Source organism: Vibrio sp. 10N.222.52.B12 (assembly GCF_002875385.1).
In the GTDB taxonomy this organism is placed as follows: domain Bacteria; phylum Pseudomonadota; class Gammaproteobacteria; order Enterobacterales; family Vibrionaceae; genus Vibrio; species Vibrio jasicida.
This window is the reverse complement of the sequence record NZ_MDAW01000121.1, coordinates 1-115343: the sequence shown is the minus strand read 5'-3', so window position 1 is coordinate 115343 and position 115343 is coordinate 1. Positions and strand designations below refer to the sequence as shown.

The window sequence follows — 115343 nt, the reverse complement described above, 5'->3', positions numbered from 1 at the left end:
AAAACTGTTTAACGAACTAGGTCCACGTTTTGCTGCTCGTCAGGGCGGTTACACTCGTATCCTAAAAGCTGGCTTCCGTGCTGGTGATAAAGCTCCAATGGCTTACATTGAGCTTGTAGATCGCCCAGCTGCTGAAGAAGCTGCTGAGTAATCTCAGTTCGTAAGAACAAAAAAAGCCGAGCAATAGCTCGGCTTTTTTGTGTCTGAAATTTGTTTCCTAGAGATAATCGAGTATCGAAATTTTCTCTTTACCTTTAGTGGACTCACTCCCTTATCTCACATTTAAAATCACTACTGCTGGTTTTAAGTTCCTGATTTTACGTTTTTAGCTTTCCGCTCCCCAAAGCCCACTAAGGGAATTTAGCAACCCTTCACTTGCACCTTGGTCGCCTAAGTATCCTAAAATGACTGGAGCAAACTGGCTGATCATCGATGGGTCTAAGCCTAGTTTGTCGAAAGTGCTTTGGACAGCGCCTAAGTTTTCAATGCTCCCAAGTAGACTTTGAGCCCCTTGTAAATTTTCCATTCCCGGAATGAGCGATTGAAGCTCGCTGCTATTCTGATCCGATAATTGGCCTTGCGCTAGAGCTAACAGTGCACCTGTGCCGCCAGCAGCTTGTTCAGTCGAGACGGGAAGTTGGCTCGTCAATAAATCCGTCAGCGGTGAAGATTCCGCACCCATTCCCTCACTGACCATATCCATCAAACCACTTTGGGTATCTTTATCGGTAACGGCATCGAGAAAAGCGTGGGCAGTACCAATGCTCATTGAGAGCAAGGTTAAGGTGAGAAAAGTTTTACGCATAATACCTCCGTGTGGCTTGCGATTATTATTGTTGTTTCTTAGCCCAAGCATTTAGAGGTCACTTGGGAGACTACTCAAGATCGTTGAGCTCAAGTCTGTTTATTCTAGACAAAAAAAGCGGCGCTAGTGAGCGCCGCTTCGAATTTGTTATTGAGAGAGGTCTCAATTATAGGATGTCTAGTAGTTCTACTTCGAATACTAGAGCTGCAAATGGAGGGATTGCAGCACCTGCGCCACGCTCACCATATGCAAGGTCTTGTGGGATGTATAATTTCCACTTAGAACCAACAGGCATTAGTTGAAGTGCTTCAACCCAGCCTTTGATTACGCCAGTTACTGGGAACTCAGCTGGTTGGCCACGAGAAACAGAGCTGTCGAATACAGTACCGTCAGTTAACTCACCGTGGTAGTGAACGCGAACTTGAGCTGCAGCTGTTGGGATTTCACCAGTACCTTCAGTGATGATTTCGTACTGAAGACCTGATTCAAGAACGTTTACTTCCGGACGTAGAGCGTTGTCTTTTAGGAAAGCTTCGCCGTCAGCTGCTGCTGCTTTTGCTGCTTCTTGGCGAACGGCTTCTGCGCGAGTGTGAAGCTCTTGCAGTGCGTTGTTGATTTCGTCAATTTCGATTGATGGCATGTCGCCAGTTAGTGCTGTAGCGATACCTGCTGCGATAGCGTCAACGCTTAGACCTTCTAGACCAGAACCAGCAAGTTGCTGACCCATTTGCAGACCAATACCGTAACTTGCTTTCTGCTCTGCAGTTTCAAATTTAATTTCAGACATGAATGTCGCTCTTATTAGGAGTGATAAAGGTAACAGGATAGCAGTTTCGCGCTTAGGTTTAAATGATTGCGCATCAATGTGTCGATGTGAGGTTTAGGGTGTGACTTATCTCTTACTCCAAGTGAAATTTCTGCTAATTTACGCCAAATTACATTTTACTTTGGCGAAAAACATATACTCTCCGCGCTGGTATTTTTATACTGACACTAGAAGTATTAAGGGACTCATCAGAATGAATCGTCGCAGAAAGAAAAAGCAGCAAGTCGACCAAGTCGAGTTGATGAAGCAGAAATTCGCTGCTATCGACTGGAAGCAGCCTTTCAATAAAGAAAAGTGGCAAGAGCGAATGCAACCTGTCACCGAATTTTGGCATCGTCTTCCAAAGCTACATCAGCGAGCTTTAATGGTATTGGTACCTGTGGTGCTGGTACTTCTGATTATTCCAGTACCTAAAGATACTGAGCAGCTGATCGAGCCCCAAGCTGAGAAAGAGACTCAACGTGTGGCGATTCAACTTAACGCGCAAAGCTTGAGTGAGCAACGCTCTGCACAAAACGCAGAGAAAAAATCGGAACAGTGGAAAGAATATACGGTGAAAAATGGTGATACTCTTGCTCAAGTGTTCCGTAGTAATCAGCTTTCGATGGGCGATTTGAATGCCTTGGTGAAAATTGAAGGCAGCGACAAGCCGCTAAGTCGAATCAAGCAAGGACAATTAGTCCGCTTTAAGCTCGCCGATGATGGTAAGCTAGACATGCTGCAACTAGAAAAAAGTGGTGAGTCGGTGATGTTTTTCCGTTTATCTGATGGCACATTCGGTCGCAATAAGTAACGTTAAAGAAGAACTCCTAGAAGGCGCGATGATTCGCGCCTTTTTTGTTTCTAACTACTCGTTGCTTGTTCTCTGCCATTTACTATCCTTTTGTCTTGTTCCTGTTAAGAGGTTAGTTTCTTTTTCTTATTCCAAGGAAGAAGAGGCAACACGATCATCAAAATTCCCACTGCAGTGAGCCAGTCTGGAATCTCATCAAACCACCATATTCCAAAGAGTGTCACGAATACGAGCCCTGAGTATTCCGCCAAGGCAATCTCTCCGGCGGGGGCTTTTTGATATGCCAATACTGCCAGACCGTTATAGCTCAAAATACAGATCGCACTCGCGATTACCAGCGTTAGTTCCTGCCAAGTCATAGGTTGCCAATAAACCCCAGCTAATAGCGTCGACACAGGCAGGGAGAATAAGGTTGTCCACCAAAGCGTCGTGACGACAGATTGTTCGCTAGGCAGTTTTCTTACCAATATATTGAACATCGCCAGCGTGGTTGCTGTACCGAGTGCAAACAACGCAGCCCAATGGAAGTGATTTGGCCGGAGTACCACTAAGACACCAAAGAAACCAAAACCAGTCAGTAATACTTTTCTTAATGGTGGATGTTCTTTGAGAAACAGTACTGACAGTGGCAACATTAGAATTGGTGCGGCGTAAAAGACGGCGTTGGCGGTTGCGAGTGGTAGGTAAGTGACTGCTACCATCATGCACCCGCTACCAATCAATATTAGGTGCGCTCGCAACAAAGTAATAGGAACTTGCTTGAGGCTGCGTTTACTTGGGTTTTGTTTGAGGTAAAAAGGTAAGAGGATCAACAGTGAAGCCAATTGGCGCACAAACATGTATTGGAAGGGGGAAATTCCGCCTTCGATCAGTTTAACGGCAACATCGGAAAGTGATGCTGCCAAGTTACCGATAACCAGTAAGAATAGCGCCAAATGATGAGGTGACATTTAGTTTACTCGGCGCATATCCACATGAGGGATACCATCCTCAAGGTAGCTTTCAGAAATAACTTCAAAGCCATGAGTCGCATAGAAAGCCACCAGGTGTTCTTGTGCGCCGATATCTATCGTTTGACCTGCCCAAAGCAGTTGGCACCGTTGTAAGGCTTGCTCAAGTAGTTCATGTCCCAGACCTCCGCCTCGTGCATTTTGTTTCGTCACCACACGACCAATACTCACATTGTCGTAAGTGGTGCCTGCAGGTAATAAACGAGCACAAGCGACGAGTTCATCTCCGTTATAACCCAACAAGTGATAGACACCATCAAGCGTATCTTTGCCATCGAGCTCTGGGTAGGGACAAGTTTGTTCTACGACAAAGACATCCACACGCAAACGCAGCATTTCATACAGTTGAGTCGTGGTCAGTTGAGTAAAAGGGAGGGCTGTCCAGTTGATCATTTCCAGTATCCATTAATAAGCGAATGCAGCTGACTTTACGTCGTTTTCTGCTATTACTCATTAACAATGGTTAATTTTAACTGGTCTTCGTGACAAATCTGGCGATAATGTGCCCTCTTTTCCATCCCACCTGAGGATATTTCCCTGTGAGCAAACAAACTTTTGACCAAGTCGGGCTTAATCCAGCGCTACTAGAGACGCTTGAATCATTGAACTACACCCATATGACGCCAATTCAAGCGTTGAGCTTACCTGCGATTTTGAATCAGCGCGATGTGATTGGTCAGGGTAAAACAGGCTCAGGTAAAACAGCGGCATTTGGTCTCGGCGTATTATCAAACCTCAACGTAAAGCGTTTTCGCGTGCAGTCGTTGGTGCTATGCCCAACCCGTGAGTTGGCTGATCAGGTGGCGAAAGAGATCCGTACACTAGGTCGCGGTATTCACAACATTAAAGTTTTGACCTTGTGTGGCGGTATGCCAATGGGGCCTCAAATTGGTTCTCTAGAGCATGGTGCACACATCTTAGTAGGTACACCTGGACGTATCCTTGATCATCTAGATAAAGGCCGCATTAACCTTGAAGAGTTAAATACGCTCGTGTTGGATGAAGCAGATCGCATGCTCGATATGGGGTTCCAAGATGCGTTGGATGCGATCATTGATGCAGCGCCTAAACAGCGCCAAACTTTATTGTTTAGTGCGACATTCCCAGAAAAAATTGAGCAGATTGCTCAACGTATCATGCAATCGCCAGAAATGATTAAAGTGGAAGCGACACACGATACATCAAGTATCGCGCAATACTTTTACAAGGTAGAAGGCTCGGAAGCTCGCGATGAAGCGCTGGCTAACCTGTTACTGACTCACCAACCGGAATCAGCTGTTGTGTTCTGTAACACAAAAAAAGAAGTGCAGAACGTGACCGATGAGTTGCATCATAAAGGGTTCAGTGTAATTGACCTTCATGGTGACCTTGAACAGCGTGAGCGTGACCAAGCATTGGTTCAGTTTGCGAACAAGAGTGTTTCTATCCTGGTCGCAACCGATGTTGCCGCTCGTGGTCTTGATGTAGATAACCTTGATGCGGTATTTAACTTTGAATTGTCTCGTGATCCTGAGGTTCACGTGCACCGCATCGGGCGTACAGGTCGAGCGGGTAGTAAAGGCTTAGCATTTAGCTTCTTTGGTGAGAAAGATGGCTTACGCGTTGCTCGTATCGAAGAATACTTGGATATGGATGTGATGCCAGCGACACTGCCTGCAAAGTCAAACCAGCAACCATATCAGGCGAAAATGGTGACCATTAATATCGATGGTGGTAAGAAACAGAAAGTTCGTGCTGGCGATATTCTCGGTTGCTTAACGGGCCAAGGCGGCATTACTGGTGCGCAAGTAGGTAAAATTCAATTGATGGCGATGCGTTCTTATGTGGCTGTTGAGAAGTCTGCCGCGAAGAAAGCATTGCAAACCATCAGCAACGGCAAGATGAAAGGTCGTCAATTTAGAGCTCGAATTCTGAAGTAGAGCGTTATTTTTAAAATAAAAGCGGCTACTTAGGTAGCCGTTTTTATTCGTTCTTCTTCTATGCTACAGCTTTAATCCTTCCATTACGGCCGTTGGTAGCTGTTGCTTAAAGTCGGCGATGAGTTCGACTTTGTCTTCCGATAATTCAAGTAGTTCACTACGAAGGTGGAACATACAGGTCCCAAATTTCTCATCAAAGTTAGGCACCATAGAGGTTACGCCGGACGATGCGGCCTGTAGAGCAACTAAAGTCGGTTCAATGACGTGGCTTTGATACGTGTCGTCTTCCATAATGATGGTCGGAGAGAACCCTTGAATTTCCTCCATAACGGGTTCTACATGTGCAGTGATCAATGTTGCTGCTTTATTGTTGGCGGCATCACCAGCTGCTGCTTTTAGTTTTCCAAACATAATCCTCTTCCTTTACTCGTATTGGTTCACTCGCGTATAAAATCGGCGAGTGAGGTAAAAATATGGTTAAGGAGGGTGTGGTATATTTGGGTGTATATCTAGGTGGTAAATTTAATTTTTGCTTATACTTCAAAGTAATAGCTTTGCTTAGTAATAAGACTATGACTATTTGTTTCGATTGTTTTCTGTCAATATTATTTTAGTTTTACTTTTCGTGATGTGTTTTTAATCGAGATTTAATACGACTCAAACTGATGGCGGTAATTCCCAAATAAGCCGCGATTTGACTATCAGTAATGCGCTGTTCTAGATCTGGATAGTGCTGACAAAATAATTGGTAGCGCTCTTCTGGAGAGTAGAGCAACATAAAGCGTTCTTTGTTTTCTTTATGCATTAATTGAGCTTCGAGCAGCTTGAGGTAAATAGGGTGCTTCTCTGCTCGCCATTGATGTAGTACCTCTATGGGCAAGCAAAATAAATCACAAGGCGTTAGCGTTTCTAATAAATAAGGGGAAGGCTGGCTCTTAATGAGTCCCTCAAAACCAATCACCCAATCTTTTTCCCAGTAGAACTCTTTACTGAATTCCTTACCTTTGTCGGTCAGGTAACTCGCGTGGCATAACCCCGCTAAAACAAAGTAAATATGAGAGCTGAATTCACCTTGGTGGTTAAGAATATGACGTGTCGGAAGTTCGAGTTGCTGACCGTGTTCAATAAGTTGGTTCGCTTCGCTTTCGAGGAAGCCGTGATTGATTAGGTCAGAAAAAAGGTCGTTGTGCATGTGATGACTCAGAAGCGGTTTTCTATATTCTAGCGGAACAAAAAAGCGGCTCACAAGAGCCGCTTAACATCATTGCCAAATAAGACTTATTTTTGGTTTAAGTCGATTTGGTAAATCGCAAAACCTACCTCGTCAGTTGCTACACGTTTCATCGGGTATTGTCCTTTTTCTTTGATGAATTGCGCGGCTTTGTCACTTGGTGACGTTTCAAAGCGAACATCGAGTTTGTTGTTTGATTTAATTGGCGCGAAAGACCAGTTGTTGTCTGCACTCGGTGTTACTTCCCCTTGCTCTTTACTAATGCGAGAGATGTATGCGGCAACCACAGAACGGTTCTCGTCTGGAGAATCAAATGCGATGAAGTCCAGGCCAGTACCAGGGAAGGTTGCACTGTAAGCGCGGTAGTTGTTGGTTGCGATGATGAAGTCTTGCTTCGGATCAACCGGTTTACCGTTGTAAGCCAGGTTCAAGATACGCTGTGAGTCAGAGTTAATCACTTTACAATCGGCATCGTATTTTGGAGGTTGAGTCACGTCGATCTGGTAACTAACACCATCGATCACGTCGAAGTTATACGTACGGAAACTATCCCAGTTGATCAAAGACTGAGGTTTAGTGCTATTCACATCAATATGGTTGAACTGACCCGCACTACACTCTAGCCACTCGTGTACTTCTTTACCTTTAACCTTCATTGCAACAAGCGTGTTCGGGTACAGATAAAGGTCTGCGGCGTTACGGAAAGTCAGCTGCCCAGACTCTACTTCAGTGAAACCGTTTGGATCGTCTTTGCGTCCACCTACTTTAAATGGTGCCGCTGCACTCAATACCGGAATGTCAGCAAGATCTGGGTCACCTTGGATAAAGCGTTCCACGTAATCTTTCTGCGCTAGGTTGACGATTTGAATCGTTGGGTCGTCTTGCACAAGTGCCAGGAAGCTGTACATCACGTCATTTGCTTTACCAATTGGTTGGTTAACAAACTCGCGCGTGCCTTTGTGGTCCTCTACCAATGCATCCACAATGCCTTTATCCGCTTTAACCAGAGACTTCTTGTTTGCTTTGTCAAAGATAGGACGAGCTTCTGATTGACCCTCTACGACCTGCCACTTGCCGTCTTTCTCTTTCAGCATCAAGTCCATTACACCAACGTGGCTACCCCAGCGACCCGGCATCACAGCCGTTACGCCATTGATAGTACCTTTTGCGTTGTCAACGCCTTGTAGGTTGGCAAAGTCTCTACCCGGGAATACCGCATGAGAGTGACCAAACGCAATGGCATCAATGCCTTCTACTTCCGTTAAGTAGTAGACTGAGTTTTCTGCGCCTAACTTGTATGGGTCAGTGGAAATGCCAGAGTGAGGTATAGCAACAATCACGTCCGCGCCTGCTTTTTTCATCTCAGGGACCAGTTTTTTCGCTGTCTCTGTGATGTCTTTTGCAAAGACTTTGCCTTCTAGGTTGTTTTTGTCCCATACCATGATTTGTGGTGGTACGAAGCCAATGTAACCCACTTTGATTTCATGGCTTTGACCGTCGGTATCTTTGAACGTATGCGTTTTGATTAGATAAGGCTTGAAGTAGTGCTCGCCAGTCTTTTTGTCGAAAACATTCGCACTAATATAAGGGAAGTTCGCACCATCAATTGTTTTCTTCAGGAAGTCGAGACCGTAATTGAATTCATGGTTACCTATATTACCCACATCGTAGTTGAGTTGGTTCATTGCTTTGTAAACAGGGTGAACTTCGCCAGTCTTAATCCCTTTCGCTGCCATGTAATCGCCCATTGGGCTACCTTGAATCAAGTCTCCATTGTCGACTAAAACACTGTTCACTGTTTCTTCACGAGCTTGTTTAACCAGTGTTGCAGCGCGGCTTAAACCAATTTGTTGTGAAGGTTGGTCTTTGTAGTAATCATAATCCATCACATTGGTGTGAATATCGGTGGTTTCGATGATTCGAAGCTTGATGGTATCGGCCATTGCTGGGCCTGCAAGCGTCAACATACCGCTCAAAACTGCGACGGATACGGGATTAACTGCCATTTTCATGAGGTGCTCCAATTAAATGGGATAGAGGGGTCGTACAGCGTAATGTAACAAATATTAGTGCAAGCTCAGGCTAAGATGCAGAAAACTGTGAACATTAGGCAATTAAATGCGGAGGAATGTGTAAAATTGATGCCTTTTTCACCATTTTGAATGAGACCTAACAAAAGCTTCTTAGCAGTTTTTTGAATAAAAAATGAAATTTTAGAATTTCCGGTAATATAAACCCACCGCCATAATGCCTTGCATAACGATATCAATGGATGATGAGCAAGCACATGGCAGTTAAAGATTCAGTAACGACTTTCCCAATCAATAGGCCTCGGCTGGTTTCGGATAACCAAGCTGCCGATCTTCCGCGTTTCAGCAAACAATCTCTTCAATCTGGTGAAGTCGCCCTTGTAGGTGCAGGTCCGGGTGACCCTGAACTATTGACGTTAAAAGCACTTAACTGCCTGCAACAAGCTGAAGTCATACTTTACGATTATCTGGTTTCTGACGAGATCATGGCGCTAATTCCAAGCGAAACCATTTTGGTTTGCGTGGGTAAACGTGCAGGTCATCACAGCGTGCCGCAAGAGAAGACCAATCAACTGTTGGTGGATTTTGCTAAGCAAGGTTACAAAGTGGTGCGCATTAAAGGTGGCGATCCATTTGTGTTCGGGCGTGGTGGCGAAGAGTTAGAAGTCTTGGCTGATGCGGGCGTGCGTTTTCAAGTTGTGCCAGGTATTACAGCTGCTGCGGGTGCGACGGCTTATGCTGGGATTCCATTGACTCATCGTGATTACGCGCAATCGGCCTTATTTGTTACCGGCCATCTCAAAGAAGAAAGTGACGATATGGATTGGTCGACACTTGCACGCGGTAATCAAACTTTAGTGATCTACATGGGTTTGATGAAATCACACTATATTCAGAATCAGCTAATCAAACATGGTAGGGCGGCCTCAACACCTATCGCCATCATTGAACGTGGCACTCAAATTCAACAAAAAGTTTTCTCGGGAGATTTGTCCCAACTATCTGAATTATCTAAAAAAGCTCAGGCTCCTTCTTTGATCGTTGTCGGTGAAGTTGTGCGTCTGTCTCAAAAGTTGGACTGGTTTTTGTCTAGTACTGAAATCAACAAAAGTGCTATTGCCAGATCCATATAATTTCAGACCAAAGATTAGGGACGTAATGAGCCTTCAAGCTTAAAAAGGAAATACTAAACATGGACCAACAACGTTTAACTCACCTTAAACAACTCGAAGCGGAAAGTATTCATATTATCCGTGAAGTTGCTGCTGAGTTTGATAACCCAGTCATGATGTATTCGATTGGTAAAGACTCCTCAGTCATGCTGCATCTTGCACGCAAAGCCTTTTATCCGGGCAAAATTCCATTCCCTTTACTGCACGTAGACACGGATTGGAAGTTCCGCGAGATGATTGAGTTTCGTGATCGTACCGCAGAAAAATATGGCTTCGAGCTTTTGGTTCATAAGAACCCAGAAGGTCTTGCAATGGGGTGTAGCCCTTTTGTACACGGGTCTTCCAAGCATACAGATATCATGAAAACTCAAGGTCTTAAACAAGCTCTGAATAAGTACGGTTTTGATGCGGCATTCGGTGGAGCGCGTCGTGATGAAGAAAAATCTCGTGCTAAAGAGCGTGTTTATTCTTTCCGCGATAAGAACCATACCTGGGATCCTAAAAACCAGCGTCCTGAACTTTGGAAGACATACAACGGTCAGGTGAACAAAGGGGAAAGTATTCGCGTATTCCCGCTTTCAAACTGGACTGAGCTAGATATCTGGCAATACATCTATCTAGAGAACATTGAGATTGTCCCACTTTACCTTGCTGACAAGCGTCCAGTTGTTGAACGTGATGGCATGTTGATCATGGTGGACGATGAACGTATGGAGCTTCAACCTGGTGAAGTGATTGAAGAGAAGAGTGTTCGTTTCCGTACTCTTGGCTGTTACCCACTGACGGGGGCCATTGAATCTGAGGCAAATACGCTGACGGGCATTATTGAAGAGATGTTGGTGGCAACCTCAAGTGAACGTCAAGGGCGAGCGATCGACCACGATCAGTCTGGATCGATGGAGCTTAAGAAACGCCAGGGTTACTTCTAAAGGATCTAAGGAAAGATAATGAACAGTGCAGTTGAAGCTCAATTAGCCGAGCTTGGAATTGAAGGCTATTTAACACAACACCAGTACAAGTCTCTGCTTAGATTCCTGACTTGTGGCTCGGTAGATGATGGCAAAAGTACGTTGATTGGACGTTTGCTCCATGACTCAAAACAAATTTATGAAGATCAATTAGCAGCGGTTCACTCAGACAGCCAACGAGTGGGTACGACAGGTGAGAAGCCTGATTTGGCATTACTAGTTGATGGACTGCAAGCTGAGCGTGAACAAGGCATCACCATTGATGTTGCTTACCGTTACTTCTCGACTCAGAAGCGTAAGTTCATCATTGCAGATACGCCGGGACACGAGCAGTACACGCGTAACATGGCAACTGGTGCGTCGACCTGTGATCTTGCCGTGATCTTGGTTGATGCGCGTAAAGGTGTATTAGATCAGACTCGTCGTCACTCATTCATTTCTAATCTATTGGGTTTGAAGCACTTTATTGTTGCGATCAACAAGATGGATTTGGTGGATTACTCACAAGAACGTTTTGAAGAAATTCGCGACGAGTATTTAGAGTTTTCTGAGAACCTTGAAGGTGAAACGGACATTCAAATCATTCCAATCTCCGCATTGGAAGGCGATAACGTGGTAGACAAGGGTCAGAACCTGAGTTGGTTTGAAGGCCCGTCGCTACTAGAGTTGCTTGAGAATGTGGATGTTGACCAAGAGAAAGGCGCAGGTGATTTCCGTTTTCCTGTCCAGTATGTGAATCGCCCTAATCTCGACTTCCGTGGCTTCGCTGGCACGATTTCATCGGGCTCGGTGAAAGTTGGTGATGCCATTAAAGCATTGCCGTCTGGGAAAACATCGACCGTTGAACGTATTGTGACTTTTGATGGTGACGTACAAGAGGCGCAGGCTGGTTTAGCGGTAACTCTGACGCTCAACGATGAGATTGATATCAGTCGTGGCGATTTGATTGTGCTGGAAAACGCGCAAGTGGAATCGACAAACCACTTACTTGCTGATGTGGTATGGATGACAGAGCAACCTCTGCAACCGGGTCGTGACTATGACATTAAGATTGCCGGTAAGAAGACCGTTGGTCACGTTGAGGCGATTCGCCACCAATACGATATTAACAACCTTTCAACTCATAGCGCACCAGAGTTACCTCTCAATGGTATTGGCTTGTGTGAGTGGTCACTCAACGAATCCGTTGCGATTGATAACTATCAAGAATGTGCTGATACCGGTGGTTTCATCATCATCGACCGTCTGACTAACGTTACCGTTGGTGCTGGTATGGTGAAAGAGAGTCTCGCGGCAGTTGAGCGAGACTTAACCGATGTCTCTGCGTTTGAACTTGAGCTAAATGCACTGGTTCGTAAGCACTTCCCACATTGGGAAGCCAAAGACCTGAGCCAGTTACTGAAGAAGTAATGAGTTCATTGAGCCTGACCGAATTGCGAATGCAGTCAGGCTGATTTTCCCCCGAACCCAGAATGCTAGGAAGCCCAAGAAACCAAGCATTCTGGCGTTCTTTTTCGCTTGCTTTGCTTTTTATCTTGTGACTCATTTGTCACTCTGTGCAGCCAGTATGCACATGTCGTTGTTATGCCCGAATCGGGATTGTTGGTAAGGAAAGGCTATGTGGGAACAAGGATTTGTATTAGCGATATTGCTTGGCATTATCACTTGTTTACTTGTAACCAAACTGAAGCCGAGTTATGTGTTTGCTGGCGCTGCCTTTATTGCGTTTATGGCGGGCATGTTAGAGCTCAATACCATTGCGGCTAACTTTACTAACTCTTCTCTTCTGACGCTGGTCTTGTTGATTCTCGCATCGAGCGCATTAGAAAAAACCTTATTGATCAGTTGGGTAAGTCGCAGTATTTCAGAGGGCAATCTTGGTAGCGTGATTGCCAAGTTAGGCTTTTCTACCGCGTTGCTTTCTTCTTTTACTAATAATACCGCGGTTGTGGTGTCGTTAATTGGTGCGATCAAACGTAATCAGCAGCACGCACCCTCTAAGCTATTGATCCCGCTTTCTTATGCCGCGATTTTTGGTGGCACACTGACACTTATTGGCACCTCTACCAACTTAATAATCAACAGCTTTGTTGAGGATGCGGGCTTACCAAGTCTCAGCTTTTTTACACCGACCATGATTGGTTTAGCCGTGCTGGTTGGGGGCGTGCTTATTTTGATCCCGTTGAGTTATTTGTTGCCTAATTATGATGATCAAAGCCAAGAAGATTTACCTTATTTCTTAGAGTCTCGAGTTGAGCCGGGCTCACCTTTGGTTGGGCGCACTATCACGGAAAATAATTTACGAGCATTAAGAAAGCTGTTCCTTGCCGAAGTCGTTCGTGATGGCGTGACCGTACCGTCAGTTGGGCCTGATTTTGTTCTCAACGCAAAAGACCGATTGTTGTTTTGTGGTGATGTTGAAAGCGTTGCTACGTTGCAAGAGATCCCTGGACTGACGCTCTTTGGTCATCAGCATCTCAATGGCCAAAACTTTATCGAGGTGGTAGTAAGCTCTTCAGCCACGTTCTGTCACAAAACATTGAAAGAGAGTCGATTTCGGGACCGATTCGATGCTGTAGTCGTGGCGATTCGCCGTGGTCATGAACGACTTGAAGGTGGTTTGGGTAACATTACCCTAGCGGCAGGAGATACGCTGGTTTTGGTACCCGGAAAGCGTTTTGAAACTGAACGTCGAGCCCATCGTAAAGAGTTTGTTCTGGTTAACGATTTGGATTCCAGCGCACGTTTGGATGCCAATAAATCGGCATTAGTGCTTATTGGCTTTTCCGCTGTGATTGCCTTTGCTCTATTGGAGTTGGTGCCAATTATTAAAGGTTTGGCGGTTTATCTTATTGCTCTGCTCGCGTTTGGTGTCATTCAGCTTTCTGAGCTGCGTCGTCGTTTCCCAATCGATATTGTGGTGATTGTTGGTTCTGCGTTATCTATCGCTCAACTGATGATTTCCTCTGGACTGTCCGTACGAATGGGCGACATGTTTATTGAAGCGTTCAATGGTTGGGGTGTGTTTGGTGCGCTGGTGGCAACCTACATCATGACCTTGGTATTGACTGAGCTTGTAACGAACAATGCGGCAGCGGCGCTGTCTTTCCCTATTGGCTATAGCATGGCGGTAGGTTATGGCGTTGACCCTATGCCTTTTATCATGGCGGTGTTATTTGGTGCTAGCGCAAGTTTTATTTCTCCTTACGGATACCAAACCAATTTGTTGGTGTACAGCGTAGGGAATTACAAATTGACCGATTATGTGCGAATTGGCGTGCCGATTTCCATCGTGTATTCAGTGTTAGTACTGACGCTGATTCCGGTCTTTTTTCCGTTTTAATCTGTAAATTTACAAGGATACGTTATGACTGCCGAAACTCCGGTAAAAGATGAAAACATCGTTTGGCATCAGCACTCGGTTGATAAACAGTTTCGTGCTGGATTAAAAAAACAGAAGCCAGCGGTACTTTGGTTTACCGGGCTATCTGGTGCGGGTAAATCAACGGTGGCAGGCGCCTTGGAAAATCGCTTAGCTGAACTGGGTTACCACACTTATTTGCTGGATGGCGACAATGTGCGCCACGGTTTATGTAGCGATTTAGGCTTTTCTGAACAAGACCGTAGAGAAAATATTCGTCGCATTGGTGAGCTCGCTAAGCTGATGGCAGACGCAGGGCTAATCGTATTGTCTGCGTTTATTTCTCCTCATCGTGCTGAGCGCCAATTAGTGCGTGATTTAGTTCCTGAGGGCGAGTTTATTGAGGTGTTTGTCAACGCCTCTCTTGATGTGTGTGAAAGTCGCGATCCTAAAGGTTTATACAAAAAAGCGCGTGCAGGTGAAATTCCTAACTTCACGGGAATTGATTCGGAATATCAAGCGCCAGCAAATCCAGAAATTGATTTGCCTGCGGGTGAGAAGAGCGTCGAAGAGCTTGTTGAGTTGTGCTTAATTGACCTCAAACAGCGCGGAGTGATCCGATAAAAAAGCATTTGGATCATCGGTGACCAAAAAGTCATTGTACTGCTCAGGGAGCTTTTGGATCATAGGTGGCCAAAAGCTCTTTTGACATCGTTTAGACGGTGTAATTAACATGACTTTTGGTGTCGCTATGTACACTAAATTTATGATTTAAAAGCGATAACATTTGGTCGTAATATTGATTGTTTGGCTTGTTTCCGAGTAATTTACACAACTCATTGCCCGTCGGTGTAAAACGGTAATACAAAAGTCGTACACCTTTGGTATTCACTTGCAGTGATAAATTCTTGCCTTGATAGTTGAGCATCAATGGTGTCTCAATGCCAATCTCTCCAGACTCTAATTCAGTACTGTGAAGTAAGCCCAATTCAATCAACACTAATAAGCTGGAATAGGGAAGTTGGAAACTCCCCATATTGAGATTGCTGGTGGTGTCACGTTTACCAAAGCTGAACATTCCGCCATGTGCTTTGTAGCCAATCAGTAACTTTCTACTGGTATCTCCACCAAAGCTGCATGCTAACGTCGCGGCTCTTTGTAGGGTTTGGGCTTCCCGTGGTGACATGTCTTTCAGCACTTTTAACGCTTTCATGGAAGTCGAACCAGGGTTGGTAACTTCTCGCTTCATGACTTGCGCCCAAAGTTTTTGCATTGAGCTGTTGTGGATGTCTTGCGCCATATCGAAAAATCGATACAACCAATCTTGATCAGGCTCTCCGGCGGTTTCATCACGGCATGAGCTGTGCGCGAGTTTAAGGATTTGTTCGAGGTTTTTTTGTCTTTGTTCTTGGCGACGTTGTTCACGTAAATGTGCCCGTTCTAATGCAGGTTTTGCTGGAGGTTCGTTTTGCAGCAAAGCATCGAGCCCATAGATCTGAGCAATGCTTTGAACACGGCTTGCGCTGTCTTTGATATAGCCAGACTTTTTCTCGTGATGTGTTTGTTTTTGTGTATTCGATTCGTGTTCGATGACAACGGGTTGCTTTGTCGGTTCTGCCATTTGTTTTCCTGCCAAGAGCTTGCGGTTAACGCTTGCTTAAATTTACACCTTTCTGCTTTTTGCGACTAGAGAGGCACGTCCGGATTTTGACAGAATAAAGGCTATTCAAAATGATAATGAGTTGTTAAAATTGTTATCGTTATTTTGGAGGAGCGATGAAATATTCAGACGCAAGTAAACTGAAAAAGCACCTGTCGATAGCGCTTCTTTTGGTTCTTTATGTTGGTGTATTAGCGTATTTATCTCGCTATATAGTCTAACTGACAGGCATAAAAAAGGCGCCAAATTGACGCCTTGGTGTGAAATCAAAACAAACTACATATCGTCGTAGGCTTCAATACTCGTGCCTTCGATCTCGTATGCGGTTTCTGCGAGCTCGTGGTTGATGGTCTCAGTCTTCAATTTGCCCACCACATAAATCACATCCCACAACTCTTGTACTGGCGCCCCCTTAGGAAACTTCACATAGATGATTTGGTTCGGTGGCGGTGGCGGCACGTGAATACAAGCACCAAAATAAGGCACTAACAAAAACTCCGTGACGGTATTTGCATCGCCTTCTAATGGAATGACAAAACCAGGAATCTTGACTGTGCTTCCGTTCAATTCAGGACGAACGTTACCGACCTTAGATTGCATTGCTGCACCACCGCTGTGGTCTGTGGCTGGCATTCCCATACTATCGAACATCTTGCGTTCGGCTTCTGGGACGAGATCTATCCAATCAAGCTTTAATGGTTCGTCACTGGCCATCACAGGCGCGGTAAACGAAATCATCAGCAAACAGCTAGCGAGTATTTTTTTCCACATTTTTACTAAATCCTTATTGTCATTCCATCACTTAGCGATTGTCGGTAAGCGCGAAATGCCGGGATGAAGCCAATCACAATGCCTGCACATTGTACAAAGCCAAGCAACATCCATTCATACGGCGACAGTGCCGTTAGTGTTAGGTGTATACCATAACTTTGTTGGATTATTGGTTGCAAGAGGGCAAGCATGGCATAAAGACCCACTAATCCCGTCACAATACCTGCGAAGGTCAATAAGCTGGCTTCACTTATCAGTAAGGAAAAGACGTGTTTTGGTCTTGCCCCCATGGCTCGCAGGATCGCCATTTCACGACGACGCTCTTGCAGACTGGTCAATAGGCTGCTTAGCATGCCTAATAACCCTGCCACAACCACAAAGCCTGATACAGCCATGAGTGCTTGCTCGGCAACGGACATCATGTCCCATAATTCATGCAAAGCGACGCCTGGCATGATGGCACTGAGAGGTTCTTTCGGATAGGTGTTGATCTGCCTCTGTAGGGCAAAGGTTTGAATTCGTGATTTTAACCCAACCAACATGGCAGTGATTTGTTTAGGTTGGAAGTCGCGTGATTTTAGCTCATTAGCACTTGGGGTCGGACCTAAACGGGCACCGCTTTCCCAACCTACGTGAATCGCTTCGATCGCCTCTAAAGAAACGTGTACGGTTTTATCGACAGGAGTGCCAGTAGGAGCAAGAATGCCAACCACCTTAAATGGTAAGTTGTCATGCCGGCTAAAACCAACGTCACTGATGCCGTGTGCAATGATGATTTCGCTACCGATTTTATATCCAAGCTGTTTTGCGACATCAGAGCCGAGCACAGTTTCAAACAGGCCATTGAACTCCCTGCCTTCGGACAATTTTAAAGGCTGTTTATTTCCGTATTTATAGTGTTCGAAATAGCTCTGGTTGGTGCCCATTACGCGGAACCCTTTGTGGGAATCTCCGAGTGAGATTGGAATTGCCCAATCGACGGCACTGTGGTTAGCAAACTCTTCGTAGCTTTTCCAATCTATGTTGTTGGTGGCATTGCCGATTCTGAATACTGAGTACAGCAGCAAGTTGACTTGTCCAGAACGGCCACCGACGATTAAATCGGTACCAGAAATGGTGTTAGCGAAGCTGTCCTTAGCTTGGGTACGAATGCGTTCAACACCCAATAAAAGGACAACTGAAATCGCGACTGTCATGATGGTGAGAATAGCCGTCGCTTTGCGGTTCATCAGGCTTTTCCAAGCGAGCTTTACTACGGCACTCATGATGCGGCTCCTAGGGTTTGCGCTTGATTGATTTCAGGCAAGTTTAGTGTTCTGTGGAAGAGAGATTCCAGAGTTGGATCATGGCTAACAAAAACCAATGTAGCGCTGGCAAGATTGGCTTGTTCCATCAATAACTCAATAAACGCTTTGCGGTTGTCATGGTCCAATGCTGAAGTTGGCTCGTCAGCAATCACCAGTTCAGGTTGGCCGATCAGTGCACGGGCGGCTGCAACGCGCTGTTGCTGGCCAATACTCAGCTCAGAGACAGGCTTATTGTGCAGTGCTTTCGGAAGATGCAAACGTTCTAGCAGTGATGTTGCTTGCTCTTCAAGCGTTGCATTCGAGGCGTTTGGTGCAACGCGATCTCGGCGAATTTTGCTGAATTGGCATGGAATTAGGACGTTTTCGATCACATTCAAGTAAGGCAACAAATTGAATTGTTGGAAGATATAGCCAATGTGATCGGCACGAAATTTGTCTCTTTGGCTTGCTCTTAAGCTTGCAAGATCGGTATCAAGTACAGACAGAGAACCCGATGTAAGAGTATTGATTCCAGTTAGTAGGGCAAGCAGAGTCGATTTACCACAGCCGCTAGGGCCTTTGATAAAGACATGCTCACCTTGAGCGATGTGTAAGTGTGGGATATTAATGGTCGCGCTTTCTGAGCCGGGCCAGACAAACTGGGCATTATTCAGCTCAACAACGTTTGACGTGGTTTCAGTCATAATAAATTACCAAGGCAATAGCGTGTGAGCACTCACTCACACGCTATGTGATTTATTTAATTGCGATCTTAGTGTTGTTTTTGCTTAGGCTTGTCGCAGACTGAGTTGTGTCAGTAAATAAGTTGACGCTGATGGATTCTGTTGCTGGGAATTGCTTGAACCAAGTCGTATCAATGCTATTTAGATCGGCGACTGAATCACAGTGGAAACGGTACTCAACGGTGAACTCACCGTGACCGCCGTGCTCGTGATCGTGTCCTTCGTGGTCATGACCTTCGTGATCGTGGTGGTCATCATGAGCATGTTCGTCATGGTCGTGACCTTCATGGCCATCATGATCGTGTTTATCGTGGTCGTGACCCTCGTGGTCGCCATGCTCATGTTTGTCATGGTCGTGACCCTCATGGCTATCGTGGTCGTGCTTATCATGATCATGTCCTTCGTGGTTACCATGATCGTGGCCTTCATGAGAATCTTGGCCAAGCGTATGCGCGACTTGAACTTCTTCAATCACACACTTCGCCTGCTGGTTAATTGCAAACAGTTTGTTTGTGTCTTTTAGTGCGGCAACCGCTCGTTTTAAGGCTTGCTCTTGCTCTGCATTTTCAGGTGCGTGCTCAAAACCAACCACGTCAGCACCTGGAGAAGTGATTTCAATTAGTAAGTCTTTTCCGTCTTGAGCAATGTTGAATTCGACATGACCATGAACGTGCGCTTCATGTTGACGATATTCTTCTGCGTTAGCAGTAGCTGATAGAGAAAGTCCGATAACAAGAGCTAAAGCGTGTTTAGATGGCATTTTCTTATTCCTAATTTTGTTTAATTTTTTATGTGTTACTTGCTCAAATAGCAAAGTGAATAACAAGGTTTGTTCTTAGTATGGGTAGTGGTTTTTAGAACGCAAAATTAGGTGGTGCACGCGCGGTATACGTGACGTCCTCTAAATGAGAGGTGATTTCGGCTACATCTACGTGAGCGAGTCTAGAGAAGGTGGGCGCACTGAGTTCTGGCTGAGCCTTCGCAAGCCCTTGATGCGCTCCGGCAAACATTTGGCAATGATGTTCACTGTGGTGTTCGGGAATGAGGTCGAGTTGATGAGCAATAGTGGCAAAGTTCCAAGCGATCAACAACGCAACACTGAACAATACAACAGTGCGATGCCAATGATGTGTAATTGCTTGCCAACGACAGTGCATCTTAAAGCCCGAAACGATACCTAGTGTTATAATATAACACCCATTTTTATGAAAAGTTCACTCTTTTGTTCGTATAGAGCAAATTATCTATGCAGGAATAAGAACTTACGCAGAAAGAAAGGAATGACGCTCCTCGCTTGAGAGTAACAAGGAGCGAGTGAGTATTAGATGCTTTGTTTAATAAGGCCAAGTACTTGGTTGATTTCATCTGCTGTCAATGCGCCTTCTTTGATAAACAGGATCTTACCTTGCTTATCTTGCACTACGATTGCCGAGCTTTCTTCTTGTAGTGCCCAAGTGCTAGCCACAACACCGTTCTCATCTAAAACCATTGATGACCATGGGAATTCTTTTTTACTGTCTTGTGCTGATGATTTCACAAAAGAGCCAGTTCCCCAGATTGAGTCGTCTTGGTTGATGATGGTTGTAGTTTGGTAGGCATCTTCCGGGAACTTAGCGTCAGTTAGCGCTGTCATCAACGGCGCGTTCATTTCTTTCGAGCTGCTGCGTCCTGCAATGGCATGAATCACTCGTACTTTTCCTAGCATTTGTTGTGTCGCCCAAGGCTGGTACGCCACACCTTCACCTTGCAGTACGATTTCGCCGTACGCGTCTACTTTTGCTGCTGGAACTGCTTCACCCATTAAAAGGTTGTGAGCAAGCGCAAGACCAGGTGCAAGAGCGAAGAAAATAGGAAGGAGAGTCTTAGTTTTCATATTGTTATGTTCCGTATGGGTTGTGAGACTTACCAAGTATATACTTACGATGCATAAAAATGTAGAACTGGTTATAACAATTATTTAACGTACAGAGTTAAGTAATGTTGCGTTTAGGTTGGAATTTGGTACAATGAACCTCGTCGCAAATAGCGCATAAAGATTGCCAAGGAAAGAGCAATCATGTTTTTCTCAAAAGGATATTGAGGTGGTTATGCTTCGTGAGTTTGCTGTTTACCGTCCACGTCAGGTGGCGCGTTTCGTTAAGACTTTATTCAAAGGTCAGTTCTCAATTGCTGGAGTTGGTCAGTTCCGTTTTGATAACGGTAAAGTGCTACTACCAGACATCAAAAACCCCCAACAATTGTCGGTATTCAAAGAAGTTAACAGGGCCATTTTATCTCTACCTGTTTAATTGTCAGAATTGTAAAAGAGCGACTTTCGTCGCTCTTTTTAGTTTGGGACTAACCTTGAAGGCTTGGTGGGAAGCAAACCCCCGTGCCGCCTAAACCACAGTAACCGTTTGGATTCTTTGCTAGGTATTGCTGGTGGTACGTTTCAGCGAAGTAATAAGGCCCAGCGGCTTGAATTTCTGTGGTGATGGCTGCGCGTTGATCTTCTTGTAATGCTTGTTGGTATTGTGTTTTCGATTTTTCTGCCACTTCTAACTGTTCTTGTGAGTAGGTATAAATCGCGGAACGGTATTGAGTGCCGAGATCATTACCTTGGCGCATGCCTTGAGTTGGATCGTGTTTCTCCCAAAATGCGGCAAGCAGTTGCTCTAGAGAAATTACTCGTTCATCGAAGATGACTCTTACGACTTCTGTATGTCCTGTTTTTCCGCTACACACTTCATCGTATGTTGGATTCTGCGTATAGCCTCCGGCGTAGCCTACAGACGTCGACATCACACCTTCAAGTTGCCAGAAAAAACGTTCTGCTCCCCAAAAACATCCCATACCGAATAATATTTGTTGTTGGTGAGCTTGCGGTGATGCCGTTAAGCTTGATTGATTAACAAAATGGGTGTCATCAATCTGCATTGATGCCTCTCTACCTGGCAGTGCATCTTCTATACTGATCATTGTCTGTTTGTTGAGCATAGTATTCGTCCTTCAATACGTGTCTTAATTTTGCGAACTTTAATATTCAGTCTGAATCTGATGGTGTAATGACATAGACCGCGGTAAACCTATTAATATTACAGACTTAGCCTTTATTTGGCGTTATTATTGTTTACGTTTATTTAACCTCATCCAGCTAAAAAGCATGATAAAAAAAGCTATCCCAATTATTGCTAGCCTACTTGTTTTTTCTCATAGCGCTTATGCCGATGTATCCCTGACTGTAAAAGGGATCGATGGTGCGCTAGAAGACAATGTGAACGCTTACCTATCATCGATACCAGAAGATGATTATTCGACGTCTTTACGCTTTCAGGCGCGATTAAGTCAAAGTATCACCGAAGCGATGAATGCGCTTGGCTATTATCATGCGAAAATTTCATACTCTATTACGAAAGATAATGATGAATTGATCGTCAACGTTACACCGGGCGAGCCTGTAAGGGTAAAGGTCATGGATGTGGTGATCTCCGGTGAAGCAGAAAAAGATGAAGAGTTTACTAACCTCATCAACAAATCACGATTGAAAGAGGGCCGTATCCTCAATCAAGGGGAATACGATAGCCTCAAATCCAGCATTCGTAACTTAGCTTTGCAGCGTGGCTACTTTAATGGTGATTTTACGCTGAGTAAGTTGGAAGTGGTTCCAGAGTTGAATGAAGCCAATGTTCGCCTGCACTATGACAGTGGTATTCGCTATCACTTTGGTACAGTGGAAATCTTGGGGAGTCAGATCTGGGAAGACCGCGTGGACTCTTTGCGCCCATTTAAAACCGGTGAACCCTACTTAGTGTCTGAAGTGGGTGAGTACAACCAAAACCTGTCGAATACCGATTGGTTCTCCTCCGTGTTTGTTGAACCAGACCTCAGTAAACTCGATGATGGTCGAGATCTACCGATTAAAGTCTCGTTAGCTCCCGCAGCAAAAAACCAACTCGAAACTGGTATTGGTTACTCTACCGATACCGGTGTGCGTGGTACGTTAAAGTGGAAAAAACCATGGGTAAGTGCGCGTGGTCACAGCTTTGATACGGCGCTATCTCTTTCTAAGCCTGAGCAGACGATTACCGCAGGCTACAAAATCCCTCTCGATGATGTACTGCATGAGTATTACCAATTGCAGTTTGGTTTGAAGCACCTCGATAACCGCGATACAGAGAGTTTGGAATCGAATCTTGCGGTAGAACGCCACTGGATCACCGATGGTGGTTGGCATAAGACGTTATACGTTCGTCACTTATACGAAAACTTTTCACAAGGTTTGCAAGAAGACGGAGTGCAATTCGTTCTGCCTGGTGCATCTTTCTCACGGACTCGAACTCGCGGTGGCAACATGCCAATGTGGGGAGACAAACAAAGTGTCACCGTTGAATACGGCGATCCAGCCTTGTTATCTGAAACTCGCGTTCTTCGTTTGTTAGGTCGGACGTCGTGGATTCGTGGCATTGGTCAGAATCATCGTGGTTTATTCCGCTTAGAAGGTGGTGCCAACATCACCGAAGAATTTGAAAAACTATCACCATCGCTGCGTTTCTTTGCTGGTGGTGACAACAACATTCGTGGTTATGGTTACGAATCTATCTCGCCTACAGATGCCAGTGGAGCATTGACTGGTGCGAAATACATGGTGACCAGTACCCTAGAGTATCAGTATCGCGTTTATGGCAACTGGTGGGGTGCAGCCTTTTATGACATCGGTGATGCGTTCAATGAAACTCCAGTGTGGAAATCGGGTGCAGGTGTTGGCATTCGCTGGGCATCCCCTGTTGGACCCGTGAGTTTTGACTTTGCTTGGGGCTTAGACGCTGAGCCTAAACCAGAATTTCGTATCCACTTCTCATTGGGGCCTGAACTATGATGAAAACAACGCTTAAGTGGACGAAGTGGTTCTCGATCAGTCTGCTGAGTTTGGTGCTCTTGCTGGTGATTTTCATCGGTACAGTCTTGTTCACCCATCCCGGTTTAAAGCTGGCTTTGTGGGGAGCAGAAAAGGCACTACCACAACTGAAGGTCGAAGAGATCAAAGGATCTTTGTTCCCTCGCTTTGCTTTGCACAACGTCAGCTTTGTCGATGAATCGTTGAATGTCGACGCAAAGGTTGAAAGCCTTACCCTGGCGATAAATTTCCGTTGTTTCTTCGATCCAAAAGTGTGCGTGGATGAACTTGCACTCCAAGGTGTGAACTTCCAAATGCCGGAGTTGCCGCCGAGTGAGGAACCAGTAGAAGAAACGCCGCCACTGCGTTCAATTAGCACACCAGTACCTATTTTCGTAAATAAAGTTAGCCTGAATAACATCAACTTGAATATTTTGGGTAACAAGATTGATTGGCAAGATTTTTCTACAGCGCTGTCGATGCAAGGCGACCGTTTGGTAATTGCTCCCACGGCATTGAAGGTGATCAATGTGGCATTGGCGTCAACAGACGAAACGCCAAAAGAAGATCAATCATCGACAACGGCACAAGCGACAGCTGTTGATGAATCGGGCAGCGCTGCGAGTAATCAGGACGATGCTGCGAAGACATCAAAGCAGGCTGTGAAACAAAAAGAAAAACTAAAAACTCAAGATCTTGCGGTAAAAAAAGAAGCGGAAAACAAAGCGGCGAAAGCTGAGTCTGAACCCAAGGGCATTGTTCTGCCTGAAGTGTGGATCCCCCTAACGATAGAAGCGCAGCGACTGGATATTCACGATTTCAAATTGGCTGGTGACACTCCGGTTATTGTTCATCACTTAGGGCTCGAAGCCAAAGCTGGTGGCGATAAAGTTGAGGTAAAAACGTTAGAACTCGACATGCCTGAAGTGGAAGGCAAGTTGAGTACGCAAGTGACGTTATCTGGCGACTATCCAATTCAAGCACAAATTGACGCGCTCGTTAAACAAGCTGATGTGAAAGGTCAGAAACTGTCTTTATCAGCTTCAGGGTCTGTCGGTGATTTGTCCTTGCAGGCAACGCTGTCTGATTTGGTTAAAGCGAAGATTGAAGGGCAAATCCAACCACTGAAAACGGAGCTGCCATTTGATATCAAGCTGAACAATGTTGAGGCGCAATGGCCATTGAGTGGTAAGAGTGACTACCAAGTTTCGGTGCCTAGCTTAGCGGCGAAAGGTTCACTAGAGGGCTACACCGTTGCATTAGAAACCAAAGCATCTGGTAAGGATATTCCTGCGTTAGATGTTGCTTTGAATGGTAAAGGCACTTTAGAACAGATTGACCTAGACAGTATTGTGGTGAAAACCTTAGGCGGTGAACTGGCTGGTAAAGTGATGGCGAATTGGGCTGCACCTATCAACTGGCAAGCGGACTTGAACCTGAAGCACATTCAACCGGGTTTGCAGTGGCAAGAAGCGGAAGGGGACATCAGCGGTAGTTTATCTACTTCAGGCTCTTTAACGGAGCAAGGAGGTTGGCAAGTGAGCCTTCCTAAGCTTGATATTGACGGTATTTTGCGTGGTTATCCGCTGAATATAGAAGGTCAATTAGAGGCGTCTGACAAGAATGGTAAGGGCGAAGATATCCAGCTAAATACTCAAGGTTTAGCGTTATCGCATGGTCCTAACCAACTGCATGCCAAAGGTAAAATTGACAAGCAAATCTTGATGGATGTTGAGGTGAATTTCCCTGACTTTTCGAAAAGTGTGCCCGATCTTAGCGGCAAGATGAATGGTACGGTTGCGCTACGTGGCAGTTTGAAGCAACCAGACATCAACCTGGATCTTGCGCTGAACCAACTCGATTGGCAACAGCAAGCAAAGGTTGAAACTATTACCTTGAAAGGTGATGTGACTCCTCTACCTGCGCCAAAAGCGGACGTGAGCTTAATTGCCAAAAACATTACCTATGACGACATCAAAATTGATAGTGCAGATCTTGAAGTCACTGGTGACGAAAAGCTGCACCAACTGACATTGGATGTGGTGTCTGACATTGTTTCAAGTAGTTTAGAAATCGAAGGTTCTTTTAAGCAAAAGCCCGAGATGATCTGGGATGGAGCGCTGCGCCATTTAACATTGAGTACACCACAAGGTCCATGGGCTCTGCAAAAATCGACGGCAGTTAAAATCAACATTGATAAACAGATCGCCGATGTCCAAGCACACTGTTGGTTACAGTCTGATTCAAGCGTATGTCTGAGTGAAGACATTAGTGTCGGCAAGAGCGGCGAGGCGAAGTTAGCAATTACTAACTTTGACTTTGACCAAATCAAACAATTCTTACCTGCAGAAACCAAGCTAAATGGTTCAGTGAACGCGAATGCGTTTGCGAAATGGGCACCAGACATGAAACCGGAAGTCACGGTGAATGTCGATATGCCGAAAGGTCAGGTAGAGCAAGCGCTAGAGCAACCAGTGAAAGTCGGTTGGGAAAGTGTGAGTTTTAAAGCCAAATTGGCGCAAGATAAGCTTGATGCTGAGTGGTTACTTGATGTCACGGATAACGGGGATTTGTCTGGTAAGGTCGCTCTGAATGATGTGTCGTCCGAGAAGCCTACGATTAACGGTAAAGTGTCGTTATCGACGTTCCACTTGGACTTCTTGGCGCCACTTATCGGTGAGTACAGCTTGTTCAAGGCGAACATGAACGCGGATCTCGCTTTATCTGGTGATGTGATGCATCCGAAGGTGAATGGCCAGTTTTTGATTGACCAAATGAAGCTGCAAGGTGAAGTAACACCAATTGACATCGACTCAGGACAAGTTGCGATTAACTTCAAAGGGCATCAAGCAGACTTAAATGCGGGCATCATCACGCCGGATGGCAAGCTGGAGATCAATGGTGACGCGGATTGGCGTGATTTAGAAAATTGGCACACGAAGGCTCGCGTATTTGCGAAAGAGTTGAAAGTGGATATGCCGCCAATGGTAAGAATCAAAGTCGAGCCAGACATGACCATTGATGTGACCCCTAAGCTCGCTAAGGTTGAAGGTAACATCAATCTCCCATGGGGACGTATTTTGATTGATGAGTTGCCGCCAAGTGCCGTTGGTGTGTCGAGCGATACCGTTATATTAAATAAAGACATGCAGCCGGTAGATGGTGATGAGGCATTACCATTTAACATAGAGACAGATATCAACATCAAAATTGGAGATGACTTCCAGTTGTCAGCATTTGGTTTGAAGGGCGATTTGCAAGGTAACCTAAACGTTACTCAGAAAGATAAAGGGCCATTCATCGTTGGTGAGGTGAACATCATTGATGGTTCATACCGTTCATTTGGTCAGGATTTGGTGATCGAAGAAGGTAAGATCATGATGAACGGTCCTGCGGATCAGCCTTATGTTTCTATCAAAGCGATTCGTAACCCAGATAACACGCAAGATGACGTGACGGCTGGTGTGCGTGTGACTGGCCCGGCAAGTGACCCTACGGTAGAAATTTTCTCCGACCCTGCGATGCCGCAAGCGAACGCGCTGTCTTACTTATTACGTGGTCAAGATATTGATGCTGAGTCTGGCGGTAACGCGATGACAACAACACTGATTGGTTTGAGTTTAGCGAAGAGCGGTAAAGTCGTCGGTGAGATTGGCGAAGCCTTTGGTGTACAAGATTTGCAGTTGGATACCGCAGGCTCTGGTGATGATTCTCAAGTGACGGTAAGTGGTTACATACTTCCTGGCCTACAAGTTAAATACGGTGTAGGTATCTTTACCTCATTAGGTGAGTTCACCGTGCGATACCGATTGATGAAAGATTTGTACTTAGAAGCGGTTTCTGGCGTGGATAGTGCTGTTGATTTGCTGTACCAATTTGAATTCGACTAAGCTTAGCTTTTTATCGTAACTAAGGAATGGTTATGCAGCATTTGATTTTTGTGTATGGCACTTTGCGCAAAGGAGAGGGAAACCATCACTTTTTGAATAGCGCCGAGTTTTTAGGTCACCATGAGACCGAGGCTCAATTCGCACTGTATGATTTAGGGCGATACCCTGCTTTATCGGTAGGACAGAAGGCGATACAGGGTGAAGTTTATCTGATTGATAATGAAACGCTGGTGGAGCTCGATAAACTTGAGGATGTACCTGTAGAGTATCGCAGAGAAAGCATCATCACGCCGTTTGGCCAAGCTTGGATCTATTTGTACCAAGATACCGAGCAATTGACTGAAGAGATTGCATCTGGTGATTGGTGTCAACGAGTGTGAACTATAATTAGAGCAGTAACGTATGCATTGACGGTATATACAACAAAGACTTGGGAGGTCTGCGATGAAATATCTATCACCAATGATACTGCTGCTTTTAGTGGGGTGCTCAAGCACGACACCACCGAGTAGCAACGACAGTATGGAATGGAAGCAATATGGCATGCAGCAAGCTGAAGCCGGGGACACCAAACTGTCAATGCAAGAGTTCAACAATGGCGACGAACTCTACGTGGCATACAGCAATGGTTATGAAGCGGGGCGCTCAAACTACTGCGCACAAGATGCATTCTCGTTGGGAGAAAGTAGGCGCTACTATCGCGGGATATGTGATGATGTTGATGATCGCTTCCGCCGAGAATATGAATTAGGGCGAACTGCAAAGGGCAGTAAACGCTACTAGATTTTAAGGGGTGAACATGAGGTTATTTGCTATCGGTGCAGCGCTAGTCTTGCTCAGTGCTTGTGCGCAAACATCACTACCAACATCTGCCAACGTCACAGATTGGCAGGCTTTTGGTAAGCAATCTGCCCTTGATGGTCTAATCGAGCTATCGGAAGAGCGAATCGCCAAACTTGATGAAACGAATCGTGCTACACCCGAATTGGTTATGGCTTATCAATCCGGCTATCAGGAAGGTAAAAAAGAGTACTGCGAACAGAGTGCTTACATGCTAGGTGTGAGAGATATGCCGTACTTCGGTATTTGCGATGACATTGACCCATTCTTCCAACAAAACTATGAATCGGGCAGACACTCAACCGCAGGCGAGTACTGATCAAAGCCATAAAACTACAAAGAGCTGCTAACGTGCAGCTCTTTTACTTTTAAGCGTTCGCAGTTATTTGTTTTGCGCGCGTTCGTAAGATTCTAGGATTTCTGCTTTTGCTGCGGCCACATCTGCCCAGCCATCAACTTTCACCCACTTACCAGCTTCCAGCTCTTTATAGCGCTCAAAGAATTGTGTTATTTGTGCCTTCAATAGTTCCGGGATGTCACCGACATCTTGAATGCCCTCGTACTCCTTTGAGATTTTAGAGTGCGGGACAGCGAAGACTTTTGCGTCTTCACCTGACTCATCCGTCATCTTCAATACGCCAACTGGGCGACAACGAATCACAGAACCTGGCATCAGTGGGTAAGGAGTCGGAACCAGTACGTCTACTGGGTCACCGTCTAGAGAAAGGGTGTCGTTCACGTAACCATAGTTGCAAGGGTAAAACATAGGTGCAGACATGAAACGATCAACGAATACAGCACCAGTGTCTTTATCTACTTCGTATTTGATTGGATCGGCGTTAGCAGGGATTTCGATCACGACATAGATATCGTCAGGCAATGATTTACCCGCTGGTACGTTGTTTAAGCTCATTTGAATAGTCCTTTTCAGTGAGGATGAGTCAGGCTCATCTTACGATTGATTCGTTACTCACTTTAGCGACAAAAACGCGGCAGGTAAACACCCGCCGCGTTGGACAAAGGTCTGAAATTATTCTTCGTCGCGATGCAGTTCAAGGAACGCTTCGACTTTGTTCACCATGTTTTTAGAACCGACAAAGAAAGGCACGCGTTGATGCAATTCTGTTGGTTTCAAATCCATGATGCGATTAACGCCGTCAGACGCTAAACCACCTGCTTGCTCAATCAAGAATGCCATTGGGTTGCACTCGTACAACAAGCGAAGTTTACCTTGAGGGTGACTTTGCGTGCTTGGATACAAGTAGATGCCGCCTTTCAGCAAGTTGCGGTGGAAATCAGCAACCAGCGAACCGATGTAGCGAGAGGTGTATGGGCGACCATCTTCAGGTTCGTTTTCTTGGCAGTACTTAATGTACTTCTTAACGCCTTGTGGGAAGCGGATGTAGTTGCCTTCGTTGATCGAGTAAATCTTGCCATCTTCAGGGATCATCATGTTTTCATGAGAAAGACAGAAGCTGCCTATCGATGGGTCATAAGTGAAGCCGTTTACGCCATTACCTGTGGTGTAAACCAGCATGGTGGATGAACCGTAAATTACGTATCCAGCTGCCACTTGTTTGTGGCCTGGTTGTAGAAAGTCTTCTTCTGTTGGTGGGGTTCCAATAGGAGAAACTCGACGGTAAATAGAGAAGATGGTCCCGACTGATACGTTCACATCAATGTTTGATGAGCCATCGAGTGGGTCCATAAGTACAACGTACTTTGCGTTTTGATTGAGTTCTTTATTGAACGCAACCGCTTCATCTTCTTCTTCACTTGCAACGCCACATACTTGGTCGCGAGCTTCGAGGGCCGCTTTGAATTTATCATTCGCATACAGATCAAGTTTTTGTTGGTCTTCGCCCTGTACGTTTTCCGTACCTACAGCGCCAGTGATGTCACCAAGACCGGCCGCGTTGATTTCGCGGTTAACAATTTTTGCAGCTAAGCGAATAGAAGCTAAGAGAGATGAAAGATCACCGCTAGCGTGGGGGAAATCCGCTTGTTTCTCAACAATGAATTCGCCTAGGGTGCGCAGTCCTGACATGGTTTATCCTTACATTTTCATTTCGTTGGGGGTGTCGCGCAATAGAGGCATCTCTTTATGGATGTTAAACGATTGCGCTAGATGTAAGTTTATGACGCAGATCTTATTAATGGTAATGAAGTAACCGACTGAGATCGCAAATTATTTGTCTTATTGCATAAGAAGGGAATCTCTTGGTTAATGCTTGGTCAATCAGTGCTAAGCCCTGTCAGATTTGTGAAAGAGACTGCACGAACAGGGCGAAAGGCACTCGCTTTTCTGGTAGTTATCACGATAATGAAAGGATTAAAGAACGCATTACAAGGTTAAGTTTATGCACATTCATATCTTGGGTATCTGCGGCACGTTTATGGGCGGTGCAGCAGTTTTGGCTCGTCAGTTAGGTCATAAAGTAACGGGTTCAGATGCCAATGTTTATCCACCAATGAGCACCCTGTTAGAGTCGCAAGGTATTGAAATAATTGAAGGCTTTGACCCTTCTCAGCTTGACCCTCAACCCGATCTTGTGGTGATTGGTAACGCGATGAGCCGTGGTAACCCATGTGTTGAGCATGTATTGAACACTAACATGCGTTATACCTCTGGCCCGCAATGGTTACAGGAGTTTTTACTCCACGATCGCTGGGTAGTTGCGGTTTCAGGTACTCACGGCAAAACCACCACTTCAAGCATGCTGGCTTGGATTTTAGAAGACTGCGGTTACCAGCCTGGTTTCCTCGTTGGCGGCGTATTAGGTAACTTCGGAGTGTCGGCTCGCTTGGGTGAAAGCATGTTTTTTGTCGTAGAAGCCGACGAATATGACAGTGCTTTTTTCGATAAGCGATCTAAGTTTGTTCACTACCATCCACGTACACTGATCATGAACAACCTTGAGTTTGATCATGCGGACATCTTCGACGATCTAGAGGCGATTAAACGTCAATTCCACCACTTAGTGCGCACTGTTCCGGGCAACGGCTTGATCCTAGCACCTAAGCAAGATCAGTCGCTGCAAGACGTGATCGAGCGCGGTTGTTGGACTGAAAAGCAGTTCTCAGGTGTCGACGGTGATTGGCAAGCGCACAAATTGGTTATCGATGGCTCTAAATTTGAAGTTTCATTGCAAGGTAAGAAAGTTGGCGTCGTGGATTGGGATCTTGTCGGTGACCACAACGTGGATAACGCTTTGATGGCGATTGCTGCTGCTCGCCATGTGGGTGTTGCACCAGAACTTGCATGTCAGGCTCTCGGTCGTTTTATTAACACCAAACGTCGCTTAGAACTCAAAGGCGAAGAGCAGGGCATCACAGTTTACGATGATTTTGCTCATCATCCAACGGCGATTGAACTGACATTGGGCGGTTTACGTAACAAGGTTGGCGAAAAACGTATTCTTGCCGTTTTGGAGCCACGCTCTGCGACGATGAAACGCGGTGTTCATAAGAATACTTTGGCGGCTTCTCTGCACAGTGCTGATGAGGTGTTCCTCTTCCAACCAGACAACATTGATTGGTCGGTACAAGAGATTGCAGACCAGTGTAAACAACCTGCTTTTGTGGGTGCAGAGATGGACAGCTTTGTCGCAAAAATCGTAGAGCAAGCGCAGCCAGGTGACCAAATCCTCGTAATGAGTAACGGTGGTTTTGGTGGTATCCACGGCAAGCTTCTAGAACAACTGAAACAAAAAGCTTAATGACATTTATGCAACAAAAAGTAACCCCTAAAAAAGCCATCACATTAGCATTAACGGGCGCCTCTGGTGCCCCTTATGGTCTTCGCCTTCTTGAATGCCTAGTTGCTGCGGATTACCACGTTTACGTGTTGATCTCTTCGGCTGCTCGTGTCGTGATGGCGACCGAGCATGACCTGAAACTACCAAGCGGCCCTGAAGCGGCGCAAAAGGCGTTAGTTGAGCATCTCAACTGCAATCCAGATAATATCACCGTTTGTGGCAAAGACGATTGGTTCTCGCCAGTGGCCTCTGGTTCGGCTGCGCCAAAGCAAATGGTGGTGTGTCCATGTTCCGCGGGCAGTGTCGCGGCCATTGCACACGGCATGTCAGATAACTTAATTGAACGTGCTGCAGACGTGGTGATGAAAGAGCGTGGGCAACTGTTACTTGTGGTGCGTGAAACGCCGTTTTCAACACTGCATCTTGAAAACATGCACAAACTTTCGCAAATGGGCGTCACCATCATGCCCGCAGCGCCGGGGTTTTATCATCAACCAAAGAGTATTGAAGACTTGGTGGATTTTATGGTGGCAAGAATTCTCGATCACCTTGGTATTGATCAAGGCTTGGTGCCACGCTGGGGTTATGACCAACGTTGATTGTGTAATCAATAAAAGATCTTTACAATCCATCCAACTCATCGGGGAGCAAACCCATCAGGTATTGACCTTGTCAATGCCAAGGAGCGCTGAGACCTAATTGTTTAACATTGTTGAGCAGGCAGGGACCCGTATTACCTGAACCAGATAATGCTGGCGTAGGAATTGAGTCTGGATATTGGAAGTCCTAAATACCGCCTCAACCCTGTGCCGCTCAACTCATGTTAATAATGCAAATGGAGAGCGAGCAGTGAAAACCACTCTTAGTCTGATTGCCCTTGCAACCATCACTTCTACTTCAGCGTTTGCCGCTGAAAACACCCTAACTGTCTACACATACGATTCTTTTGCTGCCGATTGGGGACCGGGTCCTAAAGTCGAAAAAGCATTCGAAGCCAAATGCGGTTGCGACGTTAATTTTGTTGCGCTGGACGACGGTGTTTCAATTCTTAACCGCCTTCGTTTGGAAGGAAACAATAGCAAAGCGGATATCGTGTTAGGTTTGGATAATAACCTGATGGCGGAAGCGAAAAAGACCGGGCTTCTGGCTGAGCATAATGTTGATACCTCAAAGACTACGCTACCTAATGGTTGGGACGATAAGACCTTCGTACCGTACGATTACGGCTACTTTGCGTTTGTATACAACAAGGAGAAGTTGGTGAATCCTCCAAAAAGCATGAAAGAGCTGGTGGAAGAGCGTGATGATCTGAAAGTGATTTACCAAGACCCTCGCACTTCGACTCCGGGTCAAGGCTTGATGTTGTGGATGAAGTCCATCTATGGCGATGATGCGACTCAAGCGTGGAAGCAACTGGCAACGAAAACAGTTACGGTTACCAAAGGCTGGTCAGAAGCTTACTCGATGTTTTTGAACGGTGAGTCCGATCTCGTGCTGTCTTACACGACCTCTCCCGCGTACCATTTGATTGCAGAAGATGACGCGAAATACGCAAGCGCAAATTTTTCCGAAGGACACTACATGCAAGTGGAGGTGGCGGCTAAGGTCAAAGGCTCAAAAAATTCGAAGTTAGCAGATGAGTTCATGGACTTTATTTTGAGTGATGATTTCCAATCTGCGATGCCAACAGGTAACTGGATGTACCCAGTAACTAACGTTGAGTTACCAAAAGGCTTTGAAACTCTGAGCGTGCCAAGCAAACCATTGAGCTTTAGTGCAGACAAAGTAGCGAAAATGCGCAAGACTTGGATTCGCGAATGGCAAAGCGCATTGACGTTCTAACATAGGTTCTACTTTTGAATTCTGTTCCGAAAATAGGGTTAGGGGTCGCGATGATTATCGCGACCTTTGTTATTTCTGCCCTGGGTGCTTTGCTTGTCCAAGCGCCTTCACTTGATGTGTCTATGGTATGGGGAGACCCATACTATCAGCACGTCACCAAGTTCAGCTTCTACCAAGCTTTTCTCTCTACACTATTGAGTGTTGGCTTTGCTATTCCCGTTGCGCATGCGCTTTCTCGACGTGAGTTCTTTGGTAAGTCTCTACTATTAAAATTGTTTGCGTCCACTTTAGTTTTGCCTGTACTGGTTGGCGTATTCGGCTTATTGGCGATTTACGGTAATAGCGGTTTGCTAGCTCAATGGCTGAAAAGTATCGATGCGGAGCTGCCGTTTTCCATCTATGGTCTGAACGGCATTTTACTTGCGCATGTGTTCTTCAATATGCCTTATGCAGCGCGCTTACTTTTGCAAGCATTAGAATCGATCCCAGCAGAGCAACATAAACTGTGTGCACACCTTGGAATGAGTCATTGGGATAAATTTCGCTGGGTGGAATGGCCACGCCTAAGGCAGCAATTACCACACGTAAGTGGCTTAGTGTTTATGCTTTGCTTTACCAGTTTTGCCACCGTGATGGCGTTAGGCGGCGGACCGAAATCGACCACTATTGAGCTTGCCATTTATCAGGCAATTAAGTTCGATTTTGATCTGCAAGCCGGGGCGCTTTTGGCACTGTGGCAAATGTTGTTGTGCGGCTTGTTAGCAATTGGCATACAAAAGTTGACGAAGCCAGTCTCAGTAAGCACTGGCAGCACATCGGTACAGCAATATTTAACGAAGGATCATGGGCGGTCAAAAGCTTGGGATAGCTTTTGGATCATAGGTGCCTTTTTACTAGTCATACCGCCACTTTTGATGGTGGTCTTCAGTGGTATCAACCAGCAAGTTTGGCCGGTATTGAGTGATGAGCGTTTTTGGTCTGCACTGTTCAATTCACTCAAAGTTGCGGTACTGGCGAGTTCTCTTGCCGTGGCCGCTGGCGTATCGATTTTGCTGACTAGCCGACGTTGGCGTTTGCAGTATAAAAATACTCGCGCTGATCAAATTGAGCTTATTGGTACCATCATTTTGGTGACGCCGGGCTTAGTGATCAGTACGGGATTGTTCCTATTGCTGCGCTCATTTACCGATGTATTCAGCTTAGCGTTTTTTGTGGTTATTTTGGTTAATGGTTTGATGGCCTTGCCATATGTCATTAAGACTTTATCTCAACCTATGTTGCACATTGAGCAGCAATATCAGTATGTCTGTGCCAGTTTGGGTATGCGTGGTTGGCAACGTTTTAGAGTGGTGGAGTGGCAAGCACTGCGCAAGCCATTTGCACATGCTTTTGCTATCAGCTTTATGTTTGCGATTGGTGACTTGAGTGCGATTGCTTTGTTTGGTGGGCAAGAGTTTAGAACCTTGCCGTTGTACCTATTCCAATTGTTGGGAAGTTACCAGATGGATGCTGCGGCTGTTGTGTCGGTTACCTTGTTGTTACTCAGCGTCGGTTGTTTTGCTGTGATTGAAAAAGTATTGAAAACGAAGGAGAGAGCGTAATGTTAGTGTTGGATGATGTGCAGTACACCTATCAACGTGAACTGTTTCGTTTTAACTTAGACATTCAACGTGGGCAAATCGTATCACTGATGGGACCGAGCGGGGCTGGCAAATCAACCTTATTGGCGTTAGTTGCTGGTTTCATCAATCCAGACCAAGGCGATATTCTGGTTGATGGTGAATCTATCGTAAGTAATGAGCCGTATCAGCGTCCGTTCTCAATGTTGTTCCAAGAACATAACCTGTTTGCTCACCTGTCAGTAAGAGACAACATCGGTTTGGGCTTGCATCCGGGGTTAAAGCTTACGGCAGACCAAAAGCTTCTTGTCGAGCAAGCGGCAAGACAAGTGGGTGTAGCTGAGTATCTGGACCGCTTACCTGAACACCTTTCTGGGGGCCAGCGTCAGCGTGTGGCACTCGCCCGATGTTTTGTTCAGCCGCATCCGATGTGGCTGCTCGATGAACCTTTCTCAGCTCTCGATCCCGTGTTGCGTGAAGAGATGCTGATATTGGTTAAACAGCTTGCTGCTGAGCGTGGCATTACCGTTTTGATGGTGACGCACCACTTAAGTGACGCCAGAGCGATTGCTAGTCATTTTGCATTTGTGGCAGGTGGTCAGGTAGAAGCGTCAGGTGAGATTGGTGAATTAACGTTATCGCACTCTAGCGATGTTTTAACCGCGTTTGTGCGAGCGGCAGGGTAGAGCGTTGTTTATATTGATGAATAAGGCGTAAGAAAAACAAAAGGTTGATGCGAGCATCAACCTTTTTCTATTTTGGGAGTTTGAATGAGTACGTTAGCCTTGTGGCTTCACTACCATCACATTGATTGGTGAGTTTTCAACAACTTTGCTTGCGACTGAGCCTAACATCACTTTATTGATCTTCGAACGTTTGTGGCTTGGCATAATGATGAGGTCTGCGCCTAAGCGCTCAGCGTAATCAAGGATGGTTGCATACGCTTTGCCTTCTGCAACGTGGACTTTGTAAATCACTTCATCATCGATGTGTTGATCGGCAAATGTTTTTAGCTGCTGCTTCACATCTTGCTTCATCTTCGCCGCCGCATCTTTCGGGAAGTAAGTCGCGACCATCGACATGTGGATACCGGGCAGTACAGTCAGTAAGTGAACTTCCGCGTTGGCTTGTTTAGCTTGCCAAACAGCCAACTCAACAGCTCGGTCAGAGAAGCCTTGGTCATTTAGATCAACCGGCACAAGAATTTGTTTATACATTCAGTGTCTCTCATCATGGCCCCTTATCCTCGGGGCCTAATCGGTTATGCGCTCAACTGTTCCTTACGAGCACGACGTTTTTGGTTCATGGCAAGTACCAGCAAGATCATTAAGCAAGGCACAAATACCCATTCTTTCATTGGGCGCTCAGCGTCTTGAACGATCCATTTGATCTCCCAGTCGAAGTCGACGCCAGACGATTCTGCCGGACTACCAAACTCGACCATGTCTACGATCATTTTGCCGTCGTTCTCGGTTAGCATTAGACCCATAGAAGAGATGCGCTCTTCAGCGGTTTTTGCTTTATCTTCGAACGGAAGACGTACCGTTTTCTCTACGTAATCACCTTCTAGGTTTTCACCTGCGACTCGTAGCTCAATGGATTCTCCTACATTTAGCCCTTCCGTGATTTGAGCTATCTCAACCCCAGGGGAAAGAACTTTCGCTGGGTACAACATGTCCCACCAAAATCCAGGGCGGAAGAATGAGAAGGTCAATACCAATAGTAAGACGGTTTCCCACCACTTATTACGTGTGAACCACCAACCTTGTGTTGCCGCTGAGAAGATTAACATCGCAATGATTGAAGAGATCACGGTCAATGCTAAATGCCACCATGAGTCGATACCCATCAACAATAGCTGAGTATTGAAGACAAACATGAAAGGCAGGATTGCGGTTCGAATATCATAGGTAAAGCCTTGAATACCAGTTCGAATTGGATCCGACTTTGCAATCGCTGCCGCCGCAAATGCCGCTAAGCCAACAGGTGGTGTATCATCGGCCAGAATACCGAAGTAGAACACAAACAAGTGGACCGCAATCAGTGGGATGATCAAACCGTGTGCCGCACCAAGCGTTACGATAACCGGTGCCATCAAGGTTGAAACCACAATGTAGTTGGCCGTCGTTGGTAGGCCCATACCCAGAATCAAACTAATGACCGCGGTAAACAGCAACATTAGGATAATGCTACCGCCCGAGATGAACTCGACAAAGTCGGTCATGACAAGGCCAATACCAGTCAGCGTTACCACACCAACAACCGTACCGGCAGCAGCGGTTGCGACACCGATACCGATCATGTTGCGCGCACCAGATACTAAGCTTTCTGCTAGGTCAACAAAGCCGTTTTTGGTTTGTTCGACAAGATCGCCTTCTTTAGATAGCAACGCAATCAAAGGGCGTTGTGTCAGCAAGATGAAGATCATAAACACCGTTGCCCAGAATGCAGATAGACCTGGAGAGAAACGTTCCACCGTCAAACACCAAACCAGTACCACGATAGGCAATAAAAAGTGCAAACCAGATTTAATCGTCGGACCTGGGTCTGGTACCTCAGTCAGTTCAGCATCGATTTCAATCGCCCCATCTTTTGCGTGGTTAGCGGAAATCTTTACAAGACCCACATAAGCAATTAGAAGTACGACGGTCACGATAGGGGTTGCTGCATCACCAAAGACATCTTTCGTCCAACCCACACCGTAGTAAACCAAAGCGCTGATAACACATAGGCCCAAAATCGTACCAGTGAAGGACAGCAAGCTCTGCACAAGCGTAGGGGTATGGCGACGAGGAAGCCCTGTCATGCCTGCTTTACACGCTTCAAGGTGAACGATGTAAATCAGTGCAATATAAGAGATAAGCGCAGGGAGTAGAGCTGCTTTGATAACTTCAACGTAAGAGATACCAACGTATTCCACCATTAAGAATGCGGCAGCACCCATGATAGGCGGTGTCAGTTGACCGTTGGTTGATGCTGCTACTTCTACCGCACCCGCTTTCGTTCCCGGGAAGCCAACACGCTTCATGAGTGGAATCGTAAATGTACCTGTCGTTACTACGTTAGCGATGGAAGAACCTGAAACCAGACCAGACAAGCCAGAAGCGACTACCGCAGCTTTCGCAGGGCCACCTTTCATATGACCAAGTAGCGAGAACGCGACTTTAATGAAGTACGCACCTGCGCCCGCACGCTCTAGCATGGCACCAAACAGTACAAACAAGAATACGAAAGAAGTTGATACACCCAGTGCAACACCAAATACGCCTTCAGTTGTTAGCCAAAGGTGCGACATGGCTTTGTTCAAGCTCGCGCCTTTATGAGCAATCACATCTGGCATGTATGGGCCAGCAAAGGTGTAAGTTAGGAACACCGCAGCAACCACCATAAGTGGTGGACCGAGAGCTCGGCGAGTTGCTTCAAGTAGTAACGCCATACCTGTGACGGATACCACGATATCAACTGTGGTTGGGGCGCCAGAACGGCCGGCGAGTTCGGTATAGAAGATGTAAATGTAAGCCGCTGCAAAACTGCCTGCGAGTGCCAATATCCAATCAATAAGAGGGATATGATCTCGTGGAGAGTTTTTCATGGCTGGATAAGCAGTGAAAGCGAGAAAAGTAGCAAAAGTTAAATGGATTGCTCGCGCTTCAGTGTCGTTGAGTACGCCAAAATTAAAAATAAATGGTAGCGGAGACGCGTACCATAATTGAAATAGCGACCAGCACAGTGGAACGAACCATAAGATTCGACCTTGCAAGCCCATTGGGCTACGCGCACCTGTGTCTGCCTGAGCCACCATTTCTTGCACATCTTGTGACGGAGTGTTGTTCGTCGCCATGTACTTTTTCCTTATTATTGATGGTCCTGTCTGTATTGTGTATCGAGAACCGCGCTTCGCTTTAACAGTGTAGTGAATAGAGCGAAGTTTGCTTTCGAGTGAATCGCTACAGTCCTTCAACTCATTGATTTATGAGAGGAGGGCATGTGCGTTTTCTTTTTTTAGGTGTGTGAGCGCGACTTCCCAAAAAGAAATCGGCAGATTGCATAAAGCAAATTGAACAAAGCATGCTGGAAGAAGGTGTTCGACCAGCATACTCAATCAGGCAGAAAACCATCCTTCTCTGCCTGAGCTTGGAGTCAGTAGCTGCTTACTTAAGCAGACCTACTTCTTTGTAGTACTTCTCTGCACCTGGGTGAAGAGGGATTGAAAGACCAGCTTTCACCATGTCTTCTTTTTTCAGGTTTGCAAATGCAGGGTGTAGACGTTTGAATGTATCGAAGTTTTCGAACACAGCTTTAGCAACGTTGTAAGCCACGTCATCTGAAACATCAGAAGTCGTTACCATTGTTGCCGCAACACCAAAGCTGTTTACGTCTTTATCTGTACCACGGTACATACCAGCAGGCACTGTGCTGAATGCGTAGTATGGGTTGTTAGCAACGATTTTCTCGATTTCTGGACCAGTTGCAGGAACTAGCTTCGCATCACAAGAGGTTGTTGCTTCTTTGATTGAACCGTTCGGGTGGCCAACCATGTAGATAAACGCGTCGATCTTGTTATCACACAGTGCTTGAGAACGTTCTGAGCCTTTTAGTTCTGATGCAAGTTTAAAGCTGTCGTTAGTCCAGCCCATTGCATCCATCACTACGCCCATTGTCGCGCGGTCACCAGAACCAGGGTTACCGATGTTTACACGTTTACCTTTTAGGTCTTGAACGTTTTCGATACCAGAATCTGCACGTGCGATGATGTTAAAAGGTTCTGTATGAAGAGAGAACATTGCACGTAGTTTTTTGTACGGGCCTTGTTCAGCAAACTTGCTCGTACCGTTGTAGCCATGGTATTGCCAGTCCGATTGCACGATACCAAAATCTAGCTCGCCAGCACGGATAGTGTTGACGTTGTAAATTGAGCCGCCAGTCGATTCTACTGAACAACGAATGTTGTGATCTTTACGACCTTTGTTTACCAATTTACAAATAGCACCACCAGTAGGGTAGTAAACACCTGTTACTGAGCCAGTACCGATAGTAATAAACTCTTGAGCGTTAACTGCGCCTGCACCCATAACTGCTGCAGCGATTGCGCCTACTTTAAGAAGTTTGTTAAATGCCATGAATTTCCCTTCCTTATATTCATTATTAACCCAGAAATAACTGTAAATTACTTCAGGAGTTTCCTATTTGGAAACGGCATCTTTTCCAATCCAATCGTTTGAAAAAGCGAGCGAATCATAACAAAAAATTGGCAGAAAATTATCCAATTGTTAAAAGTTATAGCGAATAAGTCTAAAGCTTGCGACAGTAGGTGGGGATAAATTCGCAAGCTAATCTGTTTTATAACAGTTACTTATGCCGATTTTGTGTGAGGGTGTTAAAAAAATCAATAGCGTGATAATGATCACAAATGAGGTGGGTAAAAAATAGACGTTGGAATCATTTTGTTTACATGATTTATGGGCTACAAAATTCAACTAATTTCATAGCCCACAAACAGTTACTTAGCCTGTGTATTCGAAAAGCTCACACACTGATTTGAACAATTGTTCTGTTGAAACTGGCATTGTTGGGGTAATAAAGATGGTGTCATCACCTGCAACGACACCCAGAATGCCTTCTGATTTGCCTAGTGAATCAAGTAGGCGAGCAATCAATTGTGCAGCACCTGGACCAGTATGGATAACGACTAACGCAGCGTTGTGGTCAATATCCAGTACAAGTTCACGTAAAGAGCTGCTTACCGTAGGAACTCCAAGCTCTGCTGGCAGACAGTAAACCATCTCCATTTTTGCGTTACGTGTACGTACCGCACCAAATTTGGTCAGCATACGGGAGACTTTAGATTGGTTGATGCTTTCGAAACCTTGTTGTTTTAATGCATCAACGATCTCACCCTGTGAGCCAAAGCTTTCTTCTTTTAATAAGGCTTTAAAAGCGCGAACTAAGTTATCTTGTTTTTCTGAATTGCGCATAGTCGTTATGGTTCTCTTATTACAGGTCAGCAATTTTGCATATTCTCGCATAGATATTCATGCAGTGCCAAAAACTCACGGCATTATGTTAATTCCATCACTGTAAACCCTAAACAGGATAGGGTTCTTTAAGTATGAAATCGTTGACCTATTTATTGCATTGAATTTCTTGTCATTTCAACAGAATAAACCAATAATCAGACCTTTGTTTGTAGCACGATAACAGCGAGTTGCGCGAGGTCGCAAAGCTGGCGTTAATTGATTGTAATCAAGTTGTGATTCCGATAGCTTTATTTCAGTTGGTTACAAAATACCCTACGAATACGTTTATAAGAGAAATACTCTCAAGGAGAACTACATGAAAGTAGCCGTTATTGGTGCCGCTGGCGGCATCGGTCAAGCTCTGGCCCTTCTACTTAAGAACCGTCTTCCTGCAGGTTCAGATTTAGCCCTATATGATATTGCTCCAGTAACTCCTGGTGTGGCTGCAGATCTTAGCCATATCCCGACACCAGTATCTATTAAAGGTTACGCTGGTGAAGATCCAACGCCTGCACTAGAAGGTGCTGACGTGGTTCTTATCTCAGCTGGTGTCGCACGTAAGCCTGGTATGGATCGTGCTGATCTATTTAATGTAAATGCTGGTATCGTTAAGTCACTAGCAGAAAAGATTGCAGTAGTATGTCCAACGGCATGCGTGGGTATTATCACTAACCCAGTGAACACCACAGTGCCAATCGCCGCGGAAGTATTAAAGAAAGCGGGTGTGTACGATAAGCGCAAACTGTTTGGTGTTACAACGCTAGACGTTATCCGCTCGGAAACCTTCGTGGCTGAACTAAAAGATAAAGATCCAGGTGACGTTCGCGTTCCTGTTATCGGTGGCCACTCTGGTGTGACTATTCTTCCTCTTCTATCTCAAGTAGAAGGTGTTGAGTTCACCGCTGAAGAAGTAGAAGCGCTAACGAAACGTATCCAAAATGCGGGTACAGAAGTTGTTGAAGCAAAAGCGGGTGGCGGTAGCGCGACTCTGTCTATGGGTCAAGCAGCATGTCGCTTCGGTCTTGCTCTCGTACGAGCACTTCAAGGTGAAGAAGGCGTAGTAGAGTGTGCATACGTGGAAGGTGGCAGTGAACATGCGCCTTACTTTGCACAACCAGTTAAACTGGGTAAAGACGGCGTAGAAGAAGTACTAAGCTATGGCGCACTAAGTGACTACGAGAAGTCAGCACTTGATGGTATGTTGGAAACGCTAAATGGCGATATCAACATTGGTGTTGAATTCGCTAAATAAGCGTCTCGACAAAGAGAAAGCTATATAAAGAAGAAAGCCGATCTTAGATCGGCTTTTTTGATCCTTTCATTTTATCTCGCGTAACAGAGTCTGAATCAAACAACTTTGTGAGGGAGAAGATGATGGAAGCCAATCGAATCCGTAAAGGTATGGTGGTGGAATGCCAACAAGGTGTCGGAACAATCTTAGTGGTTGATCAAGAGGCGGAGACAGTGCTTCTTGCCAAACAAGGTTCGGAAGAGCAGTTGGCGGTCAGTTTCGACGAAATTGAAGATAACCCACAGCTTCACGATAGCTGCGATAGATACTATTAGATGGTAGCGGTGAGAAGAATTTGAGGTACACAAAAAGGAAGAGCCATGCTCTTCCTTTTTATTGTGGGTCTATTTTATGCCGTTAACTAGTGCGGTTCACTGACATGTGAGCCAGTGTAATAAGCGCTTGCTTGTACTCTGACTCTGGCAAGATTGCGAGTTCTGCAATCGCTTTGTCTGCTTCTTCTAGTGCTTTCTGCGTTGTGTACTCAAGTGAGCCGGCTACTTTCATTACAGCAAGAATGTCATCCAAGTGATCCATACCGTTGGCTTTTTCGATAGCCTCACGGATCATCTGTGCATTCTCTGGGGTGGTATTGCGCATGGCATGAAGTAGAGGAAGCGTTGGTTTGCCTTCAGCTAAATCATCACCAACATTCTTACCCATATCCTCACCGTCAGACGTGTAATCCATCACGTCATCGATCAGTTGGAATGCTGTACCCAAATATTTACCGTAGTTTTGGAAAGCGACTTCTACTTCTTCAGGAGCATCGTTAAGAATCGCACCAATTTGGGTTGCAGACTCAAACAAACGTGCGGTCTTAGAGTAGATGACCTGCATGTAGCTTTCTTCTGTCGTGTCAGGATCATTGCAGTTCATTAACTGCTGAACCTCACCCTCTGCGATTACATTAACTGCGTCACTCATTAGTTTAAGGATCTTCATTGATCCTAGCTCAGTCATCATTTGGAATGAGCGAGTATAAATAAAGTCCCCAACTAACACGCTAGCGGCATTACCAAACGCAGCGTTTGCTGTCGCTTTACCACGGCGCATGTCTGATTCGTCTACCACATCATCGTGCAACAGTGTTGCTGTGTGGATGAACTCGATAAACGCCGCTGCCATTGTATGGCCGTTACCTTGGTAACCAAGAGCACGTGCTGACAATATCGCCAGAAGTGGTCTTAAGCGTTTGCCTCCACCACTCACGATATAGAAACCGAGCTGGTTGATTAAAGAGACATCAGAATTTAGTTGGGCTTGAATTGTTTCATTCACTTTTGCCATGTCATCGGCAGTAAGCGCTTGGATAGTTTTAAAATCCATCGTATATCCGGCTGAAGTTAGACCCTGCAAGGCTTATTCGATTTATATAATTGTCGAATAATACACTAAAAAACGTTGATTAATACATTACTAAAGGGCATGATTGCCGCACTTTTCTTTGGCGATTAGCTTTTCGCCAATTTTTTCAAAATATGGCTTGTCATAGGGGCATCTCTTCTGTAGAATCTGCGCCCTATTGATGATTAGTTTAGCGCACACCCTCATGAAAAGGCTGTGCGGAAAAAGCGGAGTAAAATATGTACGCTGTTTTCCAATCTGGTGGTAAACAACACCGTGTAAGCGAAGGTCAAACTCTTCGTTTAGAGAAATTAGACGTTGAAACTGGTGCAACTGTTGAATTTGATACAGTTCTTCTTGTTGCTAACGGCGAAGACATCAAAGTTGGCGCTCCTCTTGTAGAGGGCGGCAAAGTTGTTGCTGAAGTTGTACAACACGGTCGTGGCGATAAAGTTAAAATCGTTAAGTTCCGTCGTCGTAAGCACTCTCGTAAGCAACAGGGTCATCGTCAGTGGTTCACTGAAGTGAAGATCACTGGTATCAACGCTTAATCTATTAGGAGAGTTTAACAATGGCACACAAAAAAGCTGGTGGTTCTACTCGTAACGGCCGCGATTCAGAAAGCAAACGCCTTGGTGTTAAGCGTTTCGGTGGTGAGTCTGTTCTTGCAGGTAACATCATCGTACGTCAACGTGGTACTAAGTTCCACGCTGGTAACAACGTAGGTATCGGTAAAGACCACACTCTATTCGCTCTTACTGAAGGTAAAGTGAAGTTCGAGGTTAAAGGTCCTAAAAACCGTAAGTTTGTAAGCATCGAAGCTGAGTAATTTACCTTTTAGGTTAATTATTTAAGCTTTAAAGCTGAATTCAAAAGCCCTGCCGATTCGGCGGGGTTTTTTATTTGTAGCAGTCGACATATTCAAGTTTCTCGTTTTTACCTTGTTGGTAGGTTCAGGGTGCTTAGATCTGTCATCTGCTAAAATTGTTTGATGATAAGTCAGATTAAATCCACGCACGAAGTAGTCGGAGTAAAAGATGAAGTTCGTAGATGAAGCGGTAGTAAAAGTTCAGGCTGGTGACGGCGGTAGCGGCGTTGTAAGTTTCTGGCGTGAAAAATTCATCACTAAAGGCGGCCCTGATGGCGGCGATGGTGGTGATGGCGGTGATGTATACATCCAAGCCGATGAAAACCTAAATACCCTGATCGATTACCGTTTCCAACGCTTTTACGAAGCAGAACGCGGTGAAAATGGTCGTGGTGGTAACTGTACGGGTAAACGTGGTAAAGACATCACAATGCGTGTTCCTGTAGGTACGCGCGCAGTTGATATCCACACTAATGAAATCGTTGCAGAAGTTGCTGAACACGGCAAGAAAGTGATGGTCGCGAAAGGCGGCTGGCACGGTCTTGGTAACACGCGTTTTAAATCTTCAGTAAACCGCGCTCCTCGTCAGAGAACGCTAGGTACTAAAGGTGAAATTCGTGAAATCCGTCTAGAGCTATTGCTATTGGCTGATGTTGGTATGCTTGGTCTACCTAACGCAGGTAAATCAACCTTTATCCGCGCAGTATCAGCAGCAAAACCAAAAGTAGCAGATTACCCATTTACTACGCTAATCCCAAGCTTGGGTGTAGTGAGTGTCGTACCTGAGAAAAGCTTTGTAGTTGCTGATATTCCTGGTCTAATCGAAGGTGCCGCTGACGGTGCTGGTCTAGGTATTCGCTTCCTTAAGCACCTAGAGCGTTGCCGTGTATTACTGCACATGATTGATATCATGCCGATCGATCAGTCAGACCCAATTCAAAATGCCCTAACCATCATTGATGAGCTAGAGCAGTACAGTGAAAAACTTGCTGGTAAACCTCGTTGGTTAGTCTTCAACAAGACTGATCTTATGCCGGAAGAAGAAGCGAATGAAAAGATCCAAGAGATCTTGGATGCGCTTGGTTGGGAAGATGAGTTCTTTAAGATCTCAGCAATCAACCGTAACGGCACTAAAGAGCTTTGCTACAAGCTAGCTGACTTTATGGAAAACCTACCTCGTGAAGAGGAAGAAGTTGCTGAAGAAGATAAAGTGAACTTCATGTGGGATGATTACCATAAAGATGCCATCGCTGGTAAAGATGTGATCACTGAAGAAGATGACGACGATTGGGATGACTGGGACGATGAAGAAGACGACGGTCACGTTGTTTACGTCCGTGACTAATCGCTAGTTATTTCATTAAGCCGCAATGTATATTGCGGCTTTTTTTGTATCTAAATCATGTTTAGACGATGTGTTTTACGGCACAATAATAAAATATACCCAAGTGACTTCAAGATGTAGGATTCAGAGCGGGGTCAATGACACCCTCCCAAGGGGGAGGTTACTTGGGTATAAATGGACTTAGGAAGTATTTATGACATCGGAAGCTATGCCGCCTGAAGAAGCTATGGTGGCGTCCAATCAAAGAGCCATTTCTCGGCTCGTGGCTCAAGCCGGGCAAATGTTATTAGCACACGGTGCAGAAAGTACGCTGGTGAGCGATATTATGCAGCGCATTGGGTTTGCGAGTGGCGTTAGCGATGTTGCTGTTGCACTGTCTGCCAATGCCTTGGTGGTCACAACGGTGATGGACGATCATTGCATTACTACCACAAGAAGCTGTGCCGATCGTGGAATTAACATGCGTGTCATTACGCAAATTCAGCGTATCTGTATCATGATGGAGCGCGGTTTACTCGATGTGAAAATGGCACAGAAGAAACTCAATACCATCAGCCCAGAGCGCTATAACCGCTGGTTAGTCGTGTTTATGATTGGTCTTTCTTGTGCTGCCTTTAGTCATCTAGCTGGAGGAGATTGGGGAGTCTTCGGCATGACGTTCCTCGCCTCTGCTGGTGGTATGATCGTCAGACAAGAGATTGGGCATCGACATTTTAATCCTCTACTTAATTTCGCCGCCACAGCATTCGTCACAACGCTGATTTCCGCTCAAGCCGTGATCTTTGAAATTGGTAATTTACCTACGGTAGCAATGGCATCTTCGGTCCTGATGTTAGTACCGGGCTTCCCTCTGATTAACTCCGTTGCAGACATGCTTAAAGGCCACATCAATATGGGCATCGCGAGATTTACCATGGCAAGTCTACTGACATTAGCAACTTCACTTGGCATCGTAGCAGCGATGGAAGTCACCGGTATTTGGGGGTGGATGAGCTAATGAGTGTATTTGAACTCGCACTTGGCCTGCTGAATGATATGTTTTTTGCGGCGATTCCTGCAGTGGGTTTTGCCATGGTGTTTAACGTGCCACAGCGCGCTTTAGTTTATTGTGCCGTAGGTGGTGCGATTGGTCATGGCAGTCGCTATTTGATGATGCACTTTGGCTTGCCGATTGAGTGGGCGAGCTTTTTTGCTGCGACCCTTGTTGGCTTAATCGGCGTACATTGGTCGCATCGTTTTCTTGCTCATCCCAAAGTTTTTACTGTTGCAGCTTTGATCCCAATGGTGCCCGGTGTATTTGCCTTTAAAGCCATGATTGCCATGGTGGAGATAAACCACTTGGGTTATTCGCCAGAGTTAATTGCGACATGTATGGAGAACTTTCTTAAGGCGATGTTTATTATTGCAGGCTTAGCGGTTGGCTTGGCGGTTCCGGGGCTGTTATTCTATCGCCGCAGACCCATAGTATAAGGACCCAATATGATCATCAGCATGATTGCCGCGATGGCAGACAACCGTATCATCGGTAAAGACAACCAGATGCCTTGGCATCTTCCGGCAGACTTTGCATGGTTTAAGCGTTGTACAATGGGTAAGCCTGTTGTGATGGGACGTAAAACTTATGAATCAATCGGACGTCCTTTACCTGGCCGTTTGAATATTGTCATCAGCCGTGATACTTCACTTTCCATTGAAGGTGTCACGACTGTTACGTCGATTGAGCAGGCGCTTGAGGTTGCTGGTGACAGTGAAGAAGTGATGATCATTGGTGGTGGCGCGATTTACGCTGCATGCTTGGCAATAGCAAATAAGCTATATGTCACTCATATTGAAGCTGAAATCGAGGGTGATACTCAGTTCCCAGATTGGGGGAATGAGTTTAAAGAAACATACTCTGAAGCGTATCAAGCGGATGAAAAAAATGCGTATAACATGCGTTTCACCGTTCTAGAAAAGTAACCAGCTAGAATAAGAGAAGCACCGTCAATACGGTGCTTTTTGTTTTCTAGTCCGCTAATTCGAATTGTTAACTGAGTGCTTCTTGGGTGAAAACTTGCTTATCTTCCCAGCGAATCATAGTTAATGAGCCACCCCAAACACAGCCCGTATCAAGGCCAATAATGCTCTCTTCAATGTAGCCTTGCAGTGCTGCCCAGTGACCAAATAAGACCGCTTTTTCTAAAGGCACACGTTGTGGCAGTTTAAACCAAGGAACAAGCTCATCTTCTGAAACTTCTTGTGGTGGAAGTTTACAGTCCATATCCAAGCGGCCATCGGGAAAGCAAAAGCGCATACGGGTAAATGCATTGATGGTATAGCGATAGCGATCTAAGCCTGATAGAGATTCCTCCCAAAGATCAGGTTGGTTGCTGTACATATTTTCCAGTAACCAATGCAGTTGCTCACTCTGAATTATCGCCTCGACCTCACGTGCACATGCTCGAGCCGTCTGTAGATCCCATAAAGGTGAGATGCCCGCATGACACATAACGAACTCATCGTGTTCCGCCATGAGTGGTTGCTGTGCTAACCAAGTGAGTAGATCATCTTTATCTGGTGCGGAAAAGATAGGTGCGGTTTTATCTTTGTCCTTCACCTTCTTTAAGCCTTTAGAAACCGCCATTAGGTGCAGATCGTGATTGCCGAGGACAACTTTAGCGCTGTCGCCAAGGGATTTAACAAAGCGCAGTGTTTCTAATGACTTCGGCCCTCTTGCCACCAGGTCACCAGCAAGCCAAAGTTGATCGTGTTGAGTTGAGAAATTAACGTGTTCTAGTAACTGTTGCAGTTCATCGAAACAGCCTTGAATGTCACCAACGATGTAGGTAGCCACTGACTCTCCTGATTAATTTAGGACATTGGGAACAGCAAGTCGGAAAGGGTCTATTTCGGTGAGAAACTCTTGTCCCTTCTCATCCAACATCATGTAGTGTCCTTGCATGACACCTACTGGAGTTTCTAATGCAGTACCGCTACTGTAGGTGTATTCATCATTGCTAGGAATAAAGGGCTGTTGTCCGACAACACCTTCGCCTTCTACCGTCATTTGTTTGCCATTTGAATCCGTAATTAACCAGCGACGACTGAGTAATTGTACGGTTTGTTGGCTGAGGTTTTTGATGGTGATGACGTAGGCGAAAATAAAACGTTGCAGTTCTGGGTTGGACTGTTCTTCAATGTATTTGGTGTGAACTTGAATCTTGATGCAAGGTTGAATGACGTCCATGTGCACTCCTCGAAAAACGGATTATCTCAATAATAATAAGCCAAACCGCGAAGGGTTTGGCTCATCGTTTGAGTTATTGGTGCTGCGGGTTATCCGCAAGCCAGTTCGCCATGGCGACAAACTGTTGTAGCGTTAGGTTTTCTGGACGCATACTTGGGTTTACGCCCAACTCTTCCAATACTTCTGTACTCAATAGCGACTTGTAGCAGTTACGAACGGTCTTACGACGCTGGTTAAAGCCTTCGCGACATACGCGCTCCAACAAACGCAAATCTTTCGCAGGGTGCGGAAGGACTTCGTAAGGCACTAAGCGTACGACTGCTGAATCAACTTTCGGTGGCGGTACAAACGCTGTTGGTGGTACTTCTAGAACAGGTACAACTTTACAGTAGTACTGAGCCATTACCGTTAGGCGGCCGTAAGCCTTGCTGCCTGGGCCTGCGGCTAAACGGTTTACCACTTCTTTTTGAAGCATAAAGTGCATGTCTTGAATGTCTTTATGGAATTCAAATAGGTGGAACATCAATGGTGTCGAGATGTTGTATGGCAAGTTACCGAAGATACGTAGCTTGTTGTTTGGCTTCACTAACTGCGTGAAGTCAAAGCGCATAGCATCGCCCTCATGAATAGTCAGTTTGTCAGCTAATTCTGGATGGTTGCGTAGACGTTCTGCTAGATCTCGGTCGAGTTCAATAACCGTGAACTTGTCGACTTCGCGACCCACAGGTTCTGTAATTGCACCAAGGCCTGGACCGATCTCAACAAGGTTCTGGCCAGGTCTTGGGTTAATTGATGATACGATACCGTCAATAATGTATGGATCGTTCAGGAAGTTTTGACCAAAACGTTTACGCGCTTTGTGTCCTAAATGGACATCATTTCTCATTGTTTCTTCTCTACCAATTCTATCGCATGCGTGAGCGCTGTTCGGAAGCTCCCTGTATCCGCTTGACCTGTCCCTGCCAGTTCTAATGCAGTACCGTGATCCACCGAGGTTCTTATAAATGGTAGACCAAGTGTAATGTTTACTGAACGACCAAAGCCTTTGTATTTTAATACAGGCAACACTTGATCGTGGTACATACCTAAAACAGCATCAGCATCGTTTAAATACTTTTCATTGAAAATGGTATCTGCCGGCAAAGGGCCAATCAGATTGATTCCTTTTTCTTGTCGAATCTTTTCCAATGTCGGAGTGATGGTTTCGATCTCTTCGCGACCTAAACAGCCATCTTCTCCCGCATGTGGATTTAGCCCGCAAACATAGATGTTTGGTTGCGAGATGGCAAATTTTTCTACAAGATCTTTATGAAGAATATCGATGATTTTTTCTAATCGCTCTTCCGTAACGGCTTTTGATACGTAAGCCAGAGGAATATGCGTGGTGACGAGTGCCACTCGCAGTCCTTCAGTCGCTAACATCATCACGACCAATGGTGTATTGGACTTTTCAGCAAAGAATTCAGTGTGACCACTGAATGCAACACCTGAGCGATTTATCACCCCCTTATGTACAGGGCCGGTGACAATAGCATCAAATTCATCATTCATACAGCCCAAAGCGGCTCTTTCTAACGTTTTTAATACGTAGTGGCCGTTGGCTTCATTAAGTTGACCTGCAACCGCGGTTTCAGCGATTTCAATGTGGTCTACGATTAATGTGCCAGCTTGTTGCGCTTTTGGTGCTTCTTCTGGATTGTAATCAAACAGTTGAACGTCTATGCCGAGCTGTTTAGCTCTTTCTGCTAAGACATTCTTGTCTGCACAAACGACGATTTGGTGCGCCCAGTCTTCCTTTGATAAGGCCAGCACCAAATCAGGGCCGATCCCCGCAGGTTCCCCTGCGGTTACGACGATTCTTCGAATCGAATTAGTTGCCATCATTGTTATCCACGATTTCAACAAACGCGCTTGCTCGTAGTTCTTGCATCCATGCGCCTGCTTCTTCGTTAAACTTACGGTTGAAAAGAATGCGGTAGGCTTTGTTTTTCATTGCTGAGTCAGTGCGGTCAACTTGACGACGGTCTAAAACTTCAACAATGTGCCAGCCGTGTACAGTTTTGAATGGTTCACTGATTGAGCCTACAGGCAATGTTTCAACTTGGTGTTTAAATTCTGGTACGTATAGGTCTGGTGTTTGGTAGCCCAGTTCACCGTCTTGTGCTGCAGAACCTGGATCTTGGCTGTATTGTGTTGCCAATTGAGCAAAGGTTGCTTCACCCGCTTTAATGCGACGAATGAATTCATTTAGCTGCTTCTTCGCACCATCATCGCTTAGGATAACGGTCGGTTTGATCAGAATATGTCGAGCATTGACTTCTGTGACCGCGACTGTTTCTAGGCCTTTTACATCTTCTACTTTTAGGATGTGGAAGCCAATACCGCTGCGGAATGGACCAATGATGCTGCCTTTGTTTTGCATTTTGATTTGGTCTGCGAAGATAGTTGGCATTTCTTCTTTACGCATCCAACCCCAATCACCACCTTGCAAGGCTTTTGGACCTTTTGAGTAGGTGTAGGCCATTTGCGAGAAATCCGCACCATCTTTCAATTTTTTCACTAATGCATTCGCTTCTGCTTCGACTTCTGACTTGTCTTTATCGTCAGAGAAACGCAATTGGATATGACCGATTTTGTATTGAACGGTTGCATTGGTTTCTGTTGCAAGTTGTTCTGCTAGGCTATCGACTTCCGCTGGGAGAATGTTGATACGACGACGTACAAGCGCATTACGAGCTTCAGACGCGGCGATCTCTTTACGAATTTGTTCGCGGAATTCAGAGTAGCTTAACCCTTCAGCTTGGACAGAGGCGGCAAGTTGCTCAACGCTTTGGTTGTTGTTACGAGCGATTTCTGCAATCGCTTGATTCAAGCGGTTGTCATCAATTCGTACGCCGATACGTTCAGCCTCTTGACCTTGAAGCGTATCAATGATCAGTTTCTCAACCACTTGGTCTTTCAACACGCTTGCTGAAGGTAAGCTCTTACCGCTCTGACGAGCATTAGCTTGAAGTGTTTTCATTGCAGTGTTGATGTCGCTTTGTAAAATCACACCGTCGTTGACGATAACAGCAACCTGATCAAGCTCTACAGGTGCAGCATTAACACCTAAAGAGAATAGGGTTGTGAAGATGATTGATTTCCAAATTTTCATTTAAAATTCCGTCAGTATTATAGAGTTGAGCGTCTTACTAGTAGTTAAGACGCTCAATTCGATTAATTGTTCAAATAGAATGGACGACCGTATTTGATCGCGTTGTCCGAACCATCAAGTTCTTTTTCTGCGGTAATCGCACGTTGATTGGTGGCAAAGCCTTGAATACCGAAGTTAACGCTGATGTTGTTTTCGTATTCTGGAGAAGCACCGTCGCTTCCGATTGCTTTGTCATCCCAGCCCAATAATTGGTTTGAGTAAGTTAGACCGAAGTACCAACAATCTGATTGGTAGCGGAGGCTGGCAAGCCATTCCATATCGATGTTTTCGTTTAAGTCGTAGTAGTACTGGCCGCTTGCCGACCAACTCGGGTTGAATTCATACGCGGCTACGATACCTGCTTGTGAAATACCTTTACGAGTGATTGTGTCGAGGTTTTCGAGAATGATCGTATCTTCAATGTATTCACGAGTAACGTAACGGTAGTTACCTTGAATGAAGCCACCGTTAAATTGGTATTCCAGAGTGCTGTTCGCCAACTGCATCGAGCTCAGGTCGATGTCATACTGGATACCACCGTGATAGAACAAGTAATCGTTGTAGTTGAAATCAGTTTCAACCGCCCATGATGAGTAGTTTGAGGTCTCATCCGGTAGGCTCGGATTATTGCTGATCTTGGTTTTCTTATCGAAGTAGTAGATCTGACCAAACGAAACGTTAAGACGTTCTTTGTAATCATCATCAAAGAAACGCGTACTTGCACCGTAGCTTAACTGGTTTGCTGACGCGATTTTATCGATACCACTGTATTTACGACTGCGGAATAGACCGTAGTAATCGGTTTGCAGCAAAGTTGTATCATAGTTGTAGATGTTGCTTTGATCTTCTTCCGGAACATACAAATACTGCAGTTGTGGTTCCAAAGTTTGCGTGTAACCCGCAATCCAACTGGTATCGCGTTCTAGATATACACGAGCATGAGTACGCAATTCAGGAATTACACGTGACACACTTTCGTCCAAGGTATTACGCAAGGCTGTATCAGTTAGCCCTTCTAAATCCTGAGAGTAGTACGTCGATAATACGCGAGCTTCTGTGGTCCATGTCGCCCAAGAGTTTGATAACGGAATCGTGAGGCCTGGTTCTACGTGCACACGAGTCGCGTCAGGCTTCGCCGTATCGTCAGTGTCAAAACGACTGATCTGGCTCTTCACGTCAAAGTTGACGTAGTTACCCAAAAGTGGGGTGTAGTAGTTCAAGTCCAGTTGCGGCAATAGACGGTATGGCTGGTTGTCATCTTTCAGAAGAATTTGGAAATCTCGGACAGACAAAGAGGCGTCCCAGAAGTCTGAACGGTACTGTACTTCGCCTTCTTGAAGCAATTGGCCGTCTTCTCGGTTACCAATGTCAGAATCCAGGTCACGGAAGTAGTCGATGTCACTCACTTTTGAGTAATCAACACTGACCACCCACTGTTTGTTGATGATGCCATCGTGTTTGAATTGGTAACCCCAACGAGATTCGTCCTCGTAGCGTTTGTCGCTGCTCATGTACTCGCCTTTGATTTCACCTTCACCCCAACCTTCGGTTAGGTAACGGAAATCAGAGTCAAGCTTGGTGCCACGTTTCTGCATGTAGAGCGGAGTAAGTGTCATGTCGTATTGCGGCGCGATATTCCAGTAGAAAGGAAGTTCAACTTCCATACCGTCGCTAGAGCCGTATGACATGGATGGGAATAGGAAGCCCGTTTTACGCGTGTCACCAATTGGCATCGTCATGTACGGCACGTAGAAAACAGGGACGTCCATGATCTCAAAACGTGGGTGATGTAACGTTGCCGTTTCTTCATCTTGATCAACATCGATGCCCGAAGCCACTAAGCGCCAAGAGTTGTCACCTTGAGGACAAGAGGTAATCGAACCATCTTCAAGTTCGTACACTGACTGGCCAGTACGGGCGATGTACGCAGCGGTACCGCGACCTTGTTGGCACAAGAACTGGTAGTTGGTGTTTTCAAGCGAAAACGTATCTTGATTGATGTCGTTGGTAACACGATCTGAACGTGCTTTAACCTGACCGTCATTGAAGGTTACATTGCCTTCTGCCACGACCACGTTATCTTGTTGATGAAGCGTTACGCTATCGGCGGTGATTTTCTTTGGACCTTGCGTAACTTCTACGTTGCCAGAGTACTGAGCCTTATCGCCATTGATGGCTTGTAGACTATCAGCTTGAACAACCACTGGGGAATTAAGCGCGTTCTCCTCACCACTTGTCTCGACCAAACATTGATCTGTGGTGGGCATTTCCTGCACACTATCATGGATATTCGCTTCAGCTTGAGTGGTGGGTACAAACAAGGCGGTGCTGATAGAGGCCGCTAAACATGTGCGGGAGAAATGTTGCATTGAATTGAACTTTCCTGTGTCACTACTACTCGATGGCTATAGGGCTTGTTGTACCCTCGCTATATAGCCAAATGAATCAACTATAGTTTGCAATTATCCCAGAGCATGGATTCGCTGTGGCATAATGCCAATATAAAATAGCTGCAAAGATAAGCAGGCGAAATAGCCTGACCGTAATAAAACTAATTCCATTATCATAAAGGAAATCGTTGCGTCCGGCACTATAAGACCGCCGTCGTCGATAAAAATTCATTGATAGAGAACACATAATGCATATTTTTGGCAAAATCTTGGGTGCCTTTTTTGGCTTGTTACTCGGTGGCCCATTCGGTTTATTGTTTGGTCTATTTATCGGTCATCAATTCGATAAAGCACGTCGTTTAAGCCAAGCGGGTTTTTCGACGGGGGGCTTTGGTAAAGGTCCTAGCCAGGCTCAACGTCAGGAAGAATTTTTTAAAGCTGCATTCGCAGTTATGGGACATGTGGCTAAAGCCAAAGGTCAAGTCACCAAAGAAGAGATTCAACTAGCGTCTGCGATGATGGACCGTATGAGTTTACATGGCGAGCAACGTCGTGCGGCACAAGAAGCGTTCCGTGATGGTAAAGAGAGTGATTTTCCGCTTGAAGATGTATTGGTTCGCGTGAAAATCTCTTCAGCAGGGCGTTTTGATTTATTGCAATTTTTCTTGGAGCTTCAGATCTCTGCTGCGTTTGCTGATGGCTCGATTCATCCGAGTGAACGTAATGTCCTGCATAAAATTGCCCGCGGTTTAGGTTTCTCTTCAGAGCAATTAGAGCGTCGCCTGCACATGCAAGAAGCCGCGTTTCGTTTTCAAAGCCAAGGTGGTTTCCATGGCCAGCAGCAGGGACAATACCAATCAGCTGGTTGGCAACAAGCTTCACAAGCGGATCAGTTGGCTGATGCCTACAAGATTTTGGATGTTAACTCAGATGCGGACAGTAAAACGGTGAAGCGTGCTTACCGCAAGTTGATGAATGAGCATCACCCAGATAAGTTGATGGCGAAGGGCTTACCACCTGAGATGATGAACGTCGCAAAAGAAAAATCGCAAGAAATTCAAAATGCTTACGATCTGATAAAGAAAGTGAAAGGTTTTAAGTAGTCGGACGTTTTCTATCAAGCTTCAAAAACAAAAAGGGCACTCAGTGCCCTTTTCTCGTTCTTATACTCAGCGTTTGGTTTACTGGTGTCCTTTTGCTTTTCGGTTATGGGAAGCCCAAAGCGTATTAGCCTATCAGTAACTTCTTTAGTTAGCTTGATTTAAGGTCCAATCGTATTCGTATTTCACTTTGCCAGAGAAGTTTTTGTATTGCGGTGCGTACTTTGCAATGTGTTTGAAGATTTGTTTTTCTCCACCAAAGTCCGTTGCAAACCAATCATAAATAGAAGACAGCTGTACCGTGTTACCTAGGATAGATACGCCTTTGCTGCTGTTGATAAATGTTTTAGCGGCACTATCCAGTAGAGCTTGTGTGTTTTCAGCGGTGAATGCATGAGGCTGCAGGTTAGGGCATCCTAAGCTGGCACAGTTAACCGCGTAATGGGTTCTTGGGTCATTCCAAATCGGGCGCAAAATACGATGCTCAATATCGTTTAAAGTCAGATCCTTCCCATTGACCACGACCACATCATCCCCCCAAGGGCCAAAGCTAAATAGCCCACCAAGTTTGGTAATCGACTCGACAGGATAGTTATCTAGGATTAAGTCGACAGTGATGGCGTTGTAAAGGTTTACCCAGTAGGCGTATTGCTCCGCTTGGTTGTACTGTAGAGGGTCGAGTTTTGCAAGCCTTTGGATGTACTGCTTTAACTTCGCTTTGTCGGAGGTCGTGACTTTGCTATAGCGAAACAAAGTATTCTCACCTTGCTTAACTAAATAACTATCAAGCAGTTGTTGCCACTCTTGATGAGAAATCTTGGTTTGGCTAGCTTGATTCGATTGTTTCCAATACGGCCACAAATCCGATTTAGGTGCGGAAAATGTTGAGAAAGAAACGAGAGCACACAAGAGCAATAACAGACGCTTCATAGAGATACCTTTGGGTTAAAACCTTATTGATATTGTAGACCTGCATAAGGCGAAGTTTCTTTCTTGAGGCAATGAAAATAAAAGAAAAAAGGCTGGCATAAGCCAACCTTTTATTTGTTTAAATTGCGATTTTAATTAGCTTAAGAAGCTCGGGATCTTCGCTTCGTACTCGGCAATCTTATCTTCGTGTTGAAGGGTTAAACCAATGTTGTCCAAACCGTTTAGTAAGCAGTGACGACGGAACGAATCGATTTCAAAACCATATTCTTTGCCGTTGGCACGAACCACATTCGCTTCTAGGTCCACTTCCACTTCTGCGCCTTCGTTAGCCTCAACAAACTGGAAGATTTCATCCACTTCTTGCTCAGTCAAACGAACTGGCACCATTTGGTTGTTGATCGAGTTACCGTAAAAAATATCGGCAAAGCTTGGTGCAATCATCGCTTTGATGCCGTAATCCGCTAGTGCCCACGGTGCGTGTTCACGAGATGAACCACAGCCGAAGTTTTCACGCGCTAGCAGGATAGAAGCGCCTTTGTAGCGAGGAGCGTTCATCACGAACTCTGGGTTCGGTTGTTCGCCAGCATCATCTAGGAATCGCCAGTCATGGAATAGGTGCTTACCAAACCCTAGGCGAGATACCTTTTGTAGGAACTGTTTTGGAATGATGGCATCAGTATCTACGTTCGCTGCATCTAGAGGAACAACTAAGCCTGTGTGTTGTTTAAAACCTGACATCTGTTCTCTCCTTAACCTAATCCAACTCACGAATATCAACAAAGTGACCAGCAATTGCCGCTGCCGCTGCCATCGCAGGGCTAACCAAGTGGGTACGGCCATCACGGCCTTGGCGACCTTCAAAGTTACGGTTTGAAGTAGACGCACAGCGCTCATGAGGCCCCAAACGGTCGTTGTTCATTGCTAGACACATCGAACAACCCGGTAGGCGCCACTCAAAGCCCGCTTCTTTAAAGATAACGTCCAAGCCTTCCGCTTCTGCTTGCGCTTTTACTTGCTCAGAGCCAGGAACGATTAGCGCTTGAACGTGAGACGCGACTTTGCGACCTTTCGCTACTTCAGCGGCTGCGCGCATGTCTTCGATACGTGAGTTAGTACAAGAACCAACGAAGACTTTATCGACGTTGTAATCAGAAAGTGCTTTGCCTGCTTCTAGGCCCATGTATGCCAGTGCTTTTTCAGCAGAAGCTTTCTCTACTGGGTCGGTAAAGCTTTCTGGTGCTGGGATCGGTTGATCTACCGCGATCACTTGGCCTGGGTTAGTTCCCCAAGTGACTTGTGGCTTAATGTCTGCTGCGTTTAGCGTCACAACTGCATCAAACTGGGCATCATCGTCCGTTTTCAATGTCTTCCAGTATTCTACTGCTGCATCAAAATCGGCACCTTGAGGTGAGAATTTGCGGCCTTTGATGTACTCGAATGTGGTTTCATCTGGCGCAATTAGACCGGCTTTAGCACCTAGCTCAATCGCCATGTTACACACGGTCATACGGCCTTCCATTGAAAGGTCTGTGATCGCTTCACCGCAGAATTCAACCACGTAGCCTGTTCCGCCAGCAGCTGTGGTTTCACCGATGATCGCAAGTACGATGTCTTTAGCGGTGATACCAGGAGTTACTTTGCCTTTCACTTCAATCTTCATCGTTTTAGCGCGGGCTTGTTTTAGCGTTTGAGTTGCTAATACGTGCTCAACTTCAGATGTACCAATACCAAAAGCGAGAGAGCCGAATGCACCGTGTGTAGCAGTGTGCGAGTCGCCACAAACAATGGTCATGCCCGGCAGGGTAATACCAAGCTCTGGGCCCATGACGTGCACAATGCCTTGGTATTTGTGGTTGATGTCGTAAAGCGTAACGCCAAACTCTTCACAGTTTTTCGATAGCGTTTCCATCTGGATACGAGCCATCTCACCGGATGCGTTGATGTCTTTGGTGGTTGTCGAAACGTTGTGGTCCATAGTCGCAAAAGTTTTGCTGACCTGACGCACTTTACGACCTTTTTCACGCAAGCCGTCAAATGCTTGCGGAGACGTCACTTCATGTACCAAATGACGGTCGATGTACAAGATTGGGTTTTCCCCTTCTGCTGCGACGGCAACGTGTGCGTCGTAGACTTTTTCGTATAGTGTTTTGCCCATTGTTTGCTTCCTTTCCTCGTTGCCTTTGCCGCAATAACTGCGTTAGCGACACCCATTTATCCAGTTATTTAGCGAACTAAACGCCTTAAGATAAATGGGCTTGCTGCCTTGCTATTGCACCAATGACTTGGAGGAAAGCCATTGGTTGACCGAGGATTTAGTATTTATTATGAATCTGTTTTGTATTAAGAGTTTAAGATGTACTCAGCGATCTTATCGCCCATCTCAGACGTCGAAAGTGCTGGGTTGTCACCAGCAAGGTCACCCGTTAGCTCACCCGCAGATAGTGCTTTTGAAACGGCCGTTTCGATGTCTTGTGCCGCCGTTTCTTCACCTAGGCTGTAACGCAGCATCAGTGCAGCAGATAGGATTTGTGCCACTGGGTTAGCGATGTTCTTACCTGCGATATCTGGCGCACTGCCGCCTGCTGGCTCGTACAGACCGAATTTGCTTTCGTTTAGGCTCGCTGATGGCAACATACCCATAGAGCCAGTGATCATCGCGCACTCATCAGAAATGATGTCGCCGAAGATGTTTGAACATAGCATTACGTCGAACTGTGCTGGGTCTTTGATAAGCTGCATGGTTGCGTTATCAATGTACATGTGTGACAGCTCAACATCTGGGTAGTCTTTTGCGATTTCTTCGACCACTTCACGCCATAGGATTGAGCTTTGTAGAACGTTCGCTTTGTCGATTGAGCACACTTTCTTGCGACGTAGACGAGCAGACTCAAAAGCGATTTTTGCAATACGTTCGATTTCGTAGCGGTGGTACACCTCAGTGTCGAACGCTTTCTCTGTTGGACCTTCACCTTCACGACCTTTTGGTTGGCCGAAGTAGATGCCGCCCGTCAGTTCACGAACAACAACGATATCAAAACCACGACCGGAGATGTCTGCACGCAGTGGTGAGAAAGCTTCAAGACCTGAGTGAATTTGCGCTGGGCGTAGGTTACAGAACAGTTGGAAGTGCTTGCGTAGTGGTAGTAGGGCACCGCGTTCAGGTTGGTCATTTGGTGGCAAGTGTTCCCACTTAGGACCGCCAACTGAGCCGAATAGGACTGCATCAGACTCTTCACACGCTTTTACTGTGCTTTCTGGAAGTGGGCAACCGTGATTATCAATCGCGATACCACCTACATCGTGCTCGTCACGCTCAAACGCAATGCCGTGTTTCTTTTCGATTGCATCTAGCACCTTGTGTGCTTGCGCCATTACTTCTGGGCCGATGCCGTCGCCTGGTAAAACGGCAATTTTGTATGATTTGTCTGTCATGGTAATCCTTTAATTTTTCTAAATTTTTGAGTTTGTCTAAAACGAATTTGGTTGGAGCCTGAGTTGTGAGGCTCAAGCTCCAATGAATTAATCATTAAACCGTCGCAATTCTCTTTTGCTTCATCTCTTCAATCTTATCGGCACGATGAATGCTGTTGATAACGTGTAATAGCGCTTGGCCAGATGCTTCTACGATATCGGTAGAAACACCGGTACCGTGGTACTTACGACCTTTGTAGTTAGCGATGATGTCTGCTTGACCAAGACCATCTTCACCTTCGCCTTTTGCCGTTAGGTCGAACTTGTCTAGGACGATCTCGTAACCTGTCACGCGGTAGATACATTGGTATAGCGCATCAACTGGGCCATTACCGACGGCAGCTTCACACATTTCTTCATCGCCACATTGCATTTTGACGCTGGTGGTTGCCATTACGCTGCCAGATTGCACGCTTAGGTAGTTCAACTTGTAGAAGTCGTCTTCTTCACGCAAGTTCGAGAAGTGCATTAGTGCTTCTAGATCGTAGTCGAACACCTGACCTTTGCGGTCAGCAAGCTTCAAGAAGTCTTCGTACAACGCATCTAGGTTGTACTCTTCTTCTTTGTAGCCCATCGCGTCCATGTGGCTCTTAACCGCAGCACGGCCACTGCGACTGGTTAGGTTCAATGCTTGGTTCTTAAGGCCAATCGACTCAGGCGTCATGATCTCGTAAGTGTTTTTGTTCTTTAGCATGCCATCTTGGTGAATACCGGAAGAGTGGCTGAATGCGTTAGCACCAACGATTGCTTTGTTGCTCTGGATTGGCATGTTACATAGTTGACTCACCAACTTGCTGGTACGGTGGATTTCGTCGTGTTTTAGACCCGTATGCACACCCATGAATTCTTGGCGCGTTTTTAGGATCATCGCGATTTCTTCAAGAGAACAGTTACCCGCACGCTCACCGATACCGTTAATGGTGCCTTCTACTTGGCGAGCACCCGCTTGAACAGCGGCGATAGAGTTAGCAACCGACATGCCCAAGTCATCGTGACAGTGAACAGAGATGATCGCTTTGTCGATGTTTGGTACACGGTTGAATAGAGTTTCAATGATGCCACCGAACTCACTTGGCACAGTGTAGCCAACGGTGTCTGGAATGTTGATGGTGCTTGCGCCAGCATCGATGGCTGCTTCAACCATGCGGCACAGGTTGTCGATTGGCGTACGACCTGCGTCTTCGCAAGAAAACTCAACGTCATCGGTGTAGTTACGCGCATGTTTTACGGCTTTTACGCCCATTTCTACAACATCGTCGTAGCTACGGCGTAGTTTGTCTTGAACGTGAACAGTCGAAGTTGAGATGAAAGTGTGGATTCGAAATGCGTCCGCGACTTTTAGCGCTTCAGCAGCAGCATCGATATCTTTCGCAACGGCACGCGAAAGGGCACAAACTCGGCTATTTTTGATGTGTTTTGCAATGGTTTGTACGGATTCGAAATCACCCGGAGAAGAAACAGGAAAACCCGCTTCGATAACATCAACGCCTAGCCTTTCCAGCGCATAGGCAATCTGCAGTTTTTCTTTAACCGTCAAGCTTGCTGACAACGCTTGTTCGCCATCACGCAATGTGGTGTCGAATATAATGACCTGATCGTTCATGTTTGCTTCCTTCATGATTTCTGCACTTTTCGTGCAATTTAATCGTTTACTTCCGGTATTTAGATATAAAAAAACCCGCATTTGCATGCGGGTTTCTTAGAAATTGGTGTGGTTATTTTTCTTCCACAGCCTACCCGCGCGAATTGGTCACGATCAGGAGGAGGCTAAGCAGGATAGAAAAACGTGCTGACATAGTTGTTAAGCATTCCACAAAATTAAGTTAACAAATTAGTACCGCACTCAATGGAACACGTCAACCCTAAAGTCGATTTTTTATTCATATCGGATGAGTGGATTTCTGTTAATGGCTTTTAGGAGGACTCAAGCGTTGGCGGCTATTCGCAGCGTGAATCGTTTTTATTTTGCTCAGAGGGTGCGACTTTTTAGTCTCATAATAGCTTTAAATGCAGGTGTTTATTGCGCTTTGATACTAAATGTAACCGTTTGTTTTACTGAGTTTTAGTTACGTAATATTTCTTAGTTCTTTTCGATCGAGCTCTTGTTATTAGTTGGGTGAATATATTACGACTGGCGGAGAGATATTTAAAATGGAGGGCAAATTAATCAAGGATGGTGAGTTATGTTTTATAAATCCCGAGTTGCATTGGCGATCAGTAGTGCTTTGGTTCTCTCTGCTTGTGGTGGTGACGATTCCAATCAGCCAACGGTTATCGACAATGTGTTAACCGTTAAGGTGATAGATGGCTACATTCAAAATGCAAAAGTATGGTTAGAAAGAAAAGACAGCGTTAACTACATTTTGGAAGACGGAGAGGTAAGTGGTACCACTGATGAAACTGGTGCGGTTTCTCTGGATCTGACTCAAATCGATGACATTAACGACTACCAACTCATCACCTTTGCTGAAGCAGGTATCGCGATCGACGTAGATCATGGTAAACCCATTGCTGAAGATCTGTTGATGGTCGCTTATCAGGGCAAGGTTGTTACGCCATTAACGACATTGGTTGAAGCTAAAATGCGCATGGGCGTTACCAATGCTAGTGAAGCGGATGCTTATCAGCAGGCAGTAAGCGAGGTTGCACAAGCTCTTGGGGTAAGTGAAGCGTCGGTGGTTTCTGACTATATTGAATCCCAAACAGAAGAGGCGAAGAAAGTACAAAAAAGTGCGGTCTCTTTAGTTGCTTCTGGTGCTATGCCTGCCTCCGTTCAAGAGCTTGAACAAGCCCAAAACATTATCGCAGATTCTGAGCAAGTGAACCTTTTGGTCGAGAATGCTGGTGATGATCATATCGTGATTAAAGATCCTGAAACGAATGAGCTGATGCTCGTTTCCACTCATGACAGCGATGGCGATCTTATTATTGATGCGCTTGATGCCTTTCCTAATGATGATACTGAATGGTACGACACCGACGGTGATAAGGTTGGGGATAATCAAGACGTTTTCCCTCTTGACCCAAGTGAGAGCAAAGATACAGACAAAGACGCTGTGGGCGATAATGCAGATGCTTTCCCTAACGATCCCTCAGAAACGAAAGACAGCGATAAAGATGGTGTCGGTGATAACAGCGATGCCTTCCCAAATGATGCCTCAGAGTCTAAAGACAGTGACACGGATGGTGTTGGTGACAATAACGATGCCTTTCCAAATGATCCATTAGAGTCTAAAGACAGTGACAAAGATGGCGTTGGTGACAATAGCGATGTTTTCCCAACTGATGCATCAGAATCTAAAGATAGCGATAAAGACGGTGTCGGCAACAATAGTGATGCTTTCCCAACTGACGCATCAGAATCTAAAGACAGCGATAAAGATGGCGTTGGTGACAATAGCGATGTGTTCCCAACTGATGCGACAGAATCTAAAGACAGTGACAAAGACGGAGTTGGCGACAACAGCGACGCTTTCCCAAATGATGCATCAGAATCTAAAGACAGCGATAAGGACGGTGTTGGTGACAACAATGATGCCTTCCCAAGTGATGCCTCAGAATCGAAAGACAGTGATAAAGATGGTGTAGGCGATAATGCAGATGCCTTGCCAAACGATCCGACGGAAACACTGGATACCGATGGAGATGGGATTGGTAACAATGCTGACAACGATGATGATGGTGATGGTTACTTAGATGCTGAAGATAACCAACCACTTGAAGCCCTCAACATACCGAATACGTTAGCGCAATGTGTTGCTTCTTTACCTGAGAATCAGTTCTCTACAGTGGGGATTGATGAAAGGCGAGACAGTAAGCTTTATTCCATTAAGCGAGAAATGAACAATGGTGACACCCAACAGTTTTCTCAAACCGAAATCTTACTTGGCCAGCAATCAGGCTTACCTAATGGATTACTGTCGGATCGAACTTTCCATGTTACCCAAGTGACACCGGATTTTGGTGGTGCTGTCAGTGAATGGGATCCGATTGCAGAGTTAGAGTATACCGACGCGGTAAGCGGTATGTATTACGGTTTACATGACACCTACTATCGTTGGTGGGGTTTTGTCCCTACGATTCAGCAAGAGCACGACGTGGTACTCAATACTCCACTAGTTGTTGATTACACTCGTATCCATAAATGGAACACCGATGTCGAGTCTCCAACTTTTAATCAAGACGCCACCACTTTGTTCTACAAAGGAAAAGACATTTTAAATGTGGATGGCACTCTCGTTGAAGTGTGTATTTCAGGGAATGAGGGCAACTATGCCTTTGTAGACAACGATGGCAGCAACGAGCCTGTGCCAGTATATATTTCAGAGACAACGACAAACTACACCGCTAGCCAAAATCTGGTGGTGAAAAGTGAACGTTCATACATGGAGTATGCTGACGAGGCAAAAGTGACGCCTGTTTGGGGATGGAGTAACTACGTCAAGCAATTGGAAGGCTTTACCATCAATCATCAAGCTTATGGTAAAGACCCGATACTCTCTAGAGTCCCAGAAGGTGAGTTCGCCACTTTCGAGCAATGTTTGGCTTCTCTAGAAGAGGGTGAATATGTCGCTGAGGTTGGCGATATCAACACCTACCGAATGCAGCGCTCTCGCTTCAATGAGTTTGATGAGTATGTTGAGCAGGAGGCGAATTACGAGTGGCACCTGTTAGTGAATGAAAACTATCAGTGGAATGACATGAATGTTCGTCTGGAGCAACTGTTTGCGATTTTACTCGATAGTACCGCCTGGTTTAAAGAGCACTACCATCGTGGTCAAAACGGAGATTGGCTGGGCGTAGAAGGGTATGAGCCGAATAGTGATGTTGATATTAAATGGGGTTCTCGAACGACTAAGCAACTAGCGTGGAGCGAAAATGCTTATTATCGAATTCCTAATGTTACGTACAGTCAATTCTCAATCCATGATCCTTCCACTCAGTATGGCAGCGATAGTGATGACGACCAGCTCGTTGATTGGCGCACTGGTAACGTGATGTACAGCCAAACCTACGCGGGCAAGAAAACGATTAATTACGATGTGGACGGCCAGCAATATCAGGCGGAGGTATGCCAGCAGTTTAGCTACAGTACTTCGGAGTATTTTGATGAAGCAGGGACAAAATTGGGTGAGATGACGGAATGGCAACGACAGGTTGATAGCTACGATAGTAAGGGAATCGTACAGCGAGAGCGAAGCAATAACACCTGGTCAACAGAAGTGTGGAACCGAACTTCAACCAACCATTAACGAGTCGAAAAGCGGTTACTTTGGTAGCCGCTTTTTTTTGCACACTTATTAGTGCGTGGAAAATTGTATTCGAGCAAGTCTTAATCATGAGAGGAGTAATAGAGATAGAAGTTTTATACCGCACGCTTTGCGAGCTATCACACAAAGGGGTTAATTGATTAGCCTAATTCCATTAGAGCGTTTTATAGTAGAGCGGTTGCATGGATGGATTTTACAAGCAAATAGGTTGAGGATTGATGGATTTCGCGAAACAACTCGGACGTTCGACACTGGCGATAGCGGTACTTTCTCTGTCTGGCTGTCAGCTGCTTCAGTTTGGATCGGCTGAAGCAACGGCTTCTTCTGTGATGAGAAATGATCATGCCCAAAGTGTCATGGTGATTAATCATCAAATGGATCAGTATTTAAGTGAAGATGGACGCGAGTCCTTTTTAAATCAAATGCTGGTGGCATTGGAATCAGATAACCGCGATAAGTTTAAAGGTAAAGACCCGGACACTTACACATGGTGGAAGATTCGTGTTCAGCCAAATCAATGGAAAGAGGCTGAAGTCAGCCGTCCCGTCGTTGAGGGTGTGGACACATCAAAAACGTTAGAGTTTATGGATGTCTCTTATCGTTCGAAAACCACACTTAACTTGCGATCTAATCCTAGCTTAGATGGAGAGAAGTTGGGGGAGCTAACAAAAGGTGAAGTGTTTAACGCGATTGCCAAAGTGGAAGGAGAACCTTGGTTTTTGGTTGAACAAAAAGGCCTGATCAGAGGTTATGTCCATAAAGACTATGCTCGCAGCAATGTCGTGAATCGCGATATTCTTTCTATCAAACCTAACCCTCTGTTAAGTGACGAAACTTCATCGGTAGATAAGCCAAAAGATAACGAGTTGTTCGGTAGTTACACCTGTCGTGATCTCAGTTACGAACTGACCAAAAATGGCAATATCACCACAGGCTCGCTTCGAGCCTGTCGCAAGCAGAGAAAAATCTGGTATATCGATGCGCCAGCTGAGAGCTCGGATCGATCGTAATTCGCAACGCCTACCATTTTGAATCTTCAGTGATACCAATATTGTGTCACTGAAGCCTATGCCTCTTCAGGCTTTTCCCCTCTCTCTCTGAAACATCATTTGTCATCAATTGTCCAAATTCTCGTCATGTAGCTGTCACTTTCAGCACCTACTTTTCATACAAAGGTATTGTCAAAGTAAAGGGAAGTAACATGCGAGCTTTAGAGACAATTTCACAGCCAATCGCCACTATCGCTAAGTTCGATTTGGCGTTTTCTAGTGTGTGCTTACAGCACCGTTTTAATCAGCAGGTCGCCAACATCAGTAAAGGGGTCTCACACAGCGGAGATGGGCACCTTTATGTTGTACTTGGTTTGTTAGCCTGGTTTTTAGATCAACAGCAAGGGCAGTGGTTTTTACTCGCTGGTCTGATTGCATTTGCTATCGAGCTCCCGATTTATTGGACGTTAAAGAGCAGCTTTAAACGACGTCGGCCCGAAGAACTGAGCGCAATGCTTCCTGCTTTTATTACCCCTTCAGATCGCTACAGCTTACCTTCTGGACACACGGCTGCTGGTTTTGTGATGGCGACCATCATCAATCATTTTTACCCAGAGCTTGGAACTTTCGCCTTTGTGTGGGCGAGCTTAATTGGCACGTCGCGCGTTTTGCTCGGGGTGCATTTTTTCACTGACATCATCATTGGCGCTTTGTTAGGCGGCCTTTGTGGTTCTATTGCTTTGGCCATAGTAGGAGGCTAATGAATGAAAATCCTGTACGGTGTTCAAGGAACGGGAAATGGTCACATTGCTCGAGCGAGAGCGATGAGTGAGGCATTTAAAGCGCATGAAGTTCAGGTTGATTTTCTATTTTCAGGTCGTGAGCCTGAGAAATATTTCTCGATGGAAGCATTCGGTGATTATCAGACGTGTCGAGGTTTTACTTTTATCACAGAGAAAGGCTCGGTAAATTACGCCAAAACGGTATTGAGCAACAATCTGATTCAGTTTTTCAAAGAAGTTCAGCAACTGGATTTGTCTCGCTATGACTTGGTTATCAATGATTTTGAGCCCGTTTCAGCTTGGGCGGCTCGTAAGCAAAACAAACCATGCATTGGCATCAGTCACCAAAATGCGTTCCGTTATCCAGTACCACTGAAAGGCGCGAGTTGGTTCGATAAGTCTGTCATTGAGCATTTCGCTCCTTCGCAGCATCATTTAGGGTTGCATTGGTATCATTTCGACCAACCGATATTACCTCCGATTGTGCATACGTTAGAAAACACCATGGATAACGACGACTTTGTTTTAGTGTATTTGCCATTCGAATCGATAGAAGACATCAGTGATTTGCTGTTTCATTTTAACCAACAGACGTTTGTTTGCTATCACCCTAACGTGATTGAGTGTGAGCGGATTGAGAATATCGAGCTGAGACCGCTGTGCCACACCAACTTCCAGCATCACCTTCAACGTTGCAGTGGTGTGATTGCCAATGGTGGGTTTGAATTGCCATCGGAGGCGTTGTCATTGGGCAAAAAACTTTTGCTCAAGCCACTCGCTGGACAATTTGAACAGCAGAGCAATGTTGCAACATTAGAAGATCTTGGTCTAGCCACATCGATGGAGAGTCTGGATATTTCAATTGTTCGTCAGTGGTTGAAAGAGCAGCAAGCTGAAAGCGTCAAATACCCAGACGTAGCGAAAGCCATCGCATCATGGGTCTTGCAAGGTGCGTGGGACACACCAGAGAAGCTCTCTGAAGAGCTGTGGGAGCAAGTTGATTTTCCTAGCTACGTCTCCAATATATAACCCATTCATTTGTCTTTTCAATAACAGCAGTTTCTTTGCGAAGCTGCTGAATTTTTATGCCCTCAATATCATTTCTATTCACTGTGATTTTGCTGCCTCTTTAACTGATTTGTGCACTTTGTGAACCAAAGTATTGACGCTGGTTTTTGAAGTGGACCGCAAAGAATAAGTTGGGCAAATGAGTTGTGTGAGCCTTGTAGAATGTCATTAACGTGCTAAATAGGTTGTCAGAAATCTCTGGTTTAGTCGTTTTATACTTTTTTATGTTTTTCTTAAGGTTATGATAATTAAAGATTAAATACCTAATTGGCTAAAATTTAATGATTAAATATCAATCTAGTTGCGAAACCTTGATTGATTAGTTGATAGTACAGTTCAAGCCGGAAATATCCGGACGATAAATATAATACAAATTCGGTGTTCTATTCCTGAAAATGATCTGAATCCAGCCACGGTTGTTTGTGCGCACAGAGATTCTATTCGTTAAGAATTCATTGAACCAAATTGACGATTACAAAGAGGCGCACTCAATGTTAGATAAAAAAGACGCGATGAGCGCAATTGCTAGCTACCGTATGGAAAGCACATTGCGTGGTGTAGATTTAAACCTATTGACCGTATTTGATGCTGTGATGCAAGAGCAAAACATTACTCGTGCAGCGCACAACCTAGGCATGTCACAACCAGCAGTAAGTAATGCGGTTGCACGTCTAAAAGTGATGTTCAACGATGAGCTATTTATGCGTCAGGGTCGCGGTATTCAGCCGACTCAACGTGCTCGTCAACTGTTTGGTCCAATCCGCCAAGCACTACAACTTATCCGTAATGAACTACCAAGCTCAGTATTCCAACCAGAGTCTTCAACTCGTCTATTTAAGCTAGCGATTTGTAGCCCATGTGACATGCGTTTTGCACCTCGCATTATGGCGAACGTCAACGAGCAAGCGCCAAGCGTACAGCTTCACCTAGATGCGGAATTTGATCGTCTTCTATCTGAACGCATGCGCTACCAAGAAATCGACTTCGTAATTGACTATGCACGTTTCGATGACCAAGGTTTCTCAAGCACTGAAATCTTCAAAGATGAGTTAGTTGTGATTGCATCTAAGACGCACCCTCGTATTCAAGGTGGCGTATCTGCTGAGCAACTGATCAACGAAAAACACGCGAAGCTTTCACGTGTACATGGCCAACGTAGTTTCTCTGAGCAAGCGTACCGTGAGCTTGACTGCCAAGCTGCGTACGAAGGTTCAAGCCTAAGCAACCTGCTATACGTAGTAAGCCAATCTGAACTTGTTACGATTGCACCACGTTGGATGGCTGAAAACGCAGTAAACAGCGATCAACTACAAATCCTAGATTTCCCGTTTGAAAACAAAGAAATCAGCGGTTACCTAAGCTGGCATGAATCAAGCGAGAAAGACAAAGGCCACATCTGGCTACGCGACCAGCTAATGATCACTTGTGGTGAAGTGGTTGCGCTTAAACAAGCTTAATTTATCGTCTGACTAACTGGTCAGACTGGATTTGTAATCATCAATTTTTACAATTCCTTGGCCCCGAGAGTACTCTGTCTCTCGGGGTCTTTTTATTTCTGCTAATTAATAACCGAAACAGCGACTTAAGTTGATTAAACCTTCAACAGTTAAAGACCTGCTATGCTCTCATTAGTGATAGTGCTCTCTTAATAATGATAAGTTTGATAATGGTCAGTTGCGTTTTTAGGCGTCGAGGTTACACTTGTGCGCTCAAATAGCTTACGCCTGCAAGCCAAAAGGTAATGTAGAGAATGGCCAAGTTAGATTTTCATATCGTTAAACGTATTCGTGAACAAATTGCGAAAGGTGGTACTCGTGTTGCACTCAAACATAAAGTGGGTGATGCATGGCAGGGTATTACTTGGGAGCAGTTTGGGCAGCAAGTAGATGCTTTGTCACTTGCACTTTTGGCTCAAGGATTGGGCGTTCAAGATAAGATCGGTATCTTCTCGAACAATATGCCGCAATGGACCATCGCTGATTTTGCAGCGCTGCAATTGCGTGGCGTAACCGTACCTATCTACCCAACCAACACAGCAGCGCAGTCTGCTTACATCATCGACAATGCAGACGTAAAAGTACTGTTTGTCGGTGAGCAGCCTCAATTTGACGCAGCCGTCAGCATCTTTGGCGAATGTCAGCAGCTAGAACTGATTGTCGCGATGTCGAATGACATTGAACTTGGCGAACACTCGTTTGCAATGACGTGGGATGATTTCATCGCTAAAGGTGACGATAGTCATCAGAGCGAATTAACTTCTCGTTTAGAGCAGGCGCAAGAAGAAGATCTTCTTACATTGATTTATACCTCTGGTACCACGGGACAGCCAAAAGGCGTAATGTTGGATTACGCTAACATTTCGGCTCAGCTTGAAGGCCACGATGAGCGTTTAAGTTTGACGGAAGATGATGTGTCTTTGTGTTTCCTTCCGCTATCACATGTATTTGAGCGAGCTTGGACGTTCTATGTGCTCTACAAAGGCGCGACTAACTGCTACCTACAAGACACCATGCAAGTGCGTGATGCACTAAGCGAAGTGCGCCCTACTGTTATGAGTGCGGTACCTCGTTTCTATGAGAAAATTTTCTCTGCTATCCATGAGAAAGTATCCCGTGCTCCAATCCACCGTAAAGTGATGTTCACGTGGGCAGTTAACATGGGCGCGAAGATGGCGGCATGTCATCAAGAAAATCGCAAGCCATCGTTGATGCTGCGTAAGTCATACGCTCTGGCGGATAAACTGGTTCTGAGTAAGCTACGCGCATTGCTGGGTGGTCGCATCAACTTCATGCCATGTGGCGGTGCGAAGTTGGATGAGACGATTGGTCGCTTCTTTCACGCAATCGGTATCAACGTAAAGCTTGGCTACGGCATGACAGAAACAACAGCAACAGTTTCTTGTTGGGATGACCAATGCTTTAGTCCTGACTCTATCGGTATGGCAATGCCTGGCGCACAAGTTAAGATCGGTGAAAACAACGAGATCTTAGTGCGTGGTCCAATGGTGATGCGTGGTTACTACAAAATGCCAGAAGAAACCGAGAAGACTTTCGACGAACATGGTTTCTTGAAAACGGGCGATGCAGGTTACATTGATGAAAATGGCAACTTGTTCATTACTGACCGTATTAAAGAGCTGATGAAGACCTCAAATGGTAAGTACATTGCGCCTCAGGTTGTTGAAGGTGCGATCGGTAAAGACCACTTTATTGAGCAGATTGCTGTGATTGCCGATACACGTAAGTTTGTATCTGCGCTGATCGTACCGTGTTACGACTCGCTAGAAGAGTACGCAAAAGAACTGAACATCAAATATCACGACCGCGTTGAGTTGATCAAACACCACCAAGTGGTAGAAATGTTAGAGAAGCGCGTAAACGACCTACAAAAAGAGCTAGCGAAGTTTGAGCAAGTTAAGAAATTCAAACTGTTACCAAAAGCTTTCTCGATGGATGAAGGTGAATTAACACCGACTCAGAAATTGCGTCGTAAAGTGATTAACGATAAATACCAAGATGAAATTGAAGAAATGTACAACGAAAAGTCAGATAAAAAGTAACTTAAGCTGACTTAGATTTCAGATTGATGAAAAAATCCCCAGCTGGCTTGATTATGCCGTTGGGGATTTTTTTGTGCCCGTATTTCACACTTATTAATCCCCTTCTTGAAGGAGAAATTGTTCTTTTTGGTGATTTTTGGTGAAATTATTCACTTTATTTCTCCCTTGAGCATGGTCTTGATTCTAATTTGTGCTTATTGGTTAGTGCCTAATCCTAGTTTTGTTCTGATTTATAGCATCTTGTTTAAATTTTGACTCAACTCTCATTAGACCCATTGATAATAAAACGTTACATTTGTTGTGTTACCTTGCGTTTTGTTATGACAAGCGCAGGACATAGCTGAAAAAGTGGAAGTATTTCTATTAGGCTACGAATAAGACCTAGACTATGTAAAACCAGCCCAATCCGTTGGCCTTACGGAGAGGAAAACTGGTAAGGAGAGCAATTATGACAGCAATGTTGTCAGGCGCAGAGATGGTAGTGCAATCTCTGATCGAAGAGAGCGTAGAGCAAATCTTTGGTTACCCTGGTGGATCCGTTCTGGATATCTACGATGCACTGCACGCAAAAACCGACCAAATTAAACACGTATTAGTACGACACGAGCAAGCTGCGACTCACATGGCCGATGGTTATGCTCGCGCAACCGGTAAGCCGGGCGTAGTGCTAGTATGTTCGGGTCCTGGTGCAACCAATACCATCACGGGTATTGCTACAGCGTACATGGACTCGATCCCAATGATCGTTATTTCAGGTAACGTGCCGAATAATCTTATCGGTAACGACGCCTTCCAAGAGTGTGACATTGTGGGTGTATCTCGCCCTGTCGTAAAACACAGTTTCTTGGTTAAAAAGGCAGAAGACATTCCTGAGACGATCAAAAAAGCGTTTTATATCTCGACAACTGGCCGACCTGGTCCGGTTGTGATTGATTTGCCGAAGGATATTTTGAATCCGCAAATCAAGCTTCCTTACGAGTATCCTGAAAACATCTCGATGCGTTCGTACAAACCAACGACCTCAGGCCATAAGGGCCAGATCAAAAAAGCGCTTAAAGCTCTAGTAGAGGCGAAGAAGCCGGTTCTTTATATTGGTGGCGGTGCGGTGATTTCCGGTGCGCATGAGCACATTCAAACCTTATCCGATGAATTGAATCTGCCCGTTGTTAGCACCCTGATGGGTTTAGGTGCCTTCCCAGGGACGCATAAGAACTCGTTGGGAATGTTAGGTATGCACGGTACTTATGAAGCCAATATGGCGATGCATGAAGCCGACTTAATCTTTGGTATTGGTGTGCGCTTCGATGATCGTACGACGAATAACTTAGAAAAGTACTGTCCTAACGCGAAGATCATGCACATCGATATTGACCCGTCTTCGATTTCGAAAAACGTCAAAGTGGATCTGCCTATCGTAGGTTCTGCCGATAAGGTGCTCGCGACCATGGTTGGCTTGCTGAATGAGCAAAACAGCAGTAATGATACGCAAGCCATCGCTAAGTGGTGGAAAGACATCCAAGTATGGCGTGAGCGTGATTGCCTAGCATATGAGACCTCTCCGGAACGCATTAAACCGCAACAAGTGATTGAAACGCTGCACAAGCTCACCAATGGTGATGCTTACGTGGCATCGGATGTAGGTCAGCATCAAATGTTTGCCGCGTTGTACTACCCATTTAATAAGCCGCGTCGTTGGATAAACTCTGGCGGCCTTGGCACTATGGGCTTCGGCTTGCCTGCTGGTATGGGTGTGAAATTCGCGATGCCAGAAGAAGAAGTGGTGGTTGTCACTGGTGATGGCAGTATCCAGATGAACATTCAAGAATTGTCGACGGCAATGCAATACGACATTCCAGTGAAGATCATCAACCTAAATAACCGATTCTTAGGCATGGTAAAACAATGGCAAGACATTATTTACCAAGGTCGTCACTCTAACTCGTACATGAGTTCTGTTCCTGATTTTGCTGCAATTGCAGAAGCTTATGGCCACGTCGGTATCCGTATTGAAACGCCAGATCAACTTGAAGCGGGTCTACAAAAAGCGTTGGATATGAAAGATCGTTTGGTGTTTGTCGACATCAACGTAGATGAAACCGAGCACGTATACCCAATGCAGATTAAAGGCGAGGGTATGGACAAAATGTGGCTAAGCAAAACGGAGAGAACGTAATATGAGACACATTATTTCTTTGTTAATGGAAAACCAACCTGGTGCATTGTCTCGCGTTGTCGGTCTGTTTTCTCAGCGTGGTTACAACATTGAATCGTTGAACGTATCTCCAACCGATGATGAAACCTTGTCGCGTTTGAACATCACGACCAACTCTGATGAGATGCAATTAGAGCAGATTCAGAAACAACTGCATAAGCTTATTGATGTGCTTAAAGTTCAAGAGGTGACAGAGTTTGAACACATTGAGCGTGAGCTGATGATGGTGAAAGTGAAAGCGAGCGGCTTTGCGAGAGCAGAAGTGAAACGCACGGCTGACATCTTCCGTGGGCAGATTGTTGATGTGACCGCTTCTCAATACACCGTTCAGTTGGCGGGAACCAGTGAGAAGTTGGATGCGTTCATTCAAGCTATTTCAGAAGTGACTGAAGTGGTAGAGGTAGCACGAAGTGGTGTGGTTGGGGTTGCTCGCGGAGAGCGCTGTCTTAAGCCGTAATAACTGAAACCTTCTATCCAAGTCATTGGGTATTTGTGATAAGCCATCGTGAAATCGATGGCTTTTTGTTTAGAAAATAACAACTGATGATATAATTGATGGTTTCGTAAACAAAATGGGTAGTAGTACGCGTGAAAGTCAGAAGGTTAGTCGGCTCTTTGTTGGCGACAACGCTATTTTTTAGCGCGTTAATCTCTACCTATTATTATCAAAAATACCAAAGCTTGTTGGCTAATAATGTAGAAAATACGGCCAAGGAAGCACTTCATCAATTGGCCTATTCTGAACGTGAATACAATAACGTTCAGGACCAAATATCCTCCATTAGCGACCTGCTCGGTCACAGTCAAAGTCTTTATGACTATTTACGACACCCTAATCCCAAAAATTTAGCGATTCTAGAAGAGGTGTGGAGTTCAGTTGCGGTGAACCAAAAGTGGTACACGCAGATCCGCTTTTTAAACCTTGCTGGTCGAGAGAATGTCCGTATTAACTACGACTTCAAAACTCGTACTGCGGCTCCTGCTCGTAAGCTTCAAGACAAGTCCGAACGAGAATATTTTCTTTATGCGCAAAACCTTAAAGACGATCAAATTGGGTCTTGGGGTATTGAATTAGAAAAAGAAAATGGTGACTTGATTCACCCATATCGACCATCAGTTCGAATCATGATGCCTGTCGCGATGAATGGGGTACGAGAAGGGTACTTGGTATTAAATATCGACGTTCAATACCTCTCCTCCCGATTGAACTATTCACCGGTTCGAGATTTCAACATCGAACTGATTAACCAGCCCGGTTTTTATGTCGCGAGCTTACACAGTGACAAATTGTATGGCGACATCATTCCAGATCGTGATCGCTTTAATTTTGGCCTAATGCACCCAGACATTTGGCAAAATATGGGCTCAGAAAAAATGGGTTTTGGGTATGACGGTAAACACCTCATTGCGTTCAACACCATTGAGTTTGTCCCTGGTGAACCATTGCATCTGATCATCGATCTTTCTCAAGAACAACTGCTTGAACGAGCAGAAAGAGATATTGATGACTTAGCCCAAGAAGCCTTATTTGTCCTCAGTTTGATGCTGGTGTTCGCTTTGCCGATTACCACGTTGGCACTCCATTACCGTCGGCATAGTATCGAATCCAAGTTGGCTCGTGCCGCGTTGGATGGCATGACCGCTGTGATGATTTCAGACACATCACATCGCATCATGATGGTGAACCAAGAGTTTGAGAACATGATGGGCTACTCATCAAATCGATTGCGAGGTTGGAACGCTCATAATCTGATTTTCTTGCCGGAAGACATTGAAAACATCCTTTCGATTTGGAGTAAGTTGGGTGTGGAACATGTTTGGGAGGGGGAAGTTCGTTGTCGAACGAAGCTCAACCATGTATTTACGGCCATCATGCGTATCCAAGCTATCATGGCCAAATCAGGAAAAGTCAGTTACTACATTACGTCGTTGGTGGATATTTCTGAACGAAAATTGTTGGAAGAAAAATTACGTAACTTGAGTGAAAAAGACGGTTTAACCAGTCTTTGGAACCGTAGGAAGTTTGAAGAACAATTGACGCAGCATGCCAATATGTTTGAGCGTTATCCTGATACCCCCACAACTTGTTTGGCGTTGTTTGATATCGACCACTTTAAGCGCATCAATGATGAACTCGGTCATGATGAGGGTGACAAAGTGATTCTTAGTGTCGCGGAGACGTTGCAAGAAGGCGTTAGAAATACCGATTTTGTCGCCCGTGTTGGTGGTGAAGAGTTTGCGGTGATCATGCCTCATACTTCGACACAAGAGGCGGAAGTGGTATTGAACCGATTGCGAGTTGCGGTAGAACAGAATTCAGAACAGTCGGTGACGGTGAGTGTCGGCTACAGTGATTTAACCGCGGATCGCACTCGCACTTATAAGTGTGCTGATATTGCTTTGTATGAATCGAAAAGTGCAGGGCGTAATCGAGTCTCGATTTGTCACAGCTTTGATGATATAGCGTAACCTACGTCGCTTTGAAGGCGAATACAAAAAAATCGGGTACTTCCCGATTTTTTTATGGCTAGACTTTGTGCGATTTAAGCGGTTTCAATCGCCAATTCAATACGCTCCATTGAGCTTAGCAAGTGCTTATCAAGTAAGTCCATAGCTTCTTCGCTGTTCTTCGCAAGTACCAACTTCATGATCATCTCATGCTCATCAATGTTGAACAGTACATCCTTTTCTGAGCTTAATGTTTGCATTGCGAAGTAACGGTAACGCTTGATTTGATTGATCAGGTCACTGAAGAAGTCAAACATGTTCTTAGAGTCTGCCCCTTCCAATAGAGAAATATGGAATTGATGGTGGCGTTCTTCCCACTCTTTCCAGCAGAAAGTTTCATCGAAGTTCAGGCGAGACAATTTGTGGTATGACGTTAATACATCCAGTTCCCAGCTCTCATCACCCGCTAAAATCGCCTTCTTAAGCAGAACAGAAGAAACAACACGAAGGCTTTCGTAAAGGTCATTCAGCTCCTTTTTACAGACAGGGGCAACCCAACAGCCTTTTTGCGGTTCAAGCTTTACATACTTGCTCCAAGACAGTTGTACAAGTGCTTCGCGAATAGGTGATGCACCTACGTTGTACTTCACTTTCAGATCAGCAACTACAAGCTTTTGACTTGGTTTGAGTTCACCAGTCAGGATGTCCTGACAGATCATTTTTGCAACTTTATCGGTAAGGGTAGGACTGGACACAAGCAACCTCATGAAATTTTTATTATCGTAACGACAACTAAACAGTACGTAGTTCGGTTGTGATTGATAATACAGCGTACTGATTATGAGGGCAAGATTAAATATATAAAAAAAGAGGGCCGAAGCCCTCTTTTTTATTTAACTGATGATTGAATTCTTCAGTCTTATAGAACGTGTACAGAAGCTGTGTTCGTTGTGCCTGAAGCTACTAGAGCACCAGAAACCATAACAACGATGTCGCCTTTGCTGCCGAATTCAGCTTCAAGAGCGTATTCTTTACCCATTTTGTAGAAAGCATCTGTGCTGTCGATAGACTCAACAAGAACTGGACGAACACCTTTGGTAAGAACAAGCTGAGCAGCTGTCTTTTGGTTAGTTGTCAGTGCAATGATGTTTGCAGTTGGGAAGTATTTACGTACTGAACGTGCAGATTTACCGCCTTCAGTTGCAACGATGATTAGAGGAGCTGCTAGTTTTTCTGCTGTGTCTACTGCGCCTTTACATACTGCTTCAGTAATGCGAAGACGTGGGCTGTCTAGACGAGAACCTAGTTCAGCTTTAAGAGCAGAATCAGTACGGTTCGCGATTTGAGCCATGATAGTAACAGCTTCAACTGGGTACTTACCTTTAGCAGTTTCACCAGAAAGCATTACTGCGTCAGTACCGTCCATGATTGCGTTCGCAACGTCACCCGCTTCTGCACGAGTTGGACGTGGGTTGTTGATCATAGAATCAAGCATTTGAGTTGCAGTGATAACCATCTTACGTGCACGGTTACACTTCTCGATCATCATTTTCTGAGCGAAGATTACTTCTTCAGCTGGGATTTCAACACCTAGGTCACCACGAGCAACCATGATACCGTCAGAAAGCTCTAGGATTTCGTCGAAGTTATCTACACCTTCTTGGTTCTCGATCTTAGAGATGATGTGGATATCGTTACCGCCGTTTGCGTCTAGGATCTCACGGATTTCTTTAACGTCAGATGCTTTACGGATGAAAGAAGCAGCTACGAAATCAACGCCTTGCTCACAACCAAATTTAAGGTCAGCTTTGTCTTTCTCAGAAAGAGCTGGAAGTTGAACAGAAACGCCAGGAAGGTTAACACCTTTGTTTTCGCCTAGTGCGCCGTTGTTAAGAACTTTACACTTAACTTCTGTTTCAGTCGTAGAGATAACTTCCATTTCAATTAGGCCGTCATCTACTAGGATTGTGTTACCAGCGTTTAGGTCTGCTGCGAAACCAGCGTAAGTTACCGCTACAGTCTCTTTGTTACCAACAACTGAAGTATCAGTTGTGAAAGTGAATTCTTGACCAGCTACTAGATCTACGTCGTTACCGCCTTCTAGCTTGATAGTGCGGATTTCTGGGCCTTTAGTATCAAGAAGGATAGCAAGTTGCTTACCTACTTTGTCCATTACTTCGCGGAAGTTCGCAATACGAGTGCCGTGCTCTGCGAAATCACCGTGAGAGAAGTTAAGACGCATAACGTTCATGCCTGCGTTTACTAGTTCAGTTAGCTTCTCTACAGATTCAGTTTTAGGGCCAATCGTACATACGATTTTGGTCTTTTTCATGGAAGATACTCTCCGGTAAGTATAGTTACAATTTGAAAGTCGGTTATTTAGTCTGAAGTTAGGCGCTTTTGATGGCATTTAGTGCCTGCCATTCACCGATTTTCCGCCTCATTATTAGAACTTCAGATTCTGAAAGTCTTTCACCAAGTTTAGTCATTTTATGACTAAAAGATCGGCGATTTTGGTTACCTTTTTGTGACTAATCCCACTTTATATGCAGAAAGTTGCAAAAAAATAACCGTCAATTCTGTAATTTTTTTTCTTTTCGGTGGCGAATTCTACCACCGAATGAATCCAATATCACTGTTTAAGAATTGTCTTAGGACAAGGTTTTAACGAGAAATATTAATTTTTTGGATCGAAATAAATGGACTTAAAAGTTTCGATTTGACTATAATAAGTTTCAAGTCGAAACTTAAAGTCAAAACTTAAATGTCGAAACGAAACACTCAATTAAGAAGACACGCCATTTCTAACCTAGTAAATGAGCTTGGGGAAGTCAGCGTTGATGAGCTGGCACAAAAATTTGAAACCTCAGAGGTCACGATTAGAAAGGACTTAGCTTCTTTAGAGAAAAACGGACAACTTTTGCGCCGTTACGGTGGCGCCATTGCGATTCCAACGGAAGTTATCCATGAAGAAATGAGTCCAAATGTTTCGAGTCGAAAGTTAAGTCTGGCAAAAGCAGCGGCATCACTGATCCGAGAACATAACCGAATTGTGATCGACAGTGGCAGTACAACGGCTGCGCTGATTCAGCAATTAAATGATAAACGAGGCTTGGTTGTCATGACCAACTCGTTGCATGTCGCCAATGCACTTAACGAATTAGAGAGCGAACCAACCTTGTTAATGACAGGCGGAACTTGGGATACGCACTCAGAATCCTTCCAAGGCAAAGTAGCCGAATCTGTATTACGTGCTTACGACTTCGACCAGTTATTTATTGGTGCTGATGGTGTCGATTTAGAGCGCGGAACTACCACGTTTAATGAGTTAATTGGCTTAAGTAAAGTCATGGCAGAAGTGTCTCGTGAAGTCATTGTCATGATTGAGTCTGAGAAAGTGGGACGCAAGATCCCGAACTTAGAACTCGCTTGGGACCAAATTAATGTGTTGGTTACCGATGCAGAGTTACGACCAGAACACAAAGTACAGATTGAACAACATGGCGTTAAGGTTATTTGCGCCTAATCTTATAATGTAATCAGTTTCATATTTCACTTCCCTCTGGATAAAGGCCTTTGCTTGCTGCCTCTATTTGAAATCATGCCCAGGGAAGAACAAAACTACAAACGGAGATAAACACATGTGTGGAATCGTAGGTGCAGTAGCACAACGAGATGTTGCAGAAATTTTAGTTGAAGGCCTACGCCGCTTGGAATACCGCGGTTACGACTCTGCGGGCGTTGCGATTGTTGATGGTGAGACAAATTTAACGCGTATTCGTCGTCTAGGTAAGGTACAAGAGCTGGCCGACGCAGTAGACGAAGCGAAAGTGATCGGTGGTACTGGTATTGCGCACACTCGTTGGGCAACACACGGTGAACCTTCAGAAGTGAACGCACACCCACACATGTCTGGTGACATCGCAGTGGTACACAATGGCATCATCGAAAACCATGAAGAGCTACGTGAACTGCTTCAATCTCGTGGTTACGTATTTGAATCTCAAACGGATACTGAAGTTATCGCTCACATGGTTGAGTGGGAGCTTCGTACTTCAGAAACGCTACTAGAAGCGGTACAGAAGACAGCAAAACAATTGGATGGCGCATACGGCACGGTAGCGTTGGATCGTAAAGACCCTTCACGCATCGTAGTGGCACGTTCAGGCAGTCCAATCGTCATTGGTTTTGGTGTGGGTGAAAACTTCCTTGCTTCTGACCAACTTGCGCTCCTTAACGTAACACGCCGTTTCATGTACCTAGAAGAAGGTGACGTAGCTGAGATCACTCGCCGTGACGTGACTGTATTTGATGCAACAGGTGAGCGTGTAGAACGCGAAATTACAGAATCAAACGCTGAACACGATGCGGGTGATAAAGGTCAATACCGTCACTTCATGCAGAAAGAAATTTACGAGCAACCAACTGCGCTGATCAACACAATGGAAGGTCGTATCACGGCTGATTCTGTTGTCACTGAAGCAATAGGTGTTAACGCGGCAGAAATCCTAAGCAAAGTTGAGCACGTACAGATCGTTGCATGTGGTACGTCTTACAACGCAGGTATGACCGCGCGTTACTGGTTCGAAGACATTGCAGGTGTAAGCTGTGACGTAGAAATCGCTTCTGAATTCCGTTACCGCAAGTTTGTAACGCGTCCAAACAGCCTATTGATCACGCTTTCTCAATCTGGTGAAACCGCTGATACGCTAGCAGCTCTTCGCCTAGCAAAAGAGAAAGGTTACATGGCGGCAATGACCATCTGTAACGTAGCGGGTTCTTCTTTGGTTCGTGAATCTGACTTTGCATTTATGACCCGTGCAGGCGTGGAAATTGGTGTGGCATCAACTAAAGCGTTTACGACTCAGCTTTCAGCGCTACTGATGCTGGTAACCGCTCTTGGTAAGCAACAAAACCGCATCAGCAAAGAGAAAGAAAAAGAGATCGTAGAAGCACTTCACGCCCTTCCAAAGCAAATCAATGCAGCGCTGTCTTTCGAAAAAGAAATCGAAGCACTAGCACCTGATTTCGCAGATAAACACCACACACTGTTCCTAGGTCGTGGTGAGTTCTACCCAATCGCGATGGAAGCGTCTCTAAAACTGAAAGAGATCTCTTACATTCACGCAGAAGCGTACGCAGCAGGTGAGCTGAAACACGGCCCTCTAGCGCTAATTGATGCTGACATGCCAGTTGTGGTCGTTGCACCAAGTAACGATCTTCTAGAGAAACTGAAATCAAACGTTGAAGAAGTGCGTGCTCGCGGTGGCTTGCTTTACGTATTTGCAGATGAAGACGCTGGCTTTGAAGGCGATGAGACCATGAAGATCATCAAGATGCCACACGTAAGCGAAATCACAGCAGCAATCTACTACACGATTCCAATGCAGTTGCTTTCTTACTACGTTGCACTGATCAAAGGTACGGACGTAGACCAACCTCGTAACTTAGCGAAGGCGGTAACGGTAGAGTAACTACTACAAGGTGTGATTAAGATTACACTTGCTTATGTTGTGCTATGTAAGTAGCCAGAACCTAAAGCGAAGTCACATGACTTCGCTTTTTTTATGTCTGTAGACACGGTTATGATGCGCAATACGTTGACATTCACTTGTTTACTTTCTGACACGTTGAGCGGTCTGCATCACTATCGTAATCCCACTGATGCGGTTTCAATTGAACTGAAAAGGTCATTATGAAAATCAAACTCTTGGCTTTATGTATCGCGTCCTCGCTTTACCATCCATCAGTGATGGCAGAGGAAGAAACACAAGCAGAACAGCGCAAAAGCCAAACCGTATTCATCGATGAAAGCGATGACTGGTTGCAACTCAAATCTGGCGAAGTAATCAAGGGAGAATTGACCGGTACGATCAAGGAAGAAACCAATTCGTTCGATCAAGAGGTTGAATTCGATAGTGATGATCTTGGCGATCAAGAGATCGAACTGGAAGACATTGCGGTGTTAGAAACGGCAAGTTTCTTTACCATCCGGACTTCTAGTGGTGACATCTACGATGGCTATTTGTCGATTCGTGAAGACGAATTATATTTGATTAATGATGGAGAAGAATTGTCGTTCCCTGTTTCCGACGTGGTTTCGATCTATCGAGGAGCTGAGAAAGATTCTGATCATTGGACTACCGAGATCTTTTTAGGGTTGGACATAAGCAAAGGCAACACGGATGAGTTTTCACTGTTAGGTGAAGTCGATGCAGAACGGAACACGGTGGGATCGCGCACTAAGCTAAAAGCCAAACATGAAAACTCCAAGACGAATGATGAGACCACAGCCAATAACAGTTCGTTTGATGGTTCCTACGACATTTACCTAAGCAACCGTCTATTTTTTAGGCCGCTTAAGCTCTCGCTGCTTAGTGATGAGTTCCAAAATATTGATTACCAAGTCAACGCCTCGATGCAGATGGGTTATTTCATCATTGCCAATTCGCAGACAGAATGGGATGTCTCCATCGGTCCGGGTTACCAGTACACCGACTTTAAAACGGTAGAAGAAGGGGAGTCAGGCGATGCGACCAGTAACACTTTAACCTTCGAATCCAATTTTGAGTATGAACTGACAGACGACATCGATTTAAGTCATACCTACAACCTAAATTGGGCGAGCAATGATGCGGGTGGTGCTCGTCATACCAACGAGCTTGGTTTTGATATCGATCTGGTTGATGATCTTGAACTCAGCATTAAAGCCATTTGGGACCATATCTCCGATACCAAAGCCGATGCTGAAGGCGTAGTGCCAGAGAAAGACGACTATAAGTTCCATTTCGGTCTGACTTACGAGATCTGAGTAAGCTGATTATCAGTAATCAATCGCTATTTTGGTTTATGACAAAAATGTCATCTTCACGATAGATTGATGTCAGGTGCGTTGTTGAATAATGAAGCCATTGAAAACAAACACACTCAAAGGTCATCAACATGAAAGCACTGAAAACCGCTCTCCTTGTAACAACAATGGCAATCACTAGCGCATCAGCATTTGCTCAACCGACTTTCACTGGTGGAAAATACATTAGCCGTGAAGAAATGAAGACCATTTCTGTTGAGCCAACAGCAACCTCAGATGCGGCCTATCAACAAGCCTTAGCTGAACTAAACTCTTTAAAAGACATGTCGTCTCATGAGCTCAATAAAGAGTTGAACATCGTGACTTTCGATGTCGCAAGAAACAGCACGCACCTTCAAGACGGTGGTTTTGTTACGGTACAAGAGCGCATGAATGAGCAGGGACAATTGGAATATCAAGGTACTGTGAACGTAAAAGTGAACTACGCGCAGCGCGACAGTAATCGATAAAAATATGGAATGAAAAGAGTATGATGCAATTTGTGTCGTACTCTTTTTGTGATCGCGAATGCCGAGCGCACCCCGTTGAGATAGAGGGCTGAAATTGAAACTACTGATTGTCGAAGATGAAGTAAAAGCAGGGGAATACTTACAAAAAGGGCTGGTGGAATCAGGCTACGTTGTTGATTGGGTTCGCGACGGTGTCGATGGTTTGTATCACGCAACCAGTGAACCTTATGATCTTATTCTTCTCGACATCATGCTGCCCAAGCTCGATGGTTGGCAAGTGCTCAACACGCTGCGCAGTAGCGACATTCATACCCCAGTTATTATGCTTACTGCCAAAGAGCAGATAGAAGATCGCGTGCGTGGCTTTGAGTTAGGAGCGAACGACTACGTGGTAAAACCTTATGCGTTTGCTGAGCTGCTAGCACGCATTCAGAATGTTTTCCGTCATCATACTTCCTCTCGTGTACAGACCTCTTCTCAGACACTGCAAATTGCGGATTTAGAGCTCGATATGATGAAGCGAGTGGCAACGCGAGGTGGGCAAAGTATTACGCTAACGGCAAAGGAGTACGCGTTGCTTGAGCTTTTGATGCGTAAAGAAAGTCAGGTGTTATCACGGACCACCATTGCGTCATTGGTATGGGACATGAACTTTGATAGCGATACGAACGTGATTGATGTTGCTATCAAACGACTGCGCAATAAAGTCGACAAGCCATTTGAAACACCTTTGATTCATACCATCAGAGGGATGGGGTATAAGCTGGAAGCGCTAGATGTTTAAACGCCCAGCCAACCTATCCATGCAAAACAAACTCGTGCTGATGTTTGTCGGCACGACGCTGGTGGTGTACCTCGCTTTAGCCTTTATTCTCTATTACACCATCGAGCGACATTTCTTTACTCAAGACTATAACGAAATGGTCAGCAAATATAATGCGATAGAGAAGACCATGATGGTTTCTCCTGAGTCGGCTTATCTGCTTATCGACAACAGCTCCGCTTACATGTGGGCGTTTGAGGAAGGAGAGCAGACCTACAAAAACTCAACGCTTTCTATTCCTAACAAACTGTCTATCACCTTGAGCTCACCGCAGATTTTGAATCAAAACAATGCGATTGAATGGCATGAAGACTCTTTGGATATTCGAGCCTTCGCCTTTAAAGCTAAAGATGTCACTGTGGTGATAGGCACCAGCATTAACCACCATATACTGTTCCTCAATAAACTGGGGTGGATTCTATTCTGGTCGTTGGGCTTCGCTTTTTTAGCTTCTGCTCTGTATAGCCGAACCATTGTAAATCGAGGTTTGAGGCCGATTCTTACCTTAAACAAACACATCCAACATATTACCCTTGAACAGTTAGATATTCGTATTGACCCTGAGACGTTGCCGATCGAGCTAAGAGAGTTAGCGATAAAGCACAATGCGATGTTGGATCGATTACAAACAGGCTTTCATCGTTTGAGTGAGTTCTCCTCCGATATTGCTCATGAGCTTAAAACGCCGCTAACTAACATCACTACTCAAAACCAAGTAATCCTTGGCGCTGCACGCAGTTCTGAGGAATATCAAGAAGCGATTGCTTCTACTTTGGAAGAGCTTGAACGGATAACCAAAACCATCAATGACTTACTGTATATCGCCAAAGCAGAAAACAAACTGATCCATCGACACAACGAGCACTTCGCGGCTCATGAACAAGTGGCTCATTTGATCGAGTACTTCGAAATACTGGCGGAAGACTCAGCGCTGGGCATTACCACTTCAGGTGAGGCGATGCTGTATATGGACCGAAACATGTTTGAGCGCGCTATCAGTAACTTATTGTCCAACGCGATTCGTCATGCGTATGACGAGACGACGATTTCGGTTGATATTGAGCAGGTTGATGAACTTGTGAAGATAACCGTCAGCAACGTTGGTGAGGCAATTCCCAAGCAAAACCTGCCGTATCTGTTTGACCGTTTTTATCGGGTCGACAAGTCTCGCCAACATTCAGGTAGCGTGGGAGCCGGGCTGGGTTTGTCGATCACTCAATCGATTGTTCACGCCTACGATGGAAGCATCAGCGTCATTTCAGAAGATGGCCAAACCCAGTTTTGCTTGATACTTCCAGCGGCTAAAACTGACTCAGAAGGGGAATCACTTCCTCAAGAGACGCTTTAATGATGACTCTGTCTTTGAGCTCTGGCAGAGGTGGAAGTAAATCCGGAATCATTACAGCTTGGCATTCTGCAGCGAGTGCGGCTTTGATGCCGTTGTTCGAATCTTCCAATACTAAGCACTGCTTGGCGTCCACACCCAAGTGGCGATAAGCCATTTGATAGCAATCAGGGTTTGGTTTACCGCGCTCCACATCTTCGGCGGTAATCACCAAATCGAACTGCGCAAGGTACTCGCTGCCCGCGAAATTGTGTTTTACCTCTGGAAGGTGAGAAGAGGTGACAATCGCGGTTAATAAGTCATGCTGTTTGATGGTATAAAACAGTGCGTCGAATCCGGGTTTGAGCGCAATGCCTTGATTTCTTAGATTATGGAAGTGTTCATCTCGCACGGCTTTATAGCTCGGCATATCGATGGCGTCTTGAAAATGCTCAGAGAGTATTCTTTCACATTCAGGGTCTTGGACACCGATGAACTGCTGGTAGAAATCATCGGTGATGGTTAAGCCTTGCTTGGTAGCGGCGTATTGCCAACTTTGCTTGTAGATGGATTCGGTATCGAAAATCAGTCCATCCATATCAAAAAGTACAGCTTTTAACATTGGGTAGGGCTCCTACGTTTTTGGGTGTAGAGCGGCTGACATTGTTATCTTGTTATACCTAAGCAATCTCGAATCCTTTTGAAGGTAGCTTGGGTATAAAATGTACCCTTAGAATGGGCTCTCTTTGCCGAGTTCATTGCAGATCTCGACAATGGCTAGTGAGAGCCCCGACTTAATGATTTGTTGCTGACGTTGCAGTTGTAGCTGATAAAACTCAAGGTCGATGTCGTCATCTGGTTCGTTGACTTCCAGTTGCACCATGCCCATCTTCTTCACCAAATGCAGCTTTTTGATTGGATCTAGAATATTAGGGTCAGTGAACTCATAGTCAGAAGCGTCGCTATTGAGATGGTTTTTGAGCTTAATGATGTCTTCGATGTCGTGGTAAATATCATCGGGAAGCACACCCAAGCCAAACAATAACTTCAAACGAACAGACAGATCGCCCAGCGGTCCCGAGTCTTGTAACAGCGGACCGACAACCGATTGAACAGCGAAGTTATCTTTACGAAAAATTCTTTGCACTAACCCGTCGATCGAATCGTTAAAAACGTCGACTGCTGCAATGAAAAAGCCTCGTACCGATGGTGCGCTGTTTAATCGCTCAATGATCTCGGTTTCGTTGATGTTATCTGCCATATACTGAATACATTTCTAATTATTAGCTATCCCAACTCTTCATGGAGATGGATATAGAAGGGGAGCCAAGCTCCCCTAGGTAAATCAAAGTTGGTTATAAAGTGTCTCGATTTGAGTCACTTCAGCACTGTTTTCTGCAAGACCCGTGTATGTCGCTAGCGTCTTCTTCACGCCCACTTCTTTTAATGAGTTTTGTAGCTCTACGGCTTGTGGATCAGTGTCGTTAGTGTACTTCAACGCAGCGGCAATGCCTTTCAAAAGTGTTTTATTTTCAGTGCTATACTCAATTGTACCGAGTAAAGGCTTCACTAATCTATCGTTTGCACCTAATTTGCGAATTGGTTGGCGACCTACGCGATCAACCTCATCCACTAAGTAAGGGTTGGCAAAGCGTCCTAGAATCTTCTCGATGTAGGCGTTGTGCATGTCACGGTCGAAGCCGTAACGTTTGATCAGCACTTCACCACTCTCTTGCATCGCCTGTTTTACTTCAGCATGAATGCTTGGGTCTTCAATCGCTTCACGAATAGTGCGATGGCCTTTCAAGCAACCTAAGTAAGCGGTAATACAGTGACCTGTATTGAGAGTGAACAGCTTGCGTTCTACGAATGCCATTAGGTTGTTGGTTCTTTCCATGCCCGCGATGTCAGGGATTTCGCCCTTGAATTGCTGTTCATCCACAATCCATTCGCTAAAGCTTTCTACCGTTACTTCTAGTGGGTCATCGTTTGCCGCTTCTGCTGGTGGCACGATACGGTCTACTGCGGAATCGACAAAGCCAACCAACTCGTCTGCTTTTGCGTGCAATGATTCATCCAAGTGTTTGTACACTTCACCTTTTAGATGTGTGGTGCCACGAACCATGTTTTCACATGCGATGATGTTCAATGGTTTATCGTTACCTGCTGTAAAGCGTTTAGCAATGCCGGTAGCGATGGTTTTTGCAATGATGTCCAGTACGTTAGGGCCCACTGCTGTTGTTACCAAATCGGTTTTTACAATGCGGTCGATGACATCTTCACTGGCTGAGTTAACCGCGGTGACGTGAGTTACTGTGTCGATTTGGCACTCAGTACCGACCACTTTTACTTTGTATTCTTGCTTGTGACTCAGTTGGTCGACGAGTGGAGCGTCAACGTCTGCGAACGTCACCTCGACTTCTGCGTCTGCTAATAGTTTACCGATGAAGCCACGACCAATGTTACCTGCGCCAAAATGAACTGCGTTTTTCATAATTCTTACCTACCAATGTCTAAAATGTTGACTAAAACGAATCTAGGGTGAGGCCAACCGCATAGGGGGTGACAGCTGACCTCGGTTTGCTCAGGAGCAAATTAAAGGGAGTGATTAAGCCGCTTGCTGGCCGCCAAGGATGTTCAGAATCTCTTCCACATCGTTGGTGCTAGTTAGCTTCTCAATTGCTTCCGGCTCATCGAGCGCGTTCGTAATGGTGGTGATTACTTGGATGTGCTCATCGTTCTTAGCGGCAATACCGATAACCAGTTTCGCTACATCGTCGTCATCTTCAGTAAATTGGATACCCGATGGGTATTGGCAGATTACAATGCCGGTTTTCTTCACGCGGTCTTTCGCTTCAACGGTGCCGTGAGGTACTGCGATAGATTCGCCTAAGTAGGTTGAAACCAGTGCTTCACGTTCAAACATTGCGTCTACGTACTCTGGTTCTGCGTAGCCTAGTTCAACCAGCTTGTTACCTGCAAAGCGAATCGCTTCTTCTTTGTTGGTTGCTTTCAAACCTAGGTGAATGTTTTCGCGCTGAATTTGGAATACCGATGGTTGCTGTTTTTCAAAGCTGTCATCGTTCGCAGCCATGACCGATACTTTTACCATCTGGTCGTCATTGGCTGCGGATTGTTTTTGAGCGGCTAGCAATTTAGTTACTAGCTGGTTGTACATTTCGCTGTCTAGGAAGTTCGTCAATGAAATGTGGTGTGCGTTTGGAGCATGCTTACGTGCACGATCCGTTAAGTCTTTATGAGTAATCACGATATCTGCACTCTCTGGTAAGCTATTGATAGCAAGGTTGGTTACGTGGACGTTCAGACCCGCGTCTTGAACTTTTTTGCGTAGCATGCTCGCACCCATGGCGCTTGAGCCCATGCCCGCATCACAAGCGACAATGATGCTTTGTACTGTCGCTAGGTCTACGTCACCTTTGCTTTGGCTGTTTACCACCGCATCGTTTTTGGATGCAGATTTCATGTCTTTCATTTGTGATGTTGCTTTTTCTAGTGCTGCTTCATCACCGTCTTCTTCTGTTGACGTTTGTGTCTTCATTAGCAGTGCTGCTACGGCGAATGACACGCCTGTTGCTGCTGCGATAGAAGCTAGTACACCAACGATTGAACCTTTCTGAGTCATCAACAAGATTGCAAAGATTGAACCTGGCGATGCTGGAGAAACGATACCTGCGTTAAAGATAGTTAGAACGAATACGCCAGTCATACCACCTGCGATAGCCGCAAGGATTAGGCGAGGGTTCATTAGGATGTATGGGAAGTAAATCTCGTGGATACCGCCGAAGAAGTGGATGATTGACGCACCACCTGCAGTTTGACGAGCCGTACCTTTACCAAACACCATGTAAGCTAGCAGGATACCTAGACCAGGGCCTGGGTTTGCTTCGATGAGGAAGAAGATCGATTGGCCTGTCTCAGACGCTTGTTGGATACCTAGTGGAGAGAAGATACCGTGGTTGATCGCGTTGTTTAGGAACAGGATCTTCGCAGGTTCAACGAAGATTGAAGTCAGTGGTAGTAGGTGAGCAGAAACTAGGAAGTTAACGCCTGCCGCCAAGCCACCAGAAAGAATTTTTACGAATGGACCGATAAAGATGAAAGCAAGGATCGCACATAGCATGCCGATGATGCCCGCAGAGAAGTTGTTAACCAACATCTCGAAGCCACTTTTTACTTTACCATCGATGTAGTTATCGAATTTCTTGATAGCCCAGCCGCCCATTGGGCCGACCATCATTGCACCCATAAACATTGGGATGTCTGTGCCGACAATCACCCCCATTGTTGTGATTGCACCGACTACCGCACCACGATCGCCACCAACTAATTTACCACCGGTGTAACCGATAAGTAGTGGCAGCAAGTAGGTAATCATTGGGCCAACCATAGAGGCTAACGTTTCGTTTGGTAGCCATCCAGTTGGGATAAATAGAGCAGTGATAAAGCCCCACGCGATAAACGCGCCGATGTTTGGCATTACCATGTTTGACAGAAAACGACCAAAATTTTGTATCTTGATCTTGGCATCTGGTGATATCATAACAATTCCCCGTTCGATGTTCTGATGAATCTTGTTGTAGTAAACGGTTCGCCAAAACCGTTTGTTTGATTGCTTAGTACCCAATCAATTTACCACACATTTTCCAATTGGAACTGACAACGGGTTTTTCGTGATCTACGCCCGCATTTCTTAGGCTGAGAAACGGTTTTTAAGTGACCAAGTTCAACTTATTAACTTGTAACTTAATAACAAAAAGCCACTTTCAAATCTGTCAATAAAAATCTTAGTGATCAATTCGATCTTCTGACAAATTTAAAATCAAAATACTTTGTGACCTTGATCACCTTTGATTTCTTTTGAAATTCAAATTAAATACCAGTAACGATCAATGTCACATTTTGTGCTGGTTTGGTCTGGGTATAAAGTGTGATCTGAGTCGCTTTTGGTGTTTTGTGAAAGTTTGCGACGGGATTGGTGTGATCAATGTCATTGCGATTCTTCGATAGAATGTATTTATAAGAGTCTTTTCGGCATACTTCACGAAGTGTTCTTATCTAATTGATAGAAAAGTAAAAGAGAGTCGCTACATTGCTTTTTATTGACTCACAACTCTCTTCTTACTCACTGCTCTTACTTATGGTTGCTATTAGCATGGTAGGTGAGGTACTCATGAGTTTGCTCGCGTCCCATATACCTTGCCAACGTCTTTTCTTGAACATCGCGCAAATCTACCGTAATCAAACCATCTAGAGCGTTATTGAATGCAGGGTCGACATTGAAGCACACCAGTTTGCCATTGAGGCTTAAGTACTGACGCAGCAAAACGGGGACACCTTTCCCTTCATCAATTCTGGCAATAACGCGTGATAATAACTGTAAGTCCCCCAGAGCGGTAAGCATGCTGGTGTTCCAGTCACGGTGGTGCTCAGGAAGTGGGTTAGAAGGTGTGACGTACTCTGCGCAATTGTTGTCGTAGTGGTGCAGTGTCATTGATTGAGCCAGCAATTGGCGTGCAGTATCGCTATAGTCGTTGCTAATGCTTACCGGACCAAATAGGTGAGTGTAATCAGGGTTTTGATGCACGAAGGTTGCGATGCCTTTCCAGAGCAGCAGTAGTGCGCTCATGCTCTTTTGATATTGCTGCGCAATCACTGAGCGCCCCATCTCGATGGATTTACCCATTTGGTCGATAAAGCGTTGGTCATAGTTAAACAACGTTCGTGAATACAGGCCTGCTACGCCGTGCTTTTCAATCAGTTGATCAACTAGACCTAAACGATACGCGCCCACCAAGCATTGGTTTTCTCTGTCCCACACAAACAGATGCAGGTAATCATGATCGAAATGGTCAATGTCTATTGCTAGTCCCGTCCCTTCACCAACCTGTCGAAAATTGAGCTCACGTAGGCGACCAATTTCATGCAGTAGGGAAGGGATATTCTGCGACTCCGTGCAGTAGACATCGAACTCACCACTTGTTAGCAGCTTGGACTCTTTTGGTAAGCTGTTCAGCTCTTCAAGCAATTCGCCTACGGGTAACCCTGCCGCTATTGGAGAGAGTTGTTCTGATGAAGCAGAGGGTTTTACCGATTGGGTTTCACGATTGAGTAAGTAAGTGTTGAGCCGTAAATAGTTCACCACTTGATCATCGTTAAGTGTGTGTAGCTCTTTGAATTTGATCGCTTGGCCAAAAGATAAATCGATAGTTTGTGCTTGTTTGTTCAGTAGCTCCCGCCCGAGCATTAGGGTACGCAAAAGTGGATGGATTTTCCCTGCCATATAGAAGCGTTTCGAGTTCTGACCACTGATGAACACTGGAACTGTTGTTGCTTTGTTTTTTCGGATTAGGCTGCTTACGCTTCGACTCCACGCTTTGTCTTCCAAGCGTTGCTGTTTGGCATCGACTAACTGGGAAACCTCGCCGGCAGGAAAGACAAGCAATAAGCCGCCACTGGCGAGGTGTTTATTGGCAGCTCTCAGGGCTTTCATATTCGATTTAACGGCGTCTTTGCCTTCAAACACATCAACACCAATAAAGAGCTGATCTAACTCCGGCACGGTTTTAAGGTATTGATTGGCTAGGATTTGGATATCGTCTCTGACCATCAACAGTAATTCAGCCAAGATCACGCCTTCCACACAACCAAGCGGGTGGTTCGCCACAATGACGGTAGCACCTTGTTTAGGAACTGAGTCGAGTGAACCATGAGCAATGCGATAGTCGATACCTAAGATATCCAGCGTGAAGCGAAGAAAAGTTTTGGTATCGGCGTTAACGGGGCGTTGGGCGTAGAATTTATCAAGTTGGTTTAAACCAGTTGCCCATTCAGCAACGTTTTCACCAATGCCAAAAGGCGTTTTACGTGGGAGACGAAAAGGGGTTGAACTATCCATATTTACCTCAGCATATAAGTTGCTGATTGGATAGTAGAAATTACAGATGACAGTTCAGAGGCAAAAGCATGAGCCTTTAGTGACAAAGTGGTGACGCTTTGTTGACCAAAGGCGAAGCATAATGAAGGTGGTATTGGGAAGTTTAAGCTTTATCACCAGCAAACATGAGGATACTAAGAGAGTTGAGTGTTTCACCCAGGCTTTCTAGCGAGCTCAGCACCTGCTTGGTGGGTTCGTTTTCTAGCAGTATACGTCCATCAAAACCTTTGCCCGTGCACGATTCTTCTGAACAAGCCTGTGCATTTTCTTCAATGGTGTTTTCATTAGTAACTTGCTCTTCAGCTAATGATTCTTCAGCTGCAAACTCGTTGGCACTGACACAAAAGCTGGAGAGCAGCAGTCCACAGAGCAATATTAATTTTGTTTTCAACATACTGATAAATTCAAAAATAAAACACTGTTCGATTTTATGTTATCGAGCTCATCATTTCGAGCGATATGACACAAATTTAGCTTTCGGTCGCTATTTTATTGCCATAACTAGACTATCTTATCGACATAACAAATTGATTGATTGAGCGAAATTAGGAGTATGAATGGAGCGAATTACCAATAAGTCGTCAGTATGGCTGGGGTTAAGCCTGATCATTGGTCTTGGTGTCCTGGGTTTTTTTATCCAACAGACGGCGATTAAGTACAAAGCTTACGAGCGAGTGGTTACCGTGAAAGGGCTATCTGAACGTGAGTACCCCGCGGATACGGTGATTTGGCCGATTCAGTTTACCGTAGCGAGTAATGACATGCCGACGATGTTTGATGAGATTGATCAACAGACGAAGCTAGTACTCGATTTTCTCGCAGCAAAGGGACTGGATGAATCCAACTTCTCATTATCCTCTCCAGCCGTAACAGACCGCAAAGCACAGCAATATAGCAACGAACAGGACATTGAGTATCGTTACTTAGCCAATCGAACGGTGACGGTCTACAGCCAGAACATTGATGTCGTTAGAGCGGCTATCAATGAAATCGGCGAGCTAGGCAAACAGGGTGTGTTGCTTAACCAAGATCCTTATGCAAATCGCATTGAATACAGTTTTACTAAGCTTAATGACATCAAGCCAGACATGATTGAAGAAGCGACTAAGAACGCTCGTGAAGTGGCAGAGAAGTTCGCGAAAGATTCACAAAGCTCGCTTGGTAAAATCAAGCGTGCGACGCAAGGTCAGTTTTCCATTTACGATCGTGATAGCAACACGCCTTATATTAAAAAAGTACGCGTTGTTTCAACCGTTCAATATTACTTGTCCGATTAACTCTACGTCTTACTATCCACTGAATAAAAAAGTAAAAGCCAGTCATTTGATTGGCTTTTTTAATGCTCAATCAATTGCATTCTAGTTGCCGCTATTTTTCTTATTTGTGCAAGTGATCTTTTATAAAACTAAGTTCTTATTTGTTCGGCCGTGAAGTTGATAAAAGTCAATTCAGATAGGGGGTTAGAGGCGTAATTTTGACCGCACTTATTCGCTAGAAGGAATTACTAGAATGGCTTACAAACATTACCTCAGAGAATTGCTTGGTTTAGCAATTGTGGTTTCTGTGGTGTTCGGTGCATTGAGTGTGTTGTTGGATTTATGTGCCTTGGTGGCGTTTTGTGAACATCAAGAAGATACGGCTCAATTGTTTTTCCATGAATCGTTTTATTTTGTCGCGTTCTTGATCCCCCCTTATTTTCTGTGGAGAGCGATCAATCGCCCAGACTTAGTCTCTGCAACACAAGAGTATCAAGCCTCAAGGTGCGAGCTAGAACGTTCGTAAAACTAATAAGCTTAGTGGCTTAAATGAAGCGCGTTTCCAAAAACAAAAAAAGCTCGTAGATTTCTCTACGAGCTTTTCGAAATTTGGTGGCCCCTCCCAGACTTGAACTGGGGACCAATCGATTATGAGTCGACTGCTCTAACCACTGAGCTAAGGGGCCTTAATAGGTCAACGATTATAGGGGAAGCGTTGCAAGGTGTCTAGCCACTAGGTAGGGCAATTGCGCTTAGTTTTTATTCACTTAGCTTCACCGATAATAAAAAAGGTGACACTCGGTCACCTTTTTTGCTTTTAATCGCTTCGATTACTCGTCTAGGAAGCTGCGCAGAGTTTCTGAGCGGCTTGGGTGACGCAGTTTACGTAGTGCTTTCGCTTCGATCTGACGGATACGTTCGCGAGTAACGTCGAACTGCTTACCAACCTCTTCTAGAGTGTGGTCAGTGTTCATGTCGATACCAAAGCGCATACGAAGAACTTTTGCTTCACGTGGCGTTAGGCCTGCAAGTACGTCTTTTGTTGCCATTTTCAGGCTTGTCGCAGTTGCTGAATCTAACGGCAGTTCTAGCGTTGTATCTTCGATGAAATCACCTAGATGCGAATCTTCGTCGTCACCGATTGGTGTCTCCATAGAGATTGGCTCTTTAGCGATTTTCAGTACTTTACGAATCTTGTCTTCTGGCATTTGCATGCGCTCTGCCAGTTCTTCCGGTAGCGGCTCACGCCCCATCTCTTGCAGCATTTGGCGAGAGATACGGTTTAGCTTGTTGATCGTTTCGATCATGTGTACCGGAATACGAATCGTACGTGCTTGGTCCGCGATTGAACGAGTGATTGCCTGACGGATCCACCACGTTGCGTAAGTCGAGAACTTGTAACCACGACGGTATTCAAACTTATCTACTGCTTTCATCAGACCGATGTTACCTTCTTGGATTAGATCCAAGAACTGTAGACCACGGTTGGTGTATTTCTTCGCGATAGAAATTACTAGACGTAAGTTCGCTTCAACCATCTCTTTCTTCGCACGGCGAGCTTTTGCTTCACCGATAGACATACGACGGCTGATGTCTTTAATGTTTTGAACGTTTAGAGAAGTCTCTTCTTCAATCATTTTTAGCTTCATGATTGAACGACGGATTTCTTCTTCGCTACGTTTGATTTTTTCAGCGTAAGGCTTATCAGATGAAAGAATTTCATCTAGCCAAGCTTCGCTTGATTCATTGCCTGTAAATAGCGCGATGAATGATTTCTTCGGCATTTTGCCGTATTCAACCGCTGACTTCATGATCAAACGTTCTTGAGTACGAACGCGATCCATCGCAGTACGAAGCTCGTTCACGAGGTGATCGAACTGTTTTGGTGTTAGACGGAATTCTCTGAATACGTCTAGCATCAATTCGTTTGCAACGGTTGCTTTCGGGCTTTCGTAGCCGTGTTCGTTGATCGCAAGTTGAAGGTTTTGGTACGTGCTGCGTAGCTGGTTGAATTTCTCAAGCGCTAGCTCTGGGTCAATACCTACATCTTCTTCAGAATCATCTGAATCGTCATCACTCTCTTCATCTTCTTCTGCGTCTTCTTCGTCTAGTTGAGATTCAGACAATTCAGAGCCGATGTGCGTTGCTGTTGGAGCAGCAGTGTCATCTGCGTCAGGGTCAACAAATCCAGAGATAAGGTCAGTTAGACGAAGTTCTTCTGCTTGAACTTTGTCAAACTGCTCAAGAATGTATGGGATAGTGCCAGGGTATTCAGCAACAGACGATTGAACTTGGTTAATACCTTCTTCAATACGTTTTGCGATGTCGATTTCGCCTTCGCGAGTCAGTAGCTCTACAGTACCCATTTCACGCATGTACATGCGCACTGGGTCTGTTGTACGACCAATTTCACTTTCTACGCTAGAAAGTGCAGCGGCTGCGGCTTCGGCAGCATCTTCATCGGTAATGTTTGTGTCATCGTTCAGTGCTAGATCATCGGCATCAGGAGCAGTTTCAACTACTTTGATACCCATATCGTTGATCATCTGAATGATGTCTTCTACCTGTTCTGAATCTACGATTTCAGCAGGTAGGTGGTCATTTACTTCGGCGTAGGTCAGATAGCCTTGTTCCTTGCCTTTAATAACAAGTAACTTTAGCTGTGACTGCGGATTTTGATCCATAGACGGTATCCAACTTCGTAATCTGGTGAAGGAATTAGTATGCGAAATGCAAACCACTTACTATAGCAAATTTAATTGTTGCTGACTAATTAATCAGGGTTACGCTTTTAAATCTAGCATTAAAGCTAGCAGCTCCCTTTTCTCTTCGGCTGATAAACCGACACTTCTTGCTTTGGCCTGCAGGTTTTCAATTTGCTTTTCTACGCACTGGGCAATTATTTTGTCCAGTGAGTCTAAAAATATTTCTTCAAGGTTGTCTTCTACGAGCGGAATATCCCAGCTCGCCAGACGAGACAGAAGGGTCTCATTTTGGCTATTTCGCCAATGCTCTAATAATTGGCCTGTGTTGATATGGGGATGTGCCTGACATTTATCAAGTACATCAACAAATAAACTTAGGCCTGGTATGGATAAATCTCTCACTGAGGAAAGATCCGGTACCATTTGAGCATAGCTCGGATTTTGAATAAGTAGAGCGATAACCTCGCGCATCGGAGTTCGTTTGATCTCTTTGTGCGGCAGAGGTCTTGCGGATTCTTTGTTATTTAAAGCACCTTGTTGCCTCAATTCCAAAAGAAACTTATCGATCTGGTCGTTACTCCAGCCTACTCTCAACGCTAGCTCATTCCAAAGGTAAGCCTTGAGTGAGGGATCTTTAGTTTTGTCTAATAGAGGCGCTGCCAAAGTAACAACATGTCGCTTACCTTCTCGGCTACTGTTATCCACGACTCTTTCGAGTATATCCTTCAATAAGAAGTCAGGTAGAGAGAGTGCATTGTTCATCTCTTGTTCGAGTCTTTCTTTACCGTATGTTCGAACAAAAGAATCGGGATCTTCACCATCAGGTAAGAACATTACTTTTAGTGTTTTATTAGAGTTTAAATACTCTAATGCGTGTTCCATTGCGCCACGAGCAGCTTTTTTGCCTGCATTATCGCCATCAAACGAACAAATTACAGTACTAGTTTGTCTGAACAAAGTTTGTAAATGTTCGCTAGAACTTGCAGTACCAAGTGTACCAACGGCGTAATCTACGCCATATTGCGCTAACGCGACAACATCCATATACCCTTCAACCACCAAAATTCGTGGTGGTTCACGATATGCCTGTAAGACTTCATAAAGGCCGTATAGCTCTTTACCTTTATGGAAGATTGGCGTTTCCGGTGAGTTGAGGTATTTCGGGGTGCCGTCGCCCAATACACGACCACCAAAACCAATCACTCGGCCTCGTCGATCTCGAATTGGGAACATAATACGGCCACGGAAGCGGTCGTAACGGTTACCTTTTTCGTTTTCAATCAACATGCCGCCTGTAACTAGCATATCTTGGTTATCTTTGTTCTGGCCGAAGTTCTTACGGACTAAGTCCCATTCATCGGCCACATAGCCGATGCCAAACTTCTGGACGATTTCGCCAGATAATCCACGATCTTTTAGGTATTCAATGGCAACTTTGCTTGCTGGTAGCTTGAGTTGATTACGATAAAATTGAGAAATACTGCCCATTAAATCGTAAAGGCTACGTTTTTCGCTGCTGCTGGCTTGTGGTCCTGATTGAAACTGACCGCCACCACCGCTGCGTTGTTCGCGAGGAACATCTAACCCGAGGTAAGACGCCAGTTCTTCAATAGCTTCGACAAACTCTAAGCGCTCGAACTCCATAATGAAGTCGATGGCATTGCCATGCACGCCACAACCAAAACAGTGATAGAACTGCTTTTCTTGGCTGACACTGAATGAAGGGGTCTTTTCGTTATGGAAAGGGCAGCAAGCGCCGTAATTTTTACCTTTTTTCTTAAGTTTCACGCGCGCGTCAATGATGTCGACAATATCAAGTCGAGCTAGGAGGTCATCAATAAAACTGCGTGGGATGTGTCCAGCCATAAAACCTAACAAAAAAGAAAAATCATGATTGGTGTGAATGAGTTATGGAGAAAAGCATGCATACGACCGTGCGTTATTCCATTCATTCAGATACAAACAAGCCGTGCGTTCCAAAGGATAGCACGGCTTGCTGCAATTGGGTGGGGTGTTAAGCCAATTTAGCGCGAACTAAACCGCTCACTTTACCCATATCTGCACGCCCTTGAATTTGCGGCTTCAGAACGCCCATTACTTTGCCCATGTCTTGCATGCCAGCTGCACCAGATTCAGTAATCGCGTTCTCGATAAGAGCTGCTACTTCTTCATCTGTCAGTGGTTGAGGCATAAAATCCTCAAGAACCGTAATTTCTGCTCGTTCAGCATCAGCAAGATCTTGACGATTTGCTGCTTCAAACTGCGTAACAGAGTCGCGACGTTGTTTAACCATTTTGGTCAACACAGCAAGAATGTCGTCGTCGTTCAGAGTGATCTGTTCGTCAACTTCACGTTGCTTAATTGCTGATAAGGCTAAACGAATAGTACCAAGGCGCAATTTGTCCTTGGCTTTCATCGCTAATTTTTGCTCTTCTTTGAGTTGTTCAATCAGAGCCATAACTAAATTCCTTTCCGGAGCTCAGTTATTAGTACAGGCGAACGCGACGAGCGTTTTCGCGAGCTAGCTTCTTAGCGTGACGCTTTTGAGCTGCTGCTTTAGCGCGTTTGCGAACTGTAGTTGGTTTTTCGTAGTGCTCACGACGACGCACTTCAGAAAGGATACCTGCTTTTTCGCAAGAGCGCTTGAAACGACGTAGAGCAACGTCGAACGGTTCGTTTTCACGTACTTTAACTACTGGCATATGCCTTTCACCTCAGGGGTTATTCGTTAACGCTGGATTTCAGTAAACCAAATCACAATTATTTGGTCTATTACCAGCTTGATCAAAAATGGTGCGGAATTTTAATCCGATCACATAAGCTTTGTAAAGCCTTTTATCGCTTATTGTCTGTACAAAATTTGTTTGAAGCACCAAGGCAAGGTAATATGACGCCCAAATTTCCTCTATACAGAAAGCCCACTGAGAAAACCATGCGCATTATCGGTATTGAAACCTCATGTGACGAGACTGGCATCGCGATTTATGACGATGAAAAAGGTCTGCTATCACACCAGCTTTACAGCCAAGTAAAACTTCACGCGGATTACGGTGGCGTGGTGCCTGAGTTGGCTTCACGTGACCATGTTAAGAAAACTATTCCTCTTATTAAAGAGGCGCTAAAGGAAGCAAATCTGACACCTAAAGACATTGATGGCGTTGCGTACACCGCTGGGCCAGGTCTTGTTGGTGCCTTGCTCGTTGGTGCAACGATTGGTCGTAGTATTGCTTACGCTTGGGGTGTTCCTGCGGTGCCTGTGCACCATATGGAAGGTCACCTACTGGCACCTATGCTAGAAGACAATCCACCACCATTCCCGTTTGTTGCGGTATTGGTATCGGGCGGTCACTCCATGATGGTGGAAGTGAAAGGCATCGGCGAGTACAAAATCCTAGGCGAGTCGATTGATGATGCAGCGGGTGAAGCGTTTGATAAAACCGCGAAGTTAATGGGCTTGGATTACCCTGGTGGTCCACTACTGTCTAAACTGGCAGAAAAAGGCACTCCGGGTCGCTTTAAATTCCCACGCCCAATGACCAACGTGCCAGGTTTGGACATGAGCTTTTCTGGTCTCAAGACTTTTACTGCTAATACCATTGCGGCAAACGGAGATGACGAGCAAACACGTGCAGATATCGCTTTAGCATTTGAAGAAGCCGTGTGTGCGACACTGGTAATCAAATGTAAGCGTGCTCTAGAACAAACTGGCATGAAGCGTATTGTGATTGCGGGTGGTGTAAGTGCTAACCGTCGTCTGCGTGCTGAACTTGAGAAGCTGGCGAAGAAAGTCGGTGGTGAAGTTTACTACCCACGTACGGAATTCTGTACCGACAACGGTGCGATGATCGCCTACGCTGGAATGCAGCGCCTGAAGAATGGCGAAGTGTCGGACATGGCTGTGGAAGCACGCCCACGTTGGCCAATTGACCAACTGACGCCAATCGCGTAAGCAAACTTCTACTGAAGGTTTGAAATAGATTCACCACAATAAAGGTCTCTGCTCATAAGAGGCCTTTATTTTTACCTATTGGATTGAAAGGCTTTACGTAATTAATGTTAAAGCCTGACTGATGCGAGCAGTTCTATATCGTTTCAGTGATAGGATGATGTGCAAGAATAATAAATGGATATAACAATGAATAAGTTTGAAATTGAAGGTCAGAAACTTGCTTACTTAGATAAAGGGGAAGGCCCTGTGTTGCTATTTGGACACAGTTATTTGTGGGATTGCCAAATGTGGGCTCCGCAGATTGAGGTGCTAAGCCAGTCATACCGTTGTATTGTGCCAGATCTTTGGGCACACGGTGAGTCAGATGCTGCTCCAGCTTCAACCCGTTCTTTGGTGGATTACGCTCAGCACATGCTGGCATTGATGGATCATTTGGAGATCGAACAGTTCTCTATTGTTGGTTTGTCTGTTGGCGGCATGTGGGGGGCCGAGCTGACTGCTCAAGCTCCGCAGCGTGTGAAGTCATTGGTGTTGATGGATACCTTCATTGGGCTTGAACCTGAAGTGACGCACAAGAAGTACTTTGCGATGTTAGATACGATTAGCCAAGTGCAAGCCGTACCAGCGCCAATTATTGAGGCCGTTACTCCGCTGTTTTTTGCCAATAATGCTGAGCAAGTAAACCCTGAGTTAGTCGCTTCATTCAAACAAAGTCTTGAAGCTCTACAAGGTGAGCGTGCAGTCGAGGTTGCTCGTGTTGGGCGTATGGTGTTTGGCCGCCGTGATGTGATTGAAGATTCAGAAATGTTCGCTTTGCCAACCTTGATTGCCGTCGGCCGTGAAGATAAGCCTCGCCCGGTGTTTGAATCTTACTTGATGAACGACTGTATTACGGGCAGTGAGTTAGTGGAGATTCCTGAAGCGGGACATATCAGCTCTTTAGAACAGCCAGAGTTCGTTAACCAAATGCTGTTGAACTTCCTCAATAAAGTACATGCATAAAACCTTGTACAGCATGATTCAAATACAAAAAACTCGGCATTAAGCCGAGTTTTTTTCTATCAGTTTCTTCTCACCAATCTTTGGTTCTTCGCCAGAGAGTAATCGGCGGATGTTTTGATGGTGTTTAAAGACGATTAAACAGCACAACATTGCTACAGGTAAGGTGTATTGAGGTTTGAACATCCAAGTGTAAAACGGTGTCACTAAAACGGTGACTAAGGCAGCTAAAGAAGAGTAGCGGAACAAGACGGCGATCCCCAACCATGTCAGCATAACAAGACCGGTTAAATCCAGACCGATAGGGGCGATTGCACCAAGTGCTGTTGCGACGCCTTTCCCCCCTTTAAAGTGGAAGAATATTGGGTACATATGGCCGAGACAGGCTGCAATCGCGATGACACCAAGAATGATCGGATCGATACCGAGGAAGTACCCTCCCCAAACTGGTATGGTGCCTTTGAGCATGTCACAGAGTAAAACGGCTACGGCTGCCCCTTTGCCGCCAATGCGTAACACATTGGTTGCACCAGGGTTATTAGAGCCAACTTTACGAGGGTCTGGCAGCCTTAACAAACGACAAATGAGTACCGCACTGGAGATCGATCCCAGCAAATAGGCGGCCATTGTCATTATCAGTGCCAGTGCGTCCATAGAAGTCCTTGATGGATTGGAATTTAATGCTCAGTTCCTGAGTAATTGCTATCATACCGCGATTCGGCTTTGAGCAAAAATACTCTCTGCGATAGAGCTTGCATTATGGGATTTCTTGTATATAAAGAGTCTTCGCAGTTTATACCCAAGTGACTTTTGCCACCAATTGACGTGGTTAAAGGCCGCAGTAGGTTGCTTGGGTATAGAATAGTACGATCAAATTGCCCGTATCGGGTATCCGACCTCTGTAAAAGAAGGACATAAGATGGCTCTGGATAAAGTTTTTATTGAACAACTAGAAGTAATCACCACCATCGGCGTTTACGATTGGGAACAGCAAATTAAGCAAAAGCTGGTTCTGGATATCGAAATGGCGCACGACAATAAACCGGCGGGTAAAAGTGATGATGTTCAAGACGCATTGGACTACTCGCAGGTAAGTGAAGCGGTGCTTAATCACATCGAAAATGGTCGTTTCCTTCTAGTTGAACGAGTGGCAGAAGAAGTGGCTGACATCATCATGCAGCGCTTCTCTGTGCCTTGGGTAAAAATTCGTTTGGCAAAACCTGGTGCCGTTCCTCAAGCACGCGCGGTAGGCGTTGTGATTGAGCGAGGCCAGGCATGATAAAAGCTTATATCGGTGTCGGTACCAACATAGATAGGGAGCGGCATTCGTTGGCGGCTTTTCAAGAGTTGCAGCAACTTGGAACGGATCTCCACGTATCACCGATATATGAATGCGAGCCAATTGGCTTTAGCAGTCAGAACTTCTACAACTTCGTGATTAGTTTTTTTACGGAGTTGTCACTCGAAGAGTTGAGTCAGCATCTACGCGAGATTGAGTTTAAGTGGGGTCGTGAGGAAAATGCGCAAAAGTATCAGGATCGAACCTTAGATCTCGATATAGTCTTGTTCGGTGAGTGCATTTCGCAACAAAAACCTGAGTTACCTCGCAGTGATATCTACAAATATCCTTTTGTAACAAAGCCCCTGTATGATCTCGAACCTCATCTAGTGATCCCCGGCGATGGGCGTACTGTCGCTGATATTTGGCAGGCGATGCAGCCCGTTGATTCACTCAAACCCGTTTCTTTTTCACTTTAATTTTGAGTTGTTTACATGAGTTACTTTGAAGCCTTTATTTTGGCTCTGATTCAGGGTCTGACAGAGTTTTTACCAATTTCCAGCTCTGCTCATTTAATTTTACCTTCCGCTATATTTGGTTGGGAAGACCAAGGTTTAGCATTTGATGTTGCCGTTCACGTTGGTACGTTGATGGCTGTGGTGATTTATTTCCGCCAAGAAGTGATCACGCTATTCCAAGCGTTGTTTGCCTCGATCTTTAAAGGCGACCGCAGCAAAGAAGCCAAATTAGCTTGGATGATTGTATTGGCTACGATCCCGGCATGTGTCTTCGGTCTATTGATGAAAGACATCATTGAGATTTACCTACGCAGTGCTTATGTGATCGCGACGACGACGATCATCTTTGGTTTGTTGCTGTGGTGGGTGGATAAGAACGCAGAGCAAATCGCGGATGAATACCAAACGGGTTGGAAGAAAGCACTGTTTATTGGTATTGCTCAAGCACTTGCGATGATCCCTGGTACTTCACGCTCTGGTGCAACCATCACCGCGGCGCTTTACTTAGGCTTTACCCGTGAAGCGGCGGCTCGTTTCTCATTCTTAATGTCGATACCAATCATCACTTTGGCTGGTGGCTACTTAGGGATGAAGTTAGTAACCAGCGGCGAACCTGTGCATGTTGGCTTCTTACTTACGGGTATCGTGACTTCATTTATCAGTGCGTATATTTGTATCCACTTCTTCTTGAAGATGATTTCACGCATGGGCATGACACCATTCGTTATCTACCGTCTGATTCTAGGTTTTGGCTTGTTTGCTTTCTTGCTGACGGCTTAAACCCAATCCGAATGAAAACGCCCGCTTTCTATAGCGGGCGTTTTTGTTTGTTCGTTATGTACCTATCGGCTTATTTTCCAAGCGTAACTCTTACTGCTTCAACGCGGCGCTTCTCTTGTTCATCGCGAATAGTTGGGCCTTTGAAGCCGTCTTTAATGATAGCTTGTACATCGACAGATGCCGCAGCTTGGTAAGCTTGCATAAACAGCTCTGCTTGCGGGTAAGGTTGGTCTTCTAAGCCTTTTCGACCTGCATGATCGGCTTGGCAACAGATTAAAATATCTTGCAAACGTTCTGACTTACGCCACACATCAAACTTGTTGAGGATTTTGATGATGGTTTGTGGTTTAAGCTCGGCGGCTCGGTGGATGTTAGAGTGTTGCTCACAGACTATTAATGCTAAGTCACGAAATTCATTAGGAACGCGCACGCGAGCACACAGCTTTTTAATCAACTTTAAACCCGTGTGACAATGCATTTTGTGACTCGGCCATTCGCTTTCTGGCGTGACGCCTTTGCCTAAATCATGTACTTGTGCGGCAAATCGAACCGGCAATGAATCACTCAGCTTTGCTGCTTGCTCGGCCACCATAAGAGTGTGAATACCTGTATCGATTTCTGGATGCCACTTTTCTGGCTGAGGTACGCCAAACAGGACATCAATTTCTGGCAGGACGATAGCTAACGCACCGCACTCTCTTAAAACAGATAAGAATACGTCTGGGCGGCAAGTAGAAAGCGACTTATGCCATTCTTGCCAAACACGTTCTGGGGTAAGGGTGCTCAACTCGCCAGATTCTGCGATCTCGCGCATTAGCTGGATGGTTTCCTCTGCCACGCTAAAGCCCAAATGCGCCAACTTCGCCGCGAAACGAGCCACACGCAGAACACGTAGAGGGTCTTCAACAAAAGCTTCCGATACATGACGTAGCACTTTCGCCTGCAAATCTTGTTGGCCACCATAAGGATCATATAGATTGCCGTCATTATCCATCGCCATGGCGTTGATGGTGAGATCTCGTCGGATAAGGTCTTCTTCTAGCGTGACGCTTTGATCAAAGAAACATTCAAAGCCAGTGTAACCCGCGCCAGATTTTCTTTCGGTTCGTGCAAGGGCGTGCTCTTCTTTAGTCTTGGGATGAAGAAACACAGGAAAGTCTTTCCCGACAGCCGTGTAGCCTTGGCTTTGCATCATTTCTGGTGTCGAGCCGACAACCACCCAATCTTTGTCATAACTGTCGATTCCGAGCAAATAATCTCGAACTGCACCACCAACTAAATAAACTTGCACGGATTACCTCTTAATTTATGGATATGACGTTGGACATTGTAGCAAGCAATGGTACTTTTCTTCACATCTAAAAGAACTTAGCGCTTTGTTTAAGTCTAATAAGGAATATCCCGATTTGATTGCGGGAGGGTTTTAGCTGGAGATCCTAATGTATAAGGACTTTTTCGGGTTTGTTGAACTGCCATTTTCGATTGTTCCAAACTCGCGTTATCTGTATCTGAGCCAACGTCATAAAGAGGCGATCACGCATCTTCAGGCGGGGTTAGGCGATGGTGGTGGTTTTGCCATGCTGACAGGCGAAGTAGGGACAGGCAAAACCACCGTCGCGAAAGCCATGTTGGCGAATTTGGATGAGAACACCAAAGCAGGCTTGATTCTTAATCCAACCTTTTCTAGCCGAGACTTGCTTGAGGCTATTTGTGATGAGTTCAAAGTAACTTATCCGCAAGATGCGACGCTCAAGCAGCTTAACCAAGCGATTCATGAGTACTTGCTGCGTAACCATAAATTAGGTTGGACGACGTTATTAGTGATTGATGAGGCGCAGCACCTCGCCGCTGATGTTCTTGAGCAGTTGCGTCTACTTACCAACTTAGAAACGGACACCAGAAAGCTGCTTAAAGTGCTCTTGGTTGGCCAGCCAGAGCTACAACGCTTGCTGCAAACGACGCAGCTACGTCAGCTTGCACAGCGTATTACTGGTCGTTATCACTTATTGCCGTTGGATGAAAAGGAAACCGCTGACTACATTGCGTTTCGTTTGCATACCGCAGGTGGTGACCAGCAGTTGTTCGATCGCAGTTCGACTAAGCTGATTGCCAAGTATAGCCACGGCATTCCACGCCTTATCAACCTTGTGTGTGATAAGTCACTGAACATGAGTTACTACAAGGGCAATGTAGTCGTTGATCGACAGACAGTACATCAAGCGTGTGAAGAGGTGATGCAGTTCCAAGCCGAGATTTATCAGCAGGATAAGCCAATTCGCCGTAGCTTTGAATGGCCTGCATGGGGCTCGGTTGCCATTGGTGTGTTTGCGGCATTAGGGGTTGGTTGGGCAGTGACGCACAATATGCCTATGAAGGTGCCAACAAATACTGTACCTACGGTTGCTGCTCAAACGCCAATACAACCAGCGGTTGTTGCCCCAATTGTTAATGAGCAATTGACCAATGAACAACGTGAACAACTGTTAGCACAAACCCAATCAAATTTAGCCGTTAACGATCTTTACAAACTATGGGGCTACCGCGCTTCAGTTCGCGACAATCTTTGTTTATCTGAGCCACAATCAACAATGCGTTGTGAGCGAAAGATGGCAACATGGCCGTTATTGGTCCAGCAGAATCGTCCAGTGATATTAGAACTGAATTATCAAGGGGAAGTGGGTTACGTCATTTTGTATGCGATTGGTAACGGTAAGGTGGAAGTGCTTAATGGTAAGGAGCGCCTACGCCTACCTATATCGTGGCTAAAACCACTGTGGCAGGGCAATATCATCGAGTTATGGCAAGCGCCTCTAAAAGATACTCTGCGTCTTGATATGGAAGGGCCTGCAATTGAAGTGTTGGACAAGTTGCTGGCAGAAGCGGTAAATGAACAACCACTAAGTACAGACATTTATGATGGTGCAATGAAAGAGCGTGTGGAACTCTTCCAGCGCTGGCAAGGCATTGGTGTGGATGGCATTGCAGGTCAACGTACATTAGAGCGCTTACAACAAAGCGCGCAACCTGATGCTCCAGCCTTAGCGCAAATCAATGAGGAGGAAGCATAATGCCGATGATGAAACACATTGGGCTTTTTCTACTGCCTGTAAGCCTAACCGCTGTTGGCGTCGCGTGGTATATGGACCTTTTGACGCCAGAAATGCAAGCCCCCAGAGTTGCCCAAGAGCCGATGACGGTTCAAGTGCCAGCTCCTGAGCCTGTTAAGTTAAGACCAAACTTTGAAACGCTTGACTACCCTGAGGTGACTCAGCTTGCTCAGTTGCAACGTGAGTGGCCAAGTGCAGAGTTATCGAGAAGTATGGGCACCTTTGTCGGGCAAGATTATGTGAGTAATGAATCAGTGCCGGGTGAGCAATCATTACTTTCTGTGCCAGAGAAAACAAAGCAGACTTCGCAAACGAAAGTTGGGCAGGATGATCTCGGACTGTCGTTAGATGATCTCGACTTGTCTTCGTTGTCCCCTGATTTAGCGATGAAAGTTGAAAATGCGATGGCGAACAATGATCAGCCTACGCGCTCAGAAGCTCAGATGAACGATCTTGAGCATGATGCACGCCAATGGCATGGCCGCTTGCCTGCATTGAATTTACAAACGCACATGTATTCAAGCGATACTAAGCGACGTTGGGTGAAGATCAATAACGTTGAATACCACCAAGGTGATGTGGTGGATGGTCAAATCACGTTAAAAGAGATCCAACCACAAGCAGTGATCGTCGAGTTCCAAGGGGAACAGATCCGAATTCCTGCATTATATGAATGGAAAGGGTAACGATCTAACCCGAATCTAATAGAAGCCAGTGAAGTTATTCGCTGGCTTTTTTTGTCTCTTCTACAAGCTTCTCCCTATTGGTTTGGTTAATGATTTCCAAACCGTCAAAGAAACAAAATATACCTTACACCAGTGCTTAAAAGGGCTTCGATATTGCTGATGGATTGATCATGCCTATCGGGTCAGGGTTGTGTAAAAAAACACCATATTGACGAACTTGGCAATAAGCATTTGGTCAACGTTAGACCTCTATAAAATTACAGGAGTCTATACGGAACGTATGCGTATTCTTACTTTTTCTTTGAGCTTGGTTGCCGCGGTGAGCTATGCCGCAAAGCCTGAACCTTTTCCAATTACGCCAGATAATACTGGTGAGCATTTTATGGTAAGCGCAACCAATCCCTATGTGAGCAGTACTGGTTACACGATATTGAAGCAAGGCGGTAACGCGGTTGATGCCATGGTGGCGATGCAGATGGTGATGTCGGTCGTTGAACCGGATATGACAGGTATCGGTGGCGGTACATTTGCTTTGTTTTACCAGCACGATAAGCAACAGTTTCTTGCGCTTGATGGTCGAGATGAAGCGCCTTCTAGTGCGAACCCGAATATGTTTGTAGAAAACGGAGAAGTACTCAGCCGCAATGACATTCTTGGCCCTCGTTCTATTGCTGTTCCGGGAACCTTACGATTGCTCTATTCCACACATGAGCAATACGGCAAGCTTGCGTGGTCTGAATTGATGAAGCCTGCAATTGAATTGGCAAGCGAAGGTTATGCTATGAACAGCTACACCTACGATATTGTCGTACGCGAGCAAGCGCGGTTGAAACAAGACCCAGAGATAAAAGCACTGTATTGGCAAGGCGATGAGATTAAGCCGACAGGCACGTTGATGAAGAACCCTAAGATGGCCGAAACGCTAAAACAGATCGCTCGACAAGGTGATGAATACCTCTATGGCGGTGAGTTTGGTAAGCACATCGTTGAGACAGTCAACAGCCGTATTGGAGACCAACATGAGAAGCTGTCTTTGTCGGACTTCAAAAACTACCAAGTTAAGCAACGTGACATCATTGAGACCGAGTATCGAGGCAATAAGGTTGTGTCATTTGGTTATCCGGCTTCTGGTGGAGTGATGGTCGCACAAAGCCTTAAGTTGCTTGAACCTTATGGTCTTTCTCAAATGGCGAAAACAGATGTTGAACCTTGGCGTTTGATGACGGAGGCAATGCGTGTTGCAAAAGCCGATCGCATCGCTTACGCCGGTGACCCTGATTATATAGAGACTCCGATTGAGCAACTGTTGGATAACGATTATCTCGATGAAAGACGAGAATTGATTCCAGATTATGGTGTGGCAAAAGATAGTCCGAAAGCTGGACAGGTAACGCCAATGCAGTATGCGCAATACCAAGGCTTTGAGAGCAAAGATACCGGGCATATTTCCATCATTGATAAAGAGGGCAATGCCGTTGCGATGACCAGTACCGTTGGGACTGGAATGGGAGCGGGTGTGATGGTCGATGGCGTGATTTTGAATGCGCAAATGGCAAACTTCTCTCCCATGCCAACAGTCGATGGTAAACCGACGCAAAATGCCATTGAGGCAGGTAAACGTCCGCGATCAGCCATCACGCCTTTAATGGTCATGGACAGCAGCAATGACTTACGTTTGGTTGTGGGCTCTCCTGGCAGTTCGCAAATCCCAGGTTATGTTTTAAAGACCCTTGTAGGGGTTCTCGACTGGAACTTGTCTGCGCAGGAGGCGATTGATCTACCGAATATTCAATACGGCACCAAGATTGACCGAACTAAGCCCTACGATCCGACTGGCTTGTTGGTGGAGAAGAAGACCTTTGCAGAAATGCTCGTTCCGGAGTTCATGGAATTAGGTTACCCAGTCCACGTAATACCTGTGGTGAGTGGGTTGAACGCGATTGAAGTTAAGGATGGCAAGATTTACGGCGCAACGGACAGACGACGAGCATCCAGTTCAATGGGTGAGTAACAAGGTATCTCGTTAAACGAAGCCAACAAAAAAGCCAGTCGAGTACGACTGGCATTTCTTTATCCGTTTAGCCGAAAGCGATTATGCCCAGCCTGCTGGTGATTTCTTTCTGCGTGGCATGATATGCGGAAGAATCAAACCAAACAGCAAACCAAGACCTGCAACACCACCACCGTAAGTGAAGTACTTAAGTAGCATGTCGTCTTTTTGGGTGTCTAGCTTAGCGCGAAGCTCGCGGTTCTCTGTTTCTACAGAAGTCAGTTGGTCACTGATCTCTGAGTATTTCTTCTCAAGGTCAGAGATTTGCTGGTTACGCGTTTCCAGTGACGTCACTAGGCCCGCTTTCTCTGTGTCTGAGTTTTGACGAGCGTTCGCAAGTTGAGACTTCACTTCTTTCAGTTCTTTCTCAATGCGAGGCATACGAATTGCCATGCTCTCTTGGTTTGTGACGAACTTGCTTTGCACCCAACCAGTGCGGCCGCGGTCGTCTCGAATCTGTGTGTAACCTGTGTCTTTATTTGCTTGCAGCAGTTGTACTTTAGAGCCTGCGTTAACACTACCCATAATGCGGTAAGTGTTGTTTGGACCAGAGTGCATAAAAGTGAATAGGTCATCAGAAATATAACGGTCTGCCGCTAGTGCCGCTGGCGCTGCTAGCAAAGTAAACAAAACCGTGATGAATAGTTTTTTCACAATAAATCCCTTAACGATTTTCTTGGATACAGCTTTGGCACCGAATGATTGGAGCCGGAAATAGACGAATATTATGCAGTTTCAAACTTCGGTGCAACAAAGAAGGGAGGCAAAGCCTCCCTTTCTGTGCGTTTGAGTCAATAATGACAAAGCGCTTACAATCTATTGACGGTCTGTCTTACGAGAACATCGCTTGGATGCCGTAGAAGAATACGACTGCCAATAGTGCGCCTGCTGGTAGGGTAACAATCCATGAAGCTACGATGTTACGTACTACGCCTAGGTTTAGTGCTGCGATACCGCGAGCGAAACCAACACCTAGAACCGCACCAACCAGTGTCTGAGTCGTTGAAATAGGTAAACCAGTACCTGACGCTAGAACAACCGTACATGCTGTAGCAAGCTGCGCTGCAAAACCACGGCTTGGTGTTAGTTCAGTGATGCCTGTACCAACGGTTGCCATTACTTTGTGACCAAGTGTCGCAAGACCAACGACGATACCAAAACCACCTAGAGGAAGAATCCACCATGCGATGGTGCTCTTACCTGTGATTTCACCCATGTGCTCAACCGTTGAAACAACCGCAGACAGTGGACCGATCGCGTTCGCTACGTCGTTAGAACCGTGTGCAAATGCCATCGCACACGCAGTGATAACCATCAGTACAGAGAAGATACCTTCAACACCTGCGAAGCCGTGATCTTCTTCACGGTTAGCGAATTTCTTCTGAATGTAGAAGTAACCGCCAGCCATTACTGCTGCCGAGATTACCGCTGCCCACATCCATGCTTCACCGTTACTTAGGTGAAGGCCAACGTGTTTAAGGCCTTTTTTGATGGTTACAAGTGCAATCACCATTGTCGTGATGAACATGTAAACTGGAACGAAACGTTTTGCGTTGAATAGTGGGTTCTCAGTATCAAAAATCAGGCGTTGGGCACTGACAAAGATAACGTAAGCAAAGAAACCTGAGATAACCGGCGTAATAATCCAGCTACCAACAATGCCTTGAACACTTGCCCAGTCAACCGCTTCAGTACCTACGGACACACATGCGAAACCGATGATTGCACCGATGATCGAGTGGGTCGTAGAAACAGGCCAACCCATGTATGACGCAAGTAGTAGCCATGTACCAGCCGCTAGAAGCGCAGACATCATGCCAAATACAAGAACATCAGGTTGATGTGCGAATAGAGAGGTTTCGATAACACCTTTACGGATCGTATCGGTAACTTCACCACCTGCAAGGTATGCACCCGCAAATTCAAAGATCATTGCGATAATGATCGCTTGTTTAACGGTTAGTGCTTTCGAGCCGACTGAGGTGCCCATTGCGTTCGCAACGTCATTCGCACCAATACCAATAGCCATCAAGAAACCGAAAGCTGCTGCAACAATAATCAGGACAGTGCCGTAGTTAGCGAGGATATCCATCGTAATACCTAGTTGTTTTATAACAAGCGGAGCAAAATTTAGCGCGCATCAGCCCATAAGACGGTGAATCTCGTCATCGTCCATCTGACTTGCATTCGTAATGCTCTTCGTTATGTCGTTAACTTATGATTTAAGATCGAGATAGCATGACTTCCAAACGAGCACCTACGCGCTGCGCTTGGTCGGCAATACCACCTACCCATTCAAGAATCTTGTACAAGAACATGACGTCGATAGGGTTCATGTCAGGTTCAATCGCCATCAATTGTTGGCGTAATTCAATCTGCATGGCATCGGTGTCATCTTCGATAACATCTAGTTGATTAATCATTTCAGCAACTAGTGTTACTTCACGGCCTTTAAAGCCAGTTTCAAGAAGTTCATCAAGTTCATTGATCACTTTTTGCGCCTGGTCAGCCGCATCAAGACATCGTTGAACGTAAGCGAGGAAATTTGATTGGAGAGCCTCTGGAATGACAAGTTGACGGCCATATACACGGCCAGCAATGTCTTTTGCCAGGTTAGCAAGTTTGTCCTGTTGAGTCAGAAGCTCAAGCATGTCAGTACGATCGACTGGCATGAACAAACCGCGAGGCAGTTTTAGACGGATTTCACGTTTCAGAACGTCTGCTTCTTTCTCTAGGTGAGAAATTTGAGCGCGAATTTCTGCTGCTTTTTCCCAGTCACCCTTTGAAGACACTTCAAAGAACTTAACCAAGTGTGAACAACATTCGTTGACACAGACAACGTGGCGTTGCAAAGGCTTAATTGGGGACTTTGCAAATAACCCCATAATTGTATTTACTGGCATGGTCATTCAACCTAATAGCTATAACCTTAAAAAAACATACACCATTTCTTGGCGAAATGTTGAACGATGGCTATAAAGGCGCGCATGGTAACGCATTAAATCACTCTTTAAAACTGTTTTAGATCATCATTCCGGTGATATTTCTTTCTTGCCGTGTGAGAAATTAGGCAATATCCTGTTTCTATCTGCTTTGAAAGGTATAGCTATGGAAACCGAGATAGAACTGAAGTTTTTTGTTTCTCCTGAATTTTCAGAAACTTTAAGAGCAAAAATTTCTGAAACAAAAGTACTTCAGCACAGTTGTCGTGACTTGGGTAACACCTATTTTGATACCGCTGATAAATGGTTAAGACAGCACGACATTGGTTTAAGAATTCGCCGTTTTGATGACGTTTTTGTCCAAACTGTAAAAACAGCAGGACGCGTTGTAGCGGGCCTTCATCAAAGACCAGAATACAATGCTGAGCACACCAGTAATGAGCCAGAACTCACGCTTCACCCTTCTAACATTTGGCCAGTAGGTAAAGACGTTGCGACGCTGCAATCAGAATTGACCCCTCTATTCTCGACCAACTTCACTCGTGAGCAGTGGCTGATTGGTATGCCTGATGGCAGTCAAATCGAAGTGGCTTTTGACCAAGGTGCTGTAATTGCTGTTGATGCCGAAGGGGAAGAGAAACAAGATCCTATTTGCGAAGTTGAACTGGAACTGAAATCAGGTCAAACCGATGCACTGTTTACTCTTGCTCGTAGTCTATGTGAAGCCGGCGGTATGCGCTTGGGTAACCTGAGCAAAGCCGCAAAAGGTTACCGCTTGGCGAGTGGCTATGCAGGGGATGAAGTGAAGCCTTTGTCTTTAGTCGATAGTAGTAAGACAGATACCGTAGAGTACTGCTTTATTAACTCGTTAGAACATGCGCTTTCTCATTGGCATTACCATGAGCAAATTTTTACTGAAAGAGACAGTGTTGAGGCTCTGCGCGAAATTGGTAATTCAATTCGTTTTATTCGTCAGACTCTGACTATCTTTGGTGGTATGGTGCCGCGTCGCGCCAGTGCGATTTTACGCCAAGAACTAAAATGGTTGGAAGAAGAGCTAGAGTGGCTAGACGAGCACGCGCATTTAGAGGAGCTTTTAGATGATAAAGGTAATGTGTTACGTAAACTGGATGCTCGTAAGTTCTTAGTTTCTGAGTTGACGCAGCAACTAGAAGAGCTGCCTGGTCGTGAAGAGACCCTTCAACTCCTCAGTTCGGCACGTTACACCGGTCTGCTATTAGATTTGAGCCGTTGGATTCTCACTCGTGGTTGGCAACCTTTCTTAGACGACAAAGCTCGTGAAAAAATGTCTGCGAATATCCAGCCGTTTTCTGTCACGCAATTGGATCGCACTTGGGCGGAGCTGATGGAAGCATTCCCAGCGGAGCGTCAGCTGTCAGGACAAGAATACGTTGATCAACGTTACCGCCTATTGCGAAATCTCTATACGGGTATCGGCTTTGCGAGTTTGTACGATTCGGAAGAACGTAATAGTTTCCGACTGCCATGGGCTGATTTAGTGCATGGTATTGATGACTTGCTGATGTTGAACCATCTATTGCCATTGGTTGGTATGTTAGAAGGGGAAGAGCAAGAGCAACTGGAACGTTGGTTACATCGTCAAGAGCGTTCTATTTTGCACGCGATGGATCAGACGCGAGCCATCAGCGTGGAAGTTGAACCCTACTGGCAAGAGTAAGATCAAACAATAAAAAATAGGACCTTAGGGCTGTCTCTTATACACAAA

Annotated in this window: 104 protein-coding genes, 1 tRNA gene and 1 riboswitch (1 of these 106 running past the window's edge); of the genes, 54 read left to right on the top strand and 51 right to left on the bottom strand. The window is 45.3% G+C overall.

Annotation, left to right across the window (positions count from 1 at the left end):
• On the top strand, positions 1–151 hold the final stretch of the coding sequence (rplQ, locus tag BCT11_RS14585; protein ID WP_005383141.1) for a 50S ribosomal protein L17. The gene continues 230 nt to the left of window position 1, outside the view; the window shows 151 of its 381 coding nt (coding positions 231–381); the start codon falls outside the window, past its left edge; the stop codon is at positions 149–151.
• A 174-nt stretch (positions 152–325) separates the two neighbouring features.
• Here the strand turns inward: rplQ and BCT11_RS14580 are convergent, their stop codons facing one another.
• Both BCT11_RS14580 and BCT11_RS14575 read right to left on the bottom strand, forming a co-directional pair.
• A complete protein-coding gene (locus BCT11_RS14580; RefSeq protein WP_102388587.1) occupies positions 326–805 on the bottom strand; it encodes a DUF2780 domain-containing protein in 480 nt (159 codons plus the stop codon).
• 166 nt (positions 806–971) lie between these two features.
• On the bottom strand, positions 972–1592 hold the full coding sequence (locus BCT11_RS14575) for an FKBP-type peptidyl-prolyl cis-trans isomerase (RefSeq protein ID WP_039974661.1): 621 nt from the start codon (positions 1590–1592) through the stop codon (positions 972–974).
• Between the two features lie 232 nt (positions 1593–1824).
• On the opposite strand from BCT11_RS14575, the gene BCT11_RS14570 reads away from it, so the two are divergent.
• Entirely contained in the window at positions 1825–2424 is a 600-nt protein-coding gene (locus BCT11_RS14570; protein WP_102388586.1) for a LysM-like peptidoglycan-binding domain-containing protein, read from the top strand.
• Between the two features lie 104 nt (positions 2425–2528).
• Here BCT11_RS14570 and BCT11_RS14565 read toward each other — a convergent pair whose 3' ends face one another.
• The gene (locus tag BCT11_RS14565) at positions 2529–3374 is read right to left on the bottom strand and encodes a DMT family transporter (protein ID WP_102388585.1); all 846 of its coding nucleotides are present in this window, start codon (positions 3372–3374) and stop codon (positions 2529–2531) included.
• Entirely contained in the window at positions 3375–3827 is a 453-nt protein-coding gene (locus tag BCT11_RS14560; protein ID WP_102388584.1) for a GNAT family N-acetyltransferase, read from the bottom strand.
• Positions 3828–3973: 146 nt separating this feature from the next.
• Here BCT11_RS14560 and dbpA point away from each other — a divergent pair, with 146 nt between their 5' ends.
• Entirely contained in the window at positions 3974–5353 is a 1380-nt protein-coding gene (dbpA, locus tag BCT11_RS14555) for an ATP-dependent RNA helicase DbpA (protein ID WP_102388583.1), read from the top strand.
• 63 nt (positions 5354–5416) lie between these two features.
• Here the strand turns inward: dbpA and BCT11_RS14550 are convergent, their stop codons facing one another.
• The 3 genes from BCT11_RS14550 to cpdB form a co-directional block, all read right to left on the bottom strand.
• A complete protein-coding gene (locus BCT11_RS14550; protein ID WP_042599794.1) occupies positions 5417–5764 on the bottom strand; it encodes a hypothetical protein in 348 nt (115 codons plus the stop codon).
• A gap of 205 nt (positions 5765–5969) precedes the next feature.
• Entirely contained in the window at positions 5970–6545 is a 576-nt protein-coding gene (locus BCT11_RS14545) for a Crp/Fnr family transcriptional regulator (RefSeq protein WP_039974664.1), read from the bottom strand.
• An 86-nt stretch (positions 6546–6631) separates the two neighbouring features.
• Positions 6632–8596: a 2',3'-cyclic-nucleotide 2'-phosphodiesterase gene (gene cpdB / locus BCT11_RS14540; protein WP_198593951.1), complete on the bottom strand. Its 1965-nt coding sequence runs from the start codon at positions 8594–8596 to the stop codon at positions 6632–6634.
• A gap of 275 nt (positions 8597–8871) precedes the next feature.
• On the opposite strand from cpdB, the gene cobA reads away from it, so the two are divergent.
• The 5 genes from cobA to cysC all read left to right on the top strand — a co-directional run bounded on the left by cobA (position 8872) and on the right by cysC (position 14739).
• On the top strand, positions 8872–9747 hold the full coding sequence (gene cobA / locus BCT11_RS14535; RefSeq protein WP_045422181.1) for a uroporphyrinogen-III C-methyltransferase: 876 nt from the start codon (positions 8872–8874) through the stop codon (positions 9745–9747).
• A gap of 59 nt (positions 9748–9806) precedes the next feature.
• Entirely contained in the window at positions 9807–10715 is a 909-nt protein-coding gene (cysD, locus tag BCT11_RS14530; RefSeq protein ID WP_038864925.1) for a sulfate adenylyltransferase subunit CysD, read from the top strand.
• Between the two features lie 18 nt (positions 10716–10733).
• Positions 10734–12164, top strand: a complete 1431-nt coding sequence (gene cysN, locus BCT11_RS14525) for a sulfate adenylyltransferase subunit CysN (protein WP_038864927.1) — start codon at positions 10734–10736, stop codon at positions 12162–12164.
• A 208-nt stretch (positions 12165–12372) separates the two neighbouring features.
• The gene (locus tag BCT11_RS14520; RefSeq protein WP_038864929.1) at positions 12373–14097 is read left to right on the top strand and encodes an SLC13 family permease; all 1725 of its coding nucleotides are present in this window, start codon (positions 12373–12375) and stop codon (positions 14095–14097) included.
• A gap of 24 nt (positions 14098–14121) precedes the next feature.
• The gene (cysC, locus tag BCT11_RS14515; RefSeq protein WP_038864931.1) at positions 14122–14739 is read left to right on the top strand and encodes an adenylyl-sulfate kinase; all 618 of its coding nucleotides are present in this window, start codon (positions 14122–14124) and stop codon (positions 14737–14739) included.
• Positions 14740–14830: 91 nt separating this feature from the next.
• On the opposite strand, the gene BCT11_RS14510 is transcribed toward cysC, so the two are convergent.
• The 7 genes from BCT11_RS14510 to BCT11_RS14480 form a co-directional block, all read right to left on the bottom strand.
• On the bottom strand, positions 14831–15736 hold the full coding sequence (locus BCT11_RS14510) for a TIGR03899 family protein (protein ID WP_038864933.1): 906 nt from the start codon (positions 15734–15736) through the stop codon (positions 14831–14833).
• A 315-nt stretch (positions 15737–16051) separates the two neighbouring features.
• Positions 16052–16546: a DUF3299 domain-containing protein gene (locus BCT11_RS14505; RefSeq protein WP_039974669.1), complete on the bottom strand. Its 495-nt coding sequence runs from the start codon at positions 16544–16546 to the stop codon at positions 16052–16054.
• A 5-nt stretch (positions 16547–16551) separates the two neighbouring features.
• Positions 16552–17811: an ABC transporter permease gene (locus tag BCT11_RS14500; protein ID WP_102388582.1), complete on the bottom strand. Its 1260-nt coding sequence runs from the start codon at positions 17809–17811 to the stop codon at positions 16552–16554.
• The gene (locus BCT11_RS14495; protein WP_038878341.1) at positions 17808–18536 is read right to left on the bottom strand and encodes an ABC transporter ATP-binding protein; all 729 of its coding nucleotides are present in this window, start codon (positions 18534–18536) and stop codon (positions 17808–17810) included. Before BCT11_RS14495 ends, BCT11_RS14500 begins: the two co-directional genes overlap by 4 nt.
• A gap of 52 nt (positions 18537–18588) precedes the next feature.
• On the bottom strand, positions 18589–19335 hold the full coding sequence (locus tag BCT11_RS14490; protein ID WP_045399258.1) for a DUF2796 domain-containing protein: 747 nt from the start codon (positions 19333–19335) through the stop codon (positions 18589–18591).
• Positions 19336–19429: 94 nt separating this feature from the next.
• Positions 19430–19732 carry a DUF2607 family protein gene (locus BCT11_RS14485; protein ID WP_080774269.1) on the bottom strand — a complete coding sequence of 101 codons (303 nt, stop codon included), beginning with the start codon at positions 19730–19732 and terminating at the stop codon, positions 19430–19432.
• Between the two features lie 164 nt (positions 19733–19896).
• On the bottom strand, positions 19897–20448 hold the full coding sequence (locus tag BCT11_RS14480) for a YtfJ family protein (protein ID WP_102388581.1): 552 nt from the start codon (positions 20446–20448) through the stop codon (positions 19897–19899).
• Positions 20449–20662: 214 nt separating this feature from the next.
• Between BCT11_RS14480 and BCT11_RS14475 the strand changes: the two genes are divergently transcribed.
• A complete protein-coding gene (locus BCT11_RS14475; RefSeq protein WP_038866081.1) occupies positions 20663–20863 on the top strand; it encodes a DUF1107 domain-containing protein in 201 nt (66 codons plus the stop codon).
• Between the two features lie 49 nt (positions 20864–20912).
• On the opposite strand, the gene msrA is transcribed toward BCT11_RS14475, so the two are convergent.
• Positions 20913–21551: a peptide-methionine (S)-S-oxide reductase MsrA gene (gene msrA, locus BCT11_RS14470; protein WP_038878338.1), complete on the bottom strand. Its 639-nt coding sequence runs from the start codon at positions 21549–21551 to the stop codon at positions 20913–20915.
• 166 nt (positions 21552–21717) lie between these two features.
• On the opposite strand from msrA, the gene BCT11_RS14465 reads away from it, so the two are divergent.
• From BCT11_RS14465 to BCT11_RS14445, 5 genes are all read left to right on the top strand, one after another.
• A complete protein-coding gene (locus BCT11_RS14465) occupies positions 21718–23430 on the top strand; it encodes an autotransporter assembly complex family protein (RefSeq protein ID WP_038866086.1) in 1713 nt (570 codons plus the stop codon).
• Complete coding sequence (locus tag BCT11_RS14460; RefSeq protein WP_102388580.1) at positions 23427–27338, top strand: translocation/assembly module TamB domain-containing protein; 3912 nt, start codon at positions 23427–23429, stop codon at positions 27336–27338. Before BCT11_RS14465 ends, BCT11_RS14460 begins: the two co-directional genes overlap by 4 nt.
• Before the next feature lie 32 nt (positions 27339–27370).
• Positions 27371–27718, top strand: coding sequence for a gamma-glutamylcyclotransferase (locus BCT11_RS14455; RefSeq protein WP_039974675.1), 348 nt, complete (start codon positions 27371–27373; stop codon positions 27716–27718).
• A gap of 64 nt (positions 27719–27782) precedes the next feature.
• Positions 27783–28121 carry a DUF2799 domain-containing protein gene (locus BCT11_RS14450; protein WP_038866091.1) on the top strand — a complete coding sequence of 113 codons (339 nt, stop codon included), beginning with the start codon at positions 27783–27785 and terminating at the stop codon, positions 28119–28121.
• Positions 28122–28137: 16 nt separating this feature from the next.
• Entirely contained in the window at positions 28138–28497 is a 360-nt protein-coding gene (locus BCT11_RS14445) for a DUF2799 domain-containing protein (RefSeq protein WP_038878330.1), read from the top strand.
• Between the two features lie 63 nt (positions 28498–28560).
• Here BCT11_RS14445 and ppa read toward each other — a convergent pair whose 3' ends face one another.
• Complete coding sequence (gene ppa / locus BCT11_RS14440) at positions 28561–29091, bottom strand: inorganic diphosphatase (RefSeq protein ID WP_038866096.1); 531 nt, start codon at positions 29089–29091, stop codon at positions 28561–28563.
• 117 nt (positions 29092–29208) lie between these two features.
• The gene (gene fbp, locus BCT11_RS14435; RefSeq protein ID WP_038866098.1) at positions 29209–30225 is read right to left on the bottom strand and encodes a class 1 fructose-bisphosphatase; all 1017 of its coding nucleotides are present in this window, start codon (positions 30223–30225) and stop codon (positions 29209–29211) included.
• A gap of 313 nt (positions 30226–30538) precedes the next feature.
• On the opposite strand from fbp, the gene mpl reads away from it, so the two are divergent.
• The 5 genes from mpl to thiQ all read left to right on the top strand — a co-directional run bounded on the left by mpl (position 30539) and on the right by thiQ (position 36083).
• Positions 30539–31897: a UDP-N-acetylmuramate:L-alanyl-gamma-D-glutamyl-meso-diaminopimelate ligase gene (mpl, locus tag BCT11_RS14430; protein ID WP_102388579.1), complete on the top strand. Its 1359-nt coding sequence runs from the start codon at positions 30539–30541 to the stop codon at positions 31895–31897.
• Complete coding sequence (locus BCT11_RS14425) at positions 31897–32535, top strand: flavin prenyltransferase UbiX (RefSeq protein WP_038878326.1); 639 nt, start codon at positions 31897–31899, stop codon at positions 32533–32535. The genes mpl and BCT11_RS14425 overlap by 1 nt, the downstream gene beginning before the upstream one ends.
• Positions 32536–32567: 32 nt before the next feature.
• Positions 32568–32717, top strand: a riboswitch (TPP riboswitch).
• A 68-nt stretch (positions 32718–32785) separates the two neighbouring features.
• Entirely contained in the window at positions 32786–33778 is a 993-nt protein-coding gene (thiB, locus tag BCT11_RS14420) for a thiamine ABC transporter substrate binding subunit (protein WP_102388578.1), read from the top strand.
• Positions 33779–33792: 14 nt separating this feature from the next.
• Positions 33793–35379, top strand: coding sequence for a thiamine/thiamine pyrophosphate ABC transporter permease ThiP (gene thiP, locus BCT11_RS14415; protein WP_102388577.1), 1587 nt, complete (start codon positions 33793–33795; stop codon positions 35377–35379).
• Entirely contained in the window at positions 35379–36083 is a 705-nt protein-coding gene (thiQ, locus tag BCT11_RS14410) for a thiamine ABC transporter ATP-binding protein (protein ID WP_039974682.1), read from the top strand. Before thiP ends, thiQ begins: the two co-directional genes overlap by 1 nt.
• A 93-nt stretch (positions 36084–36176) precedes the next feature.
• On the opposite strand, the gene BCT11_RS14405 is transcribed toward thiQ, so the two are convergent.
• From BCT11_RS14405 to argR, 4 genes are all read right to left on the bottom strand, one after another.
• Positions 36177–36614, bottom strand: a complete 438-nt coding sequence (locus BCT11_RS14405; protein ID WP_005437370.1) for a universal stress protein — start codon at positions 36612–36614, stop codon at positions 36177–36179.
• A 44-nt stretch (positions 36615–36658) separates the two neighbouring features.
• Positions 36659–39238, bottom strand: coding sequence for a TRAP transporter permease (locus BCT11_RS14400; RefSeq protein ID WP_038866109.1), 2580 nt, complete (start codon positions 39236–39238; stop codon positions 36659–36661).
• 310 nt (positions 39239–39548) lie between these two features.
• A complete protein-coding gene (locus BCT11_RS14395) occupies positions 39549–40517 on the bottom strand; it encodes a TAXI family TRAP transporter solute-binding subunit (RefSeq protein ID WP_009707802.1) in 969 nt (322 codons plus the stop codon).
• Positions 40518–40901: 384 nt separating this feature from the next.
• Entirely contained in the window at positions 40902–41372 is a 471-nt protein-coding gene (gene argR / locus BCT11_RS14385; RefSeq protein ID WP_005430583.1) for a transcriptional regulator ArgR, read from the bottom strand.
• Positions 41373–41730: 358 nt separating this feature from the next.
• On the opposite strand from argR, the gene mdh reads away from it, so the two are divergent.
• Both mdh and BCT11_RS14375 read left to right on the top strand, forming a co-directional pair.
• A complete protein-coding gene (gene mdh / locus BCT11_RS14380; protein ID WP_038878319.1) occupies positions 41731–42666 on the top strand; it encodes a malate dehydrogenase in 936 nt (311 codons plus the stop codon).
• A gap of 122 nt (positions 42667–42788) precedes the next feature.
• Complete coding sequence (locus tag BCT11_RS14375) at positions 42789–42980, top strand: hypothetical protein (protein ID WP_038866116.1); 192 nt, start codon at positions 42789–42791, stop codon at positions 42978–42980.
• A gap of 82 nt (positions 42981–43062) precedes the next feature.
• Here the strand turns inward: BCT11_RS14375 and ispB are convergent, their stop codons facing one another.
• A complete protein-coding gene (gene ispB / locus BCT11_RS14370) occupies positions 43063–44034 on the bottom strand; it encodes an octaprenyl diphosphate synthase (protein ID WP_038866118.1) in 972 nt (323 codons plus the stop codon).
• A 257-nt stretch (positions 44035–44291) separates the two neighbouring features.
• On the opposite strand from ispB, the gene rplU reads away from it, so the two are divergent.
• From rplU to folA, 6 genes are all read left to right on the top strand, one after another.
• The gene (gene rplU, locus BCT11_RS14365) at positions 44292–44603 is read left to right on the top strand and encodes a 50S ribosomal protein L21 (RefSeq protein WP_038866119.1); all 312 of its coding nucleotides are present in this window, start codon (positions 44292–44294) and stop codon (positions 44601–44603) included.
• Between the two features lie 20 nt (positions 44604–44623).
• On the top strand, positions 44624–44881 hold the full coding sequence (rpmA, locus tag BCT11_RS14360) for a 50S ribosomal protein L27 (protein ID WP_005383095.1): 258 nt from the start codon (positions 44624–44626) through the stop codon (positions 44879–44881).
• 208 nt (positions 44882–45089) lie between these two features.
• Positions 45090–46265 (top strand): Obg family GTPase CgtA, encoded by a 1176-nt coding sequence (gene cgtA / locus BCT11_RS14355; protein ID WP_038866120.1) that lies wholly within the window; start codon positions 45090–45092, stop codon positions 46263–46265.
• Between the two features lie 193 nt (positions 46266–46458).
• Positions 46459–47262, top strand: coding sequence for a threonine/serine exporter family protein (locus tag BCT11_RS14350; protein WP_198593950.1), 804 nt, complete (start codon positions 46459–46461; stop codon positions 47260–47262).
• Complete coding sequence (locus tag BCT11_RS14345; protein WP_038866121.1) at positions 47262–47735, top strand: threonine/serine exporter family protein; 474 nt, start codon at positions 47262–47264, stop codon at positions 47733–47735. Before BCT11_RS14350 ends, BCT11_RS14345 begins: the two co-directional genes overlap by 1 nt.
• A 9-nt stretch (positions 47736–47744) precedes the next feature.
• On the top strand, positions 47745–48224 hold the full coding sequence (folA, locus tag BCT11_RS14340) for a type 3 dihydrofolate reductase (protein WP_038866123.1): 480 nt from the start codon (positions 47745–47747) through the stop codon (positions 48222–48224).
• Between the two features lie 67 nt (positions 48225–48291).
• Here folA and apaH read toward each other — a convergent pair whose 3' ends face one another.
• From apaH to lptD, 6 genes are all read right to left on the bottom strand, one after another.
• Positions 48292–49098: a bis(5'-nucleosyl)-tetraphosphatase (symmetrical) ApaH gene (apaH, locus tag BCT11_RS14335; protein WP_042604289.1), complete on the bottom strand. Its 807-nt coding sequence runs from the start codon at positions 49096–49098 to the stop codon at positions 48292–48294.
• Between the two features lie 12 nt (positions 49099–49110).
• Positions 49111–49491 (bottom strand): Co2+/Mg2+ efflux protein ApaG, encoded by a 381-nt coding sequence (gene apaG, locus BCT11_RS14330; RefSeq protein WP_038866126.1) that lies wholly within the window; start codon positions 49489–49491, stop codon positions 49111–49113.
• A 73-nt stretch (positions 49492–49564) separates the two neighbouring features.
• Positions 49565–50377, bottom strand: a complete 813-nt coding sequence (rsmA, locus tag BCT11_RS14325; RefSeq protein ID WP_038866127.1) for a 16S rRNA (adenine(1518)-N(6)/adenine(1519)-N(6))-dimethyltransferase RsmA — start codon at positions 50375–50377, stop codon at positions 49565–49567.
• A complete protein-coding gene (gene pdxA, locus BCT11_RS14320; protein ID WP_038866128.1) occupies positions 50374–51372 on the bottom strand; it encodes a 4-hydroxythreonine-4-phosphate dehydrogenase PdxA in 999 nt (332 codons plus the stop codon). The genes rsmA and pdxA overlap by 4 nt, the downstream gene beginning before the upstream one ends.
• Complete coding sequence (surA, locus tag BCT11_RS14315; RefSeq protein ID WP_038866129.1) at positions 51362–52645, bottom strand: peptidylprolyl isomerase SurA; 1284 nt, start codon at positions 52643–52645, stop codon at positions 51362–51364. Before surA ends, pdxA begins: the two co-directional genes overlap by 11 nt.
• A 62-nt stretch (positions 52646–52707) precedes the next feature.
• Positions 52708–55053, bottom strand: coding sequence for an LPS assembly protein LptD (lptD, locus tag BCT11_RS14310; protein WP_102388575.1), 2346 nt, complete (start codon positions 55051–55053; stop codon positions 52708–52710).
• Positions 55054–55322: 269 nt separating this feature from the next.
• Here lptD and djlA point away from each other — a divergent pair, with 269 nt between their 5' ends.
• On the top strand, positions 55323–56177 hold the full coding sequence (gene djlA / locus BCT11_RS14305; protein WP_038866131.1) for a co-chaperone DjlA: 855 nt from the start codon (positions 55323–55325) through the stop codon (positions 56175–56177).
• A gap of 144 nt (positions 56178–56321) precedes the next feature.
• On the opposite strand, the gene BCT11_RS14300 is transcribed toward djlA, so the two are convergent.
• The 5 genes from BCT11_RS14300 to leuA all read right to left on the bottom strand — a co-directional run bounded on the left by BCT11_RS14300 (position 56322) and on the right by leuA (position 62178).
• Positions 56322–57104 (bottom strand): DUF547 domain-containing protein, encoded by a 783-nt coding sequence (locus tag BCT11_RS14300; RefSeq protein WP_102388574.1) that lies wholly within the window; start codon positions 57102–57104, stop codon positions 56322–56324.
• A 135-nt stretch (positions 57105–57239) separates the two neighbouring features.
• Positions 57240–57842, bottom strand: coding sequence for a 3-isopropylmalate dehydratase small subunit (leuD, locus tag BCT11_RS14295; RefSeq protein WP_042599780.1), 603 nt, complete (start codon positions 57840–57842; stop codon positions 57240–57242).
• 16 nt (positions 57843–57858) lie between these two features.
• A complete protein-coding gene (gene leuC / locus BCT11_RS14290; RefSeq protein ID WP_039974695.1) occupies positions 57859–59259 on the bottom strand; it encodes a 3-isopropylmalate dehydratase large subunit in 1401 nt (466 codons plus the stop codon).
• Positions 59260–59444: 185 nt separating this feature from the next.
• Positions 59445–60536, bottom strand: a complete 1092-nt coding sequence (leuB, locus tag BCT11_RS14285) for a 3-isopropylmalate dehydrogenase (protein ID WP_005430431.1) — start codon at positions 60534–60536, stop codon at positions 59445–59447.
• A gap of 94 nt (positions 60537–60630) precedes the next feature.
• Positions 60631–62178 carry a 2-isopropylmalate synthase gene (leuA, locus tag BCT11_RS14280; protein ID WP_010445640.1) on the bottom strand — a complete coding sequence of 516 codons (1548 nt, stop codon included), beginning with the start codon at positions 62176–62178 and terminating at the stop codon, positions 60631–60633.
• A 580-nt stretch (positions 62179–62758) separates the two neighbouring features.
• Here leuA and BCT11_RS14270 point away from each other — a divergent pair.
• The 9 genes from BCT11_RS14270 to BCT11_RS14230 all read left to right on the top strand — a co-directional run bounded on the left by BCT11_RS14270 (position 62759) and on the right by BCT11_RS14230 (position 76924).
• Complete coding sequence (locus BCT11_RS14270) at positions 62759–65827, top strand: thrombospondin type 3 repeat-containing protein (RefSeq protein WP_102388573.1); 3069 nt, start codon at positions 62759–62761, stop codon at positions 65825–65827.
• Positions 65828–66063: 236 nt separating this feature from the next.
• Positions 66064–66855, top strand: a complete 792-nt coding sequence (locus tag BCT11_RS14265) for an SH3 domain-containing protein (protein WP_102388572.1) — start codon at positions 66064–66066, stop codon at positions 66853–66855.
• A gap of 191 nt (positions 66856–67046) precedes the next feature.
• Positions 67047–67595 (top strand): phosphatase PAP2 family protein, encoded by a 549-nt coding sequence (locus tag BCT11_RS14260; protein ID WP_102388571.1) that lies wholly within the window; start codon positions 67047–67049, stop codon positions 67593–67595.
• Between the two features lie 3 nt (positions 67596–67598).
• Positions 67599–68645: an MJ1255/VC2487 family glycosyltransferase gene (locus BCT11_RS14255; RefSeq protein WP_042599775.1), complete on the top strand. Its 1047-nt coding sequence runs from the start codon at positions 67599–67601 to the stop codon at positions 68643–68645.
• 530 nt (positions 68646–69175) lie between these two features.
• The gene (calR, locus tag BCT11_RS14250; RefSeq protein ID WP_038866143.1) at positions 69176–70141 is read left to right on the top strand and encodes a LysR family transcriptional regulator CalR; all 966 of its coding nucleotides are present in this window, start codon (positions 69176–69178) and stop codon (positions 70139–70141) included.
• Positions 70142–70434: 293 nt separating this feature from the next.
• Positions 70435–72243, top strand: coding sequence for a long-chain fatty acid--CoA ligase (locus BCT11_RS14245; protein WP_102388570.1), 1809 nt, complete (start codon positions 70435–70437; stop codon positions 72241–72243).
• A gap of 448 nt (positions 72244–72691) precedes the next feature.
• Positions 72692–74416, top strand: coding sequence for an acetolactate synthase 3 large subunit (locus BCT11_RS14240; protein ID WP_102388569.1), 1725 nt, complete (start codon positions 72692–72694; stop codon positions 74414–74416).
• Position 74417: 1 nt separating this feature from the next.
• Positions 74418–74912, top strand: a complete 495-nt coding sequence (ilvN, locus tag BCT11_RS14235) for an acetolactate synthase small subunit (RefSeq protein ID WP_009843336.1) — start codon at positions 74418–74420, stop codon at positions 74910–74912.
• A gap of 131 nt (positions 74913–75043) precedes the next feature.
• Positions 75044–76924: a diguanylate cyclase gene (locus BCT11_RS14230; RefSeq protein ID WP_039974700.1), complete on the top strand. Its 1881-nt coding sequence runs from the start codon at positions 75044–75046 to the stop codon at positions 76922–76924.
• Positions 76925–76998: 74 nt separating this feature from the next.
• Here BCT11_RS14230 and BCT11_RS14225 read toward each other — a convergent pair whose 3' ends face one another.
• Positions 76999–77670: a GntR family transcriptional regulator gene (locus BCT11_RS14225; RefSeq protein WP_081094899.1), complete on the bottom strand. Its 672-nt coding sequence runs from the start codon at positions 77668–77670 to the stop codon at positions 76999–77001.
• Positions 77671–77822: 152 nt separating this feature from the next.
• Positions 77823–79235, bottom strand: a complete 1413-nt coding sequence (gene pykF / locus BCT11_RS14220) for a pyruvate kinase PykF (RefSeq protein ID WP_038866152.1) — start codon at positions 79233–79235, stop codon at positions 77823–77825.
• 432 nt (positions 79236–79667) lie between these two features.
• On the opposite strand from pykF, the gene BCT11_RS14215 reads away from it, so the two are divergent.
• From BCT11_RS14215 to BCT11_RS14190, 6 genes are all read left to right on the top strand, one after another.
• On the top strand, positions 79668–80429 hold the full coding sequence (locus BCT11_RS14215; RefSeq protein WP_102388568.1) for a DeoR family transcriptional regulator: 762 nt from the start codon (positions 79668–79670) through the stop codon (positions 80427–80429).
• Positions 80430–80544: 115 nt separating this feature from the next.
• Positions 80545–82377, top strand: coding sequence for a glutamine--fructose-6-phosphate transaminase (isomerizing) (gene glmS / locus BCT11_RS14210; RefSeq protein ID WP_038866157.1), 1833 nt, complete (start codon positions 80545–80547; stop codon positions 82375–82377).
• Between the two features lie 221 nt (positions 82378–82598).
• Positions 82599–83714: a DUF481 domain-containing protein gene (locus tag BCT11_RS14205; protein ID WP_102388567.1), complete on the top strand. Its 1116-nt coding sequence runs from the start codon at positions 82599–82601 to the stop codon at positions 83712–83714.
• Positions 83715–83845: 131 nt separating this feature from the next.
• Complete coding sequence (locus tag BCT11_RS14200) at positions 83846–84223, top strand: DUF3316 domain-containing protein (protein WP_042599770.1); 378 nt, start codon at positions 83846–83848, stop codon at positions 84221–84223.
• Positions 84224–84317: 94 nt separating this feature from the next.
• A complete protein-coding gene (locus BCT11_RS14195) occupies positions 84318–85007 on the top strand; it encodes a heavy metal response regulator transcription factor (RefSeq protein WP_042605336.1) in 690 nt (229 codons plus the stop codon).
• A complete protein-coding gene (locus tag BCT11_RS14190) occupies positions 85000–86394 on the top strand; it encodes a heavy metal sensor histidine kinase (protein ID WP_042605337.1) in 1395 nt (464 codons plus the stop codon). Before BCT11_RS14195 ends, BCT11_RS14190 begins: the two co-directional genes overlap by 8 nt.
• Here BCT11_RS14190 and BCT11_RS14185 read toward each other — a convergent pair.
• The 6 genes from BCT11_RS14185 to BCT11_RS14160 all read right to left on the bottom strand — a co-directional run bounded on the left by BCT11_RS14185 (position 86348) and on the right by BCT11_RS14160 (position 93719).
• A complete protein-coding gene (locus tag BCT11_RS14185) occupies positions 86348–86992 on the bottom strand; it encodes an HAD family phosphatase (protein WP_042605338.1) in 645 nt (214 codons plus the stop codon). The genes BCT11_RS14190 and BCT11_RS14185 overlap by 47 nt on opposite strands.
• Before the next feature lie 108 nt (positions 86993–87100).
• Entirely contained in the window at positions 87101–87631 is a 531-nt protein-coding gene (locus BCT11_RS14180; RefSeq protein ID WP_005437418.1) for an MltR family transcriptional regulator, read from the bottom strand.
• A gap of 84 nt (positions 87632–87715) precedes the next feature.
• Positions 87716–88864 carry a mannitol-1-phosphate 5-dehydrogenase gene (locus BCT11_RS14175; RefSeq protein ID WP_038878278.1) on the bottom strand — a complete coding sequence of 383 codons (1149 nt, stop codon included), beginning with the start codon at positions 88862–88864 and terminating at the stop codon, positions 87716–87718.
• A 114-nt stretch (positions 88865–88978) separates the two neighbouring features.
• Entirely contained in the window at positions 88979–90931 is a 1953-nt protein-coding gene (locus BCT11_RS14170; RefSeq protein ID WP_102388566.1) for a PTS mannitol transporter subunit IICBA, read from the bottom strand.
• Between the two features lie 591 nt (positions 90932–91522).
• Complete coding sequence (locus BCT11_RS14165) at positions 91523–93286, bottom strand: GNAT family N-acyltransferase (protein WP_102388565.1); 1764 nt, start codon at positions 93284–93286, stop codon at positions 91523–91525.
• Positions 93287–93428: 142 nt separating this feature from the next.
• Complete coding sequence (locus tag BCT11_RS14160; protein ID WP_042605341.1) at positions 93429–93719, bottom strand: hypothetical protein; 291 nt, start codon at positions 93717–93719, stop codon at positions 93429–93431.
• Between the two features lie 163 nt (positions 93720–93882).
• Between BCT11_RS14160 and BCT11_RS14155 the strand changes: the two genes are divergently transcribed.
• Together BCT11_RS14155 and BCT11_RS14150 are read left to right on the top strand one after the other, a co-directional pair.
• Positions 93883–94602, top strand: a complete 720-nt coding sequence (locus BCT11_RS14155) for an SIMPL domain-containing protein (protein WP_054756221.1) — start codon at positions 93883–93885, stop codon at positions 94600–94602.
• Positions 94603–94834: 232 nt separating this feature from the next.
• Positions 94835–95107, top strand: coding sequence for a hypothetical protein (locus tag BCT11_RS14150; protein ID WP_038866173.1), 273 nt, complete (start codon positions 94835–94837; stop codon positions 95105–95107).
• An 84-nt stretch (positions 95108–95191) separates the two neighbouring features.
• Here BCT11_RS14150 and BCT11_RS14145 read toward each other — a convergent pair.
• The 5 genes from BCT11_RS14145 to rpsU all read right to left on the bottom strand — a co-directional run bounded on the left by BCT11_RS14145 (position 95192) and on the right by rpsU (position 99988).
• A tRNA-Ile gene (locus BCT11_RS14145) sits at positions 95192–95267 on the bottom strand.
• 144 nt (positions 95268–95411) lie between these two features.
• Positions 95412–97265: an RNA polymerase sigma factor RpoD gene (rpoD, locus tag BCT11_RS14140; protein WP_102388564.1), complete on the bottom strand. Its 1854-nt coding sequence runs from the start codon at positions 97263–97265 to the stop codon at positions 95412–95414.
• Positions 97266–97364: 99 nt separating this feature from the next.
• On the bottom strand, positions 97365–99152 hold the full coding sequence (gene dnaG / locus BCT11_RS14135) for a DNA primase (RefSeq protein WP_102388563.1): 1788 nt from the start codon (positions 99150–99152) through the stop codon (positions 97365–97367).
• Positions 99153–99300: 148 nt separating this feature from the next.
• Positions 99301–99744, bottom strand: a complete 444-nt coding sequence (locus tag BCT11_RS14130; protein ID WP_042605348.1) for a GatB/YqeY domain-containing protein — start codon at positions 99742–99744, stop codon at positions 99301–99303.
• 28 nt (positions 99745–99772) lie between these two features.
• Positions 99773–99988: a 30S ribosomal protein S21 gene (gene rpsU, locus BCT11_RS14125; protein WP_001145625.1), complete on the bottom strand. Its 216-nt coding sequence runs from the start codon at positions 99986–99988 to the stop codon at positions 99773–99775.
• A 230-nt stretch (positions 99989–100218) separates the two neighbouring features.
• On the opposite strand from rpsU, the gene tsaD reads away from it, so the two are divergent.
• The gene (tsaD, locus tag BCT11_RS14120; protein ID WP_038866177.1) at positions 100219–101235 is read left to right on the top strand and encodes a tRNA (adenosine(37)-N6)-threonylcarbamoyltransferase complex transferase subunit TsaD; all 1017 of its coding nucleotides are present in this window, start codon (positions 100219–100221) and stop codon (positions 101233–101235) included.
• Between the two features lie 186 nt (positions 101236–101421).
• On the top strand, positions 101422–102237 hold the full coding sequence (locus tag BCT11_RS14115; protein WP_102388562.1) for an alpha/beta fold hydrolase: 816 nt from the start codon (positions 101422–101424) through the stop codon (positions 102235–102237).
• 39 nt (positions 102238–102276) lie between these two features.
• Here BCT11_RS14115 and plsY read toward each other — a convergent pair whose 3' ends face one another.
• The gene (gene plsY / locus BCT11_RS14110; protein ID WP_038866181.1) at positions 102277–102888 is read right to left on the bottom strand and encodes a glycerol-3-phosphate 1-O-acyltransferase PlsY; all 612 of its coding nucleotides are present in this window, start codon (positions 102886–102888) and stop codon (positions 102277–102279) included.
• 265 nt (positions 102889–103153) lie between these two features.
• On the opposite strand from plsY, the gene folB reads away from it, so the two are divergent.
• The 3 genes from folB to BCT11_RS14095 are packed head-to-tail and all read left to right on the top strand — an operon-like array spanning position 103154 to position 104811.
• Positions 103154–103513 (top strand): bifunctional dihydroneopterin aldolase/7,8-dihydroneopterin epimerase, encoded by a 360-nt coding sequence (gene folB, locus BCT11_RS14105; protein ID WP_038866183.1) that lies wholly within the window; start codon positions 103154–103156, stop codon positions 103511–103513.
• On the top strand, positions 103510–103992 hold the full coding sequence (gene folK / locus BCT11_RS14100) for a 2-amino-4-hydroxy-6-hydroxymethyldihydropteridine diphosphokinase (protein WP_038866185.1): 483 nt from the start codon (positions 103510–103512) through the stop codon (positions 103990–103992). The genes folB and folK overlap by 4 nt, the downstream gene beginning before the upstream one ends.
• A 15-nt stretch (positions 103993–104007) precedes the next feature.
• Positions 104008–104811 (top strand): undecaprenyl-diphosphate phosphatase, encoded by an 804-nt coding sequence (locus tag BCT11_RS14095; RefSeq protein WP_038866187.1) that lies wholly within the window; start codon positions 104008–104010, stop codon positions 104809–104811.
• A gap of 70 nt (positions 104812–104881) precedes the next feature.
• Here BCT11_RS14095 and BCT11_RS14090 read toward each other — a convergent pair whose 3' ends face one another.
• Positions 104882–106102, bottom strand: coding sequence for a multifunctional CCA addition/repair protein (locus tag BCT11_RS14090; RefSeq protein WP_102388561.1), 1221 nt, complete (start codon positions 106100–106102; stop codon positions 104882–104884).
• A 148-nt stretch (positions 106103–106250) separates the two neighbouring features.
• Between BCT11_RS14090 and BCT11_RS14085 the strand changes: the two genes are divergently transcribed.
• From BCT11_RS14085 to ggt, 3 genes are all read left to right on the top strand, one after another.
• A complete protein-coding gene (locus BCT11_RS14085; protein ID WP_045406098.1) occupies positions 106251–107879 on the top strand; it encodes an ExeA family protein in 1629 nt (542 codons plus the stop codon).
• Positions 107879–108604 (top strand): general secretion pathway protein GspB, encoded by a 726-nt coding sequence (locus tag BCT11_RS14080; RefSeq protein WP_038866193.1) that lies wholly within the window; start codon positions 107879–107881, stop codon positions 108602–108604. The genes BCT11_RS14085 and BCT11_RS14080 overlap by 1 nt, the downstream gene beginning before the upstream one ends.
• Before the next feature lie 280 nt (positions 108605–108884).
• The gene (gene ggt, locus BCT11_RS14075) at positions 108885–110615 is read left to right on the top strand and encodes a gamma-glutamyltransferase (protein ID WP_102388560.1); all 1731 of its coding nucleotides are present in this window, start codon (positions 108885–108887) and stop codon (positions 110613–110615) included.
• An 81-nt stretch (positions 110616–110696) separates the two neighbouring features.
• Here ggt and BCT11_RS14070 read toward each other — a convergent pair whose 3' ends face one another.
• The 3 genes from BCT11_RS14070 to BCT11_RS14060 all read right to left on the bottom strand — a co-directional run bounded on the left by BCT11_RS14070 (position 110697) and on the right by BCT11_RS14060 (position 113557).
• On the bottom strand, positions 110697–111308 hold the full coding sequence (locus BCT11_RS14070) for a TIGR04211 family SH3 domain-containing protein (protein WP_038866196.1): 612 nt from the start codon (positions 111306–111308) through the stop codon (positions 110697–110699).
• Positions 111309–111486: 178 nt separating this feature from the next.
• Positions 111487–112746, bottom strand: a complete 1260-nt coding sequence (locus BCT11_RS14065) for an inorganic phosphate transporter (RefSeq protein WP_038866198.1) — start codon at positions 112744–112746, stop codon at positions 111487–111489.
• 130 nt (positions 112747–112876) lie between these two features.
• Positions 112877–113557: a TIGR00153 family protein gene (locus BCT11_RS14060; protein ID WP_038866436.1), complete on the bottom strand. Its 681-nt coding sequence runs from the start codon at positions 113555–113557 to the stop codon at positions 112877–112879.
• A 205-nt stretch (positions 113558–113762) separates the two neighbouring features.
• On the opposite strand from BCT11_RS14060, the gene BCT11_RS14055 reads away from it, so the two are divergent.
• A complete protein-coding gene (locus BCT11_RS14055) occupies positions 113763–115295 on the top strand; it encodes an inorganic triphosphatase (RefSeq protein WP_102388559.1) in 1533 nt (510 codons plus the stop codon).
• Positions 115296–115343 lie beyond the last annotated feature (48 nt).

Excerpts from the sequence above, each read along its gene's own strand:
- fbp (WP_038866098.1), bottom strand. The coding sequence starts at position 30,225 with ATGTCAGGACTGCGCACCCTAGGCGAATTCATTGTTGAGAAACAAGCG.
- msrA (WP_038878338.1), bottom strand. The coding sequence starts at position 21,551 with ATGCTCAACAAACAGACAATGATCAGTATAGAAGATGCACTGCCAGGT.
- BCT11_RS14480 (WP_102388581.1), bottom strand. The coding sequence starts at position 20,448 with ATGAAAACTAAGACTCTCCTTCCTATTTTCTTCGCTCTTGCACCTGGT.
- cysN (WP_038864927.1), top strand. The coding sequence starts at position 10,734 with ATGAACAGTGCAGTTGAAGCTCAATTAGCCGAGCTTGGAATTGAAGGC.
- BCT11_RS14425 (WP_038878326.1), top strand. The coding sequence starts at position 31,897 with ATGACATTTATGCAACAAAAAGTAACCCCTAAAAAAGCCATCACATTA.
- thiQ (WP_039974682.1), top strand. The coding sequence starts at position 35,379 with ATGTTAGTGTTGGATGATGTGCAGTACACCTATCAACGTGAACTGTTT.
- tsaD (WP_038866177.1), top strand. The coding sequence starts at position 100,219 with ATGCGCATTATCGGTATTGAAACCTCATGTGACGAGACTGGCATCGCG.
- cgtA (WP_038866120.1), top strand. The coding sequence starts at position 45,090 with ATGAAGTTCGTAGATGAAGCGGTAGTAAAAGTTCAGGCTGGTGACGGC.
- BCT11_RS14065 (WP_038866198.1), bottom strand. The coding sequence starts at position 112,746 with ATGGATATCCTCGCTAACTACGGCACTGTCCTGATTATTGTTGCAGCA.
- cpdB (WP_198593951.1), bottom strand. The coding sequence starts at position 8,596 with ATGAAAATGGCAGTTAATCCCGTATCCGTCGCAGTTTTGAGCGGTATG.
- mdh (WP_038878319.1), top strand. The coding sequence starts at position 41,731 with ATGAAAGTAGCCGTTATTGGTGCCGCTGGCGGCATCGGTCAAGCTCTG.
- BCT11_RS14580 (WP_102388587.1), bottom strand. The coding sequence starts at position 805 with ATGCGTAAAACTTTTCTCACCTTAACCTTGCTCTCAATGAGCATTGGT.
- BCT11_RS14055 (WP_102388559.1), top strand. The coding sequence starts at position 113,763 with ATGGAAACCGAGATAGAACTGAAGTTTTTTGTTTCTCCTGAATTTTCA.
- plsY (WP_038866181.1), bottom strand. The coding sequence starts at position 102,888 with ATGGACGCACTGGCACTGATAATGACAATGGCCGCCTATTTGCTGGGA.
- mpl (WP_102388579.1), top strand. The coding sequence starts at position 30,539 with ATGCACATTCATATCTTGGGTATCTGCGGCACGTTTATGGGCGGTGCA.
- cobA (WP_045422181.1), top strand. The coding sequence starts at position 8,872 with ATGGCAGTTAAAGATTCAGTAACGACTTTCCCAATCAATAGGCCTCGG.
- BCT11_RS14445 (WP_038878330.1), top strand. The coding sequence starts at position 28,138 with ATGAGGTTATTTGCTATCGGTGCAGCGCTAGTCTTGCTCAGTGCTTGT.
- BCT11_RS14155 (WP_054756221.1), top strand. The coding sequence starts at position 93,883 with ATGGAGCGAATTACCAATAAGTCGTCAGTATGGCTGGGGTTAAGCCTG.
- BCT11_RS14215 (WP_102388568.1), top strand. The coding sequence starts at position 79,668 with ATGTCGAAACGAAACACTCAATTAAGAAGACACGCCATTTCTAACCTA.
- rsmA (WP_038866127.1), bottom strand. The coding sequence starts at position 50,377 with ATGAGAAATGATGTCCATTTAGGACACAAAGCGCGTAAACGTTTTGGT.
- leuB (WP_005430431.1), bottom strand. The coding sequence starts at position 60,536 with ATGACAGACAAATCATACAAAATTGCCGTTTTACCAGGCGACGGCATC.
- folA (WP_038866123.1), top strand. The coding sequence starts at position 47,745 with ATGATCATCAGCATGATTGCCGCGATGGCAGACAACCGTATCATCGGT.
- djlA (WP_038866131.1), top strand. The coding sequence starts at position 55,323 with ATGCATATTTTTGGCAAAATCTTGGGTGCCTTTTTTGGCTTGTTACTC.
- rpsU (WP_001145625.1), bottom strand. The coding sequence starts at position 99,988 with ATGCCAGTAGTTAAAGTACGTGAAAACGAACCGTTCGACGTTGCTCTA.
- BCT11_RS14565 (WP_102388585.1), bottom strand. The coding sequence starts at position 3,374 with ATGTCACCTCATCATTTGGCGCTATTCTTACTGGTTATCGGTAACTTG.
- BCT11_RS14190 (WP_042605337.1), top strand. The coding sequence starts at position 85,000 with ATGTTTAAACGCCCAGCCAACCTATCCATGCAAAACAAACTCGTGCTG.
- leuA (WP_010445640.1), bottom strand. The coding sequence starts at position 62,178 with ATGAACGATCAGGTCATTATATTCGACACCACATTGCGTGATGGCGAA.
- BCT11_RS14550 (WP_042599794.1), bottom strand. The coding sequence starts at position 5,764 with ATGTTTGGAAAACTAAAAGCAGCAGCTGGTGATGCCGCCAACAATAAA.
- surA (WP_038866129.1), bottom strand. The coding sequence starts at position 52,645 with ATGAAAATTTGGAAATCAATCATCTTCACAACCCTATTCTCTTTAGGT.
- BCT11_RS14490 (WP_045399258.1), bottom strand. The coding sequence starts at position 19,335 with ATGCCATCTAAACACGCTTTAGCTCTTGTTATCGGACTTTCTCTATCA.
- BCT11_RS14510 (WP_038864933.1), bottom strand. The coding sequence starts at position 15,736 with ATGGCAGAACCGACAAAGCAACCCGTTGTCATCGAACACGAATCGAAT.
- ggt (WP_102388560.1), top strand. The coding sequence starts at position 108,885 with ATGCGTATTCTTACTTTTTCTTTGAGCTTGGTTGCCGCGGTGAGCTAT.
- BCT11_RS14495 (WP_038878341.1), bottom strand. The coding sequence starts at position 18,536 with ATGACTGAAACCACGTCAAACGTTGTTGAGCTGAATAATGCCCAGTTT.
- apaG (WP_038866126.1), bottom strand. The coding sequence starts at position 49,491 with ATGGACGTCATTCAACCTTGCATCAAGATTCAAGTTCACACCAAATAC.
- BCT11_RS14170 (WP_102388566.1), bottom strand. The coding sequence starts at position 90,931 with ATGATATCACCAGATGCCAAGATCAAGATACAAAATTTTGGTCGTTTT.
- BCT11_RS14130 (WP_042605348.1), bottom strand. The coding sequence starts at position 99,744 with ATGGCTCTGATTGAACAACTCAAAGAAGAGCAAAAATTAGCGATGAAA.
- BCT11_RS14080 (WP_038866193.1), top strand. The coding sequence starts at position 107,879 with ATGCCGATGATGAAACACATTGGGCTTTTTCTACTGCCTGTAAGCCTA.
- glmS (WP_038866157.1), top strand. The coding sequence starts at position 80,545 with ATGTGTGGAATCGTAGGTGCAGTAGCACAACGAGATGTTGCAGAAATT.
- BCT11_RS14205 (WP_102388567.1), top strand. The coding sequence starts at position 82,599 with ATGAAAATCAAACTCTTGGCTTTATGTATCGCGTCCTCGCTTTACCAT.
- BCT11_RS14225 (WP_081094899.1), bottom strand. The coding sequence starts at position 77,670 with ATGAGGTTGCTTGTGTCCAGTCCTACCCTTACCGATAAAGTTGCAAAA.
- rplU (WP_038866119.1), top strand. The coding sequence starts at position 44,292 with ATGTACGCTGTTTTCCAATCTGGTGGTAAACAACACCGTGTAAGCGAA.
- folK (WP_038866185.1), top strand. The coding sequence starts at position 103,510 with ATGATAAAAGCTTATATCGGTGTCGGTACCAACATAGATAGGGAGCGG.
- BCT11_RS14450 (WP_038866091.1), top strand. The coding sequence starts at position 27,783 with ATGAAATATCTATCACCAATGATACTGCTGCTTTTAGTGGGGTGCTCA.
- BCT11_RS14175 (WP_038878278.1), bottom strand. The coding sequence starts at position 88,864 with ATGAAAAACGCAGTTCATTTTGGCGCAGGTAACATTGGTCGTGGCTTC.
- BCT11_RS14060 (WP_038866436.1), bottom strand. The coding sequence starts at position 113,557 with ATGCCAGTAAATACAATTATGGGGTTATTTGCAAAGTCCCCAATTAAG.
- pdxA (WP_038866128.1), bottom strand. The coding sequence starts at position 51,372 with ATGGCAACTAATTCGATTCGAAGAATCGTCGTAACCGCAGGGGAACCT.
- rpoD (WP_102388564.1), bottom strand. The coding sequence starts at position 97,265 with ATGGATCAAAATCCGCAGTCACAGCTAAAGTTACTTGTTATTAAAGGC.
- BCT11_RS14395 (WP_009707802.1), bottom strand. The coding sequence starts at position 40,517 with ATGGCATTTAACAAACTTCTTAAAGTAGGCGCAATCGCTGCAGCAGTT.
- cysC (WP_038864931.1), top strand. The coding sequence starts at position 14,122 with ATGACTGCCGAAACTCCGGTAAAAGATGAAAACATCGTTTGGCATCAG.
- BCT11_RS14240 (WP_102388569.1), top strand. The coding sequence starts at position 72,692 with ATGACAGCAATGTTGTCAGGCGCAGAGATGGTAGTGCAATCTCTGATC.
- ispB (WP_038866118.1), bottom strand. The coding sequence starts at position 44,034 with ATGGATTTTAAAACTATCCAAGCGCTTACTGCCGATGACATGGCAAAA.
- BCT11_RS14460 (WP_102388580.1), top strand. The coding sequence starts at position 23,427 with ATGATGAAAACAACGCTTAAGTGGACGAAGTGGTTCTCGATCAGTCTG.
- calR (WP_038866143.1), top strand. The coding sequence starts at position 69,176 with ATGTTAGATAAAAAAGACGCGATGAGCGCAATTGCTAGCTACCGTATG.
- BCT11_RS14180 (WP_005437418.1), bottom strand. The coding sequence starts at position 87,631 with ATGGCAGATAACATCAACGAAACCGAGATCATTGAGCGATTAAACAGC.
- rpmA (WP_005383095.1), top strand. The coding sequence starts at position 44,624 with ATGGCACACAAAAAAGCTGGTGGTTCTACTCGTAACGGCCGCGATTCA.
- BCT11_RS14485 (WP_080774269.1), bottom strand. The coding sequence starts at position 19,732 with ATGCACTGTCGTTGGCAAGCAATTACACATCATTGGCATCGCACTGTT.
- BCT11_RS14165 (WP_102388565.1), bottom strand. The coding sequence starts at position 93,286 with ATGGATAGTTCAACCCCTTTTCGTCTCCCACGTAAAACGCCTTTTGGC.
- BCT11_RS14260 (WP_102388571.1), top strand. The coding sequence starts at position 67,047 with ATGCGAGCTTTAGAGACAATTTCACAGCCAATCGCCACTATCGCTAAG.
- BCT11_RS14185 (WP_042605338.1), bottom strand. The coding sequence starts at position 86,992 with ATGTTAAAAGCTGTACTTTTTGATATGGATGGACTGATTTTCGATACC.
- folB (WP_038866183.1), top strand. The coding sequence starts at position 103,154 with ATGGCTCTGGATAAAGTTTTTATTGAACAACTAGAAGTAATCACCACC.
- ilvN (WP_009843336.1), top strand. The coding sequence starts at position 74,418 with ATGAGACACATTATTTCTTTGTTAATGGAAAACCAACCTGGTGCATTG.
- argR (WP_005430583.1), bottom strand. The coding sequence starts at position 41,372 with ATGCGCAATTCAGAAAAACAAGATAACTTAGTTCGCGCTTTTAAAGCC.
- BCT11_RS14300 (WP_102388574.1), bottom strand. The coding sequence starts at position 57,104 with ATGAAGCGTCTGTTATTGCTCTTGTGTGCTCTCGTTTCTTTCTCAACA.
- BCT11_RS14265 (WP_102388572.1), top strand. The coding sequence starts at position 66,064 with ATGGATTTCGCGAAACAACTCGGACGTTCGACACTGGCGATAGCGGTA.
- BCT11_RS14560 (WP_102388584.1), bottom strand. The coding sequence starts at position 3,827 with ATGATCAACTGGACAGCCCTCCCTTTTACTCAACTGACCACGACTCAA.
- BCT11_RS14455 (WP_039974675.1), top strand. The coding sequence starts at position 27,371 with ATGCAGCATTTGATTTTTGTGTATGGCACTTTGCGCAAAGGAGAGGGA.
- dnaG (WP_102388563.1), bottom strand. The coding sequence starts at position 99,152 with ATGGCTGGACACATCCCACGCAGTTTTATTGATGACCTCCTAGCTCGA.
- BCT11_RS14520 (WP_038864929.1), top strand. The coding sequence starts at position 12,373 with ATGTGGGAACAAGGATTTGTATTAGCGATATTGCTTGGCATTATCACT.
- BCT11_RS14505 (WP_039974669.1), bottom strand. The coding sequence starts at position 16,546 with ATGTGGAAAAAAATACTCGCTAGCTGTTTGCTGATGATTTCGTTTACC.
- BCT11_RS14570 (WP_102388586.1), top strand. The coding sequence starts at position 1,825 with ATGAATCGTCGCAGAAAGAAAAAGCAGCAAGTCGACCAAGTCGAGTTG.
- leuD (WP_042599780.1), bottom strand. The coding sequence starts at position 57,842 with ATGTCAGGTTTTAAACAACACACAGGCTTAGTTGTTCCTCTAGATGCA.
- BCT11_RS14115 (WP_102388562.1), top strand. The coding sequence starts at position 101,422 with ATGAATAAGTTTGAAATTGAAGGTCAGAAACTTGCTTACTTAGATAAA.
- BCT11_RS14405 (WP_005437370.1), bottom strand. The coding sequence starts at position 36,614 with ATGTATAAACAAATTCTTGTGCCGGTTGATCTAAATGACCAAGGCTTC.
- leuC (WP_039974695.1), bottom strand. The coding sequence starts at position 59,259 with ATGGGCAAAACACTATACGAAAAAGTCTACGACGCACACGTTGCCGTC.
- BCT11_RS14085 (WP_045406098.1), top strand. The coding sequence starts at position 106,251 with ATGTATAAGGACTTTTTCGGGTTTGTTGAACTGCCATTTTCGATTGTT.
- BCT11_RS14350 (WP_198593950.1), top strand. The coding sequence starts at position 46,459 with ATGACATCGGAAGCTATGCCGCCTGAAGAAGCTATGGTGGCGTCCAAT.
- BCT11_RS14245 (WP_102388570.1), top strand. The coding sequence starts at position 70,435 with ATGGCCAAGTTAGATTTTCATATCGTTAAACGTATTCGTGAACAAATT.
- BCT11_RS14475 (WP_038866081.1), top strand. The coding sequence starts at position 20,663 with ATGCTTCGTGAGTTTGCTGTTTACCGTCCACGTCAGGTGGCGCGTTTC.
- BCT11_RS14200 (WP_042599770.1), top strand. The coding sequence starts at position 83,846 with ATGAAAGCACTGAAAACCGCTCTCCTTGTAACAACAATGGCAATCACT.
- cysD (WP_038864925.1), top strand. The coding sequence starts at position 9,807 with ATGGACCAACAACGTTTAACTCACCTTAAACAACTCGAAGCGGAAAGT.
- BCT11_RS14500 (WP_102388582.1), bottom strand. The coding sequence starts at position 17,811 with ATGAGTGCCGTAGTAAAGCTCGCTTGGAAAAGCCTGATGAACCGCAAA.
- ppa (WP_038866096.1), bottom strand. The coding sequence starts at position 29,091 with ATGAGCTTAAACAACGTACCAGCGGGTAAATCATTGCCTGACGATATC.
- BCT11_RS14575 (WP_039974661.1), bottom strand. The coding sequence starts at position 1,592 with ATGTCTGAAATTAAATTTGAAACTGCAGAGCAGAAAGCAAGTTACGGT.
- BCT11_RS14545 (WP_039974664.1), bottom strand. The coding sequence starts at position 6,545 with ATGCACAACGACCTTTTTTCTGACCTAATCAATCACGGCTTCCTCGAA.
- BCT11_RS14150 (WP_038866173.1), top strand. The coding sequence starts at position 94,835 with ATGGCTTACAAACATTACCTCAGAGAATTGCTTGGTTTAGCAATTGTG.
- BCT11_RS14255 (WP_042599775.1), top strand. The coding sequence starts at position 67,599 with ATGAAAATCCTGTACGGTGTTCAAGGAACGGGAAATGGTCACATTGCT.
- pykF (WP_038866152.1), bottom strand. The coding sequence starts at position 79,235 with ATGAAAAAGACCAAAATCGTATGTACGATTGGCCCTAAAACTGAATCT.
- BCT11_RS14270 (WP_102388573.1), top strand. The coding sequence starts at position 62,759 with ATGTTTTATAAATCCCGAGTTGCATTGGCGATCAGTAGTGCTTTGGTT.
- BCT11_RS14160 (WP_042605341.1), bottom strand. The coding sequence starts at position 93,719 with ATGTTGAAAACAAAATTAATATTGCTCTGTGGACTGCTGCTCTCCAGC.
- BCT11_RS14095 (WP_038866187.1), top strand. The coding sequence starts at position 104,008 with ATGAGTTACTTTGAAGCCTTTATTTTGGCTCTGATTCAGGGTCTGACA.
- BCT11_RS14465 (WP_038866086.1), top strand. The coding sequence starts at position 21,718 with ATGATAAAAAAAGCTATCCCAATTATTGCTAGCCTACTTGTTTTTTCT.
- BCT11_RS14345 (WP_038866121.1), top strand. The coding sequence starts at position 47,262 with ATGAGTGTATTTGAACTCGCACTTGGCCTGCTGAATGATATGTTTTTT.
- lptD (WP_102388575.1), bottom strand. The coding sequence starts at position 55,053 with ATGCAACATTTCTCCCGCACATGTTTAGCGGCCTCTATCAGCACCGCC.
- BCT11_RS14400 (WP_038866109.1), bottom strand. The coding sequence starts at position 39,238 with ATGGCGACGAACAACACTCCGTCACAAGATGTGCAAGAAATGGTGGCT.
- BCT11_RS14375 (WP_038866116.1), top strand. The coding sequence starts at position 42,789 with ATGGAAGCCAATCGAATCCGTAAAGGTATGGTGGTGGAATGCCAACAA.